At 58.4% G+C, this 115,343-nt stretch carries 100 protein-coding genes and 3 pseudogenes (1 of these 103 running past the window's edge); 53 read left to right on the top strand and 50 right to left on the bottom strand.

Annotation, left to right across the window (positions count from 1 at the left end; genetic code table 11):
• The 13 genes from tssB to FHT28_RS26390 form a co-directional block, all read left to right on the top strand.
• Positions 1 to 99 carry the end of a type VI secretion system contractile sheath small subunit gene (tssB, locus tag FHT28_RS26450; protein ID WP_034511320.1) on the top strand. It extends 414 nt beyond the left edge of the window, so the window shows 99 of its 513 coding nt (coding positions 415-513); its start codon lies beyond the left edge, outside the window; its stop codon occupies positions 97 to 99.
• 110 nt (positions 100 to 209) lie between these two features.
• Complete coding sequence (gene tssC, locus FHT28_RS26445; protein WP_037199572.1) at positions 210 to 1,688, top strand: type VI secretion system contractile sheath large subunit; 1,479 nt, start codon at positions 210 to 212, stop codon at positions 1,686 to 1,688.
• Between the two features lie 64 nt (positions 1,689 to 1,752).
• Entirely contained in the window at positions 1,753 to 3,141 is a 1,389-nt protein-coding gene (tssC, locus tag FHT28_RS26440) for a type VI secretion system contractile sheath large subunit (RefSeq protein WP_168597813.1), read from the top strand.
• On the top strand, positions 3,138 to 3,965 hold the full coding sequence (locus FHT28_RS26435; RefSeq protein ID WP_168597812.1) for a type VI secretion system accessory protein TagJ: 828 nt from the start codon (positions 3,138 to 3,140) through the stop codon (positions 3,963 to 3,965). Before tssC (FHT28_RS26440) ends, FHT28_RS26435 begins: the two co-directional genes overlap by 4 nt.
• On the top strand, positions 3,958 to 4,467 hold the full coding sequence (gene tssE / locus FHT28_RS26430) for a type VI secretion system baseplate subunit TssE (RefSeq protein WP_168597811.1): 510 nt from the start codon (positions 3,958 to 3,960) through the stop codon (positions 4,465 to 4,467). The genes FHT28_RS26435 and tssE overlap by 8 nt, the downstream gene beginning before the upstream one ends.
• Positions 4,460 to 6,241, top strand: a complete 1,782-nt coding sequence (gene tssF / locus FHT28_RS26425; RefSeq protein ID WP_168597810.1) for a type VI secretion system baseplate subunit TssF — start codon at positions 4,460 to 4,462, stop codon at positions 6,239 to 6,241. The genes tssE and tssF overlap by 8 nt, the downstream gene beginning before the upstream one ends.
• A 21-nt stretch (positions 6,242 to 6,262) precedes the next feature.
• Positions 6,263 to 7,288: a type VI secretion system baseplate subunit TssG gene (gene tssG / locus FHT28_RS26420; protein WP_113102709.1), complete on the top strand. Its 1,026-nt coding sequence runs from the start codon at positions 6,263 to 6,265 to the stop codon at positions 7,286 to 7,288.
• On the top strand, positions 7,278 to 8,471 hold the full coding sequence (locus tag FHT28_RS26415; RefSeq protein WP_113119572.1) for an FHA domain-containing protein: 1,194 nt from the start codon (positions 7,278 to 7,280) through the stop codon (positions 8,469 to 8,471). Before tssG ends, FHT28_RS26415 begins: the two co-directional genes overlap by 11 nt.
• Positions 8,468 to 9,808 (top strand): type VI secretion system baseplate subunit TssK, encoded by a 1,341-nt coding sequence (gene tssK / locus FHT28_RS26410; RefSeq protein ID WP_168597809.1) that lies wholly within the window; start codon positions 8,468 to 8,470, stop codon positions 9,806 to 9,808. Before FHT28_RS26415 ends, tssK begins: the two co-directional genes overlap by 4 nt.
• Positions 9,805 to 11,322 (top strand): type VI secretion system protein TssL, long form, encoded by a 1,518-nt coding sequence (gene tssL / locus FHT28_RS26405; RefSeq protein WP_168597808.1) that lies wholly within the window; start codon positions 9,805 to 9,807, stop codon positions 11,320 to 11,322. The genes tssK and tssL overlap by 4 nt, the downstream gene beginning before the upstream one ends.
• Positions 11,319 to 14,810, top strand: coding sequence for a type VI secretion system membrane subunit TssM (tssM, locus tag FHT28_RS26400; RefSeq protein WP_168597807.1), 3,492 nt, complete (start codon positions 11,319 to 11,321; stop codon positions 14,808 to 14,810). Before tssL ends, tssM begins: the two co-directional genes overlap by 4 nt.
• A gap of 11 nt (positions 14,811 to 14,821) precedes the next feature.
• Entirely contained in the window at positions 14,822 to 16,207 is a 1,386-nt protein-coding gene (gene tagF, locus FHT28_RS26395; RefSeq protein ID WP_168597806.1) for a type VI secretion system-associated protein TagF, read from the top strand.
• 23 nt (positions 16,208 to 16,230) lie between these two features.
• The gene (locus FHT28_RS26390) at positions 16,231 to 17,115 is read left to right on the top strand and encodes a serine/threonine-protein kinase (protein WP_168597805.1); all 885 of its coding nucleotides are present in this window, start codon (positions 16,231 to 16,233) and stop codon (positions 17,113 to 17,115) included.
• An 11-nt stretch (positions 17,116 to 17,126) separates the two neighbouring features.
• Here FHT28_RS26390 and FHT28_RS26385 read toward each other — a convergent pair whose 3' ends face one another.
• Positions 17,127 to 18,269 carry a polysaccharide biosynthesis/export family protein gene (locus FHT28_RS26385; RefSeq protein WP_113108583.1) on the bottom strand — a complete coding sequence of 381 codons (1,143 nt, stop codon included), beginning with the start codon at positions 18,267 to 18,269 and terminating at the stop codon, positions 17,127 to 17,129.
• 460 nt (positions 18,270 to 18,729) lie between these two features.
• On the opposite strand from FHT28_RS26385, the gene FHT28_RS26380 reads away from it, so the two are divergent.
• Positions 18,730 to 19,140 (top strand): hypothetical protein, encoded by a 411-nt coding sequence (locus FHT28_RS26380; RefSeq protein WP_168597804.1) that lies wholly within the window; start codon positions 18,730 to 18,732, stop codon positions 19,138 to 19,140.
• Positions 19,141 to 19,226: 86 nt separating this feature from the next.
• Here the strand turns inward: FHT28_RS26380 and FHT28_RS26375 are convergent, their stop codons facing one another.
• From FHT28_RS26375 to FHT28_RS26360, 4 genes are all read right to left on the bottom strand, one after another.
• Positions 19,227 to 20,072 (bottom strand): serine protease, encoded by an 846-nt coding sequence (locus FHT28_RS26375; RefSeq protein WP_168597803.1) that lies wholly within the window; start codon positions 20,070 to 20,072, stop codon positions 19,227 to 19,229.
• Between the two features lie 437 nt (positions 20,073 to 20,509).
• Positions 20,510 to 20,854 carry a nucleotidyl transferase AbiEii/AbiGii toxin family protein gene (locus FHT28_RS26370; RefSeq protein ID WP_081938831.1) on the bottom strand — a complete coding sequence of 115 codons (345 nt, stop codon included), beginning with the start codon at positions 20,852 to 20,854 and terminating at the stop codon, positions 20,510 to 20,512.
• Between the two features lie 164 nt (positions 20,855 to 21,018).
• On the bottom strand, positions 21,019 to 21,636 hold the full coding sequence (locus FHT28_RS26365; protein WP_037199599.1) for a type IV toxin-antitoxin system AbiEi family antitoxin domain-containing protein: 618 nt from the start codon (positions 21,634 to 21,636) through the stop codon (positions 21,019 to 21,021).
• Positions 21,637 to 21,821: 185 nt separating this feature from the next.
• On the bottom strand, positions 21,822 to 22,970 hold the full coding sequence (locus tag FHT28_RS26360; protein WP_348645023.1) for an AraC family transcriptional regulator: 1,149 nt from the start codon (positions 22,968 to 22,970) through the stop codon (positions 21,822 to 21,824).
• 266 nt (positions 22,971 to 23,236) lie between these two features.
• On the opposite strand from FHT28_RS26360, the gene FHT28_RS26355 reads away from it, so the two are divergent.
• From FHT28_RS26355 to FHT28_RS26345, 3 genes are read left to right on the top strand one after another with little or no spacing between them, the layout of a single operon-like run.
• A complete protein-coding gene (locus tag FHT28_RS26355; protein ID WP_168597802.1) occupies positions 23,237 to 24,733 on the top strand; it encodes a sugar ABC transporter ATP-binding protein in 1,497 nt (498 codons plus the stop codon).
• 16 nt (positions 24,734 to 24,749) lie between these two features.
• Positions 24,750 to 25,820, top strand: coding sequence for an ABC transporter permease (locus tag FHT28_RS26350; RefSeq protein ID WP_047561521.1), 1,071 nt, complete (start codon positions 24,750 to 24,752; stop codon positions 25,818 to 25,820).
• 39 nt (positions 25,821 to 25,859) lie between these two features.
• Positions 25,860 to 26,954, top strand: coding sequence for a substrate-binding domain-containing protein (locus FHT28_RS26345; protein WP_113108458.1), 1,095 nt, complete (start codon positions 25,860 to 25,862; stop codon positions 26,952 to 26,954).
• Positions 26,955 to 27,001: 47 nt separating this feature from the next.
• Here the strand turns inward: FHT28_RS26345 and FHT28_RS26340 are convergent, their stop codons facing one another.
• The 5 genes from FHT28_RS26340 to FHT28_RS26320 all read right to left on the bottom strand — a co-directional run bounded on the left by FHT28_RS26340 (position 27,002) and on the right by FHT28_RS26320 (position 30,651).
• Positions 27,002 to 28,033 carry a LacI family DNA-binding transcriptional regulator gene (locus tag FHT28_RS26340; RefSeq protein WP_168597801.1) on the bottom strand — a complete coding sequence of 344 codons (1,032 nt, stop codon included), beginning with the start codon at positions 28,031 to 28,033 and terminating at the stop codon, positions 27,002 to 27,004.
• A gap of 135 nt (positions 28,034 to 28,168) precedes the next feature.
• A complete protein-coding gene (locus tag FHT28_RS26335; protein WP_034511374.1) occupies positions 28,169 to 28,501 on the bottom strand; it encodes a hypothetical protein in 333 nt (110 codons plus the stop codon).
• On the bottom strand, positions 28,498 to 29,385 hold the full coding sequence (locus tag FHT28_RS26330) for an NAD(P)-dependent oxidoreductase (RefSeq protein WP_168597800.1): 888 nt from the start codon (positions 29,383 to 29,385) through the stop codon (positions 28,498 to 28,500). The genes FHT28_RS26335 and FHT28_RS26330 overlap by 4 nt, the downstream gene beginning before the upstream one ends.
• Positions 29,382 to 29,924, bottom strand: a complete 543-nt coding sequence (locus FHT28_RS26325; protein ID WP_168597799.1) for a gluconokinase — start codon at positions 29,922 to 29,924, stop codon at positions 29,382 to 29,384. The genes FHT28_RS26330 and FHT28_RS26325 overlap by 4 nt, the downstream gene beginning before the upstream one ends.
• The gene (locus tag FHT28_RS26320; RefSeq protein ID WP_168597798.1) at positions 29,893 to 30,651 is read right to left on the bottom strand and encodes an SDR family oxidoreductase; all 759 of its coding nucleotides are present in this window, start codon (positions 30,649 to 30,651) and stop codon (positions 29,893 to 29,895) included. The genes FHT28_RS26325 and FHT28_RS26320 overlap by 32 nt, the downstream gene beginning before the upstream one ends.
• 86 nt (positions 30,652 to 30,737) lie before the next feature.
• Between FHT28_RS26320 and FHT28_RS26315 the strand changes: the two genes are divergently transcribed.
• Positions 30,738 to 31,685: a 2-hydroxyacid dehydrogenase gene (locus tag FHT28_RS26315; RefSeq protein ID WP_168597797.1), complete on the top strand. Its 948-nt coding sequence runs from the start codon at positions 30,738 to 30,740 to the stop codon at positions 31,683 to 31,685.
• Positions 31,686 to 31,695: 10 nt separating this feature from the next.
• On the top strand, positions 31,696 to 32,727 hold the full coding sequence (locus tag FHT28_RS26310) for an L-idonate 5-dehydrogenase (RefSeq protein ID WP_168597796.1): 1,032 nt from the start codon (positions 31,696 to 31,698) through the stop codon (positions 32,725 to 32,727).
• A gap of 62 nt (positions 32,728 to 32,789) precedes the next feature.
• Here the strand turns inward: FHT28_RS26310 and FHT28_RS26305 are convergent, their stop codons facing one another.
• On the bottom strand, positions 32,790 to 33,209 hold the full coding sequence (locus tag FHT28_RS26305; protein WP_113108452.1) for a heme-binding protein: 420 nt from the start codon (positions 33,207 to 33,209) through the stop codon (positions 32,790 to 32,792).
• Between the two features lie 90 nt (positions 33,210 to 33,299).
• Between FHT28_RS26305 and FHT28_RS26300 the strand changes: the two genes are divergently transcribed.
• Positions 33,300 to 34,190 (top strand): SMP-30/gluconolactonase/LRE family protein, encoded by an 891-nt coding sequence (locus FHT28_RS26300; protein WP_168597795.1) that lies wholly within the window; start codon positions 33,300 to 33,302, stop codon positions 34,188 to 34,190.
• Between the two features lie 134 nt (positions 34,191 to 34,324).
• On the opposite strand, the gene FHT28_RS26295 is transcribed toward FHT28_RS26300, so the two are convergent.
• Positions 34,325 to 34,558 (bottom strand): hypothetical protein, encoded by a 234-nt coding sequence (locus tag FHT28_RS26295; RefSeq protein WP_168597745.1) that lies wholly within the window; start codon positions 34,556 to 34,558, stop codon positions 34,325 to 34,327.
• Between the two features lie 333 nt (positions 34,559 to 34,891).
• Here FHT28_RS26295 and FHT28_RS26290 point away from each other — a divergent pair, with 333 nt between their 5' ends.
• Complete coding sequence (locus tag FHT28_RS26290) at positions 34,892 to 35,245, top strand: metalloregulator ArsR/SmtB family transcription factor (RefSeq protein WP_051964083.1); 354 nt, start codon at positions 34,892 to 34,894, stop codon at positions 35,243 to 35,245.
• 119 nt (positions 35,246 to 35,364) lie between these two features.
• Here the strand turns inward: FHT28_RS26290 and FHT28_RS26285 are convergent.
• From FHT28_RS26285 to FHT28_RS26265, 5 genes and pseudogenes are all read right to left on the bottom strand, one after another.
• Positions 35,365 to 35,611: pseudogene (locus FHT28_RS26285) on the bottom strand (response regulator); the annotation flags it as partial.
• A gap of 309 nt (positions 35,612 to 35,920) precedes the next feature.
• Positions 35,921 to 36,649, bottom strand: coding sequence for a 7-carboxy-7-deazaguanine synthase QueE (gene queE / locus FHT28_RS26280; protein ID WP_168597794.1), 729 nt, complete (start codon positions 36,647 to 36,649; stop codon positions 35,921 to 35,923).
• Positions 36,646 to 37,002, bottom strand: coding sequence for a 6-carboxytetrahydropterin synthase QueD (gene queD / locus FHT28_RS26275; protein WP_037199635.1), 357 nt, complete (start codon positions 37,000 to 37,002; stop codon positions 36,646 to 36,648). Before queD ends, queE begins: the two co-directional genes overlap by 4 nt.
• On the bottom strand, positions 37,002 to 37,712 hold the full coding sequence (gene queC, locus FHT28_RS26270; protein ID WP_168597793.1) for a 7-cyano-7-deazaguanine synthase QueC: 711 nt from the start codon (positions 37,710 to 37,712) through the stop codon (positions 37,002 to 37,004). The genes queD and queC overlap by 1 nt, the downstream gene beginning before the upstream one ends.
• 169 nt (positions 37,713 to 37,881) lie before the next feature.
• Positions 37,882 to 38,988 (bottom strand): aldo/keto reductase, encoded by a 1,107-nt coding sequence (locus FHT28_RS26265; protein WP_168597792.1) that lies wholly within the window; start codon positions 38,986 to 38,988, stop codon positions 37,882 to 37,884.
• Positions 38,989 to 39,130: 142 nt separating this feature from the next.
• Between FHT28_RS26265 and FHT28_RS26260 the strand changes: the two genes are divergently transcribed.
• Positions 39,131 to 40,042 carry a LysR family transcriptional regulator gene (locus FHT28_RS26260; RefSeq protein WP_168597791.1) on the top strand — a complete coding sequence of 304 codons (912 nt, stop codon included), beginning with the start codon at positions 39,131 to 39,133 and terminating at the stop codon, positions 40,040 to 40,042.
• Positions 40,043 to 40,290: 248 nt separating this feature from the next.
• Positions 40,291 to 40,698 (top strand): helix-turn-helix transcriptional regulator, encoded by a 408-nt coding sequence (locus tag FHT28_RS26255; RefSeq protein WP_168597790.1) that lies wholly within the window; start codon positions 40,291 to 40,293, stop codon positions 40,696 to 40,698.
• A 229-nt stretch (positions 40,699 to 40,927) separates the two neighbouring features.
• Here the strand turns inward: FHT28_RS26255 and FHT28_RS26250 are convergent, their stop codons facing one another.
• The gene (locus FHT28_RS26250; protein ID WP_168597789.1) at positions 40,928 to 42,193 is read right to left on the bottom strand and encodes a pilus assembly protein TadG-related protein; all 1,266 of its coding nucleotides are present in this window, start codon (positions 42,191 to 42,193) and stop codon (positions 40,928 to 40,930) included.
• Positions 42,194 to 42,494: 301 nt separating this feature from the next.
• Between FHT28_RS26250 and FHT28_RS26245 the strand changes: the two are divergent.
• Positions 42,495 to 43,094, top strand: a pseudogene (locus FHT28_RS26245) (EAL domain-containing protein); the annotation flags it as partial.
• Between the two features lie 45 nt (positions 43,095 to 43,139).
• On the opposite strand, the gene FHT28_RS26240 reads toward FHT28_RS26245, so the two are convergent.
• On the bottom strand, positions 43,140 to 45,611 hold the full coding sequence (locus FHT28_RS26240) for a glycoside hydrolase family 3 C-terminal domain-containing protein (RefSeq protein WP_168597788.1): 2,472 nt from the start codon (positions 45,609 to 45,611) through the stop codon (positions 43,140 to 43,142).
• A 296-nt stretch (positions 45,612 to 45,907) separates the two neighbouring features.
• Here FHT28_RS26240 and FHT28_RS26235 point away from each other — a divergent pair, with 296 nt between their 5' ends.
• A complete protein-coding gene (locus FHT28_RS26235) occupies positions 45,908 to 46,579 on the top strand; it encodes a transglutaminase-like cysteine peptidase (protein ID WP_168597787.1) in 672 nt (223 codons plus the stop codon).
• Here FHT28_RS26235 and FHT28_RS26230 read toward each other — a convergent pair.
• A complete protein-coding gene (locus FHT28_RS26230) occupies positions 46,567 to 46,956 on the bottom strand; it encodes a hypothetical protein (RefSeq protein WP_348645022.1) in 390 nt (129 codons plus the stop codon). The genes FHT28_RS26235 and FHT28_RS26230 overlap by 13 nt on opposite strands.
• A 146-nt stretch (positions 46,957 to 47,102) precedes the next feature.
• Between FHT28_RS26230 and FHT28_RS26225 the strand changes: the two genes are divergently transcribed.
• Both FHT28_RS26225 and FHT28_RS26220 read left to right on the top strand, forming a co-directional pair.
• The gene (locus FHT28_RS26225) at positions 47,103 to 48,068 is read left to right on the top strand and encodes a DUF1402 family protein (protein ID WP_168597786.1); all 966 of its coding nucleotides are present in this window, start codon (positions 47,103 to 47,105) and stop codon (positions 48,066 to 48,068) included.
• 252 nt (positions 48,069 to 48,320) lie between these two features.
• The gene (locus tag FHT28_RS26220; protein WP_168597785.1) at positions 48,321 to 48,602 is read left to right on the top strand and encodes a hypothetical protein; all 282 of its coding nucleotides are present in this window, start codon (positions 48,321 to 48,323) and stop codon (positions 48,600 to 48,602) included.
• 137 nt (positions 48,603 to 48,739) lie between these two features.
• Here the strand turns inward: FHT28_RS26220 and FHT28_RS26215 are convergent, their stop codons facing one another.
• Positions 48,740 to 49,867 (bottom strand): ROK family transcriptional regulator, encoded by a 1,128-nt coding sequence (locus FHT28_RS26215; protein WP_168597784.1) that lies wholly within the window; start codon positions 49,865 to 49,867, stop codon positions 48,740 to 48,742.
• Positions 49,868 to 50,083: 216 nt separating this feature from the next.
• On the opposite strand from FHT28_RS26215, the gene FHT28_RS26210 reads away from it, so the two are divergent.
• Complete coding sequence (locus FHT28_RS26210; protein WP_168597783.1) at positions 50,084 to 50,956, top strand: glycerophosphodiester phosphodiesterase family protein; 873 nt, start codon at positions 50,084 to 50,086, stop codon at positions 50,954 to 50,956.
• Positions 50,957 to 51,044: 88 nt separating this feature from the next.
• On the opposite strand, the gene FHT28_RS26205 is transcribed toward FHT28_RS26210, so the two are convergent.
• The 7 genes from FHT28_RS26205 to FHT28_RS26175 all read right to left on the bottom strand — a co-directional run bounded on the left by FHT28_RS26205 (position 51,045) and on the right by FHT28_RS26175 (position 58,335).
• Entirely contained in the window at positions 51,045 to 51,500 is a 456-nt protein-coding gene (locus FHT28_RS26205) for an RpiB/LacA/LacB family sugar-phosphate isomerase (RefSeq protein WP_037199693.1), read from the bottom strand.
• Between the two features lie 10 nt (positions 51,501 to 51,510).
• A complete protein-coding gene (locus FHT28_RS26200) occupies positions 51,511 to 52,281 on the bottom strand; it encodes a triose-phosphate isomerase (RefSeq protein ID WP_168597782.1) in 771 nt (256 codons plus the stop codon).
• A complete protein-coding gene (locus FHT28_RS26195; protein WP_168597781.1) occupies positions 52,278 to 53,054 on the bottom strand; it encodes a DeoR/GlpR family DNA-binding transcription regulator in 777 nt (258 codons plus the stop codon). The genes FHT28_RS26200 and FHT28_RS26195 overlap by 4 nt, the downstream gene beginning before the upstream one ends.
• A gap of 119 nt (positions 53,055 to 53,173) precedes the next feature.
• The gene (locus FHT28_RS26190) at positions 53,174 to 54,112 is read right to left on the bottom strand and encodes a sugar-binding transcriptional regulator (RefSeq protein ID WP_047561472.1); all 939 of its coding nucleotides are present in this window, start codon (positions 54,110 to 54,112) and stop codon (positions 53,174 to 53,176) included.
• Between the two features lie 127 nt (positions 54,113 to 54,239).
• Positions 54,240 to 55,172 (bottom strand): TIM barrel protein, encoded by a 933-nt coding sequence (locus FHT28_RS26185; RefSeq protein WP_168597780.1) that lies wholly within the window; start codon positions 55,170 to 55,172, stop codon positions 54,240 to 54,242.
• Between the two features lie 31 nt (positions 55,173 to 55,203).
• The gene (locus FHT28_RS26180) at positions 55,204 to 56,715 is read right to left on the bottom strand and encodes a glycerol-3-phosphate dehydrogenase (RefSeq protein WP_168597779.1); all 1,512 of its coding nucleotides are present in this window, start codon (positions 56,713 to 56,715) and stop codon (positions 55,204 to 55,206) included.
• 69 nt (positions 56,716 to 56,784) lie between these two features.
• The gene (locus FHT28_RS26175) at positions 56,785 to 58,335 is read right to left on the bottom strand and encodes an FGGY-family carbohydrate kinase (RefSeq protein WP_168597778.1); all 1,551 of its coding nucleotides are present in this window, start codon (positions 58,333 to 58,335) and stop codon (positions 56,785 to 56,787) included.
• A 921-nt stretch (positions 58,336 to 59,256) separates the two neighbouring features.
• Here FHT28_RS26175 and FHT28_RS26170 point away from each other — a divergent pair.
• From FHT28_RS26170 to FHT28_RS26140, 7 genes are all read left to right on the top strand, one after another.
• The gene (locus FHT28_RS26170) at positions 59,257 to 59,913 is read left to right on the top strand and encodes a DUF2291 domain-containing protein (RefSeq protein WP_168597777.1); all 657 of its coding nucleotides are present in this window, start codon (positions 59,257 to 59,259) and stop codon (positions 59,911 to 59,913) included.
• A complete protein-coding gene (locus FHT28_RS26165; protein WP_047639594.1) occupies positions 59,910 to 61,454 on the top strand; it encodes a sugar ABC transporter ATP-binding protein in 1,545 nt (514 codons plus the stop codon). Before FHT28_RS26170 ends, FHT28_RS26165 begins: the two co-directional genes overlap by 4 nt.
• A gap of 22 nt (positions 61,455 to 61,476) precedes the next feature.
• Positions 61,477 to 62,529, top strand: a complete 1,053-nt coding sequence (locus tag FHT28_RS26160) for an ABC transporter permease (RefSeq protein ID WP_113108413.1) — start codon at positions 61,477 to 61,479, stop codon at positions 62,527 to 62,529.
• A 104-nt stretch (positions 62,530 to 62,633) separates the two neighbouring features.
• Positions 62,634 to 63,581, top strand: coding sequence for a D-ribose ABC transporter substrate-binding protein (locus tag FHT28_RS26155; protein WP_037201256.1), 948 nt, complete (start codon positions 62,634 to 62,636; stop codon positions 63,579 to 63,581).
• Between the two features lie 184 nt (positions 63,582 to 63,765).
• Positions 63,766 to 64,608: a DeoR/GlpR family DNA-binding transcription regulator gene (locus FHT28_RS26150; protein ID WP_037201257.1), complete on the top strand. Its 843-nt coding sequence runs from the start codon at positions 63,766 to 63,768 to the stop codon at positions 64,606 to 64,608.
• Between the two features lie 53 nt (positions 64,609 to 64,661).
• On the top strand, positions 64,662 to 66,191 hold the full coding sequence (locus FHT28_RS26145; protein WP_168597776.1) for an FGGY-family carbohydrate kinase: 1,530 nt from the start codon (positions 64,662 to 64,664) through the stop codon (positions 66,189 to 66,191).
• 61 nt (positions 66,192 to 66,252) lie between these two features.
• Positions 66,253 to 67,995, top strand: a complete 1,743-nt coding sequence (locus FHT28_RS26140) for a glycerol-3-phosphate dehydrogenase/oxidase (RefSeq protein ID WP_168597775.1) — start codon at positions 66,253 to 66,255, stop codon at positions 67,993 to 67,995.
• A 10-nt stretch (positions 67,996 to 68,005) separates the two neighbouring features.
• On the opposite strand, the gene fba is transcribed toward FHT28_RS26140, so the two are convergent.
• Positions 68,006 to 69,070 (bottom strand): class II fructose-bisphosphate aldolase, encoded by a 1,065-nt coding sequence (gene fba / locus FHT28_RS26135; protein WP_168597774.1) that lies wholly within the window; start codon positions 69,068 to 69,070, stop codon positions 68,006 to 68,008.
• A gap of 493 nt (positions 69,071 to 69,563) precedes the next feature.
• On the opposite strand from fba, the gene FHT28_RS26130 reads away from it, so the two are divergent.
• The 3 genes from FHT28_RS26130 (at position 69,564) to FHT28_RS26120 (ending at position 72,633) form a co-directional block, all read left to right on the top strand.
• Positions 69,564 to 70,700 carry a mannitol dehydrogenase family protein gene (locus tag FHT28_RS26130; RefSeq protein WP_168597773.1) on the top strand — a complete coding sequence of 379 codons (1,137 nt, stop codon included), beginning with the start codon at positions 69,564 to 69,566 and terminating at the stop codon, positions 70,698 to 70,700.
• A gap of 156 nt (positions 70,701 to 70,856) precedes the next feature.
• Entirely contained in the window at positions 70,857 to 71,867 is a 1,011-nt protein-coding gene (locus FHT28_RS26125; RefSeq protein WP_168597772.1) for a zinc-binding alcohol dehydrogenase family protein, read from the top strand.
• A 112-nt stretch (positions 71,868 to 71,979) separates the two neighbouring features.
• The gene (locus FHT28_RS26120) at positions 71,980 to 72,633 is read left to right on the top strand and encodes an ABC transporter ATP-binding protein (RefSeq protein ID WP_168597771.1); all 654 of its coding nucleotides are present in this window, start codon (positions 71,980 to 71,982) and stop codon (positions 72,631 to 72,633) included.
• Between the two features lie 140 nt (positions 72,634 to 72,773).
• On the opposite strand, the pseudogene FHT28_RS26115 reads toward FHT28_RS26120, so the two are convergent.
• Positions 72,774 to 72,950, bottom strand: a pseudogene (locus tag FHT28_RS26115) (transposase); the annotation flags it as partial.
• Positions 72,951 to 73,144: 194 nt separating this feature from the next.
• Between FHT28_RS26115 and FHT28_RS26110 the strand changes: the two are divergent.
• Positions 73,145 to 74,842, top strand: coding sequence for a class I SAM-dependent methyltransferase (locus FHT28_RS26110; RefSeq protein ID WP_168597770.1), 1,698 nt, complete (start codon positions 73,145 to 73,147; stop codon positions 74,840 to 74,842).
• A 104-nt stretch (positions 74,843 to 74,946) separates the two neighbouring features.
• Complete coding sequence (locus FHT28_RS26105; protein ID WP_234903973.1) at positions 74,947 to 75,753, top strand: ABC transporter permease; 807 nt, start codon at positions 74,947 to 74,949, stop codon at positions 75,751 to 75,753.
• A gap of 6 nt (positions 75,754 to 75,759) precedes the next feature.
• Here FHT28_RS26105 and FHT28_RS26100 read toward each other — a convergent pair whose 3' ends face one another.
• Positions 75,760 to 76,998: a glycosyltransferase family 61 protein gene (locus tag FHT28_RS26100; protein WP_168597769.1), complete on the bottom strand. Its 1,239-nt coding sequence runs from the start codon at positions 76,996 to 76,998 to the stop codon at positions 75,760 to 75,762.
• Between FHT28_RS26100 and FHT28_RS26095 the strand changes: the two genes are divergently transcribed.
• From FHT28_RS26095 to cysN, 4 genes are all read left to right on the top strand, one after another.
• Positions 76,991 to 77,719, top strand: a complete 729-nt coding sequence (locus tag FHT28_RS26095) for a class I SAM-dependent methyltransferase (RefSeq protein WP_168597768.1) — start codon at positions 76,991 to 76,993, stop codon at positions 77,717 to 77,719. The genes FHT28_RS26100 and FHT28_RS26095 overlap by 8 nt on opposite strands.
• Before the next feature lie 126 nt (positions 77,720 to 77,845).
• Positions 77,846 to 80,317, top strand: a complete 2,472-nt coding sequence (locus tag FHT28_RS26090) for a glycosyltransferase (protein ID WP_168597767.1) — start codon at positions 77,846 to 77,848, stop codon at positions 80,315 to 80,317.
• 445 nt (positions 80,318 to 80,762) lie between these two features.
• Complete coding sequence (gene cysD / locus FHT28_RS26085; protein ID WP_168597766.1) at positions 80,763 to 81,662, top strand: sulfate adenylyltransferase subunit CysD; 900 nt, start codon at positions 80,763 to 80,765, stop codon at positions 81,660 to 81,662.
• Positions 81,662 to 83,554 (top strand): sulfate adenylyltransferase subunit CysN, encoded by a 1,893-nt coding sequence (gene cysN, locus FHT28_RS26080; protein WP_168597765.1) that lies wholly within the window; start codon positions 81,662 to 81,664, stop codon positions 83,552 to 83,554. Before cysD ends, cysN begins: the two co-directional genes overlap by 1 nt.
• A 71-nt stretch (positions 83,555 to 83,625) precedes the next feature.
• On the opposite strand, the gene FHT28_RS26075 is transcribed toward cysN, so the two are convergent.
• Positions 83,626 to 84,636 carry a lipid A biosynthesis lauroyl acyltransferase gene (locus tag FHT28_RS26075; RefSeq protein ID WP_168597764.1) on the bottom strand — a complete coding sequence of 337 codons (1,011 nt, stop codon included), beginning with the start codon at positions 84,634 to 84,636 and terminating at the stop codon, positions 83,626 to 83,628.
• A gap of 1 nt (position 84,637) precedes the next feature.
• Positions 84,638 to 85,873, bottom strand: a complete 1,236-nt coding sequence (locus FHT28_RS26070; RefSeq protein ID WP_348645021.1) for a cytochrome P450 — start codon at positions 85,871 to 85,873, stop codon at positions 84,638 to 84,640.
• On the opposite strand from FHT28_RS26070, the gene FHT28_RS36385 reads away from it, so the two are divergent.
• Entirely contained in the window at positions 85,844 to 86,203 is a 360-nt protein-coding gene (locus FHT28_RS36385; RefSeq protein ID WP_246704960.1) for a hypothetical protein, read from the top strand. The genes FHT28_RS26070 and FHT28_RS36385 overlap by 30 nt on opposite strands.
• Positions 86,204 to 86,298: 95 nt before the next feature.
• On the opposite strand, the gene lysA is transcribed toward FHT28_RS36385, so the two are convergent.
• From lysA to FHT28_RS26050, 4 genes are all read right to left on the bottom strand, one after another.
• Complete coding sequence (gene lysA / locus FHT28_RS26065; protein WP_168597763.1) at positions 86,299 to 87,543, bottom strand: diaminopimelate decarboxylase; 1,245 nt, start codon at positions 87,541 to 87,543, stop codon at positions 86,299 to 86,301.
• Between the two features lie 105 nt (positions 87,544 to 87,648).
• Positions 87,649 to 88,830, bottom strand: coding sequence for a PLP-dependent transferase (locus tag FHT28_RS26060; RefSeq protein WP_168597762.1), 1,182 nt, complete (start codon positions 88,828 to 88,830; stop codon positions 87,649 to 87,651).
• Positions 88,827 to 90,215: an MATE family efflux transporter gene (locus tag FHT28_RS26055; RefSeq protein WP_168597761.1), complete on the bottom strand. Its 1,389-nt coding sequence runs from the start codon at positions 90,213 to 90,215 to the stop codon at positions 88,827 to 88,829. The genes FHT28_RS26060 and FHT28_RS26055 overlap by 4 nt, the downstream gene beginning before the upstream one ends.
• Entirely contained in the window at positions 90,215 to 91,366 is a 1,152-nt protein-coding gene (locus tag FHT28_RS26050; RefSeq protein ID WP_168597760.1) for a GNAT family N-acetyltransferase, read from the bottom strand. Before FHT28_RS26050 ends, FHT28_RS26055 begins: the two co-directional genes overlap by 1 nt.
• A 326-nt stretch (positions 91,367 to 91,692) precedes the next feature.
• Here FHT28_RS26050 and FHT28_RS26045 point away from each other — a divergent pair, with 326 nt between their 5' ends.
• From FHT28_RS26045 to fhuB, 8 genes are all read left to right on the top strand, one after another.
• Positions 91,693 to 95,697, top strand: coding sequence for a non-ribosomal peptide synthetase (locus FHT28_RS26045; protein WP_168597759.1), 4,005 nt, complete (start codon positions 91,693 to 91,695; stop codon positions 95,695 to 95,697).
• Between the two features lie 24 nt (positions 95,698 to 95,721).
• A complete protein-coding gene (locus FHT28_RS26040; RefSeq protein ID WP_168597758.1) occupies positions 95,722 to 97,041 on the top strand; it encodes a lysine N(6)-hydroxylase/L-ornithine N(5)-oxygenase family protein in 1,320 nt (439 codons plus the stop codon).
• Positions 97,042 to 97,132: 91 nt separating this feature from the next.
• The gene (locus tag FHT28_RS26035) at positions 97,133 to 97,786 is read left to right on the top strand and encodes a 4'-phosphopantetheinyl transferase superfamily protein (protein WP_246704952.1); all 654 of its coding nucleotides are present in this window, start codon (positions 97,133 to 97,135) and stop codon (positions 97,784 to 97,786) included.
• Positions 97,787 to 97,927: 141 nt separating this feature from the next.
• Positions 97,928 to 98,518 carry a sigma-70 family RNA polymerase sigma factor gene (locus FHT28_RS26030; protein WP_246704951.1) on the top strand — a complete coding sequence of 197 codons (591 nt, stop codon included), beginning with the start codon at positions 97,928 to 97,930 and terminating at the stop codon, positions 98,516 to 98,518.
• A 44-nt stretch (positions 98,519 to 98,562) separates the two neighbouring features.
• A complete protein-coding gene (locus FHT28_RS26025; protein ID WP_113119488.1) occupies positions 98,563 to 99,036 on the top strand; it encodes a GNAT family N-acetyltransferase in 474 nt (157 codons plus the stop codon).
• A 46-nt stretch (positions 99,037 to 99,082) separates the two neighbouring features.
• Positions 99,083 to 99,895 carry an ATP-binding cassette domain-containing protein gene (locus FHT28_RS26020; protein WP_168597756.1) on the top strand — a complete coding sequence of 271 codons (813 nt, stop codon included), beginning with the start codon at positions 99,083 to 99,085 and terminating at the stop codon, positions 99,893 to 99,895.
• A complete protein-coding gene (locus FHT28_RS26015; RefSeq protein ID WP_168597755.1) occupies positions 99,885 to 100,793 on the top strand; it encodes an iron-siderophore ABC transporter substrate-binding protein in 909 nt (302 codons plus the stop codon). Before FHT28_RS26020 ends, FHT28_RS26015 begins: the two co-directional genes overlap by 11 nt.
• On the top strand, positions 100,790 to 102,781 hold the full coding sequence (gene fhuB, locus FHT28_RS26010) for a Fe(3+)-hydroxamate ABC transporter permease FhuB (protein ID WP_210255870.1): 1,992 nt from the start codon (positions 100,790 to 100,792) through the stop codon (positions 102,779 to 102,781). The genes FHT28_RS26015 and fhuB overlap by 4 nt, the downstream gene beginning before the upstream one ends.
• Positions 102,782 to 102,959: 178 nt before the next feature.
• On the opposite strand, the gene FHT28_RS26005 is transcribed toward fhuB, so the two are convergent.
• The 13 genes from FHT28_RS26005 to rfbF form a co-directional block, all read right to left on the bottom strand.
• Complete coding sequence (locus tag FHT28_RS26005) at positions 102,960 to 104,264, bottom strand: hypothetical protein (RefSeq protein ID WP_210255869.1); 1,305 nt, start codon at positions 104,262 to 104,264, stop codon at positions 102,960 to 102,962.
• A gap of 185 nt (positions 104,265 to 104,449) precedes the next feature.
• The gene (locus FHT28_RS26000) at positions 104,450 to 105,193 is read right to left on the bottom strand and encodes an ABC transporter ATP-binding protein (RefSeq protein WP_113102890.1); all 744 of its coding nucleotides are present in this window, start codon (positions 105,191 to 105,193) and stop codon (positions 104,450 to 104,452) included.
• Between the two features lie 37 nt (positions 105,194 to 105,230).
• Entirely contained in the window at positions 105,231 to 106,052 is an 822-nt protein-coding gene (locus tag FHT28_RS25995) for an ABC transporter permease (RefSeq protein WP_348645020.1), read from the bottom strand.
• 168 nt (positions 106,053 to 106,220) lie between these two features.
• Positions 106,221 to 106,523: a hypothetical protein gene (locus tag FHT28_RS25990; protein ID WP_168597753.1), complete on the bottom strand. Its 303-nt coding sequence runs from the start codon at positions 106,521 to 106,523 to the stop codon at positions 106,221 to 106,223.
• Positions 106,523 to 108,145 (bottom strand): IS66 family transposase, encoded by a 1,623-nt coding sequence (locus tag FHT28_RS25985; RefSeq protein WP_168597752.1) that lies wholly within the window; start codon positions 108,143 to 108,145, stop codon positions 106,523 to 106,525. The genes FHT28_RS25990 and FHT28_RS25985 overlap by 1 nt, the downstream gene beginning before the upstream one ends.
• 63 nt (positions 108,146 to 108,208) lie before the next feature.
• Positions 108,209 to 108,556 carry an IS66 family insertion sequence element accessory protein TnpB gene (gene tnpB / locus FHT28_RS25980; RefSeq protein WP_168597751.1) on the bottom strand — a complete coding sequence of 116 codons (348 nt, stop codon included), beginning with the start codon at positions 108,554 to 108,556 and terminating at the stop codon, positions 108,209 to 108,211.
• Positions 108,553 to 108,921 carry a transposase gene (locus tag FHT28_RS25975; protein WP_168597750.1) on the bottom strand — a complete coding sequence of 123 codons (369 nt, stop codon included), beginning with the start codon at positions 108,919 to 108,921 and terminating at the stop codon, positions 108,553 to 108,555. The genes tnpB and FHT28_RS25975 overlap by 4 nt, the downstream gene beginning before the upstream one ends.
• Positions 108,922 to 109,144: 223 nt before the next feature.
• Positions 109,145 to 110,266: an FkbM family methyltransferase gene (locus tag FHT28_RS25970; protein ID WP_162734517.1), complete on the bottom strand. Its 1,122-nt coding sequence runs from the start codon at positions 110,264 to 110,266 to the stop codon at positions 109,145 to 109,147.
• A gap of 72 nt (positions 110,267 to 110,338) precedes the next feature.
• Complete coding sequence (locus FHT28_RS25965; protein ID WP_168597749.1) at positions 110,339 to 111,280, bottom strand: glycosyltransferase; 942 nt, start codon at positions 111,278 to 111,280, stop codon at positions 110,339 to 110,341.
• Positions 111,281 to 111,286: 6 nt separating this feature from the next.
• Positions 111,287 to 112,180: a glycosyltransferase gene (locus FHT28_RS25960; protein WP_281408469.1), complete on the bottom strand. Its 894-nt coding sequence runs from the start codon at positions 112,178 to 112,180 to the stop codon at positions 111,287 to 111,289.
• Positions 112,181 to 112,218: 38 nt separating this feature from the next.
• Complete coding sequence (locus FHT28_RS25955) at positions 112,219 to 113,097, bottom strand: NAD(P)-dependent oxidoreductase (protein ID WP_168597747.1); 879 nt, start codon at positions 113,095 to 113,097, stop codon at positions 112,219 to 112,221.
• 11 nt (positions 113,098 to 113,108) lie between these two features.
• The gene (gene rfbG / locus FHT28_RS25950) at positions 113,109 to 114,182 is read right to left on the bottom strand and encodes a CDP-glucose 4,6-dehydratase (RefSeq protein ID WP_168597746.1); all 1,074 of its coding nucleotides are present in this window, start codon (positions 114,180 to 114,182) and stop codon (positions 113,109 to 113,111) included.
• Position 114,183: 1 nt separating this feature from the next.
• A complete protein-coding gene (gene rfbF / locus FHT28_RS25945) occupies positions 114,184 to 114,975 on the bottom strand; it encodes a glucose-1-phosphate cytidylyltransferase (RefSeq protein ID WP_113102897.1) in 792 nt (263 codons plus the stop codon).
• Positions 114,976 to 115,343: the final 368 nt, after the last annotated feature.

The following is a 115,343-nucleotide window of genomic DNA, read 5'->3' as shown; positions in this document are numbered from 1 at the left end:
GAGCTGGAGCGGCTGCTCGAAGAGGTCCTGCAAAACAAGGCAGATCTTTCGAAGCTGATGTCCGAACTCGGCGCCCACGAAAAGCCGGCGGCAAGCTGATAGCAATCGGCGGTCCGCGAAGCGGATCGGCCAATCCTGTTTCAAGCAGCCGATAGCGGCGGGCGCACAAGCTTCACCGATATCGCAGCATTTTCCGTAAGGATCGAAAAATGAGCGCTGAAAGCCAGTTGAAGACCAAAGAGGCCGAGTTTGCGCCCGAGGAAGATCTGCTGACGCAGATCGTTTCAGCAACCCGGCAAACCGAACCCGATCGCGCCCAGGACCTCCTGAGGACGCTGACCGACCAGGCCTTGAAGGGCACTGTCACCTACGACCGCAACCTGACGGTCACCCTCAACAACGCCATTGCCGAACTCGATCGCAAGATCTCCCGGCAGCTCGCGGCCATCATGCAATCGCCTGAGTTCGCCAAGCTGGAGGGCAGCTGGCGCGGGCTGCACTATCTGGTCAAGAATAGCGAAACCAGCGTCAATCTGAAGATCCGCGTGCTCAACGCATCGAAACGCGACGTCTCGAAGGATCTGGCAAAGGCCGTGGAATTCGATCAGTCGCGGCTCTTCAAGTCGATCTACGAAGACGAATTCGGCACACCGGGCGGCGAGCCCATGGGTGCGATCATCGGCGACTACGAATTCGACAATTCCTTCGACGACGTGCAGACGCTGCAGGCCATCTCATCGATCGCCGCAGCCGCTTTTGCCCCTTTCATTTCAGCGGCAAGCCCCCGCATGTTCGGCTTCGACGACTATCGTGAGCTTGCCCGTCCGCGCGATCTCGAAAAGATCTTCGAGACGGTGGAATATGCGAAGTGGCGCAGCCTGCGCGACAGCGAGGATTCGCGCTTCGTCACGCTCGCGCTTCCCCGTGTCCTTGCCCGCATGCCCTACGGGCCGAAGACCAACCCGATCGACGAATTCGGCTTCGACGAGACAGAGCATTCCACGACCGGCGAACTCGAGCACAATTCCTATTGCTGGATGAACGCGTCCTACGTGATGGGCACGCGGCTGACGGACGCTTTCGCGCAGAGCGGCTGGTGCACGGCCATCCGCGGCGCCGAAAACGGCGGCAAGGTCGAGAACCTGCCCATGCATATCTTCTCGAGCGACGACGGCGACCTCGATCTCAAGTGCCCGACCGAAGTCGGCATCACCGACCGTCGTGACGCGGAGCTCGGCAAGCTCGGTTTCCTGCCGCTCTGCCACTACAAAAACACCGACTATGCCGTGTTCTTCGGTGCGCAGACCACGCATAAGCCGAAGCTCTACGACAAGCCGGAAGCGACAGCCAACGCGGCGGTTTCCGCTCGCCTGCCCTACATGATGGCGACGTCGCGTTTCGCGCATTATCTCAAGGTGATGGGCCGCGACAAGATCGGTTCCTTCATGGAAGCCGAGGACTGCGAAAACTGGCTCAATCGCTGGATCTCCAACTACGTCAACGCCAACGACGACGCAGGCGAGGAATCGCGCGCCAAGTATCCGTTGCGCGATGCGAAGGTGACGGTCCAGGAGGTTCCGGGCAAGCCCGGCTCCTACAACGCCGTTGCCTGGATGCGACCCTGGCTTCAGATGGAGGAATTGACCACCTCGCTGCGAATGGTCGCCCGTATTCCGAGCAAGAACTAGGGGGAGACCGCGCGGCGGTCATCCCGCCGCGCGCCTTCAGTCAACCAAGATGATCGCGACGACGATGGAATCGAGAGCCGCCTGGCCCCGTCAGGTGCATCGCGTGATCGCCATGATCGACGATGCCCTTAACCGGCAGGTCAACGCTATCCTGCACCATCCCGAGTTCCAGGCGATGGAAGCGCGGTGGCGCGGGCTTGCCATGCTGGTGCACCACACCGGGCAATCGGATGACGTGAAAATCAAGCTCCTGAGCGTCAGCTGGGCACAGCTGTCGCGCCATCTTGAGCGCACGACCGATTTCGATCAGAGCCATCTTTTCGAGCTGGTTTACAGCCGCGAATTCGGCATGCCCGGCGGCGAGCCCTTCGGCCTGTTGATCGGCGACTACGAACTGTCGCCCCAGGATCCAAGCGGCGGCGATACGATCGGCGCTCTGACCCAGATCGGCATGGCCGCCGCCTCCGCCTTTTGCCCCTTCGTCGCGGCCGCTTCGCCGCAGGCGATCGGCCTGCAGCACTTCAACGAATTGAACCGGGTCCAGGATTTCTCCTGGCTCGCCTATGATCCCACCCGCATTCGCTGGAACGGGCTTCGTGCGCGGGAAGACTCGCGTTTTCTGGGACTTGTCGCGCCGCGAATCCTGATGCGCTCGCCCTATGAAGCGTTCGCACGTGAACGCGACGATCAATTTCCGTTCCGCGAAAGCATTGCCGCCGACGGCAGCACCCTGCTGTGGGGCAATGGCGCCTTTGCCTTTGCAATGATCGTCATTCGCAACTTCATCGAATCCGGATGGTTCGCCGATATTCGCGGTGTGACCCAGGATGCGGTCGATGGCGGCTTGCTTAGCACGCAGGAGCTGGCACCCTATGATCTCGGGACCGAAAGTCATGGGCTTTCGCAACAGGCGCCGGTCGAAATACGCCTGACCAATACTCAGGAGCAGCAACTCTGCGAGCTCGGCCTCGTGCCGGTCGCAACCACCTATCTTTCCTCCTCGGTGATCTTCAATTCCAACCAGTCGCTGCATGCGCCGCCGCATTATTCGAGCGAGCAGGCGCGGCAGAACGCGCGCATCGCCGCCATGCTGCAATATGTGCTCTGCGCCTCCCGCTTCTCGCACTACCTCAAGGTCATCATGCGCGACGAGATCGGCCGACTTGCCGACACAGTCTCGATCGAGCGCAAGCTCAACGACTGGCTCTCCAGCTACACCCTTGGCAACGACGATGCCGATGTGCCGTTGCGCATCCGCTTCCCATTGCGCTCGGCTGGCATCACGGTCGACGAGATTCCCGGCAAGCCGGGCATGTTTGCCTGCACGGTGCGGCTGCAGCCGCATTTCCAGCTCGACGACGTGTCGACAAGTTTCCATCTCATTGCGGAGGCAGCGAACTCGACGCAAGCGCTCTCCCGTCCCGCAAACGCGCCGCAAAGGATGTCTGCATGACTCTCTCCGCAAAGATCGCCGAAGCACTCCGCGAAAATGCGCTCGAGAATGCGATCGAGCAGGCGAAGGCGCATTTGAAGGTGGCGCCGGGCGATAAGGACGCCAGACATCTCTTCATCGACCTGCTGATCCTTGCCGGCGACTATGCGCGCGCGGATGCTCAGTGCAATCTCGCTGCCACCTTCGCTCCGGAAGACACGATGGGCTTTGCCTTGCTGCGCAATCAGTTGCGGGCGATGGCAGCGCGGTCTGCCTGGTTCGATAAGGCGGCCGCTCCGGATTTCCCGAATGGCCCGACCGTGCTCGACCAGGCGGCATTGAAGGTGGCGGTTGCACATCGCGACGGCTCTCCGGAAACGGCAGCAGCACTTCAATCCTTCGAGGAACTCAGGGGTGAACGGCCGATGAGCTGGAACGGCCAGCCGGTTTCGGATTTCCGCGATCTCGACGACCGAATTCCGCATGCGCTCGAAGCGATCATGACCGGGGGAGCCTATCTCTGGATCGATTTTTCCAGGATCGCCGCTGTTCGCCTCGAGCCCATATCGCGCCCGCGCGATCTCGCCTTCCGTGTGGCCGAACTGGAGCTTGCCGATGGCGCCATCGCGACGGTTCTCCTGCCCGCGATCTATCACGGAACGACAGGGGCAAAGCTGCTGCTCGGCCGCGAAACAGAATGGATCGAGGAGCCCACGGGCATCACCACCGGCCGCGGCCAGAAGTGCTTTCTGGCCGGCGACGACCTCGTCTCCTTCCATGACCTTGAGATGCTGGAAGCCGTGTCCCGCAACGCCGACGAGACAAGGCGAGCCGCCCATGGTTGACCCCCTCGAACGCTACAGGCCCCGGGAGAGGATCGTCGCCAGATCGATCATCGATCGGCTGATCGACGAGAACCCGGATCGATTGCAGGACTCGCCGCTGACGGCAGCCGAACAATTGCGCGAGCTGCGCGAATGCATCCGCCGCGATCTGGAAGCGCTGCTCAACACCCGACGCTGCCCGACCGCACCGCCTTCGATCTATGAGGAACTCGGCGATGCGCTGGTATCCTTCGGCGTCGATGGCATGGTGTCGGCAAACCTCGTCACGGATGAAGCCAAGAGCCGTCTTGCCCGCCTGATCGAGCGGCGGATCGCCCTTTTCGAGACGCGCCTTTCCGACGTGCGCGTGAGCATCCTGAAGAGCCGCGGCAACGGCGAACGCGCCTTGCGCATGCGCATCCAGGCGACATTCCGGGTGCATGAGGGCATGCCGCCGATCAGCTTTGAATCGACGATCGATCCGTCGACGCAGCGTTTCCTTGTGGAGGCCGGCAATGGCTGACGGCTTCCTGCAGCGATACAATGACGAACTCGCCGCCATCCGCCGCCGTGCTGCGCGTTTCGCAGACGCCTTTCCGAAAATCGCCGGCCGTCTGCGCCTGACCGGTGAAGTGGCCGATGATCCCCATGTCGAGCGGCTGATCCAGAGTTTTGCCTATTCGGCCGCTCGCGTGCGTCAGAAACTCGATGACGAGTTTCCGGAACTGACCGACGGCCTGCTCGAAACGCTCTACCCGCATTATCTCGCGCCGCTGCCCTCGATGAGCATCGTGCGCTTTGCGCCGAGCAACACGCTTGCCTCGGTTCAGACTGTTCCGCGTCACACGGAAATCTTCGCCGAGCCGATCGGCGGCGAGAGCTGCCGCTTTCGCACGACCCAGGATACCGAGGTTGCGCCGATCGAGATCGTCTCAGCTTCGCTGGCGGGCCATCCGATCAGCGCGCCGCCCTCGCCGCATGCCGGTGCTGCCGGTTGCCTGCGTTTGTCGATCCGCGCGCGCGACACGAACAAGCCGTTGAGCGAAATCGGCCTTGATCGGCTCCGGCTGCACATCGGCTCGTCCTGGCAGCAGGCGGTCGCCATCCACGAGCTTCTCGTCAACCACACCCTCGGCATCGCGCTTGCGCATCATGCGGATGATCGGGCCCCCGTGATGCTGCCGGCCAGGGCGCTGCGGCCGGTCGGATTCGAACCGGACGAGGCCATACTGCCCTATCCCGCCTCAAGCTTTGCCGGCTACCGGTTGCTGACCGAATTTTTCGCGCTGCCGCAGAAGTTCCTCTTCATCGACATTGTCGGCCTGAAAGCCTGGCAAGGAGAAACGCTGGAGATCTTCATTTATCTCGACGAAACCAGCGCAAAGCTGGAGCGGACGATCTCGGCACGCGATTTCGTTCTCAACGCGACGCCGGTGGTCAATCTGTTCCTCCAGACCTGCGAGCCGATCGCGCTTGACGGCACGCGCACCGAATACCGTGTCCTGCCGGACGCCAGACGGCAGAAGACGCGCGAGATCTATGCGATCGACAGAGTGCTCGTGTCCGGACGCGCCGGCGAGGAGGAGCATTGCCAGCCCTTCTTCGGCCGCACCCTGAAGGGTGGAGCCTCGTCGCTGTTCTGGCAATGCGCTCGCCGTTTCGATGCCGATGACGGCACCTCGGACATGGAAATTGCCTTCGTGGATCGCGCACACCGCCCCAGTGGGCCTGTAGACAAGATCGCCAGCATTGACGCGCTCTGCCTCAATCGCGAACTGCCGGAACAACTGCCGTTCGGCGGCGGCCATCCCTATCTGCAGCTTGCCTCCGGTAGCGAAGCGGTGGGCGCCGTCGAGGCCCTGATGGCCCCCACCCCTTCCGTGCGGATGAACGAGCAGCAAGGCCGCAACTGGCGGCTCATGTCGCATCTGCAGCTCAACCATCTCTCCATTTTCGACAATGACGGGGCCGCGCTGAAGGACATCTTTTCGCTCTATGCTTTCCGCGACAGCCGCGAGACCAGACAGCTTGCCGATGCCCTGGTGCGGATCGAGGCGAAGAGCTCGATGACCCGTCTAGGCAGTGGCGGCATGGTTCCCGGCACCGATATCCGGCTGGAATTCGATCCCGCGGCGATCGACCGGCCTTCGGCCTATCTCTTTGGCAGCGTTCTCGATCGGTTTTTCGGTCTTTACACCTCGATCAATAGTTTCACCCGTCTCTCCATCTCATTGAAGGGACAATCAAAACCGATTGCCGTCTGGCCGGCACGCGCCGCCGAGCGGCCCCTGCTCTGACGAAAGGATGGGTTGAAGACAATGGAGCAATTCCGGCCGAGTGACAGCGACATGCTCGCATCGCTGCTCGAACGCGACCCCGGTCGTTTCGAGCCGACGACGGCATTCCGCGTTGCCCAACATTCGGCTGGCGATCATCTGTCGGTGTCCTCGCCAGTCGGCGTTTCGCCGGCCCCGCTCGCTGTCAACGATTTCAAGCGGAAAAGCAATGGTGCGTCGCTGAGTGCCAGCATGGGCGGCTTGCTCGGCCCGCTCGGGGCAATGCCGCCGAGCTACAATGAACTTGTGATGCGCGAGGAGCGCAATCGCGCCCGCGGGCTTGCGAGCTTCTTCGATCTTTTCACCAGCCGTCTGACCGAGCTTTTCGTCGATGCCAGCGAAAAGTATCGCCTTGCCCGCAGGCTGCGATGGAATCCGGACAGAAACGGAAACTCCTTCGTAACGACGCTTTTTTCGCTTGCGGGCTTCGGCACGGCTCGACTGAAGGAGCAGGTTCGGCCCGACGACGAGCTCATCCTCAGATTTTCAGGTTTCTTTGCGGCCCGGACCCGTAATGCGGTCAATCTGCAGGCCATGCTGCATGAGTTCAGTGGGCTGCCCGTGGCAATCGAGCTGTTCAAAGGGCGTTGGCTTTCCATCCCCATCGAGGAGCGCAGCCGCATGGGCCAGCCCCACGGTGTGCAGCTGGGGGTAAACGCGACGGCGGGAGCGGCGATCCATGACTTCGGCGGTAGTTTTCGCGTCGTCATCGGACCCGTCGACTACAAGGACTACTGCTCCCTTTCCCCTGATAGCCGTAACATCGACGCGCTCTTTGCATTGACACGCCTTTATGTCGGCCCAGCGCTTGATTTCGATATTCAGGTCGTCCTCAAAAAGGAGCACATCCCTTTCTGCCGGCTGGGCGAAGACGGTGATCCGCCCAGACTCGGTTGGAACAGTTGGGCACGCGTCGGCAGCGCGGATCGTGACAGCGGCGACGCTATCATCACCGAGCCGCGCTCGAAACACGCGCAACCCACCGAAGGAGGCGCCCATGCGACTTGAGTTGCGTCAGATCGCTGGTGAGGGTGCGAGCAAGGGCTGGTTCTTCGAGCGCGGCAAACGCACGCTCGGCCGGTCACCGGACAGTGACTGGCAGGTATCGGACCCGCGGCGGTTGGTTTCGAAGATCCATTGCGTGATCGAGCGCGATCGTGGCGGTTTCCTGCTGCGCGACCAGAGCGCCAACGGCACCCAGGTCGACGGCGTCACGATCCTGGAAGGTGAAACTGCAAGGCTGACGGACAAGTCGAAGATCGCTTTCGGCGACATCGCCTTCAATGTCGTCATCACCGGCGAAGCCGATCGCGATATCGACGATCCCGCCGCCGATCTGCGGCTGAGCGACGAGACGATGACCATCTCCTCGATCCTAGCCGACATCGCGCCCGGCGGCGGCACGGCGAACGGCATACTCGGCCAGCGCGGCGGAGAAGACTGGATCGCCGCAATTCCGCAATCGACGCGAAAGGACAAGCAGTCGAGCCGCAACGTCGATGTCGGCTGGGGCGGTCCGCCCGATATCGACGGCATCAAGCCGATCTTGCCTGACGATTGGAACGCGGACTTCAATCTGGGCAGCCAGCTGGAGCATGGCCCGGCGATGCATGTCTCCGTGGCGGTTGCGCGCAGCTCCGGTCGCGATGCCGCGGATACGACGAAAGCCATCGTTCCGGCAAACGATACCCGGGGAGCGGAAGACCCAAGTTATGGGGTGCAAGACGAAGCCCTGCTGCTGTCGGACGATCCGCTCCAGCAATTTGAGGCTCTTGTCGATATGTTGGAGCAGACGCTCACCGATGAGGCGTCGATCCTCGGCATCGACGATGATCGTGTCCATTCGCCCACTTCGCTCTTCAGTCGCGAGCGAGCCGCGCAGCTGACAGATCGGCTTCGGGCGCTCATCGCGAGGCAGTCCGCCCTCAACGCCGGCCTAGAAAATCTCGTTCGTGAGGCGAGCCGCATGTTCGAGCCCCGTATGATCGAAGCCCATGTCGATGCCACCACCCGCAAGGTGCTGTGGCATGGCAGCCGGGACTATTGGAAGACCTATCGCGCCCAGTTCGAACGGGACGGCCGGAGCATTTCCGTCCGCGATCTGTTTGCGGAGGCAGTACGCGCCTCAGCGGATAGCCGCGACGAACAGGAAATCAGCACCATTGCAGAGAGGACGGGTAACACCCGATGAAGAACGAAAATCGAGTGGCGTGGAGCGAGGGCATGTTCCTTCGCGTACAGCATTTCCAGCAGGCCGATCGTTGGACGGAACGGCTGGTCCGCACCACCGCGCGCGGATTGTCGCCCTATCCCTGGGGCGTTGCGGAAATCGGCGTCGACCGCAGCGCGCTTGCCATCGGCCAGTTCGCGCTGTCGAACCTGCGCGGCATCCTGCCCGATGGAACGCCGTTCGAAGCGCCCATCGACGCGGACTTGCCGCCTCCGCTCGATCTGGACGATTCCACGAAGAATGCCATCGTTTATCTCGCCCTGCCGGCGCGCCAGCCCGGCAAGGCGGACGTCGCATTGAACGGCAGCGCGATGCGCAACAGCGTGCGCGTCACTGCCTCGCTCTACGAGGCGCCGGATTCCAATATCGAAACCGACTTCATGGCGCCGATCGATGTCGGCCGCCTGAGCCTGCGCTACCTGAAGACCGGTGACGAGCTTGCCGGCTACGAACTGATCGGCCTTGCCCGCGTTATCGAGGTGCGCTCGGACAGGGCGGTCATTCTTGATCCCGATTATATCGCGCCCTGCCTCAACTGCGCGGCCGAAGCGCGGTTGAACGAGTTGATCACCGAATTGCTCGGCATCGTGCGTCACCGCGCCGAAGCGATCGCCGAGCGCATCGGCGATCCAACGGTGCGTGGTACCGCCGAGGTGGGCGATTATTTCCTGCTGCACATCCTCAATCGCGCCGATCCGATGTTGCGCCACATTGCGGCGAATGCATCGAGGATGCATCCGATGGCCTTCTACGAGCAGTGCATCGAGCTTGCCGGCGAGCTCGCCACATTCACGACCGACAGCAAGCGGGCGAGCGATTTCCCGCCTTACCGACACGACGATTTGAAGGCGACATTTGCAGCTGTTTTCAATGACCTGCGCGCTTCTCTTTCCTCCGTGCTGGAACAGGCTGCGGTCGCAATCGAGCTCATCGAACGGCGGCATGACGTGCGCGTCGGCACCATCAACGACCGCTCGCTGCTCAAGGATGCGGGCTTCGTGCTTGCCGTGCGCGCCGAGATGTCGGCGGAGGACGTGCGGCGCAAGCTGCCGGCGCAGATCAAGATCGGCCCTGTCGAGCGGATCGCCGAACTCGTCAATGTAGCACTGCCCGGCATCCCCGTCCGTCCGCTGCCGGTTCTGCCGCGGCAGCTGCCCTACCGGTCCGGAACGATCTATTTCGAACTCGATACGAAGAATCCGCTTTGGAAACAGCTTGATACCTCCGGCGCGATCGCCCTGCATCTTGCCGGCGACTTCCCGGGCCTGGAGATGGAACTGTGGGCTCTCAGAGAATGAACACACCACGATCGACACCATGGCACGAGTTGCCAACCATCATCGAGCTGACGGAAAGCGGCGCCAAGAAGAACGACGCCGCCCGCAAGATGGCCGATATCCTGGATGACGAACTCGATCAGCAGGCGGCACTGGCGCCCGGCGGCTGGTCCGTCGATACCTTGATCCGCAACTTCCGTTTTGGCGGCGAGGACGTTCCGACCATTGTGCGCTCGGCCGCTCCCCTGCTCAACCTTGCCCATAATCTCCGCAACACCGACGAACAGCCTGATATCGCCGAGTTGCGGCGTGTGACGATCGAGGCCGTCGGGCGCTATGAGCGCGATCTCGCCAGCGCCCGTATCAGTCCGGAGCGGGCGCGGGCAGCGCATTATGTAGTCTGCGCAACCATCGACGACGTTGTGCTGAGCAAGCGCTGGGGCGTGCGCGCCGGCTGGGCGCGCTCGGGTCTCGTCTCCACCTTCCACATGGATGTTACCGGCGGCGACCGGGTGTTCGATCTCCTCGACCACTTCCAGCAAAGCCCGGGCACCAACAAGGACTTGTTGCTCCTTATATATCTCTGCCTGTCGCTCGCCTTCGAAGGCCGCACGCGCGTTTCGCCGCGCGGTTCGCTGGAACTCGGACGCATCCGAGATAGCCTCTATAAGACTTTGCTCGGACAATATGGCGTCTTCGAGCGCGAGTTGTCGCCGCACTGGCGCGGCGTTTCCGCCCGACACAAGCCGTTGCGCACCGTAGTCGCGCTATGGACAGTTCTTTCCGTTCTCGCCCTGCTGTTTGCGCTCGGCTACATGTTCTTCACGCTCTCGCTCAATAGGGCTTCGGACGCGACCTTCGAGCGTCTGGCAAACTTGCCGCCGCACGATACGCCGAGCGTTCTGATCGACACGCCGAAACCCAAGGAGACGGTAGTCGAAGTTCCGCCGCCAAAGAAGCAGCCCGAAACGGCCCCGCCGGCGGTCAAGCAGGCTCCGAGCCCGCTCGACAATCTTCTGGCTTTCCTGCAGCCGGAAGTCGACCGCAAGCTCGTCACCCTTTCCAACTCCAACGGGCGGCTGCTGGTCCGCATCAACAATTCCGGCCTGTTCGATACCGGCAGCGCCGAAGTCAGCAACCGGTTCCGCGACCTTCTCCAGCGCATCGGCGGTGCGCTTGCCTCGGAGAAGTTCCGCGCCGTCGTCGTCGGCTATACCGACAATGTTCCGATCCGCACGACCCAATTTCCGTCGAACTGGCATCTCTCCGAAGCTCGTGCCCGCGCCGTCGGCGATATCCTGGCTGCCTATACCGGCAAGGATGCCATCCTGACGGAGGGACGGGCCGACAGCGATCCGCTGGCCGGCAACGACACGCCGGAGGGCCGCGAAATAAATCGGCGCACGGAAATCCTGGTGCTGACCGATCCGACGCAACGGCTTGGTGACGCCGCCCTCAATCCGCAGTCGACGACCGGGCCTGTGAGCGGCAACGCGCCCACCACGCCGGCAGCAACGACGGGGGCTGCCCGATGAACCCACTCGGCATATTTTACACGCTTCGCTCCTACGTCTCGGTCTATGCCGGTCTTCTTGGCCAGCGTTTCATATCGCTCATCTGGGTCGCAGCCATCTGCGTCCTCATCTGGTTCTACGGCTATACGATCGGCTACGGCACCTTCAAACCGTTCGCCACCGTCAGTGCCCGCCTGATCGCAATCGGCGCGGTCATTGCGGTTTGGCTCGCCTATCTGCTGCTCTCGAAGCTGCGCGCCCGCAAGCGCGACAAGGCACTCGTGGATGGTATCAGCGACGATGCAGCGAGCCAGCAGGCCGAAGTCGGAGAGATCCATAGCCGCCTCAAGGAAGCACTGTTGCTGCTGCGTCGCATCAGCAAGAAGCGCTTCGGCTACATCTACGAGCTTCCCTGGTATGTGATTTTCGGCGCCCCTGGCTCCGGAAAGACTACGGCGCTCAGCAATTCGGGATTGAAGTTCCCGCTCGGTGATGCCCTTGGAAGCAATTCCGTGCAGGGCGTCGGCGGTACCCGCAACTGCAATTGGTGGTTCGCCGATGAGGCGATCCTCATCGATACGGCCGGCCGATATACGACCCAGGACGATCTGAACGGCGCATCGAAGGCAGGGTGGGAGGGCTTTCTCGGTCTCTTGAGAAAATACCGCCGGTCGCAGCCGATCAACGGCGCCCTTGTCACGCTCTCGATCGGCGACCTGCTCGGCCGCGATCATGAGGCGCAGCTCGACGAAGTGCGTTCCATCCGCAAGCGGCTGTCGGAACTTGACGAATATCTGCAGGCGCGGGTGCCTGTCTATGTCATTCTGACCAAGGCGGATCTGTTGACCGGCTTCGTCGAATTTTTCGATGGTCTTGCCAAGACTGACCGCGAACAGGTCTGGGGCACGACCTTCAGTCTCGACGAGAGCTACAAGGGCGAAAAGCTGCCCGAACGCTTCATGGAGGAATTTGCGCTGCTGCAGCAGCGGGTCGACGCGATGCTGATCGAACGACTGCAGCAGGAGCCGAATATCGAGGTTCGCGGCCGGATATTCCGTTTCCCCGCTGGGCTCGCCGCCTTGGGCGAGCGGTTGCAGGAAGTGCTGAGCGAGCTTTGCTCCTCGTCGAGCCTTATCGAAGCGCCGCTGATGCGCGGCGTCTATTTCGCATCCGGTACGCAAGGCCGGGAGGCGGCGATGGCGGAAGCGCCCCGCATGCGCCGCAGCTATTTCCTGTCGCGCCTCTTCAAGGACGTCATCTTCGGCGAGGCGTCGTTGGTCGCGCGTGACAGGCGCTTGTCTGGCCGTCAAACGATGATCCGGCGCATCGCTTATGGCGCGGCAGCGCTGGCGCTCGCAATCGTCTTCACCGGCTGGACCGCAACCTATTTCCAGAACTCGCGCGCCATTGCCGCCGCCGAGCGGCGCATCGACAATTACGAGAAGCTGGCGATCGGCATTCCGGTGCGCGATGTCAACGACGCGGATTTCCTGCGGGTCCTGCCGGCTCTGGACAATCTGCGCGCCGTGACCGGCGGCTTTGACGAGGCAAAGATCTGGCCGACGAGTTTCGGTCTCGACCAGGAAAGCAAGATCGCCAGCCGCCAACGCGGCGCCTATCAGCGGGCGCTGAATTCCCTCTTGCTGCCGCGTATGCTGGTGGAGCTTCAAACGGAGCTCAAGCAGTCTCCCCACGTCCAGAAGACCTTCGAAAGCTTGAAACTCTACGGGATGCTCGGTGGGCTGGGCCCTGTCGACAAGGATTTCGTCTCGCAACAGGCGGAAGACATGTTTGCCGCGCTCTATCCAGGCGAAGGACGCGCCGCCACCCGGAAGGCTCTGGTCACGCATGTCGAGGCCTTGGCCGCCGGCAGCCTGCCGGCGATCGAACTCGACAACACGCTGATTGCCAAGGCACGCGACACCATCCGGCCACAGAGCCTCGCCTCGCGCGCCTATGACATTCTCACCCATTCCCGTCCGGCACGCCAGCTCGATCCATGGATTCCCGGGGACGCTTTGGGACCGCTCGGCGCACAAGTCTTCCAGCGAAAGTCAAAAGCGGCGCTACGCGATGGCATGCCGGGAATTTTCACCGGCAAGGGCTATCGCACAGTCGTGCTGCCAACAGTCGAAACAGCGGCGTCCGAAGCGCTTAAAGAACAATGGGTTCGCGGCGACAACAGCAACCCCACCGGAATGACCGCGGATACCATCGCGCAGGCGGCATTGCAGCTTTATTTCGATACGTTCCAGCAGCGATGGTCGACGCTTCTTGCTGATCTGCAGGTGCGGCCGGCAAACAGTCTCGCCGACGCAACCGAAACGGCGAGGATCCTCGCGGCCAATCCCAGTCCTGTCGAGATGGTGCTGAAATCCATCGCGACAGCAACGGATCTGCGCCCAACGGCAGGAACCGAGGTCGCTTCGCTCGACGATGTTCCGGATGCCCCCCTCGCCTCGGTCGCAACCAGCGTCGCCAATACGCCTGATCCCTATGGCCCGCTACGTGCGGCCCTCGAAGTGAACAGCAACAATACGCAGGCCGCCTCGTCGGACGAAAAAACGGCAGGGAGCAGCGACAAGCCTCGCTCCCAGATCCAGAACCTTCAACCCATTTTGCAGAATATCTATAGCCAGCTGTCGCGTGCCGCCACATCGACGGCGGAGGTCGCGCGCGTCTTCGACGCCGGCGGCCAGCTTGCCAACGCCAATCAGGACCTGCTTCAGCAGGCGCGCGGCCTGCCGGCGCCGGCGGACGCGTGGATGGTCGCGGTCGCCGCCGATATCGGATCGCTAGCGGTCAAGACGGCGCGCGCACGGATCAACGATCTTTGGGCCACCGAAGGTGCGGATCTCTGCGCCCGCATCGTCACCGGCCGCTATCCTTTCGACCGGACATCCGTACAGGATATCGCCATGGCGGATTTCGTTCGTCTCTTCGGACCGCAGGGCCTCTTCCAGACCTTCTTCAAGAACCGGCTGGACGCCTTCGTGGATACCGGCGCACAGCCTTGGGGCTGGCGAGGCACCTTCGGCGGCGACAGCATCCCGAGCCAGGCGATCGCGCAATTCGAAAATGCCAGCAAGATCGAACGTGCCTTCTTCCCTGCCGGCAGCGAGAAACCCGCGATCTCCATCAACGTGAAGCCGGTGTCGCTGTCGGATTCGGCCAATGCCGTCATGATGGAGATCGAGGGCGAGCGCGTCGTCTATTTCCATGGGCCGATACAATCGAAATCCATCGGCTGGCCGGCTGCGGGCGCGGACAATCAATCCCGGATCGCGTTTCTGCCCGGAGGCTGGCAGGAGGCGATGACGCAAGGCGGCGACTGGTCGCCCTTCCGCCTCTTCGACGCCGCGAAAGTCACGGTCGAAGGGCCGGATCTTTTCCGGGCCCGCTTCGAAGACAGCGGCCGAACAGCTGAATTCGACGTGCAGTTCGGTTCCGTCCTCAATCCGTTCCGGCTGCAGGCATTGTCCGATTTCAGCTGCCCGGCGCAATTTTGACGGTCCGGTCGATGAACGAACATCTCGCCCGCACCCAATCGTCGACCCAAGCCGACGCGATCGGCTTCTTCGGCAAATTGCCGACGCATGGCGATTTCGTCTCTTCCGCGCTTGGCTTGCGCTTGCAAGGCGAGCTCGACCAATGGATCCGGGGTGGTCTGATCGCGCTCGAGGCTGCGTTGGCAACAGAATGGCGACGGCTGTTTCATGCGACTGCGGCCTGGCGTTTCGTCGTCGGTAGCGGTATTTGGGCACCCGGGGTTGTTGCCGGCGTGCTCCTGCCGAGCCGCGACCGTGTGGGGCGGAGTTTTCCGCTTGTTATCGCAGCGCAATTGCAGAGATTTTCCGGACAGCTCCGCGATCTCTGCGAAGACGACAGCTGGTTTACTGCCGCCGAAGCGCTGGCCGAAACCTCCGCAAAGTCGGACTTCCAGATGCAGCGCTTTGTCGAAGGGATAAAGCGGCTGCGCCTGCCGCTTGCCGATAACCGCTCAAACACGCATCAATCCGCCACAACGAGTGATGCGCCCCTGCCTGCTTCGCTCTGGTGGCGCATCAATCCCGGGACGCGTCACGGCAAGGGATTTCGCACTATGGCGGCGCCGACGGTTGAGGATTTTGTCAAACTCGTCACAGCGGAAAATCTCAAGACGTCGCAGCCTTCGGAACTGGCGGCACGCCCTGTCGTGGCTGTTGCGATCGAGGCGGTAGAATCCGTAGCGGCACCCCAGTCCGAGTGGACGATGGAAAGCAGCCATGCCAGCCATCCGGGAACGCGGCTGTCGCTTAATGCCGACGCCCTCCTCGTTTGCGACAAGCCGCGCATTTTCGCGATTGCCGACGGTCTCGGCGACGGCATCGGTGCCATCGAGGCGGCACGCACCGCGACCCAGATACTCGCCGGCATTCCCGAGCGCGAGGCGTTGCAGACGTTGGTCCAGGATGTGAGAAGCAAGCTCAGCCACGCGCACGCCATCCTGCGCGCGAAGGGGACGAACGGAGAGCGGGAGCCACCCATTGCCAGCATTGTCGTCGCGGCATTGTTCGACGGCAAATTTGCAGCCATGTGGGCAGGAGACACGCGCTGCTATTTGTTGCGTGACGGCATGATGCGGCTCCTCACCCGCGATCACCTCGACATCGGGATGCGGCGCATGCTCGGTCGAGGTCTGGGTTTGAAGGAACAGTTCGCCTCGGACATCGTCATCGACGATCTTCAACGCGGTGATCGGCTGCTGCTTGCCAGCGGCCCGCTTTCACGCACGCTCACGGATCGGGTCATCGCCGAGATATTGATCGACGCTCCTGTGGACCAGGCTGCCGATGCCCTGATTCAGGAGGCGCTCATCGCCAACTGCCGCGAGAATGTTAGCGCCATCGTCGTCGGCGCGACATGACGCGGGAACCAGATTCCAAGCATATGAGAGAAATCGCGGCGAGCTTTGCCGGGTTGCTGCGTCTCCTGACCCATGAGGGCGAAGTCGAGCGACCGGCAGACATTCGCAATCTTCTAATCGATCGCCTGCGCGATGCGCTCGACCGGCGCATGCCATCCATGCCCGACGGCGAAGCGACCTTCGTTGCAGGCACATTTCTGGTTGAGGCGATCATCTGTTCTCATGAGCGCACGGAGATCACCCGTCTGCGCCACCGTGATCTCGGTACATCGCACGCGCTGAAGACCATCAGCGCCGATCGAGCCAATGAGGCTGTAACCAGAGCCATGCTGTTGCGGGAGGCGCGTATCGGCATGACGCTCCACCATCCCAATCTCGTCGCGGCTCAACTCGCCATACGATTGGCCGACGGACGACCCGCGATCATCATGGAATGGGCGGGGCCGTCATTGTCGCAACGATTGGCGGCGGGATCGATTTCTTCGGCTGACATCAGGCAATCAATGAAGTCGCTGCTTCTCGGGCTGGATGCGATACATGCGGCCGGCTATGTCCATGGCGATATCTCTCCCGCCAATCTGCTCTTATGCGACGATGATTTCGAGCGATTGAAGATTGCCGATTTCGGCACCGCCCTGGAACGCGGCACGCGCTACGGCGATCTCGATATCGCCAAGGTGGCGACGCCGGGTTTCACCGCGCCGGAACTCTTTCGAGGCGAAGCCGCCGACCCTCGTGCCGATCTTTATTCGGCCGGCTGTGTCATGAGTATGCTTCTTGAACATTGCAGCGACACGGAAGATGCCGTGGTCGAGCTGAAGAGCACCGCCAGAAAATTGATGGATCACTCTCCGCCCAAGAGGCCGCCAAGTGCCATGGCGGCTCTTCAACTCATAACTGAAAACTAACCCGGAACCCGTCAGTTAGCAGACGAGCTTCCCGGTTGCGGGGCGGCTGCCGTCGGCACGCTCTTCTGATAGACGGTCAGCAGCTTGGCGGCGTCGACTAGCCCGGCATTGCTCGCGTAGAGCGTATCGCCGTCCTGCATCTTGAACTGTTGCATCAGGACGAAATTCGAGACGTCCTTCAGATTGACGCCGTAAATGACAGGCTTGATCGAAACGACGGTCGGCACGCTCGCGCCCTTTGCCAGGGGGACCGCGGCCTGCGTGTAGATCTTCTGATTGCGGAAGAGGTAGAAGTTCCGCGAGTCGGCGCGGTCATCGAGCAATCCGCCGGCGCGGGCGAGCGCCTGGGCCAGCGTCGTCTTGCCCGGTTCCAGCGGAAACTCGCCGACACTCTTGAAGGCGCCCAGCGCCGTGAAGCTCTGCGATGTGCCGTCGACGAAGATCTGATCGCCGGGCAGCAGGCGGACATTCTGCTTGTCATCCTGCAGAACCCGATCCAGCGGCGCGGTCGCGCGCTGCGATCCGCGTGTAAGCGTGACATTCGTGTCGCTCGGCGCAGAAGAAGCCCCGCCCGCAAGGGCGAGGACGTCAAGCACGCGTTCCTTGCGCGCCGTCAACGGGAAGCGTCCGGCAGTGCGAACCTTGCCATCGACGGTGACGGCGCTGGAGGGCTTGTCGACCACCGTCACCACGGCCTGCGGATTGACGGATGAGCCTTTGAGTGCGGTCACGATCTGCGATTGCAGGCCTTCGGGTGTCGAGTCGCTCACCCGCTGCTTGCCGACATAGGGCATGGTGACGAAACCACGCGAATCGACTGTGAAGCGACCGAGATTGAGTGACTTGCTCTGGGTGGTGGACAGCAATCCATCCTCGCCGGTATCAAGCACCGTCACGTCGATAACGTCTCCGGGACGAAGGCGAGCGTCTGAAAAGCCGCCCGAGCGAAGCCGTGCAAGCCCTTGATCAGAGGGCGCATAAGACGGGGCAACGACCTGTCCGCCCATCGGGGCGTTGGCCAGCGGAACGACCGGAATCCTCTCGTTCGTATGCGGCATCGTCGCATTGCGTATGTTGCCGGCGCTTGGTCCATCGGACGGCCTTGCACAGGCGCTGAGGACAACCAAAGGTAAAATCGCCGCCAATTTCCGCATTCCCGAACCTCCTTCGGATGTTATAGGCACGGCAGAAATATCAACCATAAGGCGGGAGGCAATATGCGAGCCTAATAAATAATGAATTATGACAGTCTGGTTGTTTACCAATGTGTCCAATTCGCAACCGATCACCATTTTTGCCCTCCGAGCGCACTCTTCATGGCAGCTGCCGGATCAGGTTTTGAGCTTGAAACGCTTGCAAAAAACGAATCGGTGGGCGCCGGCATGGGCATTGCCGGTGACCGAGCGCGCGAACTGATATTGCACCTGTGCGGATCTCCGTTTGGAGGTCGATTTATTCAGCGAACGCCATTTTCATATCGGCAAATGACAATCAGATATGCGGATTTCGCTATCTGTACGCGCCGCGTTTGATATACATATTCGCGGCTAGATGGCATTTTTGTTCACGCACCGACCCTTCTGTCTTTCAAGACAATCAACGAGGCTGTAAACCATGCTCCGAAGAGTTACCTGCGCCTTTGCGCTTGCGATCCTCCCAGCAACTCCTGTGCTGGCCGATGCCTGTGCAGGACATTACGAGAGCAGCGGCGTTCCGCTGGTAACCGGCATCACCTACAAGACCTGGATGGTTTTCCCTTCTATCAATTCCAACGTTGCCTTCGACAAGGTTTCCCAGGCCGTTCTGGCGGAAGGCTTTGTCGATGTGAATGTGGAAAAGAAACTCGGCACCCTGACTGCGCAACAGGAGACGAGCGGATCCGGCCGGCCGCAGACATTGCGCGTCGTCGTCCGCAAGAATGGCAAGGGTAGCCGGGTCGATGCGGTGTTTATCGTGCAACCAGGGCAAGTGGCTCCCGGAGTCGGTAAAAACCTTTGCCGTATCGTGAACTCAGTCGGCGAATAGTTCCGGTTCAAGAATAACACCGCTGTGAAATCAAGGTCGCCGTCGGTTCAACGTCATCCTGCGTTCTCCACCATCGCAACCAAGACTCATTCTCCGGCAAGTTTGTGCACGGCTGCGACAAGTTCCGGTTCGAAACCGACGGCAAAGGTGTAACAGCGCTTGAGGTTGAACTTCGTGCAGGACGCACTCATCGAACTCATGACGCCAACTGCTTCCAGACCTTGAGGTCCTTGGCGGAGCAACGCCCCACCCGACGCACCATGGCCGGAGGAACAATCTGTGCGAATGCCACTGGCGGCGACGCCATCAATATTGTCGATCGCACGTATCCTACAATCACTGAGAATTCGCTCGTTCCAGTCATCGGGAAGAAAGTTGTCCTGGCGAATAGTAGCCATTATGATCTTGTCGCCCGCAGAAACAGGCTTTGAAGGCATATGATAAGGCTCGAACTCGGTCACTGGTTCGGATAGTCGCATTACAACCCAATCAAAGCGGTCCGTCAGCGAACGTTGCTTGGCATCGGGATAGAGGAAAGATCGAACATCGACCTTGTGCCATTTCGACCCTTTGCCGTCGCTCACCTCAAAGCCACAACGCGAAATCGACATCCGACCAGCGTAGCCGCCCATGCTCGCTTCGGGAAAAAGAACATGTCTTGCCGTGACAACAATATTGGACTTGAAAATAAGGAAGGCGCTAGCCTCGCCAAAGGGGCACATGATCCGGCCCGACGCACCGAACTTCTTGCGGGCCTCATCCGGCGACATGCTGTGTGATAGGGCATACTGATCGATTGGGTGCCGATTATCGCCGCCAATGGCTCCTGCTTTGGCGTGAGAAGATCCGAGGATCAATACAAGTATGATTGCGAATAGTTGCGGCAGCTGCCGAGCAACGATTGAGAGCGACTCCATTGATAATTGTGACATGTTCTGGCTTTCCCTCCCGCTTCTGTTTGGCCTGCGACGCCAAAACTATTCTTCGCATATCCCACCCCTAATTGCGCCGCACCTCTTTGATACAACTGCACCAGGCGCAGGTCCAGGCTAGTTCAGCAGTTGCTCAACGCAGCTACGGCCATGCCGGGGGACAGCGTTACGGAACTCCCTTCAACATTCATGGTGCTGTTGTCGAGCTTGATGGCATGGGGAAGACGAGGTTCTGGACCCGCTGCACATTCGTCGTCGGAACGGTTGCCTGTAACTGCTTGCTTGGATCGCCTTCGAGCTGATTTGCATCCGGCTCTCCGGAATGGCGTCCGTGGCGACTGCCGTCACGTGACCATGGATCACGCCATAAGGCGTGAATGGGAACGCCTCGATCTTGACCACGGTCGGCTGCCCCCGAGCATGGCCATGGCCTGAAACTAATCAGCAACAACCGTTTCTCGCGCATAGGCGCGGAGCCTAAGCGCAGGGAAATCCAGCATCGGGCACAAGTGCATCGCCGAAACCGATGTCAACCGTAAGGTTGATGCGGGCGCGCTTATCGAAGCGACCATCCGCAGTCTGAGACCACCATATTCCACTCCCTCACGGATACGATCCACACGAAGAGTTTCGGCATCGAACGTGACGCCGTCATCAGCTTGTTGCGCCAGAATATCCGGAAAGGTTTTCAGCATCGGATCAAGTTCCGGGTCTCCAAAGCCCAACAGATCGAGACCACGGGTGCCGCGGTGCGGATCGTCAAACCAACTCATCATCAGCATTGCCCCCTTCAGAACGAAGCGACCAGCGTAGGGCGACTGGCTTGAGCCTAAGCAACAGCCGCTCAAGCGCGAAGCATGTCAGAACCAAATCGACGCTTTGTCCGCTTGTCTTGGCGAGTTGCAACAGGCGAGCTCACACCGAGGCTGCGACGTTTCTGACTTGTTTAGCCATTGACAGTCAGCGCCTCGAGGTATGGGCGGATCACGGTGCCAACGCCACCGCGCACCGCCTGGTTGGCTATCTGACCAGGAGTAGCACTTCGTTTTCTTAGAGCCTCCTGAAGCCCCTCAATTGCCACGGATAGGCCGATCTTGTTGCGATAGCGGAAGCAATCGGCAATTGTCTTGGCAACTCCGAAAATCTTTACGGGAACCCCCTCGATGGTGTGAATCTCGACACCTTCGCTGAGCAGTGTTTGCGTGAAGCGCACGATGCGAATAGGCATACGATCCGGTTTTGGAGCCCAATCCCTGTTGCCTATGGAAAGCCACACTTGTCTTGGAAGCTGGTCCGTCAGCCCGTGGAAGGCGAGGGCCGAGACAAGGCAGATGACAGCTTTTGGAGAGCGCTTAGCGGCCTCTGCCAGACTGTGGTTGGCATCAAGCTCCGCATCAGGAAGTTGATAGAGACCTCGCGCAAGCCGTATCACCTCCCGATCCCGTTCCATTCGGCTCATGGTGGCCGCCGTCACACCTGCCCTCCGCAGTTCTGCCAGACGTGCTATGCCGCGCTCAGCGAGCACGGCCAGCGCGATTTGACGTTGAGTGACGGAGCCGGGCATTGATATAAAAACTCGGATATTGGGATCTATTATCCAAGGTTTTGTATCAAAACGGCCAGGCTCGAGAAAGCCCATGTGTGCTAAGACTCTCGCCATTTTACGGTGGGCCCAGTGACCTTAAGGGAAATTTAACCTGCACGTCATTTCACTGAATCGACGAGCCTTCCGATAAAAACTGTTGAGTTTCACAACTGTCTGACCCGTATTTTCATTTGACGTCGGTCCATTCGGTCGTCGCGTCGGCGCAGCCTGGCTGTGTCGGAGGGCATTTCGCTGAAAGCTTGATGATAGAGGGCGGCAAAACGCCCCATATGTGAAAATCCCCAACTACGCGCAATTTCGGCGACCGCCTGCGAACGGGCCGGATCCATCAATGCCCCGCGTGCGCCCTGCAGGCGTATCGTTCGCAAATAGCTGAGAGGCGTCGTATTCTTGAACTGCTGAAAGGCGGCTTGCAGCGCGCGAACGCTCGTGCCGGCCTCACGCGCGATTTCGGCGATACCCATATTCGAGCCGACATTGGCATGCATGTATTCTATCGCCCGTTTCAACCGTCTGGGTATGGCCGGTGAAGCCGGCTTCAGCATTCGTTCCGAATAGTTATGCGGCACAGCTTCGAGCAGCGCGATCATCATCGCCTGCAACAGATGCTCAGTGAATGCGGAGGAGGATCGGTCAGCATCTTCCACCGTCAGGCTCTGCCAGATAAGATTTCCAAGGGTCGCGATCTGCATGCCTCTTGCCGACGACAGGTCGACGGTATCGGTAAATTCCAGATCGTCGAGTACAGGGGCGTCGAGCAGTTCACTCAATTGCCGGATGAGCGCCGATTTCTCGAACGCAATGCCCATATGGCTGCGCTGCTCGTGCAATGTCAGCTTTTCGAATGAGGACATATCACCCACCAGCCCCTCGCCCGGCTTCGACACAAGCTCCCTGGATCCCACATCGATCGCCATCCCGCCCGAGGATGGAATGTAAAGCCCGTAGGCATCCGGGCCGCCCGAGAGTGACACGCTCATGCCGGAATTACATTTGCCGTTCCAGATGCTGCAATAGCCCACCGTGTAATGACGGTCTTCAACTGAGATCAGCGCGCGCCGATGCAAAGGTTCGACGACGGCGGGAAACAAGGTCCTGGCATAGTGTGCCGTCATCTCCTCGGCATCGGCATCTTCGATCTTGAACATGGATTGAGTAGCGTATCTCAAATATAGCCCTCTCCAGCGCCCAAGGGCGCGCCTCCCGAGATATTGCTCAACGACAACGCGAGTATATCTTAATTTACACCCTTGCTGTAAATTAACACTAGAGCATTCGTCGCCGAAATGCACTACCTAAGAAATATTGTACCCAAAGGGCGATAGTAGTGCCGTGATTAGTACCATGAATTAAATTAGCGATTGTTTCGATATTCATGTGATGATTGCGAACATCTGGAGATTTATTTTAATCATAAAGAAGTTTATCCCTGCTGCCGCACGACAACCTTCCCATCAACGCACGGAACCGGCGGGAAGCATCATGCCAGCGTGGAGCCTCTTGACGGAATGTTATCGATAACATAGCCTCTTCCCATCGAAGCTTTGGGAGGAGCGGGATGGACGACGGAAAGCTGCTCGAATTCTGCGATATCACCAAGGAGTTTGGTGGAACGCGTGCCCTGTCGAATGTATCGCTCGATCTGAAGCAGAGTGAAATCCTCGCGCTTCTCGGCGAAAACGGCGCGGGCAAATCGACGCTCATCAAGACACTGGCAGGCATCTACAGGCCAGACGGCGGACAGATCCTGTTTCGCGGCAAACCATATCAGCATCGTCCGCCGCAACCCAACCAGCGCCAACCGATCGCCTTCATCCATCAGGATCTCGGCTTGATCGAATGGATGACGGTGGGTGAGAATGTCGGGCTTGCGCAGGGCTATTCGCTGCGCGGCCGGCTGATCGATTGGCGGGCGACCGAACGGCGAACGGCAGAGGCCTTGAAGCTCGTCGGCTGTGATTTCGATCCCTCGACGCGCGTCCAGGAACTGACGAGAACGGAAAAGTCGCTGGTGGCGATCGCCCGCGCGCTGGCTGTCGAGGCCGATGTTCTGGTCCTCGACGAACCCACAGCCAGCCTGCCCGCCGATGAGGTCGAGAAGCTGTTTGCGGCCATTCGCCCGCTCAAGGAGCGCGGCGTGGCGATGATCTACGTCTCCCACAGGCTGGATGAGATCTTCCGTATTGCCGACCGCGTCGCCGTGCTGCGCGACGGACAACTGGTGGGACAGAAGCCCGTTTCCGAAACCACGTCGGACGAGCTCATTCGGATGATCGTCGGGCGCAAGGCCGACCAATTGTTCGTCAAGGCGGAACGAAGCTCGGGGCCGGCCATCGTCTCGGTCAAGGATCTCGCCTGCCGCGGCGCCGGGCCGGTATCCTTCGATATCCGGCAGGGGGAACTTCTCGGGCTTGTCGGATTGCGAGGCGCGGGCCAGGAACTGATCGGACGCGCGCTGTTCGGCTGCGAAGCATCGAGCGGCACGGTGCGGCTCAACGGCGTGGAACCCAACCTTTCGAGCCCGGTCGCCGCCATGGCGTCCGGCATCGGCCTGATCGCCAGGGACCGCACCGAAGAATCGGTCGCGATGTCGCTCAGCCTGCGCGAAAACACCTTTCTCAATCCTGACGCCTCCGGGCGTGGCCTGATGTCGTTCCTCTCGCCGCGCAATGAAGCCGAGAAGGCCTATTCGCTCGGCAGCCGGGTCGGCCTCAGGCCCAACGACCAGAGCCTTGCGATCGAGGCCCTATCTGGCGGCAACCAGCAGAAGGTCGTTGTGGGACGGTGGCTGGCGACGGGCCGGAAGCTGCTGATCGCCGAAGATCCGACCGCGGGCGTCGATGTCGGCGCCAAGGCTGATATCTATCGGCTGATCGCCGAGGCGGTGGAAGGCGGCCTTGCCGTTCTCGTCGTTTCCACCGACTTCGAGGAAATCGCCCACATCTGCCATCGTGCCCTTGTGTTCTCGCGCGGCCAGATCGTGCGCGAACTCAGCGGCGCCGACCTTACAACACCGGCGGTGATCGCCGCCGCATCTGCATCCGAAGCGGCCTGAACCGGAGGGGAAAACCATGCAATCGATCGAATCCAATGCGCTCGAACCCACACGCTCCGAGCTGTCGGCAATGAGCTTCGGCCAGAAAATCCAGCGTCTTCTGCCGGTCTACGGCCTCGTCATCCTGACGGCCCTGCTGATCCTGTTGTTTTCCATTCTGCTGCCGCAGACCTTCCCGACCATGCTTAATCTGCGCTCGATCATTTCCGACAAGACCATTATCGCGATCCTGTCGCTCGCGGCGATGATCCCGATGGCGGCGGGCCGCATCGACCTGACGATCGGCTACGGCATCGTGCTCTGGCATGTGCTCGCGATCAGCCTGCAGACGATGTTCGGCCTACCCTGGCCCGTCGCGGTGCTTATCGTCATCCTGCTCGGCGCCTTTACCGGCTTCCTGAACGGGCTCCTGGTGGAAATCGCCAAGATCGACAGCTTCATCGCAACGCTCGGCACCGGCACCGTGCTTTATGCCATCGCGCTCTGGCATACTGGTGGCCGACAGGTGGTCGGCATGCTGCCGCAGGGTTTCTATGCACTGAACGGCACCATGGTATTCGGCCTGCCAATCACCGGCATCTATGTCCTCGTGCTTGCCTTCGTGATGTGGATCGTCCTCGAATATCTGCCGATCGGCCGTTACATCTATGCCATCGGCGCCAACCCGAAGGCCGCTGCCCTGAACGGCATCCCGGTCCGCCGCTTCGTCATCGGCGCCTTCGTCACCTCGGGCACGCTTGCCGCCGTTGCCGGCGTCCTGCTCGCCTCCAAGCTGCGCATCGGGCAGGCAAGCGTCGGGCTTGAATATCTTTTGCCGGCGCTGGTCGGTGCGTTTCTCGGCTCTACCACGATCAAGCCCGGCCGCGTCAACGTCTGGGGCACGATGATCGGCGTCATCATCCTGGCGGTCGGCATCGCCGGCATCCAGCAGTTCGGCGGCTCCTTCTATGTCGAGCCGCTGTTCAATGGTGTCACCCTGCTCGTTGCCATCGGCATTGCCGGATATGCGCAGCGCCGGCGCAGTCACGCCGGGCGCATGGCCCCGGTCCAGAAGCCGCAATTGTCCGCCGCACCAGCGGAGAAATGAACATTAGCTCAGTTTGAACATCCAATGGGAGGAGACGAAATGAAACGCAGACAATTCCTGCAGGCAACGACAGCCGTATTCGTGTTGTGCGCCAGCCATGCCTATGCCGATCCGATGGTGGATGCGAAAGCCGTTGTGGACAAATACGCAACGGCGGTCACCAAGTGGGACGGCCCGGCGACCGGCCCGAAGGCGCAAGCGGGCAAGACGATTGTCGTTCTCGCTGGCGATCTGAAGAACGGCGGCATTCTCGGCGTCAGCAACGGCGTCGAGGAAGCCGCCAAGGCCATCGGCTGGCAAGTGAAGGTTCTCGATGGCGCGGGTTCGATCGGCGGACGCACGGCCGCTTTCGGTCAGGCCATGGCGCTCAAGCCCGACGGCATCATCATCGACGGCTTTGATGCGGTCGAGCAGGCACCGGCGCTTGAAGAGGCAAAGGCTGCCAAGATCCCGCTGGTTGCTTGGCACGCAGGCCCGGTGATCGGCCCCGACGACAAGAACGGATTGTTCGCCAATGTCAGCACCGATGCCATGGAAGTCTCGAAGGCGGCCGCCGACTGGGCCTTCGTCGATGCCAAGGGCAAGCCGGGCGTGATCATCTTCACGGACTCGACCTATGCGATCGCCATTGCCAAGGCCGACAGGATGAAGGTCGAGATTGAACGCCTGGGCGGCAAGGTGCTGGAATATGTCGACACGCCGATCGCCGAGACGTCACAGCGCATGCCGCAGCTGACCACGTCGCTGCTGCAGAAATATGGAGACAGCTGGACCCATTCGCTTGCCATCAACGACCTCTATTTCGACTTCATGGGTCCTTCGCTCGCCTCAGCCGGCAAGGGCGGAACCGATGCGCCGATCAACGTCGCCGCCGGCGATGGCTCGCAATCAGCCTATGAGCGCATCCGCGCCGGCCAGTATCAGAAAGTGACCGTGGCGGAGCCGCTCAATCTCCAGGGCTGGCAGCTGGTCGACGAGCTCAATCGCGCCCTTTCCGGCGAGAAGTGGTCCGGATATCTGTCGCCGCTGCATGTGGTGACATCCGATAACATACAGTCCGACGGCGGCCCGAAGAACAGCTTCGATCCGGATAACGGCTACAGAGATCAGTACAAGAAGATCTGGGGCAAATGATCCCAGTTGCGCGGAAATGGCGCGGTCTTCGGGCCGCGCCGTTTCACTTAAGGGACAAGCTGAAGCTGACGGCTGCTATCACGGACGATCAGTTGAGTTGAAATCCTGACATTGCCGACCGGCTGCGCATTGTCGAGAATATCGAGGATCAGCTGGGCGGTTTGCTCGCCGATTTCCCTGGCAAAGGCATTGATCGTCGTCAGCGTCGGTACGCATACCTCACCGATTTCATAATTGCCGAACCCACCGATGGAAAAGCGCTCCGGCACGGGGACGCCCAGCCGGCGACATTCCGTCAGCGCGCCATAAGCGGCAAGGTCGGAAACGCAAACGACCGCCTCTGTGTCGGGATAGATCTCGATCAGCTTCGCCATGGCATTGGCGCCCTCGCGCATTGAAATTGGCGGAGGCCCAGCGGCGATCAGTCTCGAAGCGTCGAGGCCATGCGCCTGCATCGCTGCAATGAAGCCAAGTCGACGCTCGCTGCCGCGCGAATCCCGCTGAACGTCGCCACCGATAAAGGCGATACGCCGACAGCCCGAGGCGACGAAGTGGTCGACCATATCGCGCATGACCGCCGTGTTGGAAAAACCGACAAAGTGGTCGATTGGATCGGCTGGAATATCCCAGGTTTCGATGATCGGAATGGCCACCGTCTGTAGAAGCCGGCGCGCTCGCGCCGTGTGCGAGCCACCGGTCACCACGAGAGCCTGCGGCTTGCGGCGCAGAAGCTGCTCGATCAGCCGCTCCTCCTCATCGATATCGTAGTTCGTATAGCCAAGCAGGATCTGCATTCCCCGCTTGGCCAGCGTGTCGGAAAGGCCGCCGACCGTGTCGGCGAAATTGGCGTTGTTGATGGAGGGAATGGTGACGGCGACAAAATCGGACTTTTGCGAACGCAGGTTGGAGGCCGTGCTGTCGAAAACATAACCCAGATCTTCCGCCGCCTTCAGAATCGCTTCCCGGGTCTCCGGGCTGACTAGACTGTCCGCCTTGAACGCACGAGACACCGTCATCGGAGAAACTCCCATGACGCGGGCTATGTCTGCCATAGTGGGCGGTTTGCGATTGCTACTCATCAATGGCCTTATGTTATCGTTACCATGAGAGTAATATGGCTTCCCCGCTAATAGCAAGTGCGTCTTTCGTCCATCCAGACGATGAGAAATGCGGAGCCTTTCGGCCCCGCGTAACGATTGTCTCAGGAGATTGGCCTATAGCTGGAACTCATGGGCGAGTGTCACGTGATGATGAATGCGCCCTTCGAAGAAGCGTGACAGCACGGCTTCAGTTGCCGCCCGCGCTTCGGTACGCACGGGGCTGGCAAGGGCAGCCTCGACAGCCGCCAGATCCGGATAGTTGACGGCGAGGATCATCGGAAATTCCGGAGCCCCCTCGTCACGCGCTTCGGCAAAGGTAACGCGTACGTCGAGCGCACCGGGAAACTGCTTCCATTTCGGCAGGATCGTCTCCATGACGGCGGCGCGAAAGGCCTCCGCTTCGCCTTCCCTGACCTTGCCTTCGAATAATGCGTATCGGGTGATCATCCGGCGATTTCCTTGTTCGGTCCCTTGAAGAATTCCATCAATGCAGCCTGGTCCTCGCCGCCGAGGCCGGCGGCCGTCAGCATGCGATGTATCTCGGCGCAGACAGCCGTCAGCGGCATGGCGGTGTTGGTGCGTCGGGCAAGATCCTGGGCGCCGTTCAGATCCTTGACCATGTTGTCGATCCGGCCGGTGCGGCGATAATCCTTGGTCACATAGCGCGGCATATATTCCTGAAGAATGGCGCTGTCGGCCCGACCGCCCTTCAATGCCTGCGGGATCTTGGCGGCATCCACACCAGCGTCGAGCGCCAGTTGCGTTGCCTCCGCAACCGCCAGAAAATTCAATGCGCAGAGGACCTGATTGATGAGTTTGGTCGTCTGACCCGCGCCGACCGGCCCCATATGGGTGTAGTTCGATGCGACATGGCGCAGCACCTGATGGGCATCCGAGACGTCCTCTGCGTCACCACCCGCCATCAAGGTCAACTGTCCGATCAGCGCCTTCGGAGCGCCGCCGGAGAGTGGACTGTCTACCCAGCGCAACCCCTTCTCCGCCGCTTCGCCGGCGAGCGCCTTTGTCGCATCCGGATCGATCGACGACATATCGATGATCAAGGTTCCGCGCTGCGCCCCTTCGGCAACCCCACCCGGCCCGAATACCGCGCTGTGGACGACCTTCGGCGAATTCAGGCTCAGGATGACGAAATCTGATGCCGCGGCTGCCGCTGCGGCACTGTCGGCGGCATGTGCACCCTTGGCTGTGAGCGCGGCCACCTTCTCCTTGTCGAGATCGAAAACCGTCAACTCGTTGCCAGTCTGCACCAGGCGGGCGCCAATGGCACCGCCCATCGCACCGGCGCCGATCAGCGCCACCTTGTTGCTCATAACTGCTCCTCCTCCAATGCGGCGATGATCGCCGCCACGACCATATCCAGCGGCTGGTCGATATTGACAGTGATAGCTTGCTCGTCTGCACCGGGCGGCTCAAGTGCTGCAAACTGGCTCTCCAGCAAGGCAGACGGCATGAAATGATCCCGCCGCGCCTCCAGGCGCCGAAGGATGGTCTCCTTCGTGCCGTCGAGATGGATGAAGGAAACCGGCGCGCCGACGAGGGAGCGGATCCGATCGCGATAGACGCGCTTCAGGGCTGAGCATCCGATCAGCGCCGTATCGTCCGCCAGTGCCAGGCGCGCGCCGACCCTGTCGAGCCATGGCCAGCGATCAGCGTCGTTCAACGGGATGCCGGCGCTCATCTTGGCGACATTGGCCGGCGGATGCAGGTCGTCTCCATCGACATAGGCACCAGCAAGACGAGCAGCGAGTGCTGCACCGACCGAGGACTTACCACAGCCGCTGACGCCCATGACGACGAAGCGGCGTGGCTGCCCCTTATCAGAGCGAGGCTGTGATGCCGCCATCGACATAAAGCACATGACCGTTGACAAAGGAGGATGCGTCGGACGCCAGGAAAATGCAGGCGCCGACCAGTTCTTCGACCTGCCCCCAACGGCCGGCCGGCGTGCGCTTTTCGAGCCACGCGGAAAAATCGGCGTCGGCGACGAGCGCCGCATTCAATGGCGTGTCGAAATAGCCGGGGGCGATGGCGTTGCACTGCAGACCGTATTTGGCCCAATCCGTCGCCATGCCCTTGGTGAGATTGCCGACGGCGCCCTTGGTTGCCGTATAAGGCGCGATCGACGGCCGTGCCAGCGCCGTCTGGACGCTGGCAATGTTGATGATCTTGCCGGCGCCGCGCTTGATCATATGGCGCGCGACGGCCTGACCGACATTGAAGACGCTCGATATATTGGTGCGCAGCAGCCGTTCGAAGGCGTCTGCGGGGAAATCTTCCAGCGGCGTGCGGAACTGCATGCCGGCATTGTTGACCAGGATGTCGATCGCGCCCTTGTCCGCCTCGAAAGCATCCACCGCGCGGCGCGCGGCCTCATGATCCGTGGCATCGAATGGCAGAATATGTACCTTGCCGTCGAAGCTACCCGCCGCCTTGGCGAGCTTTTCCTCGTCGCGGCCATTGAGCACCAGTTCGGCGCCCGCCGCCGCCAATCCCTTGGCGAGCGCAAGCCCGATACCTTGCGATGAACCGGTAATCAGGGCGCGCCGCCCGTTCAGATCGAAGAGGCCAAGAGACACGGTTTCCTCCGTTTTTTATCTCGACAAAGACTGTTCTCCCTGTTTATGTTATCGATAACATTCGATGTCAAGTGAGGAGACGAAAGATGGACAAGCCGCCAATCCTGCAGATCGGGCCTTATCCGCAATGGGATCAGGAACCGCTCGATGCGGCGTTTCAGGTCCATCGTTATTTCGAGGCTACCGACAAAGCCAAGCTTCTGGCCGAGGTCGGCCCATCGATCAAGGCGATCGCGACACGCGGTGAACTTGGCGCCAATCGCGGCATGATCGAAGCCTGCCCCAATCTGCAGCTAATCTCGGTCTATGGCGTCGGCTTCGACGCAGTCGATCTGCAGGCCTGCCGCGAACGTGGCATCCGTGTCACGAATACGCCTGATGTGTTGACCAATGACGTCGCCGATCTGGGTGTCGCCATGATGCTGTGCCAGTCGCGCGGCATGCTGGGCGCTGAAACATGGGTGCGCGACGGCAGTTGGGCTGAGAAGGGTCTCTATCCCCTCAAACGCCGCGTCTGGGGACGGCGCGCCGGCGTGCTCGGCCTCGGCCGCATCGGTTTCGAGGTCGCCAAGCGCCTGAAAGGCTTCGACCTGCAGATCGCCTATTCCGATGTCGAGGCGAAATCTTTCGCATCCGACATGAAGTTCGTGGCCGATCCCGTTGAACTGGCACGGCAATCTAATTTCCTGTTCGTGACGCTTGCTGCATCGGCCGCGACCCGCCATATCGTCGGACGTGAGGTGATTGAGGCGCTCGGGCCGGAGGGTATGCTGATCAATATATCCAGAGCCTCCAATATCGATGAGGAAGCCCTCCTCGAGGCGCTCGAGACCGGCAAGCTGGGATCGGCGGCGCTCGACGTCTTCGAAGGCGAGCCAAAGCTCAACCCACGCTTTCTGGCGCTCGACAATGTGCTGCTGCAGCCGCATCATGCCTCCGGCACGATCGAGACGCGCAAGGCCATGGGCCAGCTCGTGCGCGACAATCTCACCGCACACTTTGCCGGCCAGCCGCTGCCCACACCCGTTCTTTGAGGAGAAAGACATGAAGGCCATCGTCGCTCACGCCGCCAAGGATGTGCGGATCGAGGAGTATCCGGAGGAGGAACCGGGCGCTGGAGAGGTCAAGCTGAGACTGGCGACCGGCGGGGTCTGCGGCAGCGACCTACATTATTATCATCATGGCGGCTTCGGCACCGTTCGCTTGAAGCAGCCGATGATCCTTGGGCATGAGGTCAGCGCGACTGTTGTTGCACTCGGGTCCGGCGTGGAGGGCCTTGAGATCGGCCAGCTCGTCGCCGTCTCCCCTTCCCGCCCCTGCAGGACCTGCCGCTACTGCCAGCAGGGACTGCACAATCAGTGCCTCAACATGCGCTTCTACGGCAGCGCGATGCCCTTTCCGCATATCCAGGGCGCGTTTCGCGAGACGCTGGTTGCCGACGCGATCCAATGCGTTCCGGCGAATGGCCTGACACCCGGCGAAGCGGCCATGGCAGAGCCGCTTGCCGTCACCCTGCATGCGACGAGACGCGCCGGCGAGATGCTCGGCAAGCGGGTTCTCGTGACCGGTTGCGGTCCGATCGGCGTTTTGTCGATCCTAGCAGCGCGGCGCGCTGGCGCGGCCGAGATCGTGGCGACCGACCTTTCGGATTTCACGCTGTCGCTCGCAAAGCAGGTGGGCGCCGACAGGATCATGAACACCAAGGACGAGCCTGAGGCCCTTGCCGCCTATTCGGCCGACAAGGGTACTTTCGATGTACTCTACGAGTGCTCGGGCGCTGCTGCCGCTCTTGTCGGTGGGATCGCGGCGCTGAGGCCGCGCGGCATTATCGTGCAGCTCGGTCTCGGCGGCGACATGACGCTACCGATGATGGCGATCACGGCCAAGGAACTGGAACTGCGCGGCTCCTTCCGCTTCCATGAGGAATTTGCCGTCGGCGTCGACCTGATGCGCAAGCGCCTGATCGACGTGCGCCCGCTCATCACCCATTCGGTGCCGCTTGCCGATGCGATCAGCGCATTCGAGATCGCCTCGGATCGCAGCAAGGCTATGAAGGCACAGATCGTCTTTGCCTGACCGACGAGGAACGGCCTGATATCCGTCCAAGACGAGGGCGGATCTCACCCGACAGGCTCATCTTATTCGAGATCGGCACCAATCGCCGTAAGGGCAGCAAGGGCGACCTGCTCATCCTGCTCGCCGGAGCCCGATCCGACACCGATCCCGCCAACGACCGTACCCGAAAAGCGGATCGGCAGTCCGCCGCGTAATCCCGTCGCCTCCCCTTGCGTTGCGGCAGCCAGCAGCAACCTAGCATGCTCAGGCAGGGAATGGCTCGGCGCGCCGATCGAGGCAGCGGTCCGCGCCTTGGCAAGCGCGCTTTTCAGCGACTGGAAACGCGAGCCGCGCATGCGGAACGAGCCGAGCGTCACGCCGCTCTGATCGACGATGACGATGCATTGCGGTTGACCCATCGCGGCGGCGGCCGAAATTGCGGACGTCAGCAATGTCATCACACCCTCATCGCTCAAGATACTCGACGCCAGAATGTGGCTCATGCACAATCCTCCCTGCTTGCGGACTGAGTTGGATATGTTATCGATAACACATCGATTAGGCGATGTAACATTATGGGAGGTATTGTCACAATGTCGTTCTTCGAGATCATCGACCCGGCCTTCGGGAAATTCGTCCTCGGCAACGCTCCCGTCAAGCAGATTGCCACGGGGTTCGACTGGGTGGAAGGCCCGGTCTGGTTCGGAGACCTGAATTGCCTGCTGTTCTCCGATATCCCCAATAATCGCATCATGCGCTGGATCCCGGGTGTCGGCACCAGCGTCTTTCGTGAGCCGTCGAATTTCTCCAACGGCCATACGCGCGACCGGCAGGGTCGGCTCGTCAGCTGCGAGCACGGCGGCAGGCGCGTGACGCGCACAGAGTTCGACGGATCGATCACGGTGATCGCCGACAGCTATGAGGGCAAGCGGCTGAATTCGCCCAACGATGTCATCGTCGCCTCGGATGGCGCCATCTGGTTCACAGATCCCCATTACGGTATCGCGACGGATTACGAGGGGCATAGAAGCGAGCAGGAACTGCACTGCAACGTCTATCGCGTCGATCCCTCCGGCGCGATGCAGGCGGTGCTGACGGACTTCAATTGCCCGAACGGGCTCGCGTTCAGCCCCGACGAGAAAAAGCTCTATGTCGCCGATACTGGCCGCATGCATAGCGGTGATCCGCAGCACATCCGCGTCTTCAGCGTCGGCGAAAACTGGCGCCTATCGGGGGGAGAAGTGTTCCATGCGATTTCGCCAGGCTGCGCCGACGGCATGCGGCTCGACACCGACGGCAATCTCTGGTCGTCGGCGGCCGACGGCGTGCATTGCATCGCGCCGGACGGGCATGTAATGGGCAAGATCCTGGTGCCGGAAACGGTTTCCAACCTTTGCTTCGGCGGGCGCGGCAAGCACAGGCTGTTCATAACAGCGACCACAAGCGTGTATGCGATTTCGCTCAACCGCAGCGGGACACTTTGATAAGCGACCGCCGGAAAGCAGGCCGTCGATCCTGGACCGTGGGCGCCTGTTTACTCGACTACAGGGAATGGAACCCTTGTCACGACAATCGCCGATTACGGGGCGACTGTCATCACTGCACGCAACTCATAGTTTCAGCGCAGATCGGCCCGAGTGCCGGAACGCAGGCGAGCGCGAGCCATCGGCTTCGGGCCGACCGACAGGTCCCGGCCGGCATTGCGCCCGACCGCCTCCGCGCGCTGCAGTCTGAGTGCCACATCCTGCAACAGGTTCGCCATTCCGGCGACAGATATGCGATCCGCGCGCATGACCTGGCGGATCAGCGGATCTTCAAGAACTTCAGCGATCGTCAAGTCCCTGTGGGTCATGTTAGCTCCTGTTCGTTAGAGCAGAAGATAAACCGCTTAATTAGCAGTGCGATGTCAAAAGCCGGTCAAAAACAAGGCAGTCGGTTCGATTTTGTTACAGAATAATTGCAAAACGACTTGCGCACATATTCCCAAATTGCGCTCAGGCCCTAGTTGTCGCGTCACGAAAGGCCGATAAACGACAATCGGCCTGAGTGGGAGGTCCGGTTGCTCCGCGTGGGCGCAACGTTTTGCAACAAATCAGAATATAATTTTGCAACGTTCGCGTTTATTATCGCATGTCGCCTGACCTTCGAAGATTGAACAGCTTCGCTAATAACGATCGGTCGCGTCATGTATTCAGATCAGACAAAAGAAGATGAGCGCCTCATTTACCATGCAGATCTTCTAAGCCAACTCTCCAATCCGAAACGCCTGGAGGTTTGTATCCACCTGTCGGATCACGAGGAGGACGTCAACAGCCTGGCCAAGAGGCTTGGAATATCGCAATCGGCTCTCAGCCAGCATTTGACGCGGCTTCATCAGTCGGGAATCGTCAAGGTGCGCCGTCAAGCGCAATTCCGATACTATACCTGCGACCATCCGGGCGTGCAGCGCATCCTGAAGACCCTATCGGAGATCTTTGAAGCCGATCCGGACCGCACGGCGCAAGACGTCGCCGATAGCTCCGAGCGCAGCAAATCTTGAAGCTGTGCGGGTAATTACTGCGCAAGCCGATCGGATGATGGCGGCGAGCGCAGGCATCAGGTCACTTCATCTCCACCAGCAAAGCATCGGCGCCTTTGCGAATGCCGACCTTGGAGGCCGTCGACGTCCTCGTGCAGGGCGGTCAGCATAAGGATTGGAACGGTTCGATCCGCGCGCAGCCGCCGGCAGGTGCTGAAACCGTCCTCGCCGGGAAGCATTGCATCGAGCACGATGAGATCGAACTTTTGGCGCGCAAGCAGGCGATCCATGTCAGCGCGTTTGACGCGGAGATTGCCCTGAAACCGTTGCTGGTTATGAGCTCGACCAGCATGCCCGCTATATCGTGTCGTCCTCGACGATAAGAATATGAGATTATGCGGAAAACGCCATGTCGCGGTTCGCTGCCTTCGCTGGAAAGCCGGTCGCGCGATCCTTCGCGCACAAAATTATCTCACCGGACCGCTGATCTGCCACGTTCACGTCAGCGATGCAGCTCCCACGAGAAGGTGACAAGCGCTACCGATGCTCGGCCATTGGATTTTTCCGACACGATGCCTTTCCAAAAGTTGAAGCTCGGGGAAAATAGCAGGTGCCTCGTGAAGCTGTGTTCGAAAATGGTGAGTTATGTTGCGGCGGCAGAAGAGAAGGCGAAGGCCTCCCCGGCTCCGGCCCTGCTCAGACACCGCGCTTGTTGCCCCAGATGAGCACATGCAATTGCGGCAGGACCCTCGCCTCGAACCACCTGTCATCGCTGACCTTGTCCACGAGCCAGCGCATTCGCTCCATGACACCCTCGATGTCGACGATAGCATCGTCGGCATCGGGCGGCGGCGGCGTATGATTACCGGGCTGCAGGTAAACAGGCAGTTGCGGATAGCGAGAGGCAGCCGAGCGCGCATAGGCATAATCGCCATCATCAAACACGACGATCTTCAGCGCGACCTGCGGCTTTTCCGCCGCCATGCGCAGACAGTCGTCGAAGGCGCCCCAATCCGTCACCATGCCGCTTGATGGCGGCTTCGGGCTCAACACAAGCGTGTCGAGCTCGGCGAACCATTCCTTGGCGACGCTCCCCTGCGTTTCCAGCGCGAAGCGATAGCCTTCCCTATGACCGCGCGCGATCAGCGGACCGAGTGGCTGGATGGCCGGATTGCCGCCCGAGAGCGATATCGTCAGCGGCCTGCCGCCGGAAAGCCTCGTCACCTCCAGCCAGACCTCCTCGACCGACATTGGCCGCCATTGATCGCGATAATCGCTGTCGACCGCATGCAGCGTATCGCACCAGGAACAGCGGTAGTCACAGCCGCCGGTGCGCACGAAAATCGTGGGGAGGCCGATCAGGATGCCCTCGCCCTGGATCGTCGGTCCGAATATTTCGCTGATACGAATTCGCGTCTCGCTCATGGCCGGTATTCCGCCCAGGTCTTCGGCGTCTCGCTGACGCGCACCGCCGACGTCTCGGGCAGACGGGCCTTGCACCAATCGTAGAAATGCCTGGCGAGACATTCCGACGTGACGCGGCCATGGCCAAGGACATCGTTCAGATGGCGATGGTCGAAATTGTCGTCGATATAGCGCTTCAGCGGCTGAAGCTCATGATAATCACGCACGAAGCCATTGCCGTCGAGCTCGGCGGCCGAAAGCTCCACCACGACGATGTAGTTGTGCCCATGCAGCCGCGCGCATTGATGATCGTCGGGAAGATGCGCCAGCTGGTGCGAGGCGGAGAAATGAAACTCCTTGGTGATGCGGAACATCACTTCACCTCCTGCGCCGAAAAGCCCGTCGTCGCGGCTACCCAGAAATCGGGATCCTCGTAGTCCGTGGGGTCTTCGACGTCGGTAAGATGGAAGGCTTCGCGCCGCTCGACGCAGGTGCCGCAGCGCCCGCAATGGCGAGTGCCGCCCTTGTAGCAGGACCAGGTTTCGGCGAAGGGCGTCTGATGCCGCGCGCCGTCCGTGACGATATCCGCCTTCGAAATAGTCACAAAAGGCGCATAGAGCGAGACGCTGGCATAGCCTTCCAGAGCATGGTTCTGCATCTGCTGGAAGGCATCGATGAAGCCCGGCCGGCAATCCGGATAGATGAAGTGATCGCCGCCATGGACAGCGACAGCGACGGCATCCGCCTTTTGTGCCGCCGCAAGCCCGAAAGCGATTGCGAGCATGATCGCGTTGCGGTTCGGCACGACGGTCGCCTTCATGGTCTCTTCGGCATAGTGCCCATCAGGCACATCTATGTCGTCAGTGAGCGCCGATCCGGTCAGGTGCTTGCCGATGGCGGTGATGTCGATGATCTCATGCGGTACGCCGAGACGCTTGGCGCAGGCTGCAGCGAATTCCACTTCCTTGCGATGCCGTTGGCCGTAATCGAAAGACACGAGGCCGATGAGCTGATGTTCGGCCGCCACCTTGTGGGCGAGCGAAACGGAGTCCAATCCGCCGGAGCAGACGACGATAGTCTTCATAATTCAGGATCCCTTGTTTTGACCGGGTGGGCTGCGACCGGATTTCATTGCCCTTACGGGCTACGGCGCGCTCAGTAGCAGCAGAACTCGGCGGAAACAAGGACTCTGGCACTATAACGGTTTTGGGCCGGCATCGCTGCCGGCCCAAGGCAGGCCCTAACCTGCAACGTTAGCTGACGCCGGCAAACTTCCCCGAAATATTCAGATCCGGATAATAACCGGCCGGCTTGTCGCCTACCGTCTGACCGCCGGTCATAGCGCCCTGGATCTCAGATCCGAAGAAGGAATAGGGGAAGGTCGGCTGGAAGGCGCTGACATGGTCGAGCCTCTGCCGCAACTCCGAGGGAATCTCGAAATCCAATGCGCCGAGGTTGTCGTTCAGCTGCTCCAGCTTCGTGGCGCCGATGATGATCGAGGCCACGCCCGGTTGGGTCATTGCCCAGTTTACCGCCACCTGTGCCATGCTGCGCCCAAGCGCGGCGGATACCTTTTCCAGTTCGGCAACGATTGCCCAGTTGCGCTCGTTGAATTTCTGAAAGCCCGGATTTGTCGTCCCTCGCACGGTCTCGAGCCGACCGCCCGTCGGCTCCGCCGCGCTCGGGCGGTACTTGCCGCTCAGAAGGCCGCTCGCCAGCGGGCTCCACGCCATGATGCCGGCGCCATAGCGCGTGCCGAACGGGATGAACTCATTCTCGACATTGCGCTCCGCCAGCGAATATTCGAGCTGCAATGCCGATATTGGCGCATAGCCTCTGTGTTCGGCAATGGCCTGGGCGCGGCTGGCGTACCAGGCCGGCACGTCCGACAGGCCGACGTGAAGCACCTTTCCCGAACGGACGAGATCGTCAAACGTACGCATGACCTCCTCGGGCGGTGTCAGGCGGTCCCAGCAATGCATCAGGTAAAGATCGATATGGTCGGTGTTGAGCCGCTTCAGCGAGCCCTCGACGGCGCGCAGTATGTTCTTGCGGCCATTGCCGGCGGCGTTCGGTGTGTGTGCCTGAAGGTTCATGCTGAATTTAGTCGCGATCACCGCCTCGTCGCGCAGTCCGCGTTCGGCGATGAACTCGCCGAGCCAGGTTTCCGACGTGCCGCCGGTATAGGCATCCGCGGTATCGAAGAAATTGCCGCCAGCCTCGACATAGGCGTCGAAGATGGCGCGAGCTGTCGCCTTGTCCGACCCCCAGCCCCATTCCGTGCCGAAGGTCATGGTGCCGAGGGCAAGCCGCGTTACTTTCAGGCCGCTATCGCCGAGAGTGAAGAATTGCATGCTCATGAATGTGCTCCTCATTGCCGCGTCCGGCCTCGTTCGGATGGTCGATGGAGCCCGTCGGCGATTTGACCTGCACAGGATTCCCCCTTTCCCGCCCTGCGATAAGATCATTTAATTCGCATGCATTGTGCGATATGATTCATGAATGGATCGCGATCTGCTGCCTCACCTTCCCATTATCGTCGCCGTGGCTCGCCGCGGCGGTTTCGCCGCCGCTGCCAGTGAACTGGGGATGAGTGCATCTGCTGTCAGCCATGCCGTCCGATTAGTGGAAGAACGGCTCGGCCAGCCGCTTTTCGCGCGGACGACCCGCAGCGTGGCGCTGACAGAAGCAGGCAGGAGCCTGATCGGCACCGTGACGCCAGCTTTGCAGGATATTCACGAACGGATCGAGCGCATCCGCGCCGTCAAGGGAAGGCCAAGCGGCCTTTTGCGCATCAATGCCGCGCGCGTCTGCCTGCCGCTTGCGGTCACGCGGGTGATCGCAGCGATGGCCGAACGATATCCCGAGGTCGAGGTGGAAATCTTTTCCGACGAGCGACTGACCGACATCGTCTCCGAGGGCTTCGACGCCGGTATACGTATCGGCGAAATGATTGCTCAGGATATGGTGGCGATCCGTCTCACCCCTCCCTTTCGCTCGGTCGTGGTCGCCTCCCCCGCCTATATCAGCCGCCATGGACGACCGACGACACTGGGAGAACTTTCCAATCATAATTGCATTGGTTATCGGCTCATCCGCTCCGGAGGTCTCTATCAATGGGAATTCGTCGAGGACGGCCGGGATGTGGCCGTCACGGTCGGCGGTCAAGCGATCGTGACAGAAGCGCATTCGGCGATAGAGCTTGCACTGGCAGGCATCGGACTTGCCTATGCCTTCGAACCGTTGGTGCAAGCGGACATCCAGGCTGGCCGACTGGTTCATGTATTGGCCGACTACGCCGTCACCGAGGGCGGCCTCTTTCTATACTTTCCGCGTCGAGCCGAGTTGGCGCCAAAACTCAGGGCCTTTATCGATACGATAAGGCAAATCGGCCGCGAATCGGCTGCAAACTAGGCCGCGTATCGGGCTAGGGGTGTCCACTTGACGCCCTTCGCAATGTTCAGATAGCGCAAACATTGTACCAAATGCGCAAGAATCGGATGCCGTGACGACGGCCGGGATGAATTGACATTGCCGTCTCATATGACACCCGGCAGTCATAAGTCGAGGGCTCTGCCGACATGATGTCCAGGATCCCGCGGCCTCCCGCCCGTCGACCCCCCGCAGTTCGATGGGCGGCACCATCGCCAGAAAGAGGGTCTATGCAAGATACGTCGAAGCGAAAGCCACCCAGCCCAATCGATATCGAGGTCGGAAGACGCATCCGGATGCAACGGCGCATGTTGGGCATGAGCCAGACGGCGCTTGCCGAAGGGCTGAACGTGACGTTTCAGCAGGTCCAGAAATATGAGAAGGGCACAAATCGGGTCGGCGCCAGCCGGTTGCAGCGTGTTGCAGACTGCCTCGGCGTGTCGATTTCGCATTTCTTCGACAACCCGGTTGCCGAGTCCAATGCTTCGGTAAACGAGGCAATGGGCGTCAGGAATGACCTTGTCAGCTTCCTTTCATCTGATGAAGGTGCCGAACTCAATCGCGCCTTTGCTAAGATCAAGGACACAAAGACGCGGCAGAAGATCATAGGCCTGGTCAAAACGCTGGTCACGGCGTAGCCCATCCGTGGCCCGAAGCGGCATATGCCGTTGCGCGCTCCACGAGATACTCTGACCGGGCGGCAGCCAACCGCTTGAGAGACCGATAGAAGCGGCTCCGTCTCGGACCCAAAGCACCCGAATGATGAGCGAGTTCTATCGCGTTGGAGCCAGGAGCCGCCCTCGTATGCGGGGCCGCGTGCAGACAATCGTGCGACGGCACGACCTGGTCGGTCATCGGATGCACCCGTCAGCCTGTCAGTCGAGGCGTCCGAATGACCTTGAGGAACAGTGCATTCATCGCATCGGAAATACCCTGTGTTGGGCTGACTTCGAAATAGAGGCCGGGCGACGCGCAGTTTTGCAGGTTCGTGCCGATCTGCGATTGGAACGGCGCGATCCAGGTATTATACCAAGCATTCTGCGGCAGCGGGAAATAGGTCGTATAAAGAATGGCAATCTTGACGTTCTGGTCCTTCAGTGGCTTGCAGAAGGATATATCGAGCGGCTCCTGACAGCGACCACCCGTCGTCGGCTTGGTGCATGTGCTGGGCTTGTAGCTATCGCCAACCCCATCGGTCACGAAGAACAGGACCTTGGCGCGATCCGAGCTTGTCGTTCCGCCGCCGCCCGTGCCGACGATCGGCTTGAGCTGCGTCAACATCGTGTCGAAGCTCGTGTCCTGGTCGTTGTTGTAATTCTGTTTGGGCGTGGTCATCAGATCGACCGCGCCGGTGGAGGTCTTAACCTGAGCCATATCGGAAGACAGAGCGGACACGCTGGTCAGACCCGCGCTTTCCGCCTTGGTACCGAATGTGTAGACGGCCATGCGATACTGGTCGGGGGTCGAACGGTTGGTGACAGCCGTATCCGTCAGCGACTGCGTTGCTTGCCGTACCACATCGATACGCATCTTGACATTAAGACTTTTCGCTAAGTTGTAATAATTATTAGTCGTATCCAGATTGTGACAAGCGAAAGCACAGGTGTCGGTGGTGTTCTTTTGCATCATCGCGATGTCATCCGAAGTGGCGCCCACACCCATCGAAGGCGTGTTATCCAACAACATGTAGAAATCGATGAAGCTTGCAGTCTGATATTGCGCGGAAGCCGTGCCGCTGATCGGGATCGAGGTTTGCCCCATGATCTGCATCAGAGTCGTCGGCACGCTGGCCGAGAAGTTCACCGTCGACTTGACGACATTCGAAACCCTGTTGACGGAAATATTCACGTTGACAGGCACATTTTGCAGGTCGCCGGACGTCTGGCCGAAGAAGAGTTTCCGTGCATCATCCTGACCGACGCTGACGGTGCCGTCGCTGGTCATCTTCAGCGCGGCGGCGACCGCTGGCGACGAGTCAGCGATCGCGCCGAGCGCTGCAGCATCCGCCGCATTATAAAGCTCGGTTCTGGCCATCAGTGCGTTGGTGATGTCTATTGCCATTCCGGCAGCGGCAATCAGGGGAACCGCAAGCAAGACCGTGACCGTCGCGAAGTTCCCGGCTCGATCAGCCATCAGCTTTCGCGATAGCTGCTGAAGTCTGCGGATAGGTCTGATGCGGGCTTTTGGTCTCTTCACGAACGAGCTTTCATATAATGGAAATTGCATAACATACTAAGCACAATCCATGTTTAGTATAATTTTCAAATATACTTAAATACATTGTCGCCCATAAAGATTGATATTCGGCTAATATCCAGCATTACATTTTAGGATTCGCTGTATTTCCAACGGAATTACTTGAAACTAAATTTAAGCTTCGAATATTGGAGTCAGTTCTCGGATCAGTGTTCTGACGAGAGATCTCCATCGCTGCTTGCGAACAGCCTGCAGGCAGGCAGCCTCATGGGACAGGCCCTACAAGATCGCCGTCAATCTCTCGCCAGTGCAGTTCGCCCATGCGGACCTTGCCAAGCTTATCCATTCGATCCTGTTTGAAACTAGCTTGTCTCCGGCAAGGCTCGAACTGGAAATCACCGAATCCACCATCATCGCCGACAAGAGCCGCACCCTGCATGTGCTGCGACAGATCCGAACGCTTGGCGTCACCATTGCAATCGACGATTTCGGAACGGGATATTCGTCGCTCGACACGCTACGCTCGTTCCCTTTCGACAAGATCAAGCTCGATCGCTCCTTCATGAGCGAGGTAGAGCGCAGCATCCAGGCGAAGGCGATCGTCCGCGCCGTCCTCGCGCTCGGCAAGAGCCTTGAAATTCCCGTTCTGGCCGAGGGCGTCGAGACCAATCACCAGCTCGAGATTCTTCGCACCGAAGGCTGTGACGAGGCCCAGGGCTTCTTTCTCGGACGGCCAAAACCGGTCGGCCAGATCTTTCAGCCGGATCATGCTGCCGACGACGGGCTTGGCTCCTCATTTTCGGGGCGTATCCCGCCCGTGCGCATGCGCCGTCGTTAGCAGCAGTCGTATGGCCTGACCACTAACGGCGCCCCTGTTACGTTGTCAGATGGAGGGATCCGAAGTTTTGCCGATCCATTCCCTGGGGTTTTCGATCGTGATCACCGAGCGGATATCCGTCGCATTGGCAGCCAGCAAAAGCTGGTAGCGGCCGGCAGCGGCGCGGAACGCCTTCGTCTCCATATCGAAATAGCTGAGATCGCGGGGCTTGACGAGCAGCGACGCCCTGCCCGTTTCTCCACGAGCAAGCCGAAGCTTGGCAAAAGCGCGCAACTCCTTGTCCGGTCGCTCTACCGTCGCGGCAAGCGGCCGCACATAAAGCTGCACCAGTTCCGATCCCGCTCTGTCGCCGACATTGGTGAGGTCGACCGTGACGGTGATGCCGTCGGGTTCCATCTCCGTCGTCGACGCCTGCCCCTCGCCCCAGGAAAAGCGCGTATAACCGAGACCGAAACCGAAGGGGAACAAGGGTTCGATGCCGCGCGTATCATGGTGACGGTAGCCGACGAAAACGCCTTCGGCGTAGCGCACATGTCCGTCCTTGCCGGGATAGATCGCGGCATCGTCTGTGATCGCGGAATTGTCCGCCAGGCGCTTCGGGAAGGTCTGAGGCAAGCGGCCACCGGGCTCGGCGTCGCCGAACAGCACATCGGCCACGGCGTTCCCAAGTTCCTGGCCTGGATACCACATCTGCAGCACAGCCTTGACCTTGTCGAGCCATGGCATCTCAATAGGTCCGCCCGTCTGCAGCACGACGACCGTATTGGCATTGACCGCCGCCACCCTTTCAATCAGCTCTTCCTGCCGGCCGGGCAGGCGCATGTCGGGCAGATCGAGCCCTTCGGTGTCCCATTGCCCATCGCGGCCAACGAACAGCAGCGCGATATCAGCGGCACGTGCCGTCTCGACGGCCTCTGCCATGTCCGCTTCGCCGAGAGGTTTCTCCACGCCGAAGCGGACGGCCGTCAGATTGATCCCCTCCTCGGTCGTCGCGGAAGAGCAATACTCGACAACGATCTGATATTGCTGGCCGGCCTCAAGGTGTACTCTCTGACGCTGCTCGACATTGGCCGTGCCGAAATAATTGTCGCCGCGTGTCCAGCCGTCATAACCGTTCACGACCAGTCTGCCGTCGACATAGAGCTTGGCAAGGCCGGCATTGGTCATGCCGAAGATGTGTTCGCCGCTTTCCGTCGGTGTGTAGAAAGCCGTCATGCGCGCGGAGAAGTCGCTCGGATCAAGCTCGGGGGACGGCAGGTCGAACCAGAAGAACTCACCCTTATTCGCCGGCTCCGCCGCCACCGGCGAACCGGCCAAGTTTTGGCCCTTGAAGTATTCCACTCGCATCTCGCCGGAAAAGAGATTGATCAGACGATTGTTGCGGCAGCCCGCGGCATAGCGGATGCTGTTGGCATTCGATAGCGCCGCGCGGATGCCTTCAAGCGGGCTGATCTTATAATGAGCGGCAATCTGGGCACTGCCGCCGCCCATGACGCGCGCCTCGGCGGCATTCGGCCCGATAACGGCCACATGCCCGAGCCCTGGTTTTTGCAGCGGTAGAATGCCATCATTCTTAAGGAGAACCGCGCCTTCGGCGCCAAGCTGACGGATCAGAGCCCTATCCTCGGGCAAATCCGACGCATGCTCCGTCAAATCCGGGGTGATCTCGAAGGCGCCGACGCGTTCAAGCAGCGTCAGGATGCGGCCGGCGGTCGCACGGACGGTCTCGGGCTTGACCTCACCGTTCCGTACCGCCTTCACGAGCTTTTCGCCGCGATCGCGCGACGGCCCCGGCATTTCCAGATCGAGCCCGGCATTGACCGTTGCTACGGTCGAATGCGAACCGAACCAGTCTGACATGACGATACCGTCGAAACCCCATTCTTCACGCAGGACCTTTGTCAGCAGCCAGGGGTGCTCGCTGGTATAGGTGCCGTTCAATCTATTGTAGGAGGACATGACCGCCATCACGCCGGCCTTCTTCACGGTCTGTTCGAACGGCGCCAGGTAGATTTCGCGAAGCGCGCGCTCGTCAATATCCGACGACATCGTCTGTCGTTCGATCTCGGACTCATTGCCGGCGAAATGCTTGATCGTCGCGGCAACACCCTGGCTCTGCACGCCCTGGATATAGGCAACCGCGAGCGCTGCCGTCAGCATCGGATCTTCGGAGTAGCATTCGAAATTGCGGCCATTCAGGCCTGAACGATGGATATTGACCGTGGGCGCCAGCAGGACTGCAGCGCCCTTGCTCTTCGCCTGGCCGGCCAGCGCCACACCCATGCGTTCGACTAGCGCCGGGTTCCATGTCGCGCCGAGGGCGATGGCAACCGGAAAGCAGGCCGCATTGACGCCGGCGACCAGCGAGCCGGCACCTCGCGCGCCATTCGGACCATCCGTGACCTTGATCTTCGGGACGCCGAGACGCTCAATCGGCACGGTGGTCCAGAAATCGGCACCCGCAAGCAGCGAAACCTGTTCCTCAAGCGTCATCCGGTCAAGAATATCGTCGATCATAAAACCTCCCGAAGTTTTCATTGGCTGTCCCCCCTCGCGACGCGGGACAGAGATTCTCGTCCGAAGAGACCTAGATCATAGACGGGTTTCCAGCCGCTCAGCTAGTGCCATATCTCGATGAAATTCGCGCATTTTTTCCAAAGTACCGCGGTCATCAAATCGCAAATCTGATCTTCGGACTAACGTATACGACAGCCAAGATCGCAAAAAACGCAGCTTTGATAAAATGCGAGTAATCTTCTTCTGAATAAATTTGACCGCATCGGATTTCATGAACCGTATTCATGGAGCCGAATATGCGTTCATTCATTGTTGCTGCCAGCTTTCTCTTCGTTGCCGGCCTGCTGTTTTCGACAGCGACCACCGCAAAACCCGTCGCGAATGCTGCCACTGAGGCGCATCAGTTTGTCCGGGTCATCACCGATGCCAGTGCACCCGTCGGCTGGACCGGCTTCTGCGTTGCGCAGCCTGCGGAATGCGTGCCTGGCCAGAAGAGTGAAGAATTTGTCACGATCGACCAAGAGCGCCGAGCGCAATTGCAGCAGATCAACAGCCTGGTCAATCACGAGATTCAGGGCATCGGCGACAACGATCATTACGGAATCTACAAGCTCGGCATCATCAACTGGTGGACCTACCCGGACGACGGCGCCGGCAATTGCAACGACTACGTCCTTCTGAAAAAGAAGCTGCTTATAGAAGCCGGCTGGCCGCGTTCGGCGCTGCTGTTGACCGTGGTCCTCGACACCCACAATGAGGGGCACCTCGTCCTGATGGCCCGGACGAATGACGGCGATCTGATCCTCGACAATCTAACCGACTCCATCAAGACCTGGGCCGGGACCGGCTATACGTTCATCAAGCGCCAATCCGCCGCCAATCCGAACAGCTGGGTCCGGCTGGAATCGGGCCGCACGCCCGAAGAACTCGCCATGATCAGCAAGGCGCTGACGGCTCATTCGCAGTGATTTTCGGACCAATAGGTGTCAACAAGGCTTTTGCCGTCCTGGTCCAATATGGCGAAATCGCCGGGTATGATGACAAAAAAACGCTCCTCTTCCGGAGTGCTTTCCCCTCCCGCGCCGGAAGTGCCATCAACGCGGCCGCAGACGACGAAACCGGGCATTTTCGAACTCGGCTTGGCCGCCGAGATGTGAATGGCGGAAGCCGGCACGTCGATGCGTCTCGCGACCGCCGCCTTCGCAAGAGCCGGGACATCGGCCATCGTCGGTACCGCCTCGCCCGGAGCTGCCACAAGCAAAATACCACCAACCATCAAAAGATGTTTCACCGGCATTCTCTCCAATAACCACCGCGGCGGGTTTACAGCGCGCTCCAGCAGCACTGCTACGCGCCTCTGCAGCCGGAAGCTGATCTACGGAAAGTTTATTGTGATTCGGCGGGCGGAAGAAGCACGCGTCCTTGCCTTCGCGAGCCGATCGAATATCAAGATCATCCCGGTGCCGGGGACTATTTTGAAAGCCATTGCGAATGCGAACAAGCCTGTCGAAAACCTCTGCGCTTAGCCTTCTTGTTATTTTGACCCTCGCAGGCGCCTGCCTCGGGCACGAATTGGTGCGGGTGCCTCCGGGCAATCGCAACAGCGTACAGCCGCCGATACCCAACACATCGGCCTTGCGAGCGAAGGCTTTCGATACGACCTACGAGGAGAAGTACCAAAAGATCGTCGGCGTGCTTCGCGAGGATAAAGAGCTGATGGCCTCGATCAAGAAGGCCGCGCAAACCTATCAGATCGACCCCATCCACATCGTCGGCGCGCTGGTCGGCGAACACACGTACAACATCACGATCGTCAACAGGGTGAAGTCCTATTACGTCAAGGCCCTCGCCTATTCCCAGGCCGACTTCACGTTCAGCTACAAGGACGTAAGCGTCCAGTCCTTTCTGAAAAAGCCGGAATTCGCCCATTGCGACGCCTTCACCGGCAGCGCCGAATTGTGGGAATGCCGCGACGAAACCTGGGACAAAAGTTTTCGTGGCAAGGTCATCGACGGCATCACCTATGAAAACATGACGTTCCAGCGTGCTTTCTTCCAGCCCTTCTTTGCGGGCCAGACCTTTGGTCTTGGCCAGATCAGTCCGCTGACCGCACTCGAAGTCACCGACCTCGTGCATGCGACCAGTGGCTTGCCGAAACTGTCCGCCGACGATTCGCAGGCAATCTATCGCGACATCATGGATCCCGACCGCAGCGTCATCTATATCGCAGCGATCGTCAGAGATGCGATCGATGTCTATAAGGCCCAGGGTTTCGACATTACCGACAATCCCGGCCTGACCGCCACACTCTATAATGTCGGGCAGCCGCGGCGCCGAGCGCTTGCCTTGCGGCAGGCAGCCGATGCTGCCGGCGGCAAGAAGCTGCCGGAGGAGAACTATTACGGTTGGCTGGTCAATGACAAGCTACCGGAGTTGCGCGGCCTGCTCACGCAATAGCGGCTAGCGCGGATATGCCAACATCTACGACCGGCCTGCGTCGCGGGCTTTAAGCAACCAAGGCGATATGTCCTCTCGCAATCTTCTCCTCGACCCCATGCGCGCTCATTTTGCCAATCATGCCGCTTCCATCCCTGCCAGTTGGAGCCGCACAGCTTGATATCCCACTCGGAGGCAGGGAAGTTTGCCAGAACATAACAGATGCTGAGGAAGCCGGTGCTGGGGAATACCTTCCGCATCCGGGGCCCCGCAATGCTGAGATCCGCACAGCCGTCCGCAAAAATTGCGGCGGCGACCATCAGCACTTGCGCAGATTTAAGCGCCGCGTTTTCTAGAAAATCCGGATCAATCATGCGTCGATGCAAAACCTTGCTCGACGCGGCCAGCATGAGCATATCCGTGCGTGAGCCGCTCATGTTCGTCGGCAAGATTGGGCTCGTTGAAACGCATGACAAATTGCGCGTCAATTGCGGTCGTCCAGAAAACCCTGACGGTGAATTATCAATGCCTTCTGAAAATGCGCCGAACCGATGATGCGGCGGAACGAAATCCGGCTGTCTCTCGGGGCCGAGGCAAACTTCGAGCAGTTGGCTACGCCCGCCCCTTCACATTTTCGTGGTGGGTCGAAGCCACACTGCGCATCCAAATACGCACCGATTAAGGCGGCTGTGTTACAAAAAGTAGCGGAACTTCAAAGGCAGGAGCGCTGCACCAATAGCGGCGGCATCCCCCTTCGTCTCGCTGAGGACCAGCCGCGCCTCCCCTGGCGCGACGCCATAGCGATGGTGACGCCCGGAGGGCATGTTCAGGCGAGACATCATCATCCGCCCGAGTTCCGCCGGCAATTGTCCGCCGAAGACGATGGCCTGCGGATCGACCACGCCAACCAATGTAGCGATCAATCGATCGAGCGCCGGCATGGTCTCCGCGAGCCAATCCTCAACGCCCGGCCAGGTCGGATCGAAGTTTTGTCGCAGTTCTTCGATCGAGCCTATGCTGATGCCATTCTTGCGCAAGGCAGCGATCAGGTACTGCAGGGCCGGTCGTCGTGGCGCCTCTTCGGACGTGTAGATGACACTGAGTTCTCCGGCATTACCATGGAAGCCCAGATAGGGCTTGCCCTCCAGCACGAGACCGCCGCCAAATCCGTAATTGAAGGAGAGGTAGGCGAAGGTAGAGCACCACAGTCCGACGCCGCGCAGGCTTTCGCTGATAGCGCCTGTCGTGGCATTGTTCTCCAGCCAAACGGGCAGCTCGAAGACCTCTTCCAATTCGGGTCGCAGGTCGAACAGCGACCAGTCCTTTAGAGGTTCCGGAGCGTTGAAAGCGCGATTGTCCGAGACGAAGAAGCCCGACATGGCAAAGCCAAGCCCGATAAGACGATCGCGCGATACGGCATGCTCCTTCAGAATGGATTGAAGCGTTCGCGAGAGTGCTGCAAGCGTTACCCGGCGATCGCTCGGGACCATCTCCAACGTCTCCTGCGCGATGATGTTGCAGCCAAAGTCCGCGAGAGACAGGGTTACGGCGTCGGTGTTGACGGAAATGCCGACGGAATAGACTGCATGCCTCACCAGCTGGATCGTCGGGCTTGGCTGGCCGCGCATGCCCTTGAGCGGTGCACCGGTACAAAGCAGGCCCCGCGTCAGCAGCGTCTCGACCAGGCGATGCACCGATTGTTGCGTCAGATTGGTATGTGTCGTTATCGTCGCGCGGGCGATCGGCTCATGCCGGCGAACGATATCGAGGATGAGACGCTCATTTTCGCTCGCCAGCGGAGATCCTTCAGACGCAGCCATAGATATATCCTCATCCTTCTGGCCCCGGCTTAGCCCTCGCACGCCCTCTCGCAATCCGACCGCACCGCCCCATGAGACCTTTAACAGGCTCTGTCACAAATACTACACTTTATGCGTATTAATAGACGATCAAACCATCTGCGCATGCTTTCTTCAGCTGAAACGCAGGGATGCGATATCGCCATTGAAACCGATCAGGACCCGAAAGTCATCTTGATGCCCAGTCAGACCGCCGCCTCGTCCTCGCCTCGCCTTGCCGACATTTACTCGGCTCTCTCGCGCGAAAACCCGGATATTCTCACCATCGCCCATCGCGGCCTCTGGACGGCAGCGCCGGAAAACTCGCTGGCGGCAATCCGCGCTGCCGCGGAGCTGGGCGTCGAATTTGTCGAAATCGACACCCAAGCTACCGCCGATGGCACACTTGTCGTCATCCACGACAAAACGCTTGACCGCACCACATCCGGCAAGGGCGTCGTCGGCGCAACTGACTTTGCGGCGGTGCGCGATGCACGCCTTCGCGAAGGCGCAGGCGGCGAGACGGCGCAGCTGACCGACGAGCGCGTGCCGACACTGGAGGAAGCACTCGAGGAGGCGCGTGGGCGCGTCTTCGTCAATATCGATACAAAGTTTCCCCGCGAGCTACCGCTGGTGATCGCCACGGTCCGGCGGCTTGGCGCGGAAGATCACGTCATCATCAAGTCCGATGTCGAGCCGGAGAGCGGCAACTTCCCGGTGCTCGATGCCGATTGGTTCGGCTCCGTCCCCTATATGCCGATGTTCCGCGCCAGGCCCGGCAAGTTCGCCGAGGATCTGAGGCTGATCGAGCCGCTGCGCGCGCCGATGGTCGAGGTGAAATTCACCGATATCGCCGATCTTGCGGCTGGCCGCGAGGAATTGGAGCGTCAAAACATCCGGATGTGGATCAACACGCTCGACGTCGCTCATAATCTCGATTTCAACGACAGCCGCGCCGTCAAGGATCCGCAAAGTGTATGGGGCGCGCTTGTCGAGGCCGGCGTCGGCGCCATCCAGACCGATACCAATGTCGAGTTCAAGCAATGGCTGGCAGGCCGCCGCGCCAGATAACCCGCCCGGTCACCTTGCCGCCAAATACAGACAAGCCCGGCCGATCGAGAGGGATCAGCCGGGCTCGCTGCGCCTTGGGAGACAGGTCTTAGCGAGCGTTGTACTTCGCATCGACCTCGTTGATGGCATTCACGTTTCCGGCTGACCGTCCCTTCTCGTCGAAGGTCTGGGCCAGGAAAGCGTCGGCGATGGCCTTGGCCAGTTCAGTGCCGATGACGCGGGCGCCCATGGTGATGATCTGGGCGTTGTTCGAAAGTGCCGCACGTTCCGCCGAATAGGTATCGTGGGTCAGGGCCGCGCGGATGCCCGGCACCTTGTTGGCGGAAATGCTGACGCCGATGCCGGTGCCGCAGACGAGGATTGCCTTGTCGTAGGTGCCGTCGAGGACGCCGGAAGCGACGCGGTCGGCGAGATTGGCATAGAAGTCATCCGGGCCGTCCTGCGTGCGCGACACTTCGCTCACCTCATAACGGTCCTTCAGATGATCGGCGAGAACCTTGGCGAGGCCCTCGCCGGCGCTGTCTCCAGCAATTGCAAGCTTCATTGCAGTCTCCTCAGAGTTTGGCGGCGCACTTGGCGAGGATGTCGAGATAGCCTTCGACGTTCCAGGCCGAGCGCCCGATGAAAAGCCCGTCTACGTTCGGGCAGGATATGAGTTCTTCACAATTTTGCGGATTGACCGATCCGCCGTAGAGGCATGGAATTTTTCGGCCGAGCACGTTTTGCGCGACGGCGATAATCTCGGCCTGGCGTGCGTCGGCATAGGAAGGTTCGGCGGGAATTCCCTTTTCGCCGATCGCCCAGACTGGTTCGTAGGCCAGCAGGATCTGCGCCTGTTTCTCCTGATCAGAAAGCTTCGAAAGCGCGCCGATCACCTGCTCGCTCAAGATCTCCGCCGCGCGACCGCTTTCGCGATCGTTCAGCGTCTCGCCGATGCAGATAAGCGGGATCAACCCATGGCGGACGGCCGCCTCGGTCTTCAGGCCGACGGTCTCATTGGTCTCGCCGAAATGCTCGCGACGTTCGGAATGGCCGAGCTCGACGATGTCGAGATCGCAATCCCTCAGCATCAGCGGTGAAATCTCTCCCGTCCAGGCGCCCTGGTCGGCCCAATGCATGTTCTGGGCGCCGACCTTGACGGAACTGTCAGACAGGATTGCCTTGACCTCGCGCACGGCAGTGAATGGCGGGATGACGAAGCGCTGGATGCGCGGATCTCTCAGCGCATCGGCGGCACGCAAGGCTTCGGCAAAGGCGCGCGCCTCAGCCAGCGTCTTGTTCATTTTCCAGCTCGTGCCGATCCAATAGCGAGGCGTATCTGTCATGTCATATCCTGGGTAGAAGCAATGGTGAGGGTGATGCCGTCTCGGCGGAACTGCTCGAGAATCGCGGCATCGGGAGCGCGATCGGTGATCACGGCGTCGAAATCAGCAAGATCGGCCATCACGTGCAGAGCCGTATGCCCCATGCGCTGATGGCTGACGAGCAGGCAGGTCTTGGCGGCCGAAGCGATCATGGCCCGTTTCGTGCGCACGACATTATCGTCCATGTGGTAGGCAAGCCTGCCGGATATGGCAGGGGTCGACAGGAACGCGATGTCGGCTCTCAGCCGTGACAGCGCCTCCTCGGTGACAACGCCCAGAAAGGCATTGAATTTCGCGGAATAGATGCCACCGAGCGCGATCAGCGTGATGCCGCTTTCGCTCTTCAGGCGGTCTATGATCGCGGCATTGTTGGTGATCAGCGTCAATGGCCGCTTCTGCAGCAGCATCTCGCCGAGGACGGCCGCCATCGATCCGTCATTGACCATAACGGTCATTCCGGGCTCGACCAGATCGAGCGCGCAGCGCGCCATGCTGAGCTTTTCTTCGTGCCCCTGGCGCTCGCGGAAACGGAAATCGCTTTCGAACTGGGTGCCGGCATCGATCGTGGCACCGCCGCGAACCTTGCGCAGCACGCCTGACTGCTCGAGATCATCGAGATCGCGATGAATGGTCATCTTGGACACGGTGAAGCGATCAGCCAGATCGTCGAGATCGACGGTCTTCTGCTCGACGAGCAGATTGATGATCGATTGCTGGCGCTCTTCCCGCTTCACCTTGCACTCCAGCTTTCACTCGGATGGAACCAAACAGAATATAACAGAAAAATCTCACAATTCAACATTTTTTCTGTTATGTTGATGCGGTCTTGTGTTTCGCTCGACGTGAGCCAGGGCTAATCCTTCAATAGCGCCTGTGCTGTCCTCTCATCGGTGATCAGACCGAATAGACAGCGGCTCTTCAGAACTGCCCGGATGGCCTCGACTTTGGGCAGGCCGCCCGAAAGCGCCACCAGCCGCTCTTTCTTCGAACGCGGCAGCGATGCCGACAGCGTGCGCGCCGTCAACGTCGTCTCGAGAATATTGCCGTCCGCATCGAAGAAATGACCGAGAATTTCGCCGACACCGCCGGCAGCCGTGACCTCCTTGATCTCGTGCGGCTCCACCATGCCCGAGAGCACGAGTTGTGCATTGGTATCGACCGTGCCCAAGCCGACGAGCTTCAGCTCGGCGCCGTTTGCCAGGTCGAACACTTCCTTGACGCCGCGCTGGGCCAACAGCACATCCCGATCCTCGCGCGTGTTGGCGAAAAACGGCACCGGCATCACATGTGCCTGCATGCCGGTCTTTTCGGCGATGCGATGCATCACGTCATAGGGGTTGGCGGCATAGTTTCTGGTCAATCCACCGAGCAGCGAGACGAAGCGCAGATCCTTGGCGCTGACGCGAGACATGTGGTGAACCGCGGACGAGAGCGTGCGCCCATGGCCGAGGCCAATGACCTTGTTGTTGCCGCTCTCGATTTCACGTCGCAGGAAGCCGGCGCCGGCCTGGCCCAGAGCGCGGAACGCGAACCCCTCCTCGCCGAGATCGGGGGTAACCTCGCAATATTGCAGATCAAAACGTGCAGCGATCTTCGTTTCAAGCTCGACACATTCGACGATATCGCCATCGATCGTCACTTTCACCACGCCATCGGCAACCGCCCGCGCGATCAGTCGATGCGCCTTGACCGAGGGCACGCCAAGACGCTTGGCCACCTCGGACTGCGTCAATCCTCCGGCATAGTGCAGCCAGGCCGCCCGCACGGCCAGCGAAGCATCTGCATCGGTCATCGGCCGCTCCTCCCTACTTCATCACGCATATAGGTCCGCCTATTCGTTTTCCGATCTCGATTTAACGCCTCTAACATCGCCTCGTGGCTGATTTGGCTGCAGAATCAAGATTCAGCTGTTTCCGCGGCTAGATATGCAAGTCGCCAACGCCCGTGTCGATATGAGGTGCCCAGAAGGCGACGCTTTCGGCAATCTGCGAGATAACCTGGCGATCGTTGGGCTCACGCTCCTTGAACGACAGCTCCAGGCAGATCTCGTTATCCTTGGCACCACCTTCTGAAAAAGCCTCAAGCAAGGGCGCCGGCTGGATGCGGCCCTTGGCGTTGAACTCCGCAGTAAAGGGCCGGTGGCCGCCCTTGTCCATCAGGCTCTGCTTGATATGGATGATCGGAGAAACCTTGGGGATGGCGCGCGCCCAGGCATAGGGATCATAGTCGTCGGGATTGGCCGAGGTGACATCGCCATGATCGATATCGGCCATCATCCACATCGGCACGGCAAGCCGCGCCTTCGTCAAGCGGTCTTGCAGCGCAAGAGATGCCTCGATGGTCTCGCCGAATTCGCGGCCGATGCTCATCGGCTCCCAGAATACATAGGAAAGGCCAGCCGCGCGGGCATGCTCCGCGACCTCACCCCAGCAATCGATCGCGATCTTGATCAGTTCCTCGCGCCGGACGGGATTGTCGTAATCCTTGTAGGTTAAGATCGCGAATTGCGTGCCGACGGAATGGCCGCCGAGATCGGCGGTGATGTCGGCAAAGGTCTTGAACCAATCGATATAGTAGCGCCGGACATCCTTGTCCGGATGGCCGAAATGGTTGAGGCGACCGTATGGACCGGTCATGCCCGAGGTCACGCGAACGCCGGTGCGCTTCAACGCGGCCTGCATATCGCGCGTCAGCCGGCGGATGACGGGGGCTTGCCAGCTGGGATTGATGAACTCATGCGTCAGCTGCAGATCGCGGATGCGCAGGTCGCGCGCGACCGTTTCGATCAGGTCGGCCGGCTCGGCGAAGCGGTTAACCAGCGGGTTGGTGTTGAGTGAAAGGGTCAAGGGCATGGATATCGGTTCCCGGCAATGAGCGAATGGTTCAGGCGGCCAGCGCCAGTTCGGCGTCGAACCAGGCGGAGAAATCCGCCTTTTCCTCGGCCGTCATGCGCAGCCCTTCCTTGGTGCGGCGCATGAGCACATCTTCCGCCTTCTGCGCCCATTCCGAAGCCGCCAGGTAACGAGCTTCCGCCTCATAGAGATTGCCGCCGAAATGGCGTCCGAGCCCGGCAAGAGACGTAGCACCCCCGACGATCTGCTTGGTGCGTGCACCATAGAGATGGCCGTAATGGTTCACGAGCGCGCGCGGCATCCAGGGATAGGCCGAACGCAGGGAATCGGCGAAAGCGACATAATCGGCATTCGGGATATCGCCGCCCGGAAGCTTGGCCTCACGCGTCCAGTCGCTGCCCATCTTCGGAAAGAACTTGGCAAGCTTCTGCATCGCGTGCTCCGAGAGCTTGCGGAACGTCGTGATCTTGCCGCCGAAGACGTTGAGAAGCGGCGCGCCGCCGGTCTCGTCGAGATCGAAGACATAGTCGCGTGTTACGGCCGAAGGATTGCCCTTGCCGTCGTCGAACAGCGGCCGGACGCCGGAGAAGCTTTCGATCACATCGGAACGACGCAGCTTTTCCTTGAAGTAGCGGTTTACGGCGGCGATCAGATAGTCGATTTCCGTCTCATCGGCCTTCACCTCCTCCGGCTTGCCCTCATAGGGGATGTCGGTCGTACCGATCAGCGCTTTGTCGCCTTCGTAGGGGTTGATGAAGATCACACGCTTGTCGTGGTTCTGCACCAGATAGGCCTGCTGCCCGCTCCAGAACTTCGGAACGATGATATGGCTGCCCTTGACGAGGCGGACGCTGCGGCGGCTGTTGGAGCCGGCAACACGGTTGATGATGTCGTTGACCCATGGGCCTGATGCATTCACCAGAACCTTAGCGCGCACCGTGCGCACTTCGCCAGAGCGCTGGTCGCGCGTCTGGACAATCCAGCCACCCTTATCGCGCCGGGCGCTGATACAGGCCGTGCGCGTCAGGATCTGCGCGCCCTTGGAAGCTGCATCGAGCGCATTGAGGACGACAAGCCGCGCGTCATCAACCCAACAGTCGGAATATTCGAACCCCTTGGAATACTGGTCGAGGATAGGTGCGCCCTCGGGATCGCGATGCAGATCGAGCGAGCGCGTACCCGGCAGCCTCTTGCGGCCACCGAGATGGTCGTAGAGGAAAAGACCGAGGCGAACGAGCCAGGCGGGACGATCCGTTGGGCTATGCGGCAGCACGAAGCGCATCGGCCAGATAATATGGCTTGCCGAATTCAGGAGCACTTCGCGTTCGATCAGCGCTTCGCGCACCAGACGGAATTCGTAGTATTCGAGATAGCGCAGACCGCCATGCACCAGCTTGCCGGACCGTGAGGATGTTCCCTCTGCCAGATCGCCTTTCTCGCACATCACGACCGAAAGACCCCGGCCGGCTGCGTCGCGGGCAATGCCGGCACCATTGATGCCGCCGCCGATCACAAAGAGATCCAAGATTTCGGGTTCAGTCATGTCATGCTCCTTCGGATGCCTCGGGCATCATCAAATCAAATTTCAACGGCGCCTCAGCTCCATGTCGGGCTAGTGCTGTGCAAGCTTGTCCCAGGTGGGCGCGATCGCTTCTCGTATATCCTTGTAGGCGTCGAACAGCCGGTCGTAGCGCTCGGCGTCCTCGACATTCGGTGCCTCGGCTTCGCCAAGCAAAGGCGTCACCCATTCGGCGATACAGCTGTCCATGTCCGGATAGGCGCCGATAGCAACCGCCGCCATCATCGCCACCCCGGCAGCACCCGCCTCTTCGCGATCCGAAATCCGCACCGGCGCCTTGACGGCGGCAGACAGGGAGCTGCGCAAGGCGCGCGAGCGGGCGGCGCCCCCGGTGATGCGCAATTCCGACGGCATATCTCCCATGGCCGCATAGCAATCGCGCGTCGCCATGCCGAGCCCTTCGACCACGGCGCGCAGCATGTCGGCAAAGCCGTGACGCGTGGAAAGCCCGGTGAACCCGGCGCGGGCATGCGCGTTGACAAAGGGGCCCCGTTCTCCCGCCTCCGAAATGTAGGGATGATAGAGAAGGTTCGTCGGGCGGCTTTCGGCAAACCAGGCATCGATGCGCGGAATAAGGTCCGAATAGGAGACCTGCCGGTCGCCATCGGACATCAGATCCGCCGCGATCCTCAGGATCCAGTCGATATTGATCGTCGCGCCCATATTGGTCTGAACCTGCGTCACGATCCCGGGGATCGGCAGGGCGATGACGTAACCGGTACCCTCGTCATTGAGATGGACGTCCGCTACAGCCTTCGCGCGCATGTGCACGCCCGTCGACCCGATCGTCGAGCAGGCAGCATTCTGGCCGCCGGTGCGCACGCCGGCACCGAGCGCGGTCATGACCATATCCACATATCCGAGGCAGACCGGCGTTCCCGCGAGCAACCCCACGGCCTTGGCCGCTTCGCCGGTCAGGGGATGGCTGATTTCGGTGCCGTCGATGATTTCTGGAAGAAGCGAGCGGCGGCGGCCAAGGCCGAGCGCATCGATAACAACGGGATCGTACTGGCGGCTGCGAAAATTGCCGAAGGTGAAGCTTGCTTCCGATGGATCGGTCGCACGCACGCCAGTCAGGTTGAGATAGAGCCAGTCCTTGCAATGCAGCGCCGTTTCAGCCCGATCGAGCAGCTCCGGCATGAAGCGATCCATATGGGCGAGCTGCGCACCCTGCTGGCAGGTATTGAGACCCGTGCCGGTCGCCTCGAAACGCGCACGGTTGTTCGCCTCAGCGCTCAGGCGCGTAACGGTCGATGCAGCCCGGGCGTCGAGCCAGAGCCAGGCATCGTCAACCGGGGCGCTGCCGGCACCGACAAGCCAGGTTCCATCCCCCTGCCCCGTAACGGCAATGGCAACCGCGCGGGAGGCGAGATCCGACACCTTATCACCGAGGCCGCGCAGCGCGCTGACGCAGTCCGACCATGTCTGGCCGAGCGACTGCGTGACCGAGCCGTCTTCGCCTGTCTGGTATCGATTTCGCGCCGAAGCTGAAGCGATCTGCCTGCCTGATAATTCAAAGGCAACGGCCTTGAGAACGGAGGTTCCGGCATCGATCCCGATAATGATCCCGTCGCTCCTAGGCATTGAGCGCCGGCTCCGCCCCAACCTGCCCCGCAACTGAGACGTTCGCATCGACAAAAAGCACGTTCATTCCTCCCCGATCGACCCAGAGCCTGAGGGTCTGCTCCAAGCCGCTTGCACCACGGCTATTTTCAGCACCGAAAAGCGGACTATCCCGGACCAAGAGAACCTCACCCTCGAATCCACAAATCATATCGCCCGACCATCGTGCAACAGCGCCTGTTTATAAACAGCCACGTTATACCACAGAGATATCGCACATGTCGTAATATTTTTCTGGTATTGTAATTTTTTTCATATAAAATGGGTGTTGTCAATTCCCCAGCTGCACAGAGGAGGGCTTACGAAAGTGAGCTGGGCGAGAGCAATGCGAGGAGCGCCTATCCGCGAACAGAGTCGGTACCGCAAGAAGCGAGGCATGGGCTTCATTCACACGGATATAAATAATGCTCATATTTATCAATTGTTTGGCACGGCTTTCTTTTGAGAACACGTCTCATATGCAGACAATTCGGCGTGACTGAAAAACTGGTTCATTGAAGAGGGGTTGCGGCATACTCGAAGTACGGAACGCCAGCGTATGGGGAGATGGCCGGCTCACGAAACGCAATAGATGGCAGTTGACATGCTCAGAAATTTATAACATATGATTTGCAGTTATTAACACACTTCTATCACAATTATTACGGAAACGAGATGATTGTGAGTTCCATTGGGCGGCTGGAGGAGACCGACGCCCGCATGCTGAGGAGGCTCCTGATGTTGAATTTTCCTTCCGGTGACGGCCTGTACCGAAACCGAGCGGAGCGTCTGCGTGCCCGATGTGGCGTGCCGGGCCCTCGCTAGATCGTTGCCACGATCGCAGCGCCTTTCTCCTCGTTCTCCATCAGGCAATCCGGCTGATATGCCGAAGGTCGTTTGAACATGAATACGCAAATTCAATACGCAACCGCCAAGCCGACCGGCTCCAAGCTCAAGATCGTCGCCGGTATTGCCGCCGTCGTGATCGTGATCGGCGCCATTGCCGCCGATACAAAGGTGGTCAAGATCGGCTCCACGCATGATGTGCGCGAGCAGGCCTTCTCGCCGGAAGCCTATGGCGCCCAGGAATTTCCGAAGGTTCTGGCAGATGTCCAACAGCGGGCCGTCGACGCGGTGACGCTCGGCAATGCCGTTCTGGCCGACAAGAAGGCCGCCGGCACGAAATATGGTGTCGCCACCAGCACCGGCCCCGTGCTTCCCGTCTCGCTGTCAGGTACATTTGGCGACCGCAAGGCCAACCTCAATGACTTCAAGGTCGACGGCCTGCCTGACGGTATCACCGTTCGAGTGCAGACCGGCCCGGCGATCAACGGCACCGATCTTCGCGATGCGACCGGCAAGATCCAATTCGGCCAGTTCACCAACCAGATCGAATATCAGGATGCCGGCTCCGCCATCAACAACGAGATGAAGAAGGCAACCCTCGGCAGTCTTGATCCCGAGAAGCTGACGGGCAAGACGGCAACGGTTATCGGCGTGTTCAAGCTCATCAATCCCAAGAACTGGCTGGTCACCCCCGTGAAGGTCGAACTGAAATGAGCCAGGCAGAGGAAAAAGAAGCCGGCACAGGCGAAGTCGTTCTCGCCGCCCGCAACGTCGCCAAGTCCTATGGCAGCGTCCACGCACTGAAGGGCGTGAATTTCGATATTCGGCGCGGCGAAGTCACGACATTGTTCGGTGAGAACGGTGCCGGCAAGTCAACGCTGATGAAGATCCTCTCCGGGGTCATACAGCCGACATCAGGCGAAATCATCCTCGACGGCAACCCGATCAGCTTCGCTTCGTCGACACATGCGCGCTCCTGCGGCATCTCGATCATCCATCAGGAATTGAGCCTCGCGCCCAATCTCAGCGTGCGCGACAACATCTTCATGGGTCGCGAGATCATGAAGGGCGGTGTCGTCGATTTCGCCGAGGAAGAGCGCCAAACACGGGCGCTGATGGAGGAACTCGAAGAGCATATCGACCCGATGACGCCTGTCGAGGATCTGCGCCTCGGCCAGCAGCAGATCGTCGAAATCGCCCGCGCTCTTTCGGTCAATTCGCGCATCCTGATCATGGACGAACCGACGTCGGCGCTCAGCGCTACGGAAGTCGAGGTCTTGTTCAAGGTCATTCGCGACCTGACGGCGCGTGGTGTGTCCATCGTCTACATCTCGCATCATCTGGAAGAGGCGCTGCAGATCACCCACCATGCCGTCGTGCTCCGCGACGGCAACATGACGGCCTACGCTGAGCGCAAGGACATCGATCTCGAATGGATCGTGCGCAACATGGTCGGCGACAATTTCGATCTCGGCAGCCCGCCGACCGGCCACAAGATGGGCGACGTCGCGCTGACGATCGATAATCTCACCGTTCCCGGCCCGTCTGGTGCTGCCTACAACGCCGTCGACCGCATGTCGCTTCAGGTCCGAGCCGGCGAGATCGTCTGCATCTACGGGCTCATGGGGGCCGGACGCACGGAATTGCTCGAATGCGTCGCGGGACGCCTGAGATCGAGCGGCGGCCACGTTCTGCTTGGGAACAACGACGTCGGCCATCTCAGCATTGCCGGCCGCATCGCCCAAGGCTTGGTTCTGGTGCCGGAAGACCGGCAGCGGGACGGTCTCGTCCAGACGATGACCGTCGGCTCGAACCTGTCGCTTGCCAGTATCGGCGCCTTCACCAAGGGTCTCTTCACGTCCGGCGGCCGCGAGCGGGCGCTGGTGGACACCTCGATCCGCAAGGTTCATATCAAGACCGATGGCGGCGACGCTGCGATCGGTTCGCTTTCAGGCGGTAACCAGCAGAAGGTCGTCATCGGCAAGATGCTTGCGACGGCGCCGAAGGTGATCCTGCTCGACGAGCCGAGCCGCGGCATCGATATCGGCGCGAAGGCCGAAGTCTTCAAGCTGCTGGCCGAGCGCGCCAAGGAAGGCCTGGCGGTGATCTATTCGACGTCGGAAGTCGCCGAGTGCCTCAGCATCGCCCATCGCATCATCGTCATGCACCGCGGCAAGATATCAGCCGAATTCGGTCCCGACGTCCCCAAAGAGAAGATCATGGCCGCCTCCGGCGAAGCAGTGGTCGCGCACTAGCCGCATTCATGGAGCACTGATTATGTCAGTCACGAACATCACTGAAAAGAAACCCATTTCGAACGGACAGCGGCGAAACTTCAATCTCGTGCGGCTGATCCTGGAAGGGCGCGCCTTCTTCGCGCTGATCGTCATCATCGCGGTCTTCTCCTTCCTGTCGCCCTATTACTTCTCGCTCAGCAACTTCCTGACCATGGCCTCGCATGTTGCCATCTTCGGCATTCTGGCCATCGGCATGTTGCTGGTCATCCTCAATGGCGGCATTGATCTGTCTGTTGGATCTACCCTGGGCCTTGCCGGCTGTATCGCTGGCTTCCTGATGCAGGGCGTCACCGTTTCGAGCTTCGGCGTCATTCTCTATCCGCCGGTCTGGGCTGTCGTCATCTTGACCTGCGCGCTCGGCGCCGTCGTCGGCGCTGTCAACGGCGTGCTCATCGCATACCTGAAGGTTCCGGCGTTCGTCGCCTCGCTCGGCGTCCTCTATGTCGCGCGCGGCATCGCATTGCTGATGACCAACGGTCTTACCTACAACAATCTCGGCGGTCGGCCGGAGCTGGGCAATACCGGCTTCGACTGGCTCGGCTTCAATCGCCTTGCCGGCGTTCCGATCGGCGTCATCGTGCTCGCCGCGCTTGCAATCATCTGCGGGATCGTTCTCAGCCGCACCGCCTTCGGCCGCTGGCTCTATGCTTCGGGCGGCAATGAGCGCGCCGCCGATCTTTCCGGTGTCCCGGTCAAGCAGGTCAAGATTCTCGTCTACGTGTTTTCCGGCGTCTGCGCCGCCATTGCCGGCCTGGTGCTGTCCTCGCAGCTGACATCGGCCGGCCCGACCGCCGGCACCACCTATGAACTGACCGCGATTGCCGCTGTCGTCATCGGCGGCGCGGCGCTGACAGGCGGTCGCGGCACGGTGCGCGGCACGATGCTCGGCGCCTTCGTCATCGGATTCCTTTCGGACGGCCTGGTGATCATCGGTGTCTCGGCCTACTGGCAGACCGTCTTCACCGGCGCGGTCATCGTGCTCGCAGTGCTCATGAACAGCATCCAATACGGACGTCGGGCCAAATCCGGCTGACGCATTGCACTCCAACTTGTCACCGACCGGTGATTACAGCCGATCGGAGAAAGCACCGCCGGTTCGCCGGTAACATCTAAGCTCATCAAAAGGGAGAGAGACTAATGTTTAAAAAAGGTATGCGCATTATCATGGCAGCGGTTGCGGTTGCACCGCTTCTGACGGGAGCAGCATGGGCCGCCGGCCAGATGACGATCATCGTCAACGATCCGTCCAACCCCTATTGGCTGACGGAAGGCAATGTCGCCAAGGCAACGGCCGAAAAGCTCGGTTATACGGCAACGGTCGGTGCGCATAAGGGCGACACCAACACCGAGAGCAACCTGATCGACACGGCTATCACCAACAAGTCGGTTGCTATCATTCTCGACCCGGCCAATGCCGATGGTTCCGTCGGTGCGGTCAAGAAGGCCGTTGCTGCCGGCATCCCGGTTTTCCTGGTCAATGCTGAAATCAACCAGGAAGGCCTCGCCAAGGCACAGCTCGTCTCCAACAACGCCCAGGGTGCCGCTATCGGTGCGCAGCAGTGGGTCGAGGCTGTTGGCGATAAAGGCAAGTATGCCGAACTGTTCGGCGCGCCTTCCGACAACAACGCCGCCACCCGCTCTAACGGCTATGAAACCGTTCTGACGCAGTATCCGGATCTGAAGAAGGTCGCCAAGGAAGTCGCCAACTGGGATCGCACCCAGGGCCACAACAAGATGCAGTCCATGCTGCAGGCTCACCCGGATATCATCGGCGTGATCTCCGGCAATGACGAAATGGCGCTCGGCGCGATTGCCGCCCTCAAGGAAGCCGGCAAGCTCGCCAATATCAAGGTCGGCGGCTTCGACGGTTCCCCGGACGCTGTTGCCGCCATCAAGGCCGGCGAACTGCAATATACGGTTCTGCAGCCGGTCGCAGTCTTCTCCGCAGAGGCCGTCAAGCAAGCCGACAGCTTCATCAAGACGGGCAAGACCGGCGCCACGAGCGAAAAGCAGCTCTTCGATTGCATCCTGATCACCAAGGACAATGTCGACAAGTACACCGGACCGTTCGTCCTGTCGCAGTAATGATATCGGGGACGCCGGCAACGGCGTCCCCACCCTTGCGTCGTTACAGCTTGAAGACCCTACCGGACATCAAGCAGAACTTTCGGTAAACCAAATAGCAAATTGTTCTCTATAGTCTTTTTGCCTTGACATGATATTCATAGCACCAAGCGGACACCCGTAAGGCTCAGCCTCAGAGGCCAAAGTGACCCAGAAAACAAGCCCCGCATCATTCCTGCAAGACGAACTGCCTAGCGACAGTCGGCATTCCCGCCAGCTCGCCCGGCGCCAGTTGATCGCCGAGGCCGTCATGGCTGAGGGGTCGATGCGGATCGAGGATCTCACCGAGCGCTTCGGCATCAGCCTGATGACGGCGCATCGCGATGTCGACGAACTGGTGGCTCGCGGTCTCTTCCGCAAGACGCGCGGCATCGTCACGGCGACCGCCACCAGCCTGATCGAATCGAGCGATGTCTACCGCGCCAACCGGCAGGCGAGCGAAAAGAAGTTGATCGCCGCGGCCGCCATCCAGTTCATCGAACCGGGCCAGGCGATCTTCCTCGACGATTCCACCACCGTGCTGCAGATGGCGTCGCAACTGCCTGCCAAGGTGCCGCTGACGGCGATCACGAATTCTCTGACGCTGATGAACGCATTGAAGGACATGCACGACGTGACGCTCCTGGCGCTTGGCGGGCAGTACTACAACTGGTGCAACGCCTTCATGGGGCGCATGACCATCAACGAGATCAATCGGTTGCGAGCCGATGTTGCCTTCATTTCGATGTCGGCGATCATCGACGACGTGGTGTTTCACCAGTCTCCCGAGATCGTCGACATCAAGCGGGCCATGTTCAACAGTGCCGCCAAACGCATATTGCTCACTGACCACACGAAATTCGACCGCCGGGCGCTGCATAGTTTCGCGTCCTTAAGCGAGTTCGATGTCGTCATCGTCGATGAAAAGACCCCCGCTGCCCATCTCGAACGCATGCAGAACAAGAATATCAATGTGGTCGTCGCCAGGAGCGACAAGGAGCGATCCTAACGGTTGAGCCCCGCGGGGCGACCTGAGATCGTCCACCATCAGGAGTAACAGGAATGCCGAGTCTGCTCGGAATTGACAGCGGTCTCACCGTCACCAAGGCGGTGATCTTCGACATCGACGGAACGCCGCTTGCCGCCGCCCGCCGCCGCGTGACGCAATTCATGCCCAAGGCCCGCCATGTCGAACGCGACATGGACCAGCTCTGGACGGCGACGGCTGACGCCATAGCCGAGGCGATCAAACTCAGCAATCGCCCCGCAAGCGACATTCAGGCAATTGCCGCGACTGCGCATGGCGACGGGATCTATCTACTCGACAGATCAAAGAAGCCGCTCGGACGCGCCATTCTTTCGCTCGACAGCCGTGCCGGATTGATCGTGGAGCGATGGCTGACGGGGCCGGTCGCCGACCAGTCCCTGGTGCTCACAGGCCAGGTGCCGCACGTATCAGCCCCTTCGGCGTTGCTCGCCTGGATCAAGGAGCACGAGCCGGCCCGCTTCGCTGAGATCGGCCATATCCTGAGCTGCAAGGACTGGCTGCGCTTCTGCCTGACCGGCGTCGCCGGAACCGACCGCACCGAGGCCAGCACCTCCTTTACCGACGTCTCGACTCAGGATTATTCACCGGATGCGCTGAAGCTTTTCGGCGTGGACGAATTGGTGGGCGCGCTGCCGCACGCCTCGCGATCCGATGAGGTCGTCGGCCATGTGACGGCAGCGGTCGCCAAACGCACGGGCCTTGCCGAGGGAACACCTGTCGTCGCCGGCCTGCACGATGTAACTGCCTCCGCGCTCGGTGCCGGGGGTTATGCCGAAGGTGTCGTCGCCGTGATCGCCGGCACCTATTCGATCAACGAAACGCTGTCCTCGGAGCCGCGTGTCGATCGCCGCTGGTTCTGCCGCAACGCCATTGAATCAGGCCAATGGAACAATATGTCGATCTCGCCGGCATCGACGGCCAACTACGACTGGTTTCTGGACCAGCTCTGCTCCAACGAACGCACGGGCGCCGAAGCCACTGGCCATTCAATCCACGCCTTGCTGGCACCGGAAATCGAGGCCGCCTTCAACCGACCCTCGAGCGCGCTGTTCCATCCCTATCTGTTCGGCTCCCCCTATGGTGCGGCGGCGAGCGCCGGCTTCTTCGGGCTTGGCGGCTGGCACGACCGCGGCGACATGCTGCGCGCCGTTCTCGAGGGCATCGCCTTCAACCACAAGATCCATGTCGATGCGTTAAGTGACGGTTTTTCCTTCAATCAGGCGAGGCTTGCGGGTGGCGTATCGCGCAATCCGATCGTCGTGCAGATGTTTGCCGACGTGCTTGGAATTCCCGTCACTGTGACGGAAACCGATGAGGCGGCCGCCTGGGGTGCTGCTCTCTGCGCCGGCGCTGGCGTCGGGATCTATGCCGATCCGCAGAGCGACCCACGCGATGTCGGCAGGATCGCCACGACCTATCACCCCGATTCCGCCCGCAGCGCCGACTACCGCGTGCGTTATGAACTCTTCAAGGACATCGCCGACGCCATGACGCCGCTATGGCCGAGGCTCGGCAATCTCGCAGCTCAACCCTCCCAAGACTAGACAGCCAATTGGGCTGCGCGAACGATCTGTTTTCGCGGCCGTTCACCAGGACCATGATGTTATGACCGATATGGCCGCCGATCTGAAACAACGCTTTTCCCGACTTCAAGACGGAGATGTCGACGTCGTCATCCTCGGCGCTGGAGTCAATGGCGCGGGGCTGTTTCGCGACCTTTGCGCCCAGGGCGTGAACTGCCTCATCGTCGATAAATCCGATTTCGGCTCGGGAACGAGTGCTGCGCCATCGCGCCTGATTCACGGCGGCCTGAAATATCTGGAAACCGGCGAATTCGGGCTGGTCGCGCAGTCGGCGCTCGAGCGCAATCTGCTCTTGAAGAACGCGCCGCATTGCGTCGAACCGCTGCCGACATTCGTGCCGATCTTCTCCTGGACGCGCGGCATATGGGCAGCCCTTCGCACGCTGACGGGCTCGACCACCGCTCCCCGAAGCCGCGGCGCCGTCCTCGTCAAGATCGGGCTTGCGCTCTACGATTTCTTCGGTTCGCGCAACCGAGTGATGCCGCGCCACAGGTTCCTGCTGAAAAGCCGCGCGCTCAAGGAAATGCCGCATGTGACGCCTGAGATCGTCGCCGGCGGCATCTATTACGACGCCAAGATCAGCCGGCCGGAACGGCTGGTCTACGAGTTGGTCAGCGACGGACTAGGGGCCAATGAGAAGTCATTGGCGGCAAACGCCACGAAGCTGGTGTCTGCGTCCAACGGCCTGCTCACCTTCCAACGCTCGGACGGATATGCCTTTTCGGTGAAGCCGAAGCTTGTCGTCAATGCCGCCGGCCCGTGGATCGATCACGTCAATGCGGCGCTCGGCGCTCCCTCTCACCTGATCGGCGGAACAAAGGGATCGCATATCCTGCTCGATCACCCCGAACTGGTGCGCAGCCTGAATGGCCACATGATCTATTTCGAGGCCGATGACGGCCGCATCTGCCTGGTCTATGGCTATCTCGGCCAGGCGCTGGTCGGCTCGACCGACATTCCCTGCGACGACCCCGACAATGTGCGCTGCGAAGAGCCGGAAATCGAATATTTCCTCGATAGCGTCCGAGCGCTTTTGCCGGGTCTTCACTTCGAGCGGGAACAGGTGACCTATAGCTATAGCGGCATCCGCCCCCTGCCCGCCTCGGACGCCTCGTCGCCGGGCCTGATCAGTCGCGACCACTCCGCACCGGTCGTCGAAGCGCAGGCCGGACGGCCCTTCCCCGTTATTTCCCTCGTTGGCGGCAAGTGGACGACCTTCCGGGGTTTCGCCGAGGAAGTGTCCGATACCGTGCTGAAGCGCCTTCAGCGCACGCGCAAGACATCCACCGAGCGGTTGGCCATCGGCGGCGGATCGAATTTCCCGGTAAGCTCCAGCGAGCGCACGGGCTGGATCCGATCGATCGCCGCAAAGACCGGTGTGGAGGCAAGCAGGGTCGACGAGCTGCTGAGCCGATACGGCACGACCGCGGCGGCGATCCTTGCCCATCGTTCGGACTATGCCGATAGCCAGCGCATCAGCGGAGCGCCGCGCCACAGCGCCCTCGAAATCGATTGGATCGCCCGCCAGGAGCTTGTCGTGCATCTGTCCGACATCGTCTTCCGCCGCACGACCATGGCGATCGAGGGACTACTGACCATGCAGGGTTTGCGCGAAATTGGTGCGATCGCGGCGGCAGCCCTGCAGTGGGATGCGCAACGACTGGCCAAGGAGATCGACGATGTCGTCACCTCGCTATCGAAATTCCACGGCCGCACCTTGACCGAGGAAAGCGCGCGCCGGGCCGCGAGCCCGGCGTCACGCTGATCGCTCAAATTCAGGAGAAGATCGGGTCCAGCGCGCCGGACTTGTAGCGCTTCGCCATTTCGGCGACGGAAAGCGGCTGGATCCGCGAGGCGTGACCGGCCGTACCGAACTGCTCGAAACGTTCCTTACAGAGCTTCGTCAGCGCAGCCATGGCCGGCTTCATATATTTGCGCGGATCGAATTCGCTCGGGTCTTCCTGTAGCACGCGGCGGATCTGGCCGGTCATCGCCATGCGGCCGTCGGTATCGATGTTGATCTTCCGCACGCCATTCTTGATGCCGCGCTGGATCTCTTCAACGGGCACGCCCCAGGTCGGCTTCATTTTGCCACCATATTTGTTGATGATCTCCTGCAACTCCTCGGGAACCGACGAAGAGCCGTGCATCACCAGATGCGTGTTGGGCAGCTTGCGGTGGATCTCCTCGATCACGTTCATCGCCAGCACCGAGCCGTCAGGCTTGCGGGTGAATTTATAGGCGCCATGCGAGGTGCCCATCGCGATCGCCAGCGCATCGACCTTGGTTTCCCGCACGAACTTGACGGCCTCGTCCGGATTTGTGAGCAGCTGATCATGCGAAAGCTTGCCTTCGGCGCCATGGCCATCCTCCGCCTCGCCCATGCCGGTTTCCAGCGAGCCCAGCACGCCGAGTTCGCCTTCGACGGATATGCCACCGAGATGCGCCATGTCGGTGACCGTCTTCGTCACGCCGACATTATAGTCCCAATCCGCGGGCGTCTTCGCATCGGCCTTGAGAGAGCCGTCCATCATCACGGAGGTGAAGCCGGCCTGGATCGCCGTCATGCAGCTTGAGGCATCATTGCCATGGTCGAGATGCACACAGACCGGAATATGCGGATAGATTTCGACGACGGCGTCCATCATATGCTTCAGCATGATGTCGTTGGCGTAGGCCCTGGCCCCTCTCGACGCCTGCATGATCACCGGTGCCCCAACGGCATCAGCCGCTTCCATGATGGCGAGCGCCTGCTCCATATTGTTGATATTGAAAGCAGGAACGCCGTAGCCGTTTTCAGCGGCATGATCGAGCAGTTGCCTCAAGGTGATACGCGCCATTCAACTTTCTCCTCGTCATGATGGGTGGCTAAGATCGCGTGGATGATGCCCCTGAGCGGCGCGCTGTTTTACGACACGGGAACGGAGTCTCTGGCGTCGAAAAATCGTCAATATTTGGAAAGTATCGGACGCCGTCCATTTCATAAGCGAAGCTTCCATAGTGCGACGCATCATCCCGATTGGTTCATAACGGATAGTAGCGACAAAATCACATAATTTATGACATTTTGTTGTGATTTCTTTGAAGAATTGCTGATCGCTGTGGCTGCAGGTTTGCTTCCATTGCCGGTATGTCGTGATTGTCCCTCACCTCGGTCCCCTCTACTGAGCGCAACATCATTGCGTTTGCTTTATTCATCTAAAAACCCTTGACGTTCGGTGCAATCTGTTTTCTATAGATAAAAAACATTCACCGGGAGGATCGATGGATGTCCACATCTCAACACAGCACGCGAATGGCAGTGACTTGCCCCGAAGGCACGGAGACCCTGGCGTGAGCTCGCGAATCATCCAGTTCGGCACCAGCCGTTTTTTACAGGCGCATGCGGCATTCTTCGTGCACGAGGCCAGGCAATCCGGCCAGGATGTCGGCCCGATCACTGTGGTGCAGATTTCGGGTTCCAGCAACAGAAGCGGGCGCGTCGGCGCATTCGGAAATCCGGAAGGCTATCCGGTCATCATCCGCGGCATGTCGAATGGCCAACCTGTCGACCGCACCGTACGCGTCACCAGCGTCGATCGTGGCATGTCCGCCCTTGATCATTGGGAGGAGCTTTCGCAACTCTTCGCCGAAGATGCCGAATTCATCATCTCCAACACCGGCGAAACGGGATATAAAACCTGGCCCGACGAGGATGGCTTCGGCGAGGACGGTCGAATTCCACGCTCGTTTCCGGCCAAGCTTGCAGCACTTCTCGTCAAGCGCTGGCAGGCATCCGGCCGCCCGCTGGTGATTCTTCCCTGCGAATTGATGACCGGGAATGGCCGCGTCCTGAAGCAAACCGTCGTCGACTGCGTCAAACAGAACGGCGTGGCACCCGACTTTCTTGCCTGGCTGGACGACAATGTCGCCTTCGCCGAGACCCTGGTCGACCGGATCGTCTCCGAGCCGATTGAGCCGATCGGCGCCGTCGCGGAGCCCTATGCGCTTTGGGCGATCAAGCGCGCGCCGGGCGTCCGGCTGCCTTGTACACATGAGAGCATCATACTGACCGAGGATCTTGAGCCCTACGAGCGCCTCAAGCTGCATATTCTCAATCTCGGCCATACGTTCCTTGCTGAAACCTGGCAAAGAGAGGGCCGGCCAGCCGACGAGACCGTGCGCGCCATCCTTGCCGATTCCGGCATTCGCGCAAGGCTGGACGCGCTCTATCGAAACGAAGTCTTGCCCGGCTTTGTCGCAAACGGCATGGGCGATGAGGCGACGAGCTATGTGACAACGACGTTCGACCGTTTCCTTAATCCCTTCCTCGATCATCGCATCGCCGATATCGCCCAGCATCACCCTGAAAAAGTCGCTCGACGCATCCATGCTTTCCTGAACTGGGCCGAAAAAGCGGACAGCGCATCAGAGGCGCCCATACTGAGGCAAATTGCAGCCCGTTATCCTTTGAACGAGACAGCGTCGTGAGACTATAGGACATTCAGATGCTAACTGAGTGGCAGACCGGTGAGGCTCGTATTCCAGACGTCAAGCAGCCGCCGAGCATCCGACTTGCGATATCAACAGGACACGGCATTCTAACAGCTATGGTCGGCGTCGCCGGCCCATCGAGAGCGTATCACCATGAAAACATTGATCTGTGACGAACCCGGCCGCCTATCCCTGATCGAGCGCGATGTCCCCACCCCTGCGGAAGGCAAGGTTTTGGTGCGCATCAGACGCATCGGCATTTGCGGGACGGATTTTCATATTTATCAGGGCAAGCATCCCTTCCTTGAATATCCACGCGTGATGGGCCATGAGCTCTCCGGCACGGTCGAGGATACAGGCGGATCGAGCCGCCTGAAAAAGGGGGAGAACGTCTACATCGTTCCATACCTCGCCTGCGGCAAATGCATTGCCTGTCGCCGCGGCGTGACCAATGCCTGTCAGAGCCTTGCCGTCCTCGGCGTGCATCGTGACGGCGGCATGACGGAGTTCATCTGCGTGCCGGAGCCCAATGTCGTCTCTGCCGGCAAGGCCTCGCTGGACGAAGCCGCGATGATCGAATTCCTGGCGATCGGCGCCCATGGCGTCAAGCGCGGCGGTGTCACCGCGACCGACCGCGTTCTCGTCGTCGGCGCCGGCCCGATCGGCATGTCCGCCATCATCTTCGCCAAGGCACGCGGCGCTGACGTGACCGTCATGGACATGCGCGAGGACCGCCTCGAATTCACCATCGCCTCCCTCGGTGCCGACCGGACGCTGCCCGCCAATGACGAGGCCGAAGCCCATGCAAAGCGCCTGACCGACGGCGATTTTTTCGACGTGGTGATCGACGCGACCGGCAATGCCCGTGCCATGCAACGCGGCTTCGGTTTTGTCGCCCACGCTGGACGCTACGTGCTCGTCAGCGTCGTTCGCGACGATATCACCTTTTCCGATCCGGAATTCCACAAACGCGAAACCACGCTTTTTGCCAGCCGTAACGCGCAACCGGATGACTTCGCCGAAGTGGTGAAACAAATGGAAAGCGGCCGAGTTCCGGCGGCTGCGCTGAATACTCATCGCGGGATGCTCGTGGATGGGCCGGTGTTGTTTAAGGAGTGGCTGCGGCCAGAGGAGGGAGTTATTAAGGCTATTTTGGAAATTTGAATCTGATGCTAAGATTCTGCCCATTGGAGGGACCAGACCATAAATCGATCAAAGGAAGGCCCTCTTCCATGGTAGAACGTTCAGCTGAGAAAGCTCGGTGTGATTTGAGATCATGATACGATTTGAGAACGTAACTAAATTCTTTAGAACCAAACAACATAAAAAGATTGTTCTAGATCATGTGAGTACGGAATTTTGCAGTGGATCCTCTTATGCTATTATCGGTGTAAATGGTGCTGGTAAATCAACCACCATGCGATTAATTGCGGGTACCATGCTTCCCAACTCTGGACGGATAAAAAAGGACCTTCGCGTATCCTGGCCATTAGGATTTTCTGGCGGCTTTCATCCGCAAATGACCGGCAGAGACAATCTGAACTTTGTTTCGCGTGCCTACGGCGAAAACATAGTCCGAGTCTCACGTTTCGTCGAAGAATTTGCTGAGCTGGGCGATTATATCAATGCGCCCGTCAAAACTTATTCGTCCGGCATGATGGCGCGCTTTGCTTTTGGCCTCTCTATGGCAATAGAGTTCGACTGTTACTTAATAGATGAAATTACGGCTGTTGGCGACGCACGCTTTCAAGAGAGATGTAAGAATGCATTCGAACAGCGTCGAAAGAACGCAGATCTCATTGTAATTTCTCACGGCATGGAAACCGTCAAAGCCTACTGCGATAAAGGCATGGTGCTCGTTGATGGCAGGCTCATTGTATTTGATAATATTGATCACGCAATATCAGCGTACTATCGATTAAATCGTTAATGCTCCTTGATACAAAAGTATACTGATTGGACGACTAAGCATAGCCATCGGTGGCGATTTTAACCATTCTGGGACAACTATCTCTCCATTAAATCGGTTGCTCCTTTCGGCGACCGTCACCGTCGGTACCCTTGGGACGCCAGCTTGCGCCAGGCGAACAACTGGTTCGGCTGAATGCCGTGGCGGCGGGCAACGATGCTCACCGTCGCGTCCGCCTCATAGATCTCGTGGATGATCGCCAGCTTCTCTGCCGTGCTCCAGCGCCGCCGACGTTCAGGCCCGGAGAGGACTTCCATCTTAAAATTCCTGCTAGTCATATTACCAACATTGCCCACTTAGCTCAGTGGGGGAGCATGTCCGGGCCTTTCGGGGGCTAATTTACCTCGGAGATCCTAGGTAACCCGGTCAACACGTATTTTTTTGTTTCGAACTTACTTAAGTGCGGATCGCACCATTGCGCAGATCGAGATTTCCCGTAAAAAGTGTCTTTTCATCTATTCCGGGGGACCACATGAGCGTGGGCATTTTGCAGCGTAGCCGCACAAGTACTGACGACGGCCGCATTATCATAACTGGCACAGGCAGGGCAGGAACAACTCTGCTCGTTCAATACTTTACGGCTTTGGGCTTCGATACCGGCTTCAGCATGAACGGAGTCTTTAAAGAGATCGACAGCTTTTCGCATGCGGGGCTGGAAAGAAAGCTCGTTGATGAAACGAACCCCTACGTCATCAAATCTCCTGAATTCGCTGATCATTTGATGGACGTCCTCAAAGAAGGGCGCATGAAGATCTTTTCTGCCATCATACCGATGCGAAACTTGTTTGACGCCGCCGCAAGCCGCCGCCGTGTATTTAAAGCGGGTGTCGAATGGGGTTCGCTATGGAAAACGAAAGACCCGAATAAACAAGAAGATATGCTGGCCATGCAGTTTTACAAGGCCATGTACCCCCTAGTGAAATACGGCGTCCCGACCTATTTTCTCGACTTTCCTCGTTTCGCCGAGGACTTTGACTATTTTTTTAGGACACTCCGGCCGCTAACCGATGCGCATGGCGTCACACGGGCAGAAGCAAAGGCGGCCTATACTCGTGTTGTAGATAAATCAAAAATTCATTCATTCCGCGCGCTTTTTTCCAGCTCGGGAAAATCCAAAAGAGGAATTGAGATAGTGCAAAACAACATGCCTGTGACTTCGGATAATACCGCGTTCTCGAACCCAAATATTCTACTTCCACATGTACTTCGTGAAAAAGATTTCGTAGATCTGGGAGCAGCCGTCGAAAGCCGATACGCAGGCATATTTTCGCCGCGCGAGGAAGTCTCTGTCGTCCCGTTAGGTGTTACAGCGCAATTTTTGGAGAATCCTGAGGATTTCCATCACGCCGCGACAGATACAGAGCATGCGCAATGGCTTATCAGCACGGTGCTTGAGAGAATTTCCCATGTTCCGGAGAATTCCCTCGTTCTGGATGTCGGATCAGGCTCTGGCAATACTGCATTCGCGCTGCTACGAACGCTAAAAGATCCTGTCATTTTGGCGACTGACATAAGCAGACCACTTCTGAGGTCACTGTTGACGACGGCAAAAACTGTGAAGAACGGCAGTTCGATTGTTCCTGTCTGCATCGACCTGAACAAGCCCTCTTTCCGAGACAACAGATTCGATCTGATTGTTGGTAGAGCAATTCTTCACCACCTTTTTGAACCTGATATTCTAATCAAGAATTTGTACGCCAGCATGAAGCCAGGTTCATCAATGGTGTTTTTTGAGCCATACGAATGTGGCTATGCATTTTTCGGGATGCTCCTGGAGATGATCATCGAGACGGCAAACAGAATGCCCGGAGTCTCAGACGAGATTATCACTTTCCTCCGAGGGACAAGTCTCAGCTATCAGAAATGCGAACCGAAGCCCGTCGAAGAATATGCCAACCTGGATGATAAATGGAATTTCAGCCGCAGCTATTTTGAACGCGTTGCGGACGATCTCGGGGCGCACTTAAGAATTTATCCAATGTATAAGAGCGCTCATCCTTATAGCGGCGAGTTGGCATTCCGCCTAAAAGCGGGGGCTGGGGCCGAAAGAGAGGCGCTGCCGCAATGGGCTTGGGATCTGATCGAAAAGTGGGAATCGCGGCTTTCGCAGGACGCACTCGACGAAATGGCCTATGCAGTGTCGATTGTATTTACGAAACCGACAAATTGAACATCCTCAAAAATTTCTAGTGAACGTGGTAGCTTTGGGGCGGTCGGTCTTGAACTCACTGATTTCAAGGCTGCCAATCAGAATTCGAGAGCCGAGAGCATGGAATGGCGAGCAAGCCCAATATAGATTTGACCAGATTTTCATACGCCATCCAGCAAAAAATGAACGTCATGAATGCTGTAATGTTGCGCGATATGCGTACTCGTTTCTTCAATCACGGCCTTGGATTTTTGATACAATCCCTGTGGCCACTCAGCCACATGATCGTTTTGTTGACAATTTATAACCTTGCCGGCCGAAGTGCTCCATTTGGCGACAGTCTCAACGTTTTCTTTGCGACCGGCTTAGTACCTACGCTGAGTTTCATGTACATCTCCCGGTTCATGTCACTCTCTATTGTACTAAACAAGCCGATGCTATCTTTCCCAGCCGTGACCGTCACCGACATATTGTTTGCTCGCGCCTTATTGGAAATTATCGCCGGGGCCCTCACGCTTCTTTTGATCATAGTTGTCTTGTGGTGCACTGGTGCCAACCCTACCCCGGCCGACCCAGCGCAAGCAGTTTTATGCTACCTTTCTACCGTCTTGCTTGCCGTAGGTGTTGGAACGTTGGCTGGCGTACTAGTAATGATGTTCGAATTGTTCGTTACCATATATGCGCTGCTATGCATTCTATTCTATATCAGCTCCGGAACGCTTTTCGTTGCGAACCAACTTCCGAGCTCACTCGCGGTTCCATTGTCATACAGCCCGCTCATCCAAAGCGTCGAATGGATGAGGACAGCTTACTTTGAGAACTATAGCGACAGCCTCGTAGATAGAGAATATCTCGTGATCTTCGGATTCAGCTGCCTATTGCTAGGCTTGGGTTTGGAGCGGCTTTTTCGACGGCGGATAATGGAAGGATAGCACCGACTATTCAATCAAGCTGAGAAAGTGGCTGATTTTTGCCAAGTCCACCTCAAAGTCTGCGGTAGATGGGTCGGCATCGCTCATGTCTTTGCAGAATATTTCGCTATAGCGAATTCCGCTGATAGAAGCCAAATCCCAGAAAAAGGGGTCGACAAACCGTGAGGACGATAACACCAGCGCATGTGCTCTCGGGTTGCAGAATATTACATTCGTAAATGCTGCCCCCTTCCCTCCAATAATTACTTCAGCGTTTTGAAATGCTTTAATCTGTCGCCCAAAGCTATGGAGTTCCGGAAAGAATGTCACAAACCCTCGGGATACAAGAAACTGCTCGAGTTCCGTGCTGTTGATGATGTGTCTCGTTCCAATGTTTTGCCTGCTAATATATAGGCGACTCCCCTCGAACGGCTGATCCACAGCACCAAATAAACTGATGGACGCCTCTTTCGTAAAATCGATTGCCGTTGGATGCTTGAACAACGGAGGGACATGAACCGGTTGAACGTAAAGCAGTTGCCTCACATTCAATGGCATTTGATCGTTCGCGAATATAATCTCAGCATTTGGGAAATATTCGTGGGCACATCGTAACATGATTTCCTTCAGGGGGCCGGAAACATCACCGTAAATTATGGTGTCAACCTCCACGCCGGCCGCACTCATCGCCGGCAGAATTGGCATAAGATCAACAAGGTAATGGCCAAAATTTCGATACCAGGGCCTTTTTACGAGAAGCGTTGCACCGTCTCCGGTCTTATCCCCTCGGTTTGGCAATTCCATGTTTTCAAAGGTACCAAGAATGCCATCAGGTTTAATTCCGTGATTGATAAATTCGATCGCGCTATCAAGTAGTAGAGAGCCGTCAGAGAGTATAACAGTGCCCTGCCCTACAACCGTCGCGTTTTGAAACCTAAAGAGATGCACGTCTTTTGGCGTACAAGCAGACTGCCCCATAACATCGCCAAAATAACCGCTCGCATCCTGCGATAGATACTCTGTGTCCAGATGAAATGGCCGAGGTCGGTCATACCCTTTTCCTGGGATTAGCGTACCGAGCGCACACGCCGTTACTGGCTTCTTCGTACCTGCAATGAGTTCAGCACATGAAACAACGTTGTTATTTATTTTCAACTGCTTACCCTTCGCAGAATTTGATAAACGAGAGCACTTTCGGTTGCTTTTAGCACACTGTTCACCTATGGATAGGCCCATTTTGAACAATGGAGTTTTGGCAATGTTCATCCACGGTCATAGCGGAATTGGCTTCAGAGATTTTATAACGCAGATGGTTCGTAGTAAGCGTGCTAGAACTTATCTCGAAGTTGGCGTGCGAGACGGCGCTACGTTAACGATGATCGATTGCGACGCAATTGGCGTCGACCCGAATTTTCAGTTCACGGTGAACCCCTCCGGTAAAAAACGAGCGCTCTATCTGTTTCAAGAAACGAGCGACGAATTTTTTCGGGACCGAGACGTTAAGGCCATCATGGCAAAACCGATTGACGTTGTATTTCTCGACGGTCTGCACCAGTTTGAATACCTCCTTCGCGATTTTATCAATAGCGAACGCGTTTGCCATAGCAATGGTCTGATCATGCTGGACGATTGCCTGCCGGTTAACGCGGAGATGACCGAGCGAGAGCATCACCCCGAAAAACGTCTCAATGCCGAGCTAGCGCACTGGTGGACAGGTGATGTCTGGAAGCTGGTTCCCATCCTAAAAAAATGGCGTCCTGATCTTCGCATGACATTGGTTGACACGAACCCTACCGGCAACGTTTGCATCACCAATCTCGACCCATCTTCAACTGTGCTCAGAGACAACTTTTACAAAATTGTCGATGAATATAAGAACATTCATATGAACGACGAAATGCTTCAAAAATTCTATGAAGAAAACGAAGTCATGTCGACCTCGACAGTTTTGAATGGTTTTGACGCCTCCTACGTTGTAGGCCCCTGACCCATCAAAATGCTCTCCGGTTGAATCTTTTAGCTTGCGTTGGGCCGCCCCTGATAATTACTAATCCCTAAAAATAGTCACGGCTTATTATCAATTTGCACAACCAGAGATTACATGAGGACTCCGTTGCGTATTCCGGTATTTTCAAAAAGTCGACCAAGCACCAAGCCTCCAGAAACAGAACTGCAGCGCGCCCATAGAACTCGCGACGCCGGCGACATATGGGGTGCCTTTACGATCCTACGGGCGGAGTATGAAAAGCAACGATCAGAAGAAATTGCCACCGAACTATCAAGCCTAATTGGAACCAGCTCCCGTTATGTGGACGTTCTGTCTGCCATGGAGTCGCATTTCGACAACAATTTCTATCTCAACTCCAATCCTGATGTTCGGGGCGCTACCAAGGACGGCGATATCCACTATCTTCTTTATGGATGGAAGGAAAACCGAAATCCCTCGCCATTCTTCGACAATGCCTTCTATCGCGATCGCAATGCCGATCTGAAACCTGGTGAATTCCTCTTGTCACATTTCGCGAAGCGCGGCAACGCAACCGGCAGCCGAGCGAACCCTGTTAGCGACCACTATTGGTTTGAGCCATTTTCGCCAACCGATGAGCAGTGGAGCAAGCTTTCAGCCGCAACCATAAACGATGATACCGAGGCGGTGGTCATAATCCCTGTTTACAAGGGATATGAAGAAACGATGACTTCAATTTATCACGCCGTTTCCTCAAGGGGAAATGATCGATATTCTCTATTGGTGATCAACGATAGAAGCCCAGATGACGCTATAAATGCTACTCTTCGGTCTCTCGCGGCCAAAGGATTGTTTGAATATCATGCAAGCGTGATAAACCGTGGCTTTGTGCAAACCTGCAACTATGCGATTAAGGAACTGAGCGGGAACCACGATGTCGTTCTGTTGAATTCGGACGCTTACGTTTTCCCTGGTTGGTTCAATCGTCTCAAAGCGCACGCGATTGATCCCACTGTGGCTACGGTCACTCCTCTTTCCAATAACGCGACGATCTGCAGTTATCCCCTAGCCCATCGTGATAACTTTCTGGCTCTCGAATGCACACCCGAACAATTGGATGCGCTAGCGGCAAATGCCAACAGGGGTCTTGCTGTTGAAACCCCAACCGGCGTCGGTTTCTGCTTCTATATGAGCCGCAACGCCATCAACAAAATCGGAGCACTCGACTCGGACGCATTTAAGGTCGGCTACGGCGAAGAAAACGATTTTTGCATGCGTGCCCTCAATCACGGTTACAAAAACCTGATCGTCGGCGATGTGTTTGTATTCCACACGGGATCTGTGTCTTTCTCCGCGATAAAGGAAGAGAATTTCAACAAGGGTCAAAAGGCCTTGGAAGTGAATCATCCGAATTACTCCCCGTTAGTTCGCGGCCACATCATGGCAGACCCAGAACTGCATCTGCGACGCAGGCTGGACATGGAACGTCTTTCCGCTGCGCTATGTGGCGCCACTGTTTTTGTGACCCACAAATGGGGTGGTGGAATAAACACCTATCTGAAACAGCAGATAGAAGCTTTGAAGAAGAAGAAATCCAATTTTGTCACACTCCAAGTGCATGATGGTTGCCGAATTACGGTCAATACCGGCTACGGGCTCTTTGTTCCTAACCTCGCAAATATTGATCTAAGAAACGAGTTCGGCCTCGTCGCCGAGATGATTTATAAGCTGTCGCCGAAACTTTTCCATGTGAACAGCTTCGCCGGCATCGACTGGCATTGGCATAAGAAACTGCTCGAACTTATCAGCGAGAGCGGCATTCCGTACAAGTACGTGGGGCACGACTACTCGTCCATCAGCCATCACTATCAGCTTCTTCGACCCGACAATATTTATGTACCCATTCCGTCAATTCAGGAACGCCGCGCTTGGTCAACAATGATTGAGAATTCCGGTAGCATCGACATTTGCGATCCAGATGAACGGCTTGAGGCCTATACTGATTTTTTAGAGAAGGCTGCTGCGGTAGAAGTCCCAAGCAAGGCAGCCAATGCCATTCTTGCACGCGAATTTCCGAGGGTAACCTTCAACGTAGTTCCGCATGATGATCACCTTCCCGATTTCCCGATTGCGACTCGTCGCGCCAAGGACAAGAGGATCAAAGTCGCTGTTATCGGGGCGATCGGGCCCCACAAAGGCAGCGATGTTTTAACAGCATTAGCAGTTGACGCTAAAAACAGAAATCTCGAACTCGTCTACACTTTGGTGGGCTACAGCAGCAACGATGATCTATTGAGGTCCCATGGCGTTTCCATCACCGGCCCGTATCATACTGAAGCAGAGGCCTTGGACATTCTGTCTCGGACGCAGCCAGATTTCGTGCTAATTCCGAGCATCTGGCCGGAAACATTCTGCTATGCTTTATCAATGGCCTTGAAATTGCTCATACCGCCTGTCGTCTTTGATATCGGAGCGCAAGCAGAACGCGTTTCCCCTCTCGCGTGGGGGGTGACTCTGCCAATCAGTCTAGCCTATGCACCCCGAAAACTCTCTGAAACCCTATTAGGTATCGACATCGATAAATTGTGGGATGCTAGGGAAGGAAGGATAGCCGCATAGGCAGCCACAAGAAACTTCTTCGTGATCGGCGAGCGGCGCGGGTGACAGCGTAAAGCTGGTTTACTGCTGCTCGGATATGGAGATGAGCTGTTGCTCGGACTTTTCGCCTCTCTTGTGGTGAGAGACGAAACAGCATTCTTGAGAGCTGCGGATTGACGGCCATGATCGGGCTGACGATGGGCTTCGGTGTCGCCAACAAATTGGTGCCCATGCCATATTTGCGGTACGCAGCAGATGAAACGTGCCGGAAAATTACCAATGACTTATTCTTCCTTGAAAGGTGGCTCCATTATCTTCAGGATATGATTTCCTTTCCCGAAATAGTCTCTTGGGAATAGAAAGCTTCATCGTAAAGCGACATATGGTTTATAGAAGGCAGCTTACCGCGTAGAGCGCATGAATTTTATGAGTACTATGTTAGTTTCAAATGCCGTGAGCCGTTAGCATGTCAACCAGTCACCTCCAAATGCTCGAGGCCGAGACAATCCACATTCTGCGCGAGGTCGCCGCGACGTTTTCCAATCCGGTGATGCTTTATTCCATCGGTAAAGATTCTTCGGTGATGATGCACCTTGCAATAAAAGCATTTCATCCAGGGAAGCCGCCGTTTCCATTCTTGCATGTCGACACAACGTGGAAATTCAAAGAGATGATCACGTTTCGTGATCAGATGGCAGCCAAACAAGGCATCGAGCTTCTCGTTTATATTAATCGCGACGGCATCGACCAGCACGTAAGTCCATTCACCAACAGCTCGAATAGCTATACCCAGATCATGAAGACGGAAGCGCTGCGGCAAGCGCTCGATAAATACGGCTTCGATGCCGCTTTCGGCGGAGCCAGGCGCGACGAGGAGAAATCGCGTGCCAAGGAGCGCATCTTCTCTTTTCGCACCGTAAAACATTCCTGGGATCCAAAAAACCAGCGCCCCGAAATGTGGAAGACCTATAATACGCGGGTGAATAAGGGCGAGTCGATTCGGGTGTTTCCGTTGTCCAACTGGACCGAACTCGATATTTGGCAATACATCATGCTGGAAAAGATCCCGATCGTGCCGCTCTATTTCGCCGCCAAACGACCTGTGGTTGATCGGGACGGCATGTTGATCATGGTGGACGACGAGCGTTTGCCGCTCGCTGCGACGGATGTGGTGGAAGAGCGGATGGTTCGCTTTCGCACGCTTGGTTGCTACCCTCTCACCGGCGCTATAGAATCGACCGCTACGACACTTGAGGATATCGTTGGCGAAGTGCTGGCGGCTCGCACCTCGGAACGACAGGGCCGCCTTATAGACAAGGACGAGGCAGGTTCGATGGAAAAAAAGAAGCGCGAAGGTTACTTTTGATGAATGATGGGATCAGCCCCGTTCCTCTTTGTCATGTGGATGGCTGTCGTTCTAACCAGGATAGCAAATCTCTCCTACGCTTCCTGACTTGTGGTTCCGTCGACGACGGCAAATCAACACTCATAGGGCGCTTGCTCTACGATACCAAAAGTCTCTTCGACGACCAGCTTTCCACTTTGGAGCAGGACAGCGTCAAATACGGCACCACGGGCGATGACGTGGATTTTGCGCTTTTGGTCGACGGCTTGGACGCAGAGCGCGAGCAGGGGATCACGATTGATGTCGCTTACCGGTTTTTCTCTACGCCGAAGCGCACGTTCATTGTTGCCGACGCTCCCGGTCACGAGGAATATACGCGCAATATGGTCACCGGCGCATCGACGGCTGACCTTGCGATTGTCCTGGTCGATTGCCGTCAAGGTGTCCTGCAGCAGACAAAGCGCCACACTTACATCGCATCGCTGCTTGGCATCCGCCATGTCGTGCTTGCGATCAACAAGATGGATCTGCTGCAATATGAGCAGGCAACCTATGAAGAGATAGTCGCCGACTATAAGGCGTTCGCCAAAGAACTCGCCTTTGCAACCATCAGGCCGATACCGATATCCGCGCGCTATGGCGCCAACATAGCAACAAAATCGACAGACACGCCGTGGTACGATGGTCCGTCATTGCTTGACCATCTCGAAAGCATCTCGGCCGATAGCAACGCTTCCGAAAAGGCGTTCCGCTTTCCGGTACAATGGGTTAATCGACCAAATCTCGATTTTCGAGGCTTTTCCGGCCAGGTCGCCTCGGGAACGGTTTGCGTGGGCGATGCCGTCACGGTCGCAAAGTCCGGCCAGCAAACCACGGTAAAGCGCATCGTCACCTATGATGGGGACCAGACCTCGGCTTTTGAGGGACAGGCCGTCACCTTGGTCTTAAGGGATGAACTGGAATTGTCGCGTGGGAATCTGCTGGTTTCTCCGACCGAAAGACCCAACGTTTCCGACCAGTTCCAAGCCCATGTCATCTGGTTCAGCCATGAGGCGTTGATACCCGGCCGCGCCTATATTCTAAGGACCGAGACGGATAGTGTGAGCGCCACCGTGACAGCGCTCAAATATAGCATTGACGTCAATACATTCGCCCATCAGTCCGCAAAGACGCTGGCGATGAACGAGATCGGCGTATGCAACCTGTCAACCCAGCAGCCGATCTGCTTCGACAGCTATGCCGAGAGTCGCGTAACCGGCAATTTCATATTGATCGACCGATTCACGAACGCGACCGTCGGCGCCGGAATGATTATCCATTCGCTCCACCGCGCGCAGAACGTCCACTGGCAAGCTTTGACGATCGACAAAGCCGCCCGTGCCGAGCAGAAGAACCAGCGTCCTGTCGTATTGTGGTTCACAGGCCTATCGGGATCCGGCAAATCGACGATCGCCAATCTCGTCGAGAAACTGTTGCATGCGAAGGGAAAGCACACTTTCCTGCTCGACGGCGACAATGTCCGCCATGGTCTCAACCGCGATCTCGGCTTCACGGCCGAGGACCGCGTGGAGAACATTCGGCGCATTGCTGAGGTCGCGAAATTGATGACCGATGCCGGCCTTATTGTGCTGGTATCGTTCATTTCGCCGTTCCAATCCGAGCGGCAAATGGCGCGCGAGCTCATGCCTGACGGTGAATTTATCGAGGTCTTTGTGGACGCACCAATTGAAGAATGCGTGCGGCGCGACCCTAAGGGTCTCTATAAAAAGGCTATGGCGGGACAGATCCCCAATTTCACAGGAATTTCTTCGCCCTATGAGGCGCCCGAAAATGCAGATATACATCTGCATACCATAGGCCATGATCCACTTGATCTGGCGCACCGCGTCGAAGATTATCTGAACCAAATATGACGGCTGGCATTGCCAATGCACCAAGCGGCTGAAACGGGGAGTTCCATCCGCAAGCTCCGTCAGCATGAAGTTCAGATGTTGGCAGCTGGCATTTGGTTGTCGATAAAATACCACTGCTCCGGATTTTCACGCACAATTGGCTCGATTACTGCATTCAAGAGCCGAACATCCTCGGTAAGCTGATCTTCCGGCGCGTCAGTTGCCGGCAGCCTGAACGGCTCCAATGCCTTCAGCACAAAGCTCGCTCCTCCTTCCCGTGCGATAAAGAGCGGGTAGATCAACGCATTCGTCTTACGCGCCATCCGCGCGATGATGGCGTAGTTGCCCTCCAGATGCGCTGGCTGGCCAAAGAAGGGCGCGCGGATTCGGCCGTTGAAGCCCTCGTCGCAGAACATCAGCAGGTTGCCGCTATTCTCTAGGATCCGCAGCGCCGGACGCACGAAGCTGCGGCCGGGTTTCAGGATCCCAAGGCCCGCACCCTTGCGCAGTCGGTTGACGATGTAGTGGCGCGAGCGGCGCTTGGGCGGGTCGTAGTTCATAGTCACTGCCAATCCCATGTCGAGCAGGCAATGCCACAGCACCTCCCAGTTGCTGACATGCGGCGCGATGAAAATCACCGGACCTTCGGCGCAACGCTCGACCAATCCTTCCGTGCCGATTTTGCGGACATGGCGGCGCGCCAATCGGGGCACGACGGAATATTCGGCCATCTGCCGGCCTTGTGAATCGGCGTAGCGCTCCAGAAGCGTCTCAAGCTCGGTGTCGCTGAGATCCGGCCTTATCATCTTCAGGTTGGCCGCGGCGCGAGCATAAGCCCCTTTGTGGAAACGCGGCGCTAGGAGCCGGCCCAGCCACCCGCCGAGCGCGGAACACGCTCGGGCAGGTAAAAGCATGAAGGCAAAGTAGAAAAGGAGATCTATGGCGTTGTCGACATTCTCATAAAGCCAGTAGCGCAGAAACGCCTTGCGTCGATCGCCGCCGGCCAGGAAATCGGCGAGCGGCAGTGCCTTGGGAGCCTCGTAGGTCCAGGCTTTGCGTTTGCTGCCGGCAGTTTTTCTGCCGGTCTCGTCGCCGGTTGCCACCTTAGCGCCTGTGCAGCGTCACGGGCATGCCGCCACGCGGTCGCAGTGTCAGGCGGCATTGCGGCTGGACCTTGTGGCCCTCCTTCACGCGCACCCGAAAGCGTTGGGCGAGGATTGCGAGGCAAAGGATCGCCTCGGTGAGGCCGAACTGCAGGCCGGGGCACACGCGGGGGCCGGCGGCGAAGGGAATGTAGCTGTAAGGCGTTGGACGCCCCTCCCCGAGAAAGCGTTCGGGATAGAAGCGATGTGGTTTGGGAAAAAGCGTCTCCGTGCGATGCAGTATCCACGGCACGATCAGGACGAGCGCCGCCTTGCGCACCTTCACGCCGCCGATCTCGTCTGCTTCGGCCGCCTGCCGCGCCAGGATCGGCACCGGCGGATAAAGCCTCAGCGTCTCCTCAATGACAGCCCGACACCAGTCGAGCTTCGCAACGTCATCGATCGACGGCACCCGGTCGCCGCAGACGGTTTCGATTTCCGCATAAACCGCCTCCTCCACCCAGGGTGCGCCGGCAAGCAGATACCATGCCCAGGTCAAGGTCGCGGCAGTGGTCTCATGTCCAGCCATGAAGATCGTCGCCGCCTCGTTCCTGAGTGCCACGACATCGAGCTTCAGCTCCGGATTGCGCCGCTGCCGGCGGATCAGGAGCTCGACCATCGAGCTGTTGTCCCCCTTGCCGGCCAAATGATCCTCGATCACCTGATCGATGATGCGATGGATGCGTTTCACCGATCGGCGAAGGCTCGGCGTCTTGATGATCGGCAGCCCCTCGTCGAAGCCCAGGAAATAACCGAGATTGATGGAATCAACCAAGGCCTGATAGCTTGCGAAGCCTTCGGTAACGGCATTGGCGCTGTCCTCGCCAAGATCGTTGCCGAAGACGCTGCGTGAGATGATTTCCGCCGTCAGCCCTGCCATTTCGAACAGGGCATTGACCTCAGCGCCATCGCCAAGGCCCTGCCAACGGTCGGCGAGTTCGCTTGCGGTATTCTGCATGATTGCGCCGAAGGCCGGCACGCGGTTCTTGTGCACGATATCGGAGACCAGCGGCCGCCGCTGTTTCCAGGTCTCCTTGTCGGAGATGAACAGCCCGTCGCCCAGCAGATATTCCAGCGCCCGGCGCATCTGCGGCGTCTTGCGCTCGAAATTTTCATGGCGCTTGGCGACCACGTAACGGATCGCATCCGGCGAATTGACGATGACGAGTTGACGGCCGAACAGCTTGAATTCGGCCACATGCTCCCGATAATCCGCGCGCCGCCAGATGGACAGGAAATCGCTGCGCGCCTGCAACATAAGCTTCAGCGGTTGACCGGGCCTACCGCTGTAATAGGCGGCATGAGCCGGCTCGAAAATTTGCGTCGCCTGATCGGCGTGCTCAACGATTTCGGTTTTCTGATCAAGCCAGGCCAGCATGTCGGTGCAGAACTTTCGCGCCTTGTGGCCAAGGACAATGAGATGAAGATCGGGCACCACGTCGCCCGGTGGTGCCCACTATATTCATTTCGCAACCGCGGAAAAGCCCCCGCGCTGATGACCGGAGAGCTCGTCGACATCTTTGAATGAGATCTCCGGACAAGAACGGCGCATCAACCACAAAATGGTTGCTGTGTCCCCGCTCGCTTCATGCCGGCACCCTGCCAAGAAGCCGATGCTCTCGCTTAGACATCCTCCAAGGCCAACAGCTCATCAAATGTCTGGCGCCTGCGGATCAACCTATGCGTTCCGCCATCGATCAACACCTCGGGCGCATAGAGCCGGCTGTTGTAATTCGACGACATCGTCGCGCCATAGGCGCCGGCGCCATGGAAAATGAGATAGTCGCCGACATGGGTTTCGGGGAGATCGCGTTGCTGCACTATTCCGGATTCCGCCTGGGTGAAGACATCGCCAGATTCGCATAAGGGGCCGGCTACGACTGTCGGCAAGGTCGCTGTTTCAGCGCTGCGTGGCGTCTTTTCGGGGATGACCGAAATGTGGTGATAGCTGCCATACATGGCCGGCCGGGCGAGATCGCTGAAGCCGGCATCAACAAGCACGAACCGGTTCCGGCCCATGGTCTTGACGGCCCTCGCCTCGGCGAGCAGCACCCCGGAATCCGCAGTCAAGAAGCGCCCAGGTTCGATCTCCAGTCGGATCGGATGACCGAAATGCGCCTCGACTTCACGCCGCGCCGCATCCCAGAGCGAGAAATAATGCGAGGGATCGATTTCTTCCTCACCTTCCTTGTAAGGCACGGAAAGACCGCCGCCAGCGGAGATCGCCTCGATGTCGACGCCAAGATCGCGGCAGAAGCCGACCATCGCGCCGCAGACGCGTTGCAGATGGCCGTAGTCGACGCCGGAGCCGATATGCATATGCAGGCCGACGAGCCTCAGGGAATATTTCTGCGTCAGCGCCACCGCGTCCTGCAGCTGCTCGAACCAGATGCCGTGCTTGCTGTTTTCGCCGCCGGTATTGGTCTTGTTGCTATGGCCATGGCCGAAACCCGGATTGATGCGCAACCAAACCCTGTGGCCCGGCGAGCGCTCACCCAGCTGATGCAACATGTCGATCGAGCCGATATTGACCTCGATCTTGTCGGCAATGACCCGCTCAAGCGTCGGTCGGTCGAAAACATCGGCGGTAAAGACGATCTCCGCTGCCTCGGACGCGGTGCCGGTTGCAAAGCCTGCCCGTGCCGCCCGCTCGATCTCGCCGAGGGAAACGGCGTCGACGCGGACGCCCGCCTTGCGCATTTCCCGCAGGATATGAATGTTCGAACAGGCCTTTTGCGCAAAGCGCACGACGTCGAATGCGGACAGTTGCCTGATGCGACGACGGATCGCGGCGGCATCGTAGATCCAGAGCGGCGTTCCATATTCCGTTGCTAACGCGCTCAGTATTTCATTGGAAGGAATGGTCATCTTTTCTCGGTCAGCGTGGGGCGGGAATAAAATCAAAATGGATAATAGGACGGGCGGAGCAGTAGTGCCACTCCGCCCGCTTGGCAATCTGAGACACTGAAATTGCTATCGTCTTGCCGTCAGCAGCGCCTGCTCAAGATCGGAGATAACGGCTGCGGCTGAATGAAGCCCGACGTTCAGGCGGATCGTGCGGTCGCTGACGCCAAATCGTGCAAAGACATTGGTCTCCGGCGAGATGCTGAGCGCCGCCTTTGCCGGGACGACGAGGCTCTCCGGGCCGCCCCAGCTGACCCCGATGCGAATGAGGCGCAGCGCGTCAACGAAATTTGCCACATCGATGCGATCGGAAACTTCGAACGAGAACAGCCCGCCGAAGCCGCTAAAAGTGCGCTTGCCGGCATGTTCGCCGAGCGCCGGGTGCATGACATTGGTCACGTCCTCATGTGCGTCAAGCCAGGACGCGACCTCAAGGCCGGCCTCGTGGTGATGACGCATCCGGAACGGCAGGGTCTCCAGGTTGCGCAGGACCAGCCATGCCTCGAACGGCGCCAGCTTTGCACCCGTATAGGGGTAGATTTCGCTGTTGATCCGGCCGATATGTGCCTTCGAGCCGGCAACAAGACCTGCCACCGTATCGCTCTGTCCGCCCAGATATTTCGAGGCCGCGTGGATGACGAGATCGATGCCGAGGGCGAGCGGGTTCTGGTAGAGCGGCGTTGCCCAGGAGTTGTCGACGATCGTCACGACGCCGTGGCGGCGCGCGGCCTCGGCGATGACAGGCAGATCCTGCAGCTCGAACACCATCGAGGTTGGATTTTCGAGATAGGCAAGCCGTGCGCCGGGAAGGGCCGCGATCATGGCCTCGGTGTCGGTGCCGTCAATATAGTCGACGATGACGCCAAAGCGCTTCAGCACCTTTTCGAAGAAGCGGAAGGCATCGCTGTAGACGTGCCGCACGGTGACGATGCGATCTCCCGGGCCGACGAAGGCAAGGACCGCCGCCGCAATGGCGCCCATGCCGCTCGCAAAGGCGCGCGCCTCCTCGGCGCCCTCCATCTCGGCGATCCTGCGCTCCAGGAGCTGCACCGTCGGATTGTCGCCGCGCGAATAGATCGGCTTCTTCGAGCGGCCGGCGAAGACATCCTCGAGCTCCTTGTAGCTGTCGAACAGGAACAGCGACGTCTGATAGATCGGTGGTACCGCCGCGTCGAACGGGTCGTCGCGGCGGGGCATCAGCGTATCGGGAATGGCTTGCCGATAGGCATCGAATCTCGGTGTCTCGTTCATGACGTTCCTCTTGGTCGGGAGTGGAGTGTCGATTGGCCGCTCAGTTGCCCCCCGGTTTCGGCCGGCAGAATGGCAAGCCATTCTCTCCGTGCGACGAAGAGGCCGAGCATGGCGGCGAGGATTGCAGCTGCCGCAGGAGCTGCGGACACGCCCGCAAAACCCATCCAGAGCGGCAGCAGGAGCAGAAGCGGAATGAGGAGATAGCCTTGCGGCGCAAGCCCTACGAGCGCGGACAAGCCGGCCCTGCCCCGGGATTGCAGCATCACGAGCAGCACGGACTGAAAGGCAGCCAGGGGAAAGACCGGAAAGAGGGCGCGCAGCCACGCCACAGCCTCATCGACGACCTGCGGGCGACCGGTGAACAGCCGCGCCATCGGTTCGGCAGCCACAAACAGCAGAACGGAATAGAGCAACGCGACGGGCACCGTTACCGCCAGCATAATGCGGATCACGCTTTTGAGCCGAAGCGCATCGCCAGAGCCGAAGGCATGGCTGGCGACGCTCTGGGCCCCAAGGCAGAAGCCGACGATGGGAAGCTGACCCAACGTCATCAGTCGAACGGCAATCGCAGTAGCCGCCACTCCGGTGTCGCCACCATGGACCGCAGCCTCACGCATCAGCACGAGAAAGCCGAACCCGGTCACGACGCTCGTGGCAGCGGCGGGAACGCCGATCCTCGCCATCGGCCGCAGCAATTGCCAGCGAACCAATCCGCTCGTCACGCGGACCGTGCCCCATCTGCGGATGAAATAGACGGTATAGCAGGCAAGCGCCGCCAGGGCGGAAAGGATGGTCGCCAGCGCGGCGCCTAATGCGCCAAGCTTGAAGAGAAAGATGAAGACAGGATCGAGAACGGCGTTCAGGACAAAGCTTGCGATCAGGACGATCATCGAAAAGCGCGAGTTGCCCTCGGCAATCGCAATGAAATCGCAGACCGCCTGTAGCAACCCGAGCGTGACTCCGAAGGCGAGCAACCGTCCATAGTCGAGGCCGGGCGCGAGCAGACTATCGCTCGCTCCCAGCGCACCGACAAAGTAGGGCAGTCCGAGATAGATGAGCACGGACAAGACAATGCCGAGCGGGATCGTCGCAGCGAGCGCGGTCGCGGCAACCGATGAGGCGGCCGTCAGATTGCCCTCGCCGAGATGGCGCGCCAGAAGCGTGGCGAGGCCAATGCCGAGTCCCTGACCGGCCGCGGCCACCAGCAGGAACAGCGGCATGACCAGGCTGATGCCTGCCAGTACCTCCGGCCCGAGGGCACCAAGAAAGATCGCGTTTATCGCGTGATGCCCGGCGCTGGCGGCCAACCCGGCCACGGCCGGAAGCGCGACCGTCAGAACGAGCCGCAGGATGCGCGGATCGTTCATGTCGACGGATGCTTTCATCACGCGGCATCCCGCGCTAGCGAACCGAGCACGGGCAGACCATCGCCATCCGTCAGACCGGAAAGGTCCGGCGAGAGCAGTCGATCCATGAAGAAACGCTCGCGCAGCAGCATGACCAGCAACGCCTTCTTGTGCGGAAACTGGATGTGCTTGATCTTGGCGAAGCCGGACCGGTCAAGATTGCGGATCTGCTGGCTGTGATGGTGGATCGGCTCGCCGACAATGCGCCGTGTGCGCGGATCGGCGAGGAACATGTAGTGCATCAGCGACGGCAGCCAGGCGCTGACGAAGGCCTTGCCGCGGAAGTCATCTTCTCCGATCGCCACATGCCAGCCGCGATCATGGCCGTCAGCGTCATAATGCGGTCCGATCCGATCTTCCTTGGCCCAATAGAGCTCGAAATAGCCGAAGGGAATACCGCCGAAAGTCCCGATCAACGGTAAGGTGCGCGGATCGGCCAGGCGGCCGGCAATGAAATCGCGGTGATAGGCGAGGTCGCCGCTATCTTCCCAAATGGCGGCGACCCGAGGATCGTTCATCCAGCGATGGAAATGCTCAAGGTCGGCCTCGACATCGGCGACGTGAAATCCAAGCTGGGTATTCAGCCAGGGTATGAAACGATTGTAGACCCGACCCGTCGGCTTCGGCGGCCTTTGCGGATGAAGGGCGCCGTTCGTCAGGATCGGCACCTCCGGATAGGCGTGAGGAATGCTCCCGAGCCAGGGCTTCGTTTGCTGAAAGAAGCTTTCGGGGCGCCCGATCAGACGGTCTCCGCGCTGCTCGATCACGCCCAAATTCAGCAGGCGCCTGACGAGGCTATCATCCGCGAGCTTGACCTCCACGCAGCCCAATTGCGGATTGCAGGTCAAAATGGCTTCCAGCACGGCGTTGACAATATCGTCGGCGGCAACCGCCACCGTTGCCGCGGATAGGGTGTCGAAGACCAGAACGTCGGCGGGACCCGACAGATTGCCCGAGGCTACCTCCACTCCATGATATTCGACGCGGAAATTGCCAGACATCAGCCCCGACGATACGAGAAGCGGCTGGCCGCAGGCGAGCGCATGGCTCGCAACGCCTGCGGCCGGCAGACGCAGATCGAATGACTGCGACGCCATCGTTTCGCTCCTCATCGCTACGGAAGCATCCATAGTTCTTCTCCATCTCTCGAAACCGCGCGTCATTGAGATTGGCAGGGCCGCACACAGCGCTAATTCCGCAGTGACGAATGGCGCCCCGCGGAATTCAAAATATTTTTTGGAAATATTTTTTGAGATTTTTCTGAATTTCTGCGAACGCCGTTCGTTATGCAGCTGCGTCGATGTAATTCACGGACGAATCGAATTTATTGGCGTCGTAAAGTCAATATAGATGACGAGTTAAACTCAATAGTTATTGAAACTATTGGGATATGTACATTATTACACTTTACTATGTTGGCTATGTATTAAATATCTTCGAGGAGAACGGCGAAGAAATGACTATTCATGACCGGAACGCCAATGCGGTTGATGACTCGGATCACGTCGCGAAATGCTCGCTATCGCCGACACAGTCGCGAATTTGGCTTCTATCAGAGACGGGCAACGAGGTCATTTATGGGCGGCAAATTCTTGCTATCGCCTTCCCTCCCATCGCTCTTGCAGTAGCACGCAAAGGGCTTGCGGCACTTTCGCGTCAACATCCGCTCATCACATCGGAATTCGAGGCTCGAGCCGGCGGCGCTGTGCAGCAGATCCTGAGGAATAGTCGTCATGTCGATGTGATCGAGGTGGATTTGGCGGCCGACGACAGTCTGGACGAGGCGCTTGCAGCAGCGGCCTCGGCGGAACGAGCGCGCGCCATAGATCTCGCCAGCGGCAATCCCGCCCGTTTCGTTCTGCTGTCAAGGAGCGAGCAAGCGGTCGGCGCGGTATTTTCTCTCCACGCCGTCCTTGCCGATGCCGCAACGCTCGATCTGCTTGCGAAGGATTTCCTGCGCAATATACGCGGCAGCGCCAATGTGCTGGCTGATGTTAGCGAAACCGCGCTCCCGGACGCAGCATCCTGGATGACCGGCAATAGCGCGCCACGCAGTCCGGCGCTGGAGCTCGTCGATTTCTGGTTCGAACGGCTGACGGCACAGGAAAGCATCGCGTCGCTCCCGCCGCAGGCAACGGCCGGACGGGATATAGTCGATGAGGCATGGTTCGAGCATTTGGTGGAGGTGCCCGCTCCGGAGCCCCTTGCACACGCACAGTCGACGGTTGAGACGTCCCGCGACGTTCTTGCCGCGCTGAGCATCGCCCTCCGTCGCCACACCGGATACGACACCCAAAGGATCGGTTTGGTCACGCGGCCGGCGACGCCGACGATCGCGGCGCGCAGCGAGGATGTGTTGATCCTCACCGCGGAACTGGATGGTGCCATGGGGCTTGAGGGTGTCCGCAAGACATTCGTCGAGGAAATCCAGACCGCCGCACGGCAATCCCTACCCTTCGAGGCTCTTGCCGACGCATTGCTGCGACGTGACGAATTCTTTGACACCACCGGCCTCGTCAAGACGCTTCTCGATGTACGGGCACCGCTCCAGTTTATGGAATCGGCCACGGATGGAACCCCGATCCGATGCCTCGTCGAGCCTCCGGCGCGCCGCGATGCCGAGCTTGTTGTCACTGTTTCCCAGGTATCCAAGGATAGGCTTCGCATCGGCATCGGCTTCGATCCGCAAAAGCATGATCCCAAGCAGATCGCCCGCTTCGCCGATGATCTGGTTATCGCCCTTGCCCGGCTGGGCAGCAACCCCGGCGAGGCGATCAAGCACATCCCATTCGTTTCGCCGGAAGAACTGGACAGGCTATCTGCGCCGTATCCCGACATACCCGAGCCGGATGACGGCGTGCCGATCCACGAGGTCATCTCCGCACAAGCCAGACGGCGGCCGTATGCCTTCGCCGTTGCGCAAGGGGAGAAATCGGTCACGCACGGCGAGCTCGAGGCGGCAGCCAATCGGCTCGCGCATCGCCTGATCTCCTTGGGGATCGGGCCTGAGAAGCGCGTCGCCATCGCGCTCGAAAAGTCGATCGATGCGATCGTCGCCATTCTTGCCGTGCTGAAATCAGGCGGCGCCTTTACACCGGTTGAGCCGGATCACCCCGAAGCGCGCAACCGGCATATTCTGACCGCTCCCGGCCTGTCTCTCGTCATCTCCCGCACGCGGCACATCGCCAATCTGCCCGGCGATATCGCCACGCCGTATCTCAATCTCGACGTAATCGATCTCTCGTCGGAAAGCAGCGACGCGCCCGCCACCGCCATAGCCCCACAGCAGCTCGCATATGTGATCTACACGTCCGGCTCGACAGGTGTCCCGAAGGGTGTCGCGGTCGAGCACGGTCCCTTGGCGCATCATTGTAAGGCGACCCTGCGCATCTACGAAATGAGCGAGGATTCTTGCGAATATCCCGTCCTGCCATTTACGTCAGATGGCGGGCATGAGCGCTGGATGGTGCCGCTGATGGCGGGTGGCGGCGTGGTGCTGACACAGGACAAGCTCGCCACGCCCGAAGATGCTTTCGCCGTGATGAAGCGGCACGGCGTCAACAATGCCAGCCTTCCCACAAGCTACGTGCGCGGACTTGCCGAATATGCCGGCGAAAACAGCGACATACCGCGGCTGCGGCTCTATTCCTTCGGCGGCGAGGCGCTGTCGCAAGCGGTGTTCGACATGATCACCGAGAACCTCAAGGCGCAGATGCTGATCAATGGCTATGGCCCGACCGAGACGATCATGACGCCGATGATCTGGAAAATCCCGGCGGGAACCCGCTTCGAGGGGACGGTCGCGCCGATCGGCCGCGGCGTGGGCGAGCGGCGCATCTATGTGCTCGATGCCGACCTCGCGCCTGTTCCGGTCGGCGTGATCGGCGAAATCTATATCGGCGGCAGCGGCCTTGCACGCGGCTATCTCGGCCAGCCGGAGCTGACGGCGGACCGCTTCATTCCCGATCCCTTTTCGCTAGGCGGCAGACTCTATAAGTCCGGCGATCTCGGCCGCTGGCGGGAGGATGGCATCGTCGAATTCGCCGGCCGCGTCGATCATCAGATCAAATTGCGCGGCTTCCGCATCGAGCCCGGCGAGATCGAGGCCGTGCTGCGATCCGACCAGCGCGTCGCCGAAGCCGTCCTACTGCTGCACAATGAAGGCGGGCGCAGCTCGCTCGTCGCCTATGTGGTTCCGCGCGAGGGCGAAAGCTTAAGCGTTACCGAACTGCGCCGCGCAGCCATGACCGCCCTGCCCGATTATATGGTGCCGCAAACCATCATGATCATCGACAAGCTGCCGATGGGGCCGAACAGCAAGCTGGATCGCGCCGCCCTGCCCGCACCTCGCATCGAACGCGAACTGGTCGCGCCAGCAAGCGAGAAGGAAAAGACAATCCTCGACGCGTGGAAGGCCATTCTCGACATTGGCGATATCGGCGTCACCGAGAACTTCTTCGATATCGGCGGACAATCGCTGGCCGCCGTGCGCATCGTCTCACGCCTGAAGATGCGCCTTCCCGAATGGCCGCTTTCGATAGCCGATATGTTCAATCATCCGACCATCCGCGATCTGGCACTTGCCATCGAGGGAAGCCGCGACGAGACCGGCGTCGACGTCGTCTATCTCCGGCGAAACGGCGACCGGCCGGTTCTCTATTGCTTCCCCGGCCTCCTCGTCTCGACGCGCGAATATATGCGCCTGGTGGATTATCTCGGCCCGGAACAGCCGGCGACCGGCTTCATTTGCTATTCGCTAACCGAGACCAAGACGCTCAGCACCCGTGTCGAGGACATCACGGCGCGCTATGCGGAAGCAGTGCGCAAGAAGGCCAAGGGTCGGCCCTGCGCCTTCCTCGGCTGGTCCTGGGGTGGGCTTCTTGCCTATGAGGCCGCCCGGCAGCTCGGCAATGACATCGACCTGCGCATGATCGGCATGGTCGATGTTTGCGACATGGACGAGGAATTCACCGTCGGCATCATGCCGCGCTTCGAAGACGGCATCAGGGACCGTACCCATGCCGCCGTGCAAAGCTGGCTCGCAACGACGCCGATGCGCGAGGATTGGAAGAGGCTCTTTGCCGCAATGGATGGCGAGGTCTACGAACAGTTCCTCCACCATATCGTAAAGCATAACGTCAAGTTGCCGACGGATGGTCCGGACATCGGTTCCGAGGAGCACACGTTCTGGATTCTGGTCGACAACGCGATGATCTTTCGAAACTACCGCCTTGCGCCTTCGGATTTCCGCATCCATGCCTTTGCCGCCGAGGATTCCCTCACACGCGCGCTCAACGTCATCGACTGGCGCCGCTATTCGCCGAACGCCACGGCCTCCGAGATCGTCAACGGCACCAACCACCTGTCGATCATCGGCAAGACGCCATTCCACCAGCGCTTCGCCCGACGGCTTGAGCACGCCTTTGCGCCGACCATCCTGCCCGCGGGCAAGAACAACTAATCGACATCCTTCTGGAGCTGCATCATGACATCGCACGTGCTCGACCTCGCCGGGGCCGGAATTGGTCCGTTCAACCTCAGCCTTGCCGCCCAGCTCGACTCCATACCGCAACTTTCGGTCCGCTTTTTCGAGCGGCGACCTGCCTTCGCCTGGCATCCGGGAATGATGCTGCCCGGCGCGGAAATGCAGACATCCATCCTCAAGGATCTGGTGACCGCCACCAACCCGACCAGCCCATGGAGCTTTCTCTCCTATCTTGTTGCACACAAACGCTTTTACCAGTTTCTTAATGCGGAATATGAGGCCGTTCCCCGCAAGGAATTCGCTGACTATCTCGCATGGGTCGCGCGCGGCCTGACGTCGCTTCGTTTCGGTGCAAGCATGCGCGAAGTCCATGCGAATGACGGTCTCTTTTCCATCGCGACTGACGACGGCCCGGTTTGCGCCCGCAATCTCTCCGTCGGCGTCGGCAAGATACCGGCGCGCCCGGTCTGGGCCGAGCAACTGCTGAAGTCGATGACCTTTCACAGCAGCGAGGCCGCCACTCGCCTTGGCGACGTCAAGGCCCCGCGCGTTGCCGTCATCGGCGGCGGCCAGAGCGGTGCGGAGATCGTCGATGCCCTCTTGGATCTGAACGCCGTCTCGTCGGTCCACTGGATCAGCCGCCGGCCAAATTTCGAGCCGCTTGATGCCACGCCCTTCACCAACGAACTCTTCACACCGAGCTACATGGAGCGCTTTCACGAGCTTCCCGAGGCGTTGCGGCTCACCCACACGCGCCGGCAGGTGCTTGCGAGCGACGGCGTCTCCGCCTCGACCCTGAAGAAGCTCTATCGCCGGCTCTATGAAAGGAAACTTGAAGCGGCCGGTGGCGCCGATCAGGGCATCTCGTTACGCCCCTTCCGCGATGTCGTCGCAGCCGAACAGGATGGTCCCGAAATCGCACTTACCATGCGCAATGGCTTCGACAACAGCATCGAGACGCTGGCGGTCGACATGATCGTGCTTGCCACAGGCTATCGCTTCGTCCTTCCCGAATTCCTGCATTCGCTTGAGAACCGCATCGAGCTGAACTCCATCGGCGAGCCGGTGCTGGAAAGCGATTTTTCGCTGACATGGGACGGCCCGCGAGAAAGCCGCATCTTCGTCCTCAATGCCGGGCGCCACAGCCACGGGATTGCGGAACCGCAGCTCAGCCTTGCCGCCTGGCGCAGCGCCGTCATCGCCAATGCACTTCTTGGCCGTGAGCATTTCGATCTCGGTCAGCTCGAGCCCATCGTCCAATGGGAAACCCAGGGACATCAATCCGAACTCGCTTCGCATCTGGGACAGGCTGCGGAATAAGGTGCCCGCCTTCCCAAAGGGAGAAGAGATCGCGCAGATCGAGCTTCACAGCCTGCATCTGCGCGACGGGCTTCATATCTCGACCGCTCTATTGAGCGACGCGGAAAAAGCACGCGTCGCTGCATTTCGGTCACGCGATGCTGCGCGCTTGTTCATCGCCGGACGCCTTCTCTGCCGCAGCATTATCGGCAGAATGGTCGGCTGCGCGCCACAGGCCCTCACCATCTCGCTTACGCCGCATGGCAGGCCGTATCTGCCGGATCATGCCGATATCGACTTCAATCTTTCCCACACGACAGACAGGGTTGCTCTCGCCGTCTGCCGCGGCGGTCGCGTGGGAATCGACATCGAGCAGCCGGATAGGATTTCCGAAACCGAGGCGCTCGAAATCATGCCGTTCATTCTGTGCGAGCGGGAACTCGACGACATCCAGCGACAGGCGCCAGAGCAACGACACAGGACATTTCTCTCATATTGGGTTCGAAAAGAGGCTGTGTTGAAGTGCCGTGGCCGCGGCTTCCTTGATGATCCCAGAGGCATCGCGCTCGAGCCGGCGGATACAACCGAAAATATGTTAAATCGGGCATTCGATGAAGCTAATTTCATCCGCTTCGGCTCTTGCCGTAGCGAAAATGCACCTAACTTTCTATGGGCCGTCGCGGCCTCGCAAATGCTATACGAGCCTGTTTGGCAGCAGCATCCGGACGTTGGAAGCCTCATCGAGGATTGTTTAAAATTAAAATAAAATCAAATCACTAGCCGATGCAAGGAAAGACGGTTCCCAGCCCTTAGATTTTATCTTGACTATCATTATCATGTTTTATACGGTGCGCTAAAAAAGAGGGGCACACCGAAATGCAACTTTGGATTTCAGCGAGAGCCCGACATGATTGCCAACACTTTGCAGTCGACTTCCAATGAGCAACTTCAAACAGCCCTTCATGCCTATCCCAAGCTTCTCTCCATCGCGCGCCGGATCACCGGCAGCATGACATTGGCCGAAGATGTCGTGCAGGAGGTGCTTCTGCAATTGGTCTCCAAACCGCTCAAGCAGGACATAGCGGCACCAGGCCCCTATGTGATGCGCATGGTACGCAATCTGGCGACGGACCACATGCGACGGTTGCGCTATGAGAGAGGCCTGTTCGTCGAAGAAGAGGTCGGCGGCAACACGTCGGCCTACGGAAGCCCCGAAGAGCATCTGCACGAGGCGGAGGCATACAAAGCCTTCCGCTGCACGGTCGAGGCGATGCCCGCGAGGACGCGCAAGTTTTACGAGGAGCATTATTTCAAGGATGTTCCGCAAAACATCATCGCCAAAGAAGCAGGCGTCTCATGCGCCCTCGTTTGCGGCCTGTTGAGAGAGGCGCATTCACGCTGCCTCGCTGCAATATCGCTCGAGGCCGACCAGGATTATGCCGCCGGCCGCGCGCACAGCCCGCGCAGAACACCACGAACCCCAGAGATGCGAGCCTGACACGGGAGCGCCGAATGACGCTACCAGCCGGTAAGGAAGAACAGATGCAGGAAGCTATCGAAATAACCGAATCCAAGGGCGATATTTGTCGTGCCATCATGTCGGAGCTGACGGACTGGTTCACAGAGCCGGAGGTCATCGAGGCATGTGCTAAAGCCGTCGAAACCTTGCCGATGTTCGGCTGTCTCGACGAAGGCACCGTTACCGGCTTCGTTGCCGTACAGACCCATCCTCCCGCCGCTATGGAAATCCTGGTCATCGCCACCCGGCGGCAGCACCATGGCAGCGGCGTGGGCAAGCGGCTGCTTGCCGCCGCCGAACGGTTCGCCCGGTCCGCTGGTTGCAAGCTGCTGACGGTGAAGACACTTGCGCCGCGCGGCAAGGATGAACCGCAATACGATGCGACGCGCGCCTTCTATGACGGGAACGGCTTTATCCGTGCCGAGGTGTTCCCTACCCTCTGGCACGAGGACCATCCATGCCTGTTCTTCGTCAAGCCGTTAACGGCCGCCAATTGAAGGCGATCGAGATATCACGAGGCCATGCTGCTTAGCAGGAACGACCATGAAACACGAAACCATCCCCAAAGCCGGCCAGCATCCGGTATCCGTCTTCACGACGGAGGGCCTCCACTTCGACGTCGATGGCAAGACCATTCTCCATCCGCTGGATCTTGCCTTCAATGCCGGCGAGATCTCGGGACTGATCGGCCATAACGGTTCCGGCAAATCGACCCTGATCAAATTGCTGGCGCGCCAGATCCAGCCGACGGGTGGACGGATCCTGTTCGACGGCGTTTCCGCCGCTTCCTATGACATGCGCGCCTTTGCCCGTGCTGTCGCCTATCTGCCGCAGGATACCACATCGGCCGCCGGCATGACCGTTGAGGAACTGGTCGCCTGCGGGCGCTATCCCTGGCATGGCGCCTTGGGCCGCTTCACCGATCTCGACCGCGAAAAAGTCGAGACCGCGATGCGGCTGACGCATGTCGACACTTTGAAGGGCCGGATGGTGGACACGCTTTCGGGCGGCGAGCGCCAGCGGGTCTGGATCGCCATGCTGGTCGCGCAGGACAGTCGCTGCCTCCTTCTCGACGAACCGACCTCGGCACTCGACATCGCCCACCAGATGGAGATCCTCGGCCTGGTGCGAGAGCTCTGCCGCACAAAGGGCCTGAGCGTCATTCTCGTGCTGCACGACATCAATGTCGCCTCGCATTTCTGCGATCACCTGCATGCGCTGAAACAAGGGCGCCTGATTGCCGCCGGCCCCTCACCGAGCCTGATGAAAGCCGAAACGCTGCATAAGATCTATGGCACGAACATGGGCGTGACGGCTCATCCGGTGCACGGAACGCCGCTCGCCTATGTCATCTGAGGATCATTTCCACGGCTTGAGGCTATCGCGCCGCAACGCGCTTCTTGTTGCCGCGGCTCTCCTTGCCGTCCCACGCGCGGGATATGCCGGCGCGACAGTGTCCGGACCGATCGTGTCGCTCGACTACGGCCTTGCTTCGACGCTGCTGGCGCTCGGCGTCACACCCGCCGCGATCGCCTCGCTTGCCGATTGGGACAGGTGGGTCGTCGAGCCGAAAATGCCGGCCGGGGTCGTCGATCTCGGCACCACCAACGAGATTAATCTCGAAATCCTGGCAAGCCTGAAACCGGCGCTGATCCTGACCACACCCTATCTCGCACCCCTAAAGCCACGCCTGGAAGTGATTTCGCCGGTCATGGAGCTGACGATCTATGCCCAAGGCGGTGAAGCCCTGCAACGCTCCATCGAAGCCACTCGGCTGTTGGCCACCGCCATCGGCCGTCAACAGCAGGCAACCGATTTCCTGACGCAGTCCGAGCAGTTCTTCGACGATTGCGCCAGCCGGGTGAACAAGCTCAAGCCTCCGCCACTGGCGCTCGTCAACTTTGTCGATCAGCGCCACGCCCGCATCTATGGCGGCACCGGCCTCTATCAGAACGTCATGACCAGGATCGGCCTCAGGAACGCCTGGACAGGACCCGGCAATTTCTGGGGCTTCGAAACGATCGGCCTGGAGCAACTGGCAACGCTCGATCAAAGCCTGCGGCTGATAGCCTTCGAACCTCTTATTCCACCAAATATACTCGACAATCTGCAAGACAGCCCCCTGTGGACCAGCCTTCCCTTCGTTAAGGCGGGTCGAGTCTCGGTACTGCCCGGCACGTTGATGTTCGGCATGGTTCAGGAGGCGGAGCGCTTCGCCCGCATTCTGCTCGATCACCTGGAAAAGCTCGCATGATCCGCACCAACACAAACAATTCCCTCGGCGCCGCCGCCGTGGCGGTGACGCTGTTCGTGCTTGCCGGCTTGCTTGCCTGGCATCAGGTCGCGCCGGATTTTTCGCGGCTGATGGTACGGGACGTCGGTTACGATCCGCAGCACCTGTTGCTTGTCTATTCGACGCTGCCGAGAATAGCGACCGCGCTGCTGGCCGGCGCGGCGCTCGCACTATCAGGCACTCTGCTGCAGCAAGTGCTGCGCAATCCGCTTGCATCACCCTCTACGCTCGGCATTTCCGCCGGCGCCAACCTGGCGCTCGTCGCCGTCATGCTCGCCTTTCCGGCGCTTGAGGGCTTCAGCCGCGATGCGGTCGCTCTGTTCGGCAGCGCCGCGGCAGCCGCCGTCGTTTTCCTGATCGGTGCAAGACGAGGCTTTTCGCCGTTTGCACTCGTGCTTTCGGGACTGATCGTCAGCGTCTGGAGCGGCGCGCTCGCTGCCATCCTCGTTCTGATGAACGACCGCTACCTCTCCGGCCTTTTCATCTGGGGTGCTGGGTCGCTGGCGCAGCAGAGCTGGACCATCCCCCTCTCGCTCCTTCCGAAAATCACGATTCTCACCATCGCCGCTTTCCTTATGGTGCGGCCGCTATCGCTTATGGAACTTGGCGACGGCGGTGCCAGCGGGCTCGGCCTTTCGGTGAAGCGGACCCGTATTGCCGCCGTCTGCCTTGCCATCGTGCTGGCCGCTGTCGTGACCAGCGCCGTCGGCGTCATCGGCTTCATCGGCCTTATTGCCCCCCGGATCGCGCAGCTTTCCGGCGCGCGGCAGATGAGGAGCCAGCTTATCTGGTCCCCTCTCATCGGCGCCGGCTTGCTGCTTCTGACCGATGAGGCATTGGTGCTGCTCTCCGGCGCTTCCTCGACCTTCCTGCCGACGGGAGCCATTACCGCCCTGCTCGGCGCTCCGCTGCTGCTCTTGATGCTGCCGCGTCTGAAGACGATACAGCGTACTGTGCCGGCCCTTTCGCACAGCCCGAACCGGACTGCACACACTTCGCAAAAACTGCTCCTTGCAACGATCGGCGGCCTTCTCGCTCTGCTCGCCGGCGCAATCTTTTTCGGACGCACGCCGGATGGTACATGGACTACCCTTGCCTATTTGAACTGGCCCGACGTGCTGCCCTATCGTCTGCCGCGTGTCATTGGCGCCTTTGCCGCCGGAGCGATGCTTGGCGTCGTCGGCGCAATCCTCCAGCGGCTTAGCGGCAACGAGATGGCAAGCCCCGAAGTGCTGGGCATTTCGGCCGGCGCCACCATCGGCGTCACAGCCGCACTCTTCATCCTGCCCGCACCCGGCATGGCCGCTCAGCTCGGCTTCGGCGGCATCGGCGCATTCACCGTCCTGCTTGCCATCTTCGCCTTCGGCATGCGTTCCGGCTTCGCACCGGAACGGGTATTGCTGACCGGCATCGCGCTGGGTGCCATGTTGGATGCCGTCATCAGCGTGCTTTCCGCCGGCGGCGATCCGCGCGCGCTAACTATCATGCAATGGATGAGCGGATCGACCTATCTCGTTGATACAAAGAAGGCAATTTCCGCCGCAATTGCCGCTGCCATAGGCCTCGCGCTGGCATTCCTCGCCCGCCGCTGGCTTGATCTACTGCCACTCGGACCACAGGCCGCACAGGCGATCGGCATCCGCGTCAACCTTGCCCGCGCATCTCTCTTCGCGCTGGCCGCCGCCATGACCGCCGCCGCCACACTCGTCGTCGGTCCCTTGAGCTTTATCGGCCTCATGGGGCCCCATCTGGCGCGAGAGCTTGAGCTGCGACGCGCAGCCCCGCAGCTTACCGGAGCAGCGCTCGCCGGCGGAGGGCTCATGATGCTCGCGGACTGGTTCGGCAGGATGATTGTGTTTCCGTATCAAATTCCGGCCGGGCTGGTCTCGGCACTCGTTGGTGCGCCGTTGTTGCTGGTGCTGCTGATGAAGCGGCGCAGCGAAAAATGAAGCGCCAGAAAACAATACCTTCATTCGCACGGATTGTAGCAACTTTGATCTTTCATCTTCATAGCAAAATGACACCGCATGCCGATATTTTGCCTGACAGTATCAATCACCCGTTACACGCTATCGATGCTTGTCCCGTCGAACAGTAGTTTTTAAGCACGGCGGTCCACCCCTGCATTCAGTCCCTCTTCGCAAATATTTTCTTTGTAAACCGCAGTGGCCATGTAAGACGCCACGAGGATGAGTCCAAAACTGCCTGGACTTGCTCCTTTGCTCTCAACAATTCATCGCTGGATTCAGCAAGCTGGGAAGTCAGACTCTCAACTTGTCGCTTATTTGCCATTAGTTCGGATTTCACTTCAGAACATTCCTGCGACAATCGCGCTACGTGGCCATATGCGCTGTCTTCCCCTTTTTTTAACAGGGATACATAATGCTTCTTAGTTCCGGCTGTGTAGAACAGGAACTTATCGAGTTCTTCCAGCGCCTCTTTCTTTAGGCGCTCGACAAATTGGCACCCAGCCAAGGAGGAACCAGATGAAGCAACTCGCTTCATCCACTGCTCAATGTCATCGACAAATTCGCGAATATTATCGATATTTAAATCCGCCATTGTAAATTGAGCTTGCGCATCGGAAAGATCAACTGACAAGCCAGTTAGTGTAAGTAGCTCGTTCTCTTTGTTTCGCCGTAAGGCATCGTCACGCGCAATTTCATTGACATCCAAAACGGTATCCACTGCGTCGAAGGCATGTGCATAGAGATAGAGGTGATGGATGAGAAAGGTTTTGAACATCGCTGTGTCATCACACGCGACTTTTCGATCAGAATACCATTGATCGAGCGATCGCGAAAACTCATCGTGTCCAGCCATTCGAACAATTCTGTCAGTCATTTCAATAAAATACGGATTTCCTGCTAGAGCCTGAGATGAGTACGACGACCATTGGTGAAACAAATTGCGAACCAGCAAAACTGAGGGCGAGGAGTAAGCCGATTTAATTGCACGCGCTCGCCCCAAGGTCCGTGTGTCGGTCAGCACTGCTCTGCGGCCAAGCGAATTGGCGTTTTCGACCAAAGCATCAATGTGAGCACGTTCTGAAGCGCTAAGAATGCCGTCTAAGCCAGCCTCGGGAATGAACCGCTCATATGCCATCGAAGAGTCATAAGTCGCTATTCCCCCTTCAGCCTCAAACAATGGAACAAACTCAAAAAAATAGGGTGCAGATGGCGGATGACGCGAATTCCAGACACCGTCCCGATAGTTCATGCCGCGTGCTTGATCGACGGTCATCGATTTCAGTGCTTCGTGAAAAATTTCACAATACGCCCATGCCTCAGGCAAACGACGGAATCGACCCCACAACCACGTGCTGGAAGTTCGGAAGCTCGAATGAATGAAAATAGGAGCCGATTTTACCGAAGCGGGATCAATGGGCATCCAGCCACCAGATCGAGCCTCAAGTTGCCTATCATTGTCCATTTATGCCGCGCGTGTTATTGCGTTTATGACAATTTCTTAACACACGCAGGAACGAAAATGAACGACCTGTCAACACAGTCAGGCAGGGTCAATCCTTCGTCAAAATTCTCTAACAGGCCTGATCGTTAAATTCGACCATTTGCAAAAGTCGGCAATATTTGCCTTGCTGTTTGTACTATACCCGATCAGGTGCCAAAATAATTCTTCAGCACTTCAGTCGGCTCGCCATCCATGTGCACCCTCCCGTGCTCGAGCCAGATAACCCGGTTACAGTTTTGTGCGAGAAGTTCCTTGGCATGGCTTGCGATCACCAAGATCTGCGTTTTCTCAACCAGCTCATTAAGCCGCTTATTGGCCTTTGCTTTAAAACCTTCGTCGCCCGTCGCTAGCCACTCATCCATGATCAAAATTTCCGGTTGAAGGATTGTTGAAATAGAGAATGCCAATCGCAATTGCATGCCTGTCGAATAGGTTCGCACAGGCATTTCGAGAAAGCCGCCCAGTTCACTAAACTCTTCGATTTCATCGAGTCGCCTCTTCATTTCCTCTTTCCGGAAACCCAACAATGCACCCCGGAGGAAAATATTCTGACGACCAGTGGCCTCGGGATCAATCCCGAGTGAGATGTTGATTAGAGAGGTGCATTTTCCGTTTATATCTATCTTCCCTGAAGTTGGGGCATAAACACCCGTTAGAACACGCAGAAGCGTCGTCTTCCCTGAGCCATTATGCCCTATAAGGCCGACGCGATCATGTTCCTTTAACTCCAAACTGATAGAGTCCAAACCGCGAACGACAACCACACCGTGGCCTTCCGAATTGATTGAACCGCCAGTCGCCATATTCATGACGCGACTTTTGAGCGACCTACCCCGCGCGTTATAAATCGGAAAGTCGACAGTGACATTCTGCAATGAAATAGACGTCATAATCGCCTGTGCTCTCTGGGATCTTTGTTGATTCGGCTCACAGCCAATATGCGATACGGGTTCTGTATTTTCTCAGCAGCCAAAGCGCAAAAGACCAACCAACAATGGCGATGCCGGCCGTCGCGACCCAATTCGTGACGGTAACGGCCTGGCCAAGAAGCGGGTTTCTGACGACCGAGATCAGATGAAAGAATGGGTTGTAATCCAACATCGCATGCGAGGCGCTCTTTGGCAGGTGATCCGGCATCCACATGATCGGCGTCACATACATCATGACTTGCATGATATTCTGAACGATCTGAATAAGGTCACGGTAACGCGTGCACAGGATCGCAAGCACCAACGCGATCCAGGTCATATTCAGAGTGACGAGAACGAATCCAGGAACGATTAGCAACGCCGCAAGCCCGATTGACTTCCAAAATATCAGCAGAACAATTGGATATATTACCACGTTATGCGCGAGTATTACGGTGTTTCGATACCAAAGTCTCAGTATATATGTAAAAAATGGTATATCCAATTGCAATATTATTTCGCTATTGGATATAAAGCCGGAACATCCCTCGCTAACAATTTGATTGTAATAACCCCAAAATATCAACCCGACACATATGAAAGGGAGAAATTCGCTCATCGGAGAATTGAAGATCGTACCAAAAACAAGACCGAGCGCGCCGATCAAAACACCCATATTTATGGTTAGCCAGAACGCGCCGATGCGTGATCGTCTATAGCGCTGCGCGACATCCTGCCAACCGAGCAGTGCGGCCAAACGGAAATTCGACATCGCCTCGGCAATATCCCATGTTGCGCCGTGATAGCGCATCTCGTTCTTGGCGATTGTAAGATTCGTCACAGGCAATCCATCATCAGTTTCTTGCTTTGCCTCAGCAATAGAGACATGCAGTCCTTTTTAAGGCGCCCCCTGGCAAAGCATGGAAGCTGCGAATAACCCTTTGTGCAAATATGCGCAAGACCCCGCCGTTTCTTGCTCAACAGCCGTCACACCGTAACGGCCCGGTTGTTACCGCGTAGATTTTGCCTTGATACGAGCGATCGCATCTGGATCCGCCAAGATTTCAAAGTCGTCCAGGAATTCGGCCCAGGTGGCAGGAGACCTGCGTGCCTCTGATAGCATGTGTGTGAGTTCGTCGATGCCATCGTCGGTCAAGGCGGTCACCGATGCATCGTCGCCTTCTATGACACTGATGATGCTCCCATATGTCAGATTGTCGGAGTTCGAGACGATCGCCTGCAGAAGCTCCAAGTCCTCGCCGAGCATCTCTGCGACATGGCTGAGGGTAAAGACATATGTGATGGTGGCCATCAGGCAGCTTCAGCGCGGATCGCCGTAATAGGAGCCCAATTCCACGGAAGCAATTCGTCTAACCGATTGATCTTGTGATCGTGGATACGATCGAGCACGTCAGCCAGATAGGCCTGCGGGTCAAGACCATTCATCTTGGCCGTCTCGATGATCGTCATGGCGCGTGCCAACGTTTCCGCTCCCGTGTCGGCTCCCGCAAAGAGCCAGTTGCGTCTTCCAACGCCTATCGGACGCAGGGCCCGCTCAGCGGCATTGTTGTCGATCGCAACGCGACCGTCTTGGAGGAACAGGCAGAGCGATGCCCAGCGGCTCAAGCCGTATCGGAACGCAGCAGCCAGATCGCTTTTGCCAGGAATGCGCGTCAGTTGAGCCTCAGCCCAGTGGCGCAATGCATCGACCTTTGGCTTGCTTTGGGCCTGACGCGTGGCAAGACGTATATCAGGAGGCTGGCCGTTGATGCCTCGCTCGATGTCGTAAAGAGCACCAATACGATCGAGAGCCTCGCGGGCGATCTCGGATTTGTTCGATATCCAGATGTCGTGGAAGTCTCGTCGCCAATGGGCCCAGCAGGCCGCCTCCTTGAAGCGAGACGTTCCATCCTCTCCAGGTGAGTACAGCTTGCCGTAGCCTTTGTAGCCATCAGCCTGAAGGATGCCGCTTGATTGCTTGAGGTGGCGGTGGACGTGCTCTTCTTTCCAGTCAGGAGCAAAGTAGTAGACTGCACCGGGCGGGGAAGTGCCAGCCCAGGGGCGCTGATCGCGCACATACGTCCAGAGCCTGCCCTTCTTCACACCCTTGCCCAAGCCCTTGTCTCGCAGCGAGCGATCCAGCACCCGGATCGGGGTATCGTCCGCATGGAGCAGGTCGCTTGCCATGATTGCAGCTTCGATCCGTGCGATGAGAGGCTGAAGGACCTGCATGGCGCGACCACACCAATCGACCATTGTGCTGTCGGGAATGTCGACACCCATACGGGCGAAGATCTCGTTCAGGCGGTATAGCGGCAAATGGTCATCGAACTTCGAGACCAGAATGTACGCCAAAAGGCCAGCGCCCGCCATGCTGCCAGGGATCGGGCGGCTGGGCGCAGGCACCTGCACCATCGTCTCGCAGCAGCGGCAGGACTTCTTCAATCGGGCGACCTCGATCACCTTCATCTGAGCCGCAATCATGTCGAGCATTTCGCTGGCGTCCTCACCGACAAGACGCAACTCACCTCCGCATTCCGGGCAGCAGGCGCCAGGATCGAGTTCTCGGCGCTCGCGAACCGCCGTGTCCGACACACGTGGGCGTCGGCGCATGATCTTTTCCGATGCATCCGCCAAGGGCACAACAGACGCCGTCTCATCGGCTTCATCGATCGGGGACGTATTGCCCTCAGCGGCGGCGATCAATAGATCCTCAAGCGCCAATTCCAACTGCTCGATTTCACGCTCGATCTTTTCGGAGGACTTGCCGAAGACCTGTTTCTTCAGCTTGGCGATGCGTAGCCGCAGTGTTTGGATTAACTGGTCGTGCGCCTGCAACGTCGCCGACATCTTCGCATTATCCGCCAGCAAAGCGGCAATCATTGCCTTGAGAAAGGCTGGATCGTCCGGGAGATTTGCCGTTGCGTTTGACATGATCCTGACTACCACAAGTCAAGGTAAATTGCCATAAAAACGAGTGGTTTCAGAGGGATAAAATCACCCGACACGAGCCGGTGGCGCCCCCCAATCCGGACGACGCCAATCGATCCCTTCCCACAACATCGCCAGTTGGGCCGACGTCAGTCGCGCCGTCCCGTCGGACGCCGAAGGCCATGGGAATCGACCTTTCTGCAAGATCTTGTAGTACAGGCAGAAGCCTTGGCCATCAAAATACAGCAGCTTCAATCGATCGCCTCGTTTGCCCCGAAAGGCAAATACCGCGCCGCCCGTTGGCTTCTGGTGCAGGACATCCTGTGCAAGGGCTGCCAGGCCTTCTATTCCTTTGCGCATGTCCGTGATCCCGCAGGCAAGATAGACCCGAACGCCCGTCCCAGGCCCGATCATGCTGCTTCCACTGCCCGGATGATTTGCGTTAGGGCGGCCGTATCGACCGCACTGCCGAAGCGAAGGGTGCGGCCGCAGCTCAATCGCAGTTCGACGAGCTCGGAGCTCCTTTCCCGGTCATCAGCGACATCCATCTGCACCGCTTCCATGTCGACCGGGATGAACAATGCATCCGATGACGCCGAGAGCAGTCCCTTCTTCTTCAGCTCGCTACGCCAAGCGTAAATCTGCTGGCGCGTAATATCGTGCTGATGGGCAACCTCTGTAATCGTCGCTCCACCATCTCCAACCGACATGACAATTGCGAGCTTCTCATCGTCGCGCCATCGACGCCGCCGCTCTTGCCCAAGAATTTCGACCCGCATCGCAATACCCGCATAAGACACGTCGCTAACGACGTCGTTAAACACGTGTCTTAGTCGATCAGCTCGTTAAGCGGCAGGCGGTGCCAATCGGGTGGTTACGTCACACCTCTAACTGAGGAACTTCTGCGAATTCCGCCACAACGGATTGGCCATAGTCGAATATACAACCCGCGACAACCGCAGAACACGAAATGGAGCATCTCCCGAAATGTCGCATTCAAAATCAAATATCTATGACAATAAATTTCGCAATCCGCTCAATTCGCTCGATAGGACAGATAAAGAAATTCGCCATCTTGTTCTCGTACTGGTCCAAATGGCCCCGAATTTCAAATACCTCTAGTTTCAACAATCGAGACCCGGGCAGTACAGCGTAAATCGCACGGCCTTCCAAAATTGGCGCCATCGTTTCTTCTATAGACGACACTTTTTCCCACGTGAGGCTGCATATTTCCAACAAGAATGCGCAGTCTTTTGACCGCCTGACTAGCTCAGCCGCACCACGCAGGATGAATGGCTCGTAACCTTCGGCATCGACCTTGATTAAGTTCGCGCAATCCAGTTGGCCCAAAATCGCATCAATTGGCTCCACAGGAACTGAAACGGATTTACTTAGCGATTCATGATCTTTCCTATAATAATTTCCCCCATCTTCCAAAAGAGACCCACTACCCAGTGCCTCATCCGTAAAATATAGTTTAGAAGTAGTACTTTCCTGCCCAGCAGCGATTGGATGGACTACACATCGACCTTGAAATCCGTTCAAGAGAACATTCTCGCGCAGATAATTTAACGCGACAGGATTTGGTTCGAACGCATGCACAATCCCGTCGGGACCTACCTGCGATCCAAACTTGATTGTGTAATATCCAATATTGGCGCCGATATCGACAATGGTCATGCCCGGCAAAATGTACTCGGATAATATGTTGTCTATATATGTTTCCCATGTGCCGCCGAGGATGATCCAGGGGCTTATTTCCCTCTCATCGGTCTTCACAAAAAACGGCAATCCAGTATCGAGCCAGGTCAATCCCCAACATTGACCGAGATAATAGTATGGGCGCGTCCGCGCGCGTATATCATCCCTGAAGCTTATATAATCGGCCTTATAGGCCGAAAAGTCATTTATGTGATGCCGCATCTCATCTCTAAGATTTAGAGAGGCACTCTTGTCTTTCGAGAGATCGTCCAAGCGGACTTTGAGCCCGTCAACAGTCTCTTGGAGGGCAGCCCCCTGATTCGAGATGTCGCCCAAAATGTCTCTGACGCCGGAACCCTTGAGCGCAAGTGCTACTCGTCTCTCGATAAATTGCCCGAGTCGCGCTTTCAGTTTTCCAATCATGGTAGACCCACACGGTTGAAGTGCGTTCCGAATTCGAGGCGTCAGTTGCAAATCGCCTTGCCGCTAAATTTTCTACGCTTCGCGAATGAACTTGATTAGTCTTCTTGTTGCCACCGGCAGCGCTTCGCGGCTCTTGCGGGCGATGCGGCGCGACTTTCTGACCAGCCTGAAGGGAAAAGAATTCCTTTGCTGCAAGGAACCGATACCACTCTTACCTGAATCTAGTCCGTTCTCGGCATTCACAAGATCCATCAGTAGAGCATTCGAGCCTATCTCAGCATTTCGTGACATTCGATATGGCGAATCCTCATCATGCCAGGAACACGAGAAATGGTGACAAATACTTGTGTTTTCTGTTAGTGCGTTGATCGCAAAACCCAATTTCCCATCCTTCATGGCCGGAGTCATCGGGGACCAATATTCCTGGGGCAAAACCTCCACGCCGCTTATCGAAATTGGTTTATCCAAATTCGGCGAGGTGCCCATGCCATCTGGGTTATGTCCGTTTTTCGCGAAATACAGCGCGGCAAGCTGGGGAGCCATAAAATAAAATATCTTGCGTCTCCAAATGGAAACTGGTCCCAGCCCCTCGTAAACGCTGCACATGAATTGAGCATATGCACCTGCCTTCTTCGAGATAACAGAATGCGCGGTATACCAACCACCCTCTCGATTATCGATACCGATCGCGGCGTTAAGCTCCGGACTCTGCTCCACCCTTTCTACGATCTGGTTGAAAAGTCCACCATTTACGATCTCAATATCCGCATCGAGATAAATTCCGCCGTGCTCTCGCAACACCCACCAACGAAAATAGTCGCTCAGAAATGCATGGTCTTTAAGCTCATACATCGTCCGCGAAAATTCGCAGATATCAAGCGGTAGGTTTTCGGCATTCCAATTGCAGATCTCATACTCTGAAAGCTGCTGCTTCCAAGTATCGAGATAGCCGATATACGGATCTGGCTTTCCATCGAAGCCAAAATATATCCGATGCAGCTTTTTGATCGTCATCGCTCTTCAGGCCTTCAGCTTATTCTTGATAATTCTTAACATCTCCACCGGATGCAAAAGAGCAAATCGTAGCGCCCTGCCAAAACTAATCTCACCCGAAGCATTCCGAAGGCCGCCGAACGCTTCCAACGGTGAACGAAAGACCCCACCCATCTCCCCATACTTTTCTCTACGCTCTTTTAGATAGGTGACGTACTCATCGAAACGCATAGGCCGTTGACGCAACTCTTGGCCTTCGGGATGCATTTCATCCACATTCAGGTTGGCGAACAGATGATAGACGCATGTGTTCTTTGTTTTAAAGAGATGGTCGCCTGCGATGGTGAATTTGGGAGAGAAATAATCCTGCGTATATATTTTAACTCTCGCAAATACCATCGGCTCATCCAGATTACAGAAGAACCCCTTGTTCATATGCTGACCGCGATCTCTGAAATAAAGGCCCATGAGCTGCGGCCCAATCAGACCTCTCTCTTCGCGCCAATGCCATAGCGAACTTGAAAGACACCGATCATACATATCAAGCATGAAATCAACAAGTTCGGAGTTGGGTTTCGCCGCAATAGTCTGAGCGGTTGGATGTCCATTCGATCGTTCTTCAACCCCAATGAATGCATCATATTCGTCGGAGGCGTAAAGTTCCTCTATCAGTCCGTGAAGTTTTTGTCCGTTCAAAATTTCACAGTCCGCGTCGATGTACATGCCGCCATACTGTTTCAGGGCCGCCCAGCGAGCATACTCCGATAAGAAAACAGGAGATCTAGCAGCGCTTGCCCGCCTCATCCATTCGTTCGCGTTCAGGTCAATGTTCGCCGTGTTCCATTTCTTAATTTCATAATCCGGCATTTCATCCCTCCATGTCTGAAGGAAATGAAGGAATGGATCCTCGTATGGAGGCATATCATCGCAGTAAACTCGGTGGAGAATTTTCGGATTGTTCATTGCGTCATCTCGTCTAGGGCAATGGCTTTAATCGCGTCATCAAACGAAACGTTCGGCTTCCAACCAGGCAGCAAAGGGTACCTAGGGGAAAACTTCATTATTTCATTTTTGCGATAAGGCTTATCATGGACGAGGGTCACGTCCGGCTTGGATAATAACTTTGCAATCGCCTGCGGGAGTTCACCAAGTTGATAAACGCTCGGTCCAAAAACCGAATAGATATTTTCCACAGGGTTTTCAAAACAGGACGGTGTTTCGAGCGCGTAGACAATGGATTCGATGGCGTCTTCCACATGCAAGAAACAGATTTCTTGCTTGCCGGGACTCATTGAAAATGGCTGCCCCTGAATGACGGCTTTGATCAAAGAGTTCAAAAATCGATCATGCGGCTGTTTGGGACCGTAGACGTCATAAAAACAAAGCGTACATACCTTCAACGCCTCTGATTGGTGATAATAGGTCAGCAGATCTTCGCAGGCTTTTTTAGTAGCGGCATAGAGCGTTTGCGGGGAATAGGTTTTGCCATCGACAGACGACGAGAAAGTGGAAATATTAATATATTTATTGGCGCCACTTGCATTTGCTGCTGAAGCTAGATGCAAAGGGAGTATCACATTTGCAGCTGCCAGAGCACCAACGCTGGAAAACTCGATGTCCTTCCGTAGGCTCGCGGCTAAGTGTACAACGGCCTCGGGACGCCAATCGTTGCAAAACTCCGCCAAATCATCCAACGTCGTATATGGTACGCGAGTAACATCATCAGTATCTGCCGCATGGCCCCGCGATAACACAGCGACTGTATCACCCCGCTCTACGAGACGCCGCACCAAAGCGGCCCCAACATACCCGGTCCCGCCCGACACGAGAATTCTCATCGATTCAACCTCTAAAGATAGTTATCCTTGATAAAAGTGTGCGACACGTTCGCCATATGCTCTCCTTGATGCTGATCCCGATACCAGTCCGCAGTCTGCGCAAGTGCCTCCGCAACGGAGAACTTCGGTCGCCAGCCCAATTTGTGCTCTGCCTTAGCGGGATCAATCAGTAGTAGGCCTGCTTCTTTGCCGAACGCACTAGCTTCATCGATAATGAGCGTTCCAAAGCCCAAGCGTTCAATAAATAACTCCACGACCTCCCGGACGGTCTTGGTTTCTCGGGAAGCAAAATTCCACGAACCACGGAATTCCGCAGGTTGATCGCGCAGGTTAGCCGCCAGAATCAAATAACCGAACAATATGTCAACGACGAATGTCCATGGGCGAACGGCCTTGGGCATTCGGATCGTAATCGATTGCGACGAGAAGAGCTCTCTAGCACAATCGGGAATCAACCGATTTGTTGACCAATCGCCGCCACCAAAAACGTTCCCGGCACGTACACTGGCCAAACCATATTTTTGGCAAAGGTCCGGGAAAGAGGTACTGTAAGAATGAAAGACAAGTTCAGCGGCACCTTTGGAAGCGGAGTAAGGGTCGTCGCCCCCCATCTCGTCATTCTCGATATAGGGGGCCGCCTGTTCCTTGTTCTTGTAGCATTTGTCGCTTGTGATAATGACGGCCGTGGTCTGGCTTCCCTCAGCCTTGAGAATCTCGAGGGCGTTTAAAACCCCTAAAATATTCGAGCTGAACGTGAGATACGGATCCGTATAAGAAATGGAAACGATCGGCTGCGCCGCCAAATGAAATATATAGTCAGGCCGCGCAGCAACAAATTCGTCGCGAAAGCGATTGAGGTCGCGCACGTCGCCAATGTGGGTCTGCGGATTCTTTATGAACGACAGCGTATTGAGCGCATAATAAGAGTGGCGCTTGTCAACCGGCTCGGCAAGCGAATAGCCGAACACATCCGCTCCGAGCAGGTCGAGAATTGTACAGAGCCAGCTCCCCTTGAAGCCGGTGTGACCTGTTACGAGAACACGCTTTCCCTGAAAGGGAGCGACTAAATCTTTTGTCGTGATCATTTTAGGATACTTTGCCTTTGACCCAAGGAGCGTTGCCGCTCTGATAGAGGCTCTCAAGATATTGCTTGTCTCTCAAGGTATCCATGCATTGCCAAAAACCATCATGAACGTAGGCTTTGAGCTGGCTATCGCTGGCGAGGTTTTGCAAGGGCTCCTGCTCAAATACACAGCTATCATCTGTCAGATAGTCGAATATTTGAGGAGTGAGAATGAAAAACCCACCATTAATGTAAAAGCCATCCCCAGTAGGCTTTTCTACAAATTGCGTGACTGTATTCGTCCCCTGTTCGATGCTTAGAGCCCCAAAACGACCAGGCGGCTTAACCGCAGTCACTGTTGCAACCAGGCCGTGCGATTTATGAAACGACTCTAGCGCGGAGATATTTATGTCAGACACGCCGTCGCCGTAAGTTACCGCAAAATGGCTCTCTCCCTCCAACAGCTTTTGAACCCGCTTCAAGCGACCACCAGTCATGGTATTTTCGCCGGTATCAATTACGGTTATATGCCAATCAGGCCTCGAGCGGTGCCCATCCACATAGCTTATTCCACCTGTTCTGAGATTGATGGAAATATCCTGAACGTGGGCCATAAAATTTAGGAAGTATTCCTTAATCATATGCCCTTTATAGCCAACCAGAACAATGAAGTCGTTTACTCCGTGGGCGGAATAAATCTGCATTATGTGATAAAGCATCGGCATTCCACCGATATCAACCAACGGCTTTGGCCTAACTCCGGTCTCCTCGGCTAGCCGAGTTCCGAACCCACCAGCAAATATTACCGCCTTCATTCTCGATCCACCCACACGTTTAACTATTTGGCGTCAACCAAATACAACCTAGACCACTAGCCAAGTCGCATTGCGCCTTCCATGCAACTTTCGCGCTTCTCGTTCCAAAAACTTATGTATACCCCAGACCATTGAGATTGTTGGATCCATACTCGCCATGAAAACCAGCAAGCGCACTCGCAAATGCCTCTAAAGCATTCCGGTGCCGATGTCCAATAGCAACCAATCCACAAATTAATCGACGCCGGGCCGCACGATGCACGTACCGCGATTCTGAACCGCGCCGGGTTTGCCGGAGGCCGTTTGGTTTAAGTTATGCGGCCATGGCTGGTTCGTCCAGCATGGCGTAGTGCTGCTCCTCGGCTTCG

The organism is Rhizobium sp. SG570 (assembly GCF_012275345.1).
GTDB lineage: Bacteria > Pseudomonadota > Alphaproteobacteria > Rhizobiales > Rhizobiaceae > Rhizobium > Rhizobium lusitanum.
The sequence above is the reverse complement of the archived record's forward strand: the minus strand, read 5'-3'. Positions and strand labels throughout refer to the sequence as shown.

What these genes read in the sequence shown, in the direction of transcription:
- tssC (WP_037199572.1), top strand. Translation starts at nt 210, where the DNA reads ATGAGCGCTGAAAGCCAGTTGAAGACCAAAGAGGCCGAGTTTGCGCCC.
- tssC (WP_168597813.1), top strand. Translation starts at nt 1,753, where the DNA reads ATGGAATCGAGAGCCGCCTGGCCCCGTCAGGTGCATCGCGTGATCGCC.
- FHT28_RS26435 (WP_168597812.1), top strand. Translation starts at nt 3,138, where the DNA reads ATGACTCTCTCCGCAAAGATCGCCGAAGCACTCCGCGAAAATGCGCTC.
- tssE (WP_168597811.1), top strand. Translation starts at nt 3,958, where the DNA reads ATGGTTGACCCCCTCGAACGCTACAGGCCCCGGGAGAGGATCGTCGCC.
- tssF (WP_168597810.1), top strand. Translation starts at nt 4,460, where the DNA reads ATGGCTGACGGCTTCCTGCAGCGATACAATGACGAACTCGCCGCCATC.
- tssG (WP_113102709.1), top strand. Translation starts at nt 6,263, where the DNA reads ATGGAGCAATTCCGGCCGAGTGACAGCGACATGCTCGCATCGCTGCTC.
- FHT28_RS26415 (WP_113119572.1), top strand. Translation starts at nt 7,278, where the DNA reads ATGCGACTTGAGTTGCGTCAGATCGCTGGTGAGGGTGCGAGCAAGGGC.
- tssK (WP_168597809.1), top strand. Translation starts at nt 8,468, where the DNA reads ATGAAGAACGAAAATCGAGTGGCGTGGAGCGAGGGCATGTTCCTTCGC.
- tssL (WP_168597808.1), top strand. Translation starts at nt 9,805, where the DNA reads ATGAACACACCACGATCGACACCATGGCACGAGTTGCCAACCATCATC.
- tssM (WP_168597807.1), top strand. Translation starts at nt 11,319, where the DNA reads ATGAACCCACTCGGCATATTTTACACGCTTCGCTCCTACGTCTCGGTC.
- tagF (WP_168597806.1), top strand. Translation starts at nt 14,822, where the DNA reads ATGAACGAACATCTCGCCCGCACCCAATCGTCGACCCAAGCCGACGCG.
- FHT28_RS26390 (WP_168597805.1), top strand. Translation starts at nt 16,231, where the DNA reads ATGAGAGAAATCGCGGCGAGCTTTGCCGGGTTGCTGCGTCTCCTGACC.
- FHT28_RS26385 (WP_113108583.1), bottom strand. Translation starts at nt 18,269, where the DNA reads ATGCGGAAATTGGCGGCGATTTTACCTTTGGTTGTCCTCAGCGCCTGT.
- FHT28_RS26380 (WP_168597804.1), top strand. Translation starts at nt 18,730, where the DNA reads ATGCTCCGAAGAGTTACCTGCGCCTTTGCGCTTGCGATCCTCCCAGCA.
- FHT28_RS26375 (WP_168597803.1), bottom strand. Translation starts at nt 20,072, where the DNA reads ATGTCACAATTATCAATGGAGTCGCTCTCAATCGTTGCTCGGCAGCTG.
- FHT28_RS26370 (WP_081938831.1), bottom strand. Translation starts at nt 20,854, where the DNA reads ATGCTGATGATGAGTTGGTTTGACGATCCGCACCGCGGCACCCGTGGT.
- FHT28_RS26365 (WP_037199599.1), bottom strand. Translation starts at nt 21,636, where the DNA reads ATGCCCGGCTCCGTCACTCAACGTCAAATCGCGCTGGCCGTGCTCGCT.
- FHT28_RS26355 (WP_168597802.1), top strand. Translation starts at nt 23,237, where the DNA reads ATGGACGACGGAAAGCTGCTCGAATTCTGCGATATCACCAAGGAGTTT.
- FHT28_RS26350 (WP_047561521.1), top strand. Translation starts at nt 24,750, where the DNA reads ATGCAATCGATCGAATCCAATGCGCTCGAACCCACACGCTCCGAGCTG.
- FHT28_RS26345 (WP_113108458.1), top strand. Translation starts at nt 25,860, where the DNA reads ATGAAACGCAGACAATTCCTGCAGGCAACGACAGCCGTATTCGTGTTG.
- FHT28_RS26340 (WP_168597801.1), bottom strand. Translation starts at nt 28,033, where the DNA reads ATGAGTAGCAATCGCAAACCGCCCACTATGGCAGACATAGCCCGCGTC.
- FHT28_RS26335 (WP_034511374.1), bottom strand. Translation starts at nt 28,501, where the DNA reads ATGATCACCCGATACGCATTATTCGAAGGCAAGGTCAGGGAAGGCGAA.
- FHT28_RS26330 (WP_168597800.1), bottom strand. Translation starts at nt 29,385, where the DNA reads ATGAGCAACAAGGTGGCGCTGATCGGCGCCGGTGCGATGGGCGGTGCC.
- FHT28_RS26325 (WP_168597799.1), bottom strand. Translation starts at nt 29,924, where the DNA reads ATGTCGATGGCGGCATCACAGCCTCGCTCTGATAAGGGGCAGCCACGC.
- FHT28_RS26315 (WP_168597797.1), top strand. Translation starts at nt 30,738, where the DNA reads ATGGACAAGCCGCCAATCCTGCAGATCGGGCCTTATCCGCAATGGGAT.
- FHT28_RS26310 (WP_168597796.1), top strand. Translation starts at nt 31,696, where the DNA reads ATGAAGGCCATCGTCGCTCACGCCGCCAAGGATGTGCGGATCGAGGAG.
- FHT28_RS26305 (WP_113108452.1), bottom strand. Translation starts at nt 33,209, where the DNA reads ATGAGCCACATTCTGGCGTCGAGTATCTTGAGCGATGAGGGTGTGATG.
- FHT28_RS26300 (WP_168597795.1), top strand. Translation starts at nt 33,300, where the DNA reads ATGTCGTTCTTCGAGATCATCGACCCGGCCTTCGGGAAATTCGTCCTC.
- FHT28_RS26295 (WP_168597745.1), bottom strand. Translation starts at nt 34,558, where the DNA reads ATGACCCACAGGGACTTGACGATCGCTGAAGTTCTTGAAGATCCGCTG.
- FHT28_RS26290 (WP_051964083.1), top strand. Translation starts at nt 34,892, where the DNA reads ATGTATTCAGATCAGACAAAAGAAGATGAGCGCCTCATTTACCATGCA.
- queE (WP_168597794.1), bottom strand. Translation starts at nt 36,649, where the DNA reads ATGAGCGAGACGCGAATTCGTATCAGCGAAATATTCGGACCGACGATC.
- queD (WP_037199635.1), bottom strand. Translation starts at nt 37,002, where the DNA reads ATGTTCCGCATCACCAAGGAGTTTCATTTCTCCGCCTCGCACCAGCTG.
- queC (WP_168597793.1), bottom strand. Translation starts at nt 37,712, where the DNA reads ATGAAGACTATCGTCGTCTGCTCCGGCGGATTGGACTCCGTTTCGCTC.
- FHT28_RS26265 (WP_168597792.1), bottom strand. Translation starts at nt 38,988, where the DNA reads ATGAGCATGCAATTCTTCACTCTCGGCGATAGCGGCCTGAAAGTAACG.
- FHT28_RS26260 (WP_168597791.1), top strand. Translation starts at nt 39,131, where the DNA reads ATGGATCGCGATCTGCTGCCTCACCTTCCCATTATCGTCGCCGTGGCT.
- FHT28_RS26255 (WP_168597790.1), top strand. Translation starts at nt 40,291, where the DNA reads ATGCAAGATACGTCGAAGCGAAAGCCACCCAGCCCAATCGATATCGAG.
- FHT28_RS26250 (WP_168597789.1), bottom strand. Translation starts at nt 42,193, where the DNA reads ATGGCTGATCGAGCCGGGAACTTCGCGACGGTCACGGTCTTGCTTGCG.
- FHT28_RS26240 (WP_168597788.1), bottom strand. Translation starts at nt 45,611, where the DNA reads ATGATCGACGATATTCTTGACCGGATGACGCTTGAGGAACAGGTTTCG.
- FHT28_RS26235 (WP_168597787.1), top strand. Translation starts at nt 45,908, where the DNA reads ATGCGTTCATTCATTGTTGCTGCCAGCTTTCTCTTCGTTGCCGGCCTG.
- FHT28_RS26225 (WP_168597786.1), top strand. Translation starts at nt 47,103, where the DNA reads ATGCGAACAAGCCTGTCGAAAACCTCTGCGCTTAGCCTTCTTGTTATT.
- FHT28_RS26220 (WP_168597785.1), top strand. Translation starts at nt 48,321, where the DNA reads ATGCTGAGATCCGCACAGCCGTCCGCAAAAATTGCGGCGGCGACCATC.
- FHT28_RS26215 (WP_168597784.1), bottom strand. Translation starts at nt 49,867, where the DNA reads ATGGCTGCGTCTGAAGGATCTCCGCTGGCGAGCGAAAATGAGCGTCTC.
- FHT28_RS26210 (WP_168597783.1), top strand. Translation starts at nt 50,084, where the DNA reads ATGCCCAGTCAGACCGCCGCCTCGTCCTCGCCTCGCCTTGCCGACATT.
- FHT28_RS26205 (WP_037199693.1), bottom strand. Translation starts at nt 51,500, where the DNA reads ATGAAGCTTGCAATTGCTGGAGACAGCGCCGGCGAGGGCCTCGCCAAG.
- FHT28_RS26200 (WP_168597782.1), bottom strand. Translation starts at nt 52,281, where the DNA reads ATGACAGATACGCCTCGCTATTGGATCGGCACGAGCTGGAAAATGAAC.
- FHT28_RS26190 (WP_047561472.1), bottom strand. Translation starts at nt 54,112, where the DNA reads ATGACCGATGCAGATGCTTCGCTGGCCGTGCGGGCGGCCTGGCTGCAC.
- FHT28_RS26185 (WP_168597780.1), bottom strand. Translation starts at nt 55,172, where the DNA reads ATGCCCTTGACCCTTTCACTCAACACCAACCCGCTGGTTAACCGCTTC.
- FHT28_RS26180 (WP_168597779.1), bottom strand. Translation starts at nt 56,715, where the DNA reads ATGACTGAACCCGAAATCTTGGATCTCTTTGTGATCGGCGGCGGCATC.
- FHT28_RS26175 (WP_168597778.1), bottom strand. Translation starts at nt 58,335, where the DNA reads ATGCCTAGGAGCGACGGGATCATTATCGGGATCGATGCCGGAACCTCC.
- FHT28_RS26170 (WP_168597777.1), top strand. Translation starts at nt 59,257, where the DNA reads ATGAATACGCAAATTCAATACGCAACCGCCAAGCCGACCGGCTCCAAG.
- FHT28_RS26165 (WP_047639594.1), top strand. Translation starts at nt 59,910, where the DNA reads ATGAGCCAGGCAGAGGAAAAAGAAGCCGGCACAGGCGAAGTCGTTCTC.
- FHT28_RS26160 (WP_113108413.1), top strand. Translation starts at nt 61,477, where the DNA reads ATGTCAGTCACGAACATCACTGAAAAGAAACCCATTTCGAACGGACAG.
- FHT28_RS26155 (WP_037201256.1), top strand. Translation starts at nt 62,634, where the DNA reads ATGTTTAAAAAAGGTATGCGCATTATCATGGCAGCGGTTGCGGTTGCA.
- FHT28_RS26145 (WP_168597776.1), top strand. Translation starts at nt 64,662, where the DNA reads ATGCCGAGTCTGCTCGGAATTGACAGCGGTCTCACCGTCACCAAGGCG.
- FHT28_RS26140 (WP_168597775.1), top strand. Translation starts at nt 66,253, where the DNA reads ATGACCGATATGGCCGCCGATCTGAAACAACGCTTTTCCCGACTTCAA.
- fba (WP_168597774.1), bottom strand. Translation starts at nt 69,070, where the DNA reads ATGGCGCGTATCACCTTGAGGCAACTGCTCGATCATGCCGCTGAAAAC.
- FHT28_RS26125 (WP_168597772.1), top strand. Translation starts at nt 70,857, where the DNA reads ATGAAAACATTGATCTGTGACGAACCCGGCCGCCTATCCCTGATCGAG.
- FHT28_RS26120 (WP_168597771.1), top strand. Translation starts at nt 71,980, where the DNA reads ATGATACGATTTGAGAACGTAACTAAATTCTTTAGAACCAAACAACAT.
- FHT28_RS26110 (WP_168597770.1), top strand. Translation starts at nt 73,145, where the DNA reads ATGAGCGTGGGCATTTTGCAGCGTAGCCGCACAAGTACTGACGACGGC.
- FHT28_RS26105 (WP_234903973.1), top strand. Translation starts at nt 74,947, where the DNA reads ATGGCGAGCAAGCCCAATATAGATTTGACCAGATTTTCATACGCCATC.
- FHT28_RS26095 (WP_168597768.1), top strand. Translation starts at nt 76,991, where the DNA reads ATGTTCATCCACGGTCATAGCGGAATTGGCTTCAGAGATTTTATAACG.
- FHT28_RS26100 (WP_168597769.1), bottom strand. Translation starts at nt 76,998, where the DNA reads ATGAACATTGCCAAAACTCCATTGTTCAAAATGGGCCTATCCATAGGT.
- cysD (WP_168597766.1), top strand. Translation starts at nt 80,763, where the DNA reads ATGTCAACCAGTCACCTCCAAATGCTCGAGGCCGAGACAATCCACATT.
- cysN (WP_168597765.1), top strand. Translation starts at nt 81,662, where the DNA reads ATGAATGATGGGATCAGCCCCGTTCCTCTTTGTCATGTGGATGGCTGT.
- lysA (WP_168597763.1), bottom strand. Translation starts at nt 87,543, where the DNA reads ATGACCATTCCTTCCAATGAAATACTGAGCGCGTTAGCAACGGAATAT.
- FHT28_RS26060 (WP_168597762.1), bottom strand. Translation starts at nt 88,830, where the DNA reads ATGAACGAGACACCGAGATTCGATGCCTATCGGCAAGCCATTCCCGAT.
- FHT28_RS26055 (WP_168597761.1), bottom strand. Translation starts at nt 90,215, where the DNA reads ATGAAAGCATCCGTCGACATGAACGATCCGCGCATCCTGCGGCTCGTT.
- FHT28_RS26050 (WP_168597760.1), bottom strand. Translation starts at nt 91,366, where the DNA reads ATGGATGCTTCCGTAGCGATGAGGAGCGAAACGATGGCGTCGCAGTCA.
- FHT28_RS26045 (WP_168597759.1), top strand. Translation starts at nt 91,693, where the DNA reads ATGACTATTCATGACCGGAACGCCAATGCGGTTGATGACTCGGATCAC.
- FHT28_RS26040 (WP_168597758.1), top strand. Translation starts at nt 95,722, where the DNA reads ATGACATCGCACGTGCTCGACCTCGCCGGGGCCGGAATTGGTCCGTTC.
- FHT28_RS26030 (WP_246704951.1), top strand. Translation starts at nt 97,928, where the DNA reads ATGATTGCCAACACTTTGCAGTCGACTTCCAATGAGCAACTTCAAACA.
- FHT28_RS26025 (WP_113119488.1), top strand. Translation starts at nt 98,563, where the DNA reads ATGCAGGAAGCTATCGAAATAACCGAATCCAAGGGCGATATTTGTCGT.
- FHT28_RS26020 (WP_168597756.1), top strand. Translation starts at nt 99,083, where the DNA reads ATGAAACACGAAACCATCCCCAAAGCCGGCCAGCATCCGGTATCCGTC.
- FHT28_RS26015 (WP_168597755.1), top strand. Translation starts at nt 99,885, where the DNA reads ATGTCATCTGAGGATCATTTCCACGGCTTGAGGCTATCGCGCCGCAAC.
- fhuB (WP_210255870.1), top strand. Translation starts at nt 100,790, where the DNA reads ATGATCCGCACCAACACAAACAATTCCCTCGGCGCCGCCGCCGTGGCG.
- FHT28_RS26005 (WP_210255869.1), bottom strand. Translation starts at nt 104,264, where the DNA reads ATGGACAATGATAGGCAACTTGAGGCTCGATCTGGTGGCTGGATGCCC.
- FHT28_RS26000 (WP_113102890.1), bottom strand. Translation starts at nt 105,193, where the DNA reads ATGACGTCTATTTCATTGCAGAATGTCACTGTCGACTTTCCGATTTAT.
- FHT28_RS25990 (WP_168597753.1), bottom strand. Translation starts at nt 106,523, where the DNA reads ATGGCCACCATCACATATGTCTTTACCCTCAGCCATGTCGCAGAGATG.
- FHT28_RS25985 (WP_168597752.1), bottom strand. Translation starts at nt 108,145, where the DNA reads ATGTCAAACGCAACGGCAAATCTCCCGGACGATCCAGCCTTTCTCAAG.
- tnpB (WP_168597751.1), bottom strand. Translation starts at nt 108,556, where the DNA reads ATGATCGGGCCTGGGACGGGCGTTCGGGTCTATCTTGCCTGCGGGATC.
- FHT28_RS25975 (WP_168597750.1), bottom strand. Translation starts at nt 108,921, where the DNA reads ATGCGGGTCGAAATTCTTGGGCAAGAGCGGCGGCGTCGATGGCGCGAC.
- FHT28_RS25970 (WP_162734517.1), bottom strand. Translation starts at nt 110,266, where the DNA reads ATGATTGGAAAACTGAAAGCGCGACTCGGGCAATTTATCGAGAGACGA.
- FHT28_RS25965 (WP_168597749.1), bottom strand. Translation starts at nt 111,280, where the DNA reads ATGACGATCAAAAAGCTGCATCGGATATATTTTGGCTTCGATGGAAAG.
- FHT28_RS25960 (WP_281408469.1), bottom strand. Translation starts at nt 112,180, where the DNA reads ATGCCTCCATACGAGGATCCATTCCTTCATTTCCTTCAGACATGGAGG.
- FHT28_RS25955 (WP_168597747.1), bottom strand. Translation starts at nt 113,097, where the DNA reads ATGAGAATTCTCGTGTCGGGCGGGACCGGGTATGTTGGGGCCGCTTTG.
- rfbG (WP_168597746.1), bottom strand. Translation starts at nt 114,182, where the DNA reads ATGATCACGACAAAAGATTTAGTCGCTCCCTTTCAGGGAAAGCGTGTT.
- rfbF (WP_113102897.1), bottom strand. Translation starts at nt 114,975, where the DNA reads ATGAAGGCGGTAATATTTGCTGGTGGGTTCGGAACTCGGCTAGCCGAG.